Origin of the sequence: Microbacterium sp. 2216-1, from assembly GCF_046507855.1 — a bacterium.
Taxonomy (GTDB): domain Bacteria; phylum Actinomycetota; class Actinomycetes; order Actinomycetales; family Microbacteriaceae; genus Microbacterium; species Microbacterium esteraromaticum_C.
Genome location: NZ_JBKFTM010000002.1, coordinates 1 through 115,343 on the forward strand (window position 1 = coordinate 1; position 115,343 = coordinate 115,343).

At 67.5% G+C, this 115,343-nt stretch carries 97 protein-coding genes and 1 tRNA gene (1 of these 98 running past the window's edge); 39 read left to right on the forward strand and 59 right to left on the reverse strand.

Annotation, left to right across the window (positions count from 1 at the left end):
• Nucleotides 1-181 precede the first annotated feature (181 nt).
• From ACLD0U_RS07965 to ACLD0U_RS08015, 11 genes are all read left to right on the forward strand, one after another.
• Entirely contained in the window at nucleotides 182-1,024 is an 843-nt protein-coding gene (locus tag ACLD0U_RS07965) for an exodeoxyribonuclease III (protein ID WP_179409744.1), read from the forward strand.
• A 2-nt stretch (nucleotides 1,025-1,026) separates the two neighbouring features.
• The gene (locus tag ACLD0U_RS07970) at nucleotides 1,027-1,842 is read left to right on the forward strand and encodes a Cof-type HAD-IIB family hydrolase (RefSeq protein WP_242519361.1); all 816 of its coding nucleotides are present in this window, start codon (nucleotides 1,027-1,029) and stop codon (nucleotides 1,840-1,842) included.
• A 56-nt stretch (nucleotides 1,843-1,898) separates the two neighbouring features.
• The gene (locus ACLD0U_RS07975) at nucleotides 1,899-3,485 is read left to right on the forward strand and encodes an N-acyl-D-amino-acid deacylase family protein (RefSeq protein ID WP_410340285.1); all 1,587 of its coding nucleotides are present in this window, start codon (nucleotides 1,899-1,901) and stop codon (nucleotides 3,483-3,485) included.
• Nucleotides 3,482-4,732, forward strand: a complete 1,251-nt coding sequence (locus tag ACLD0U_RS07980; RefSeq protein ID WP_410340286.1) for an alanine racemase — start codon at nucleotides 3,482-3,484, stop codon at nucleotides 4,730-4,732. The genes ACLD0U_RS07975 and ACLD0U_RS07980 overlap by 4 nt, the downstream gene beginning before the upstream one ends.
• A 52-nt stretch (nucleotides 4,733-4,784) precedes the next feature.
• Nucleotides 4,785-5,186, forward strand: a complete 402-nt coding sequence (locus tag ACLD0U_RS07985; protein WP_179409741.1) for a RidA family protein — start codon at nucleotides 4,785-4,787, stop codon at nucleotides 5,184-5,186.
• 56 nt (nucleotides 5,187-5,242) lie between these two features.
• Nucleotides 5,243-6,532, forward strand: coding sequence for a sensor histidine kinase (locus tag ACLD0U_RS07990; RefSeq protein WP_179411745.1), 1,290 nt, complete (start codon nucleotides 5,243-5,245; stop codon nucleotides 6,530-6,532).
• A gap of 34 nt (nucleotides 6,533-6,566) precedes the next feature.
• Nucleotides 6,567-7,268 carry a response regulator gene (locus ACLD0U_RS07995; RefSeq protein ID WP_410340287.1) on the forward strand — a complete coding sequence of 234 codons (702 nt, stop codon included), beginning with the start codon at nucleotides 6,567-6,569 and terminating at the stop codon, nucleotides 7,266-7,268.
• Between the two features lie 2 nt (nucleotides 7,269-7,270).
• A complete protein-coding gene (locus ACLD0U_RS08000) occupies nucleotides 7,271-8,461 on the forward strand; it encodes a benzoate/H(+) symporter BenE family transporter (RefSeq protein ID WP_410340288.1) in 1,191 nt (396 codons plus the stop codon).
• A gap of 161 nt (nucleotides 8,462-8,622) precedes the next feature.
• Nucleotides 8,623-9,516 (forward strand): ABC transporter ATP-binding protein, encoded by an 894-nt coding sequence (locus tag ACLD0U_RS08005; protein ID WP_410340289.1) that lies wholly within the window; start codon nucleotides 8,623-8,625, stop codon nucleotides 9,514-9,516.
• On the forward strand, nucleotides 9,513-10,622 hold the full coding sequence (locus tag ACLD0U_RS08010) for an ABC transporter permease (RefSeq protein WP_410340290.1): 1,110 nt from the start codon (nucleotides 9,513-9,515) through the stop codon (nucleotides 10,620-10,622). Before ACLD0U_RS08005 ends, ACLD0U_RS08010 begins: the two co-directional genes overlap by 4 nt.
• A 248-nt stretch (nucleotides 10,623-10,870) precedes the next feature.
• Nucleotides 10,871-11,458, forward strand: a complete 588-nt coding sequence (locus ACLD0U_RS08015) for a nitroreductase family protein (RefSeq protein WP_410340291.1) — start codon at nucleotides 10,871-10,873, stop codon at nucleotides 11,456-11,458.
• A 10-nt stretch (nucleotides 11,459-11,468) separates the two neighbouring features.
• Here the strand turns inward: ACLD0U_RS08015 and ACLD0U_RS08020 are convergent, their stop codons facing one another.
• On the reverse strand, nucleotides 11,469-12,128 hold the full coding sequence (locus ACLD0U_RS08020) for a TetR/AcrR family transcriptional regulator (RefSeq protein ID WP_410340292.1): 660 nt from the start codon (nucleotides 12,126-12,128) through the stop codon (nucleotides 11,469-11,471).
• A gap of 56 nt (nucleotides 12,129-12,184) precedes the next feature.
• On the opposite strand from ACLD0U_RS08020, the gene ACLD0U_RS08025 reads away from it, so the two are divergent.
• A complete protein-coding gene (locus tag ACLD0U_RS08025; RefSeq protein WP_410340293.1) occupies nucleotides 12,185-12,457 on the forward strand; it encodes a DUF1905 domain-containing protein in 273 nt (90 codons plus the stop codon).
• Nucleotides 12,454-13,221: an alpha/beta hydrolase gene (locus tag ACLD0U_RS08030; RefSeq protein ID WP_410340294.1), complete on the forward strand. Its 768-nt coding sequence runs from the start codon at nucleotides 12,454-12,456 to the stop codon at nucleotides 13,219-13,221. The genes ACLD0U_RS08025 and ACLD0U_RS08030 overlap by 4 nt, the downstream gene beginning before the upstream one ends.
• Before the next feature lie 110 nt (nucleotides 13,222-13,331).
• On the opposite strand, the gene ACLD0U_RS08035 is transcribed toward ACLD0U_RS08030, so the two are convergent.
• Together ACLD0U_RS08035 and coaBC are read right to left on the reverse strand one after the other, a co-directional pair.
• Nucleotides 13,332-15,479, reverse strand: a complete 2,148-nt coding sequence (locus ACLD0U_RS08035; RefSeq protein WP_410340295.1) for an ATP-dependent Clp protease ATP-binding subunit — start codon at nucleotides 15,477-15,479, stop codon at nucleotides 13,332-13,334.
• 93 nt (nucleotides 15,480-15,572) lie between these two features.
• A complete protein-coding gene (gene coaBC / locus ACLD0U_RS08040; protein WP_410340296.1) occupies nucleotides 15,573-16,775 on the reverse strand; it encodes a bifunctional phosphopantothenoylcysteine decarboxylase/phosphopantothenate--cysteine ligase CoaBC in 1,203 nt (400 codons plus the stop codon).
• 208 nt (nucleotides 16,776-16,983) lie between these two features.
• On the opposite strand from coaBC, the gene ACLD0U_RS08045 reads away from it, so the two are divergent.
• On the forward strand, nucleotides 16,984-17,682 hold the full coding sequence (locus tag ACLD0U_RS08045; protein ID WP_410340297.1) for an NRDE family protein: 699 nt from the start codon (nucleotides 16,984-16,986) through the stop codon (nucleotides 17,680-17,682).
• A gap of 78 nt (nucleotides 17,683-17,760) precedes the next feature.
• On the opposite strand, the gene ACLD0U_RS08050 is transcribed toward ACLD0U_RS08045, so the two are convergent.
• Both ACLD0U_RS08050 and ACLD0U_RS08055 read right to left on the reverse strand, forming a co-directional pair.
• The gene (locus ACLD0U_RS08050; RefSeq protein WP_410340298.1) at nucleotides 17,761-19,383 is read right to left on the reverse strand and encodes a SulP family inorganic anion transporter; all 1,623 of its coding nucleotides are present in this window, start codon (nucleotides 19,381-19,383) and stop codon (nucleotides 17,761-17,763) included.
• Entirely contained in the window at nucleotides 19,380-20,312 is a 933-nt protein-coding gene (locus ACLD0U_RS08055) for an HAD family hydrolase (RefSeq protein WP_410340299.1), read from the reverse strand. The genes ACLD0U_RS08050 and ACLD0U_RS08055 overlap by 4 nt, the downstream gene beginning before the upstream one ends.
• A 95-nt stretch (nucleotides 20,313-20,407) precedes the next feature.
• Between ACLD0U_RS08055 and ACLD0U_RS08060 the strand changes: the two genes are divergently transcribed.
• The 3 genes from ACLD0U_RS08060 to ACLD0U_RS08070 all read left to right on the forward strand — a co-directional run bounded on the left by ACLD0U_RS08060 (nucleotide 20,408) and on the right by ACLD0U_RS08070 (nucleotide 24,229).
• Nucleotides 20,408-21,298, forward strand: a complete 891-nt coding sequence (locus ACLD0U_RS08060; RefSeq protein ID WP_206824163.1) for a formylglycine-generating enzyme family protein — start codon at nucleotides 20,408-20,410, stop codon at nucleotides 21,296-21,298.
• Nucleotides 21,299-21,410: 112 nt separating this feature from the next.
• Nucleotides 21,411-23,732, forward strand: coding sequence for an arylsulfatase (locus tag ACLD0U_RS08065; protein ID WP_206550998.1), 2,322 nt, complete (start codon nucleotides 21,411-21,413; stop codon nucleotides 23,730-23,732).
• Nucleotides 23,733-23,854: 122 nt separating this feature from the next.
• Nucleotides 23,855-24,229, forward strand: coding sequence for an SHOCT domain-containing protein (locus tag ACLD0U_RS08070; protein ID WP_179409727.1), 375 nt, complete (start codon nucleotides 23,855-23,857; stop codon nucleotides 24,227-24,229).
• Between the two features lie 48 nt (nucleotides 24,230-24,277).
• Here the strand turns inward: ACLD0U_RS08070 and ACLD0U_RS08075 are convergent, their stop codons facing one another.
• Nucleotides 24,278-25,492: a glycosyltransferase gene (locus ACLD0U_RS08075; RefSeq protein WP_410340300.1), complete on the reverse strand. Its 1,215-nt coding sequence runs from the start codon at nucleotides 25,490-25,492 to the stop codon at nucleotides 24,278-24,280.
• A 155-nt stretch (nucleotides 25,493-25,647) separates the two neighbouring features.
• On the opposite strand from ACLD0U_RS08075, the gene ACLD0U_RS08080 reads away from it, so the two are divergent.
• Nucleotides 25,648-26,232, forward strand: a complete 585-nt coding sequence (locus ACLD0U_RS08080; RefSeq protein ID WP_179409725.1) for a hypothetical protein — start codon at nucleotides 25,648-25,650, stop codon at nucleotides 26,230-26,232.
• A gap of 89 nt (nucleotides 26,233-26,321) precedes the next feature.
• Here the strand turns inward: ACLD0U_RS08080 and ACLD0U_RS08085 are convergent, their stop codons facing one another.
• The 8 genes from ACLD0U_RS08085 to ACLD0U_RS08120 all read right to left on the reverse strand — a co-directional run bounded on the left by ACLD0U_RS08085 (nucleotide 26,322) and on the right by ACLD0U_RS08120 (nucleotide 35,523).
• Complete coding sequence (locus ACLD0U_RS08085; protein WP_410340301.1) at nucleotides 26,322-27,953, reverse strand: fucose isomerase; 1,632 nt, start codon at nucleotides 27,951-27,953, stop codon at nucleotides 26,322-26,324.
• Between the two features lie 23 nt (nucleotides 27,954-27,976).
• Nucleotides 27,977-29,464: an FGGY-family carbohydrate kinase gene (locus ACLD0U_RS08090; protein ID WP_410340302.1), complete on the reverse strand. Its 1,488-nt coding sequence runs from the start codon at nucleotides 29,462-29,464 to the stop codon at nucleotides 27,977-27,979.
• A gap of 281 nt (nucleotides 29,465-29,745) precedes the next feature.
• Nucleotides 29,746-30,726 carry a LacI family DNA-binding transcriptional regulator gene (locus ACLD0U_RS08095; RefSeq protein WP_206550994.1) on the reverse strand — a complete coding sequence of 327 codons (981 nt, stop codon included), beginning with the start codon at nucleotides 30,724-30,726 and terminating at the stop codon, nucleotides 29,746-29,748.
• Between the two features lie 58 nt (nucleotides 30,727-30,784).
• Nucleotides 30,785-31,654: a dihydrodipicolinate synthase family protein gene (locus ACLD0U_RS08100; RefSeq protein ID WP_410340303.1), complete on the reverse strand. Its 870-nt coding sequence runs from the start codon at nucleotides 31,652-31,654 to the stop codon at nucleotides 30,785-30,787.
• A complete protein-coding gene (locus ACLD0U_RS08105) occupies nucleotides 31,651-33,273 on the reverse strand; it encodes a tripartite tricarboxylate transporter permease (protein ID WP_410340304.1) in 1,623 nt (540 codons plus the stop codon). The genes ACLD0U_RS08100 and ACLD0U_RS08105 overlap by 4 nt, the downstream gene beginning before the upstream one ends.
• Nucleotides 33,270-33,788, reverse strand: coding sequence for a tripartite tricarboxylate transporter TctB family protein (locus tag ACLD0U_RS08110; protein ID WP_179409719.1), 519 nt, complete (start codon nucleotides 33,786-33,788; stop codon nucleotides 33,270-33,272). Before ACLD0U_RS08110 ends, ACLD0U_RS08105 begins: the two co-directional genes overlap by 4 nt.
• Nucleotides 33,788-34,753, reverse strand: a complete 966-nt coding sequence (locus tag ACLD0U_RS08115; RefSeq protein WP_206550990.1) for a tripartite tricarboxylate transporter substrate binding protein — start codon at nucleotides 34,751-34,753, stop codon at nucleotides 33,788-33,790. The genes ACLD0U_RS08110 and ACLD0U_RS08115 overlap by 1 nt, the downstream gene beginning before the upstream one ends.
• Before the next feature lie 107 nt (nucleotides 34,754-34,860).
• A complete protein-coding gene (locus tag ACLD0U_RS08120; RefSeq protein WP_224818122.1) occupies nucleotides 34,861-35,523 on the reverse strand; it encodes a GntR family transcriptional regulator in 663 nt (220 codons plus the stop codon).
• 272 nt (nucleotides 35,524-35,795) lie between these two features.
• Here ACLD0U_RS08120 and mgtE point away from each other — a divergent pair, with 272 nt between their 5' ends.
• Nucleotides 35,796-37,154, forward strand: a complete 1,359-nt coding sequence (gene mgtE, locus ACLD0U_RS08125; protein ID WP_410340305.1) for a magnesium transporter — start codon at nucleotides 35,796-35,798, stop codon at nucleotides 37,152-37,154.
• 192 nt (nucleotides 37,155-37,346) lie between these two features.
• On the forward strand, nucleotides 37,347-38,930 hold the full coding sequence (locus tag ACLD0U_RS08130; RefSeq protein WP_410340306.1) for a cation:proton antiporter: 1,584 nt from the start codon (nucleotides 37,347-37,349) through the stop codon (nucleotides 38,928-38,930).
• A 13-nt stretch (nucleotides 38,931-38,943) separates the two neighbouring features.
• Here ACLD0U_RS08130 and ACLD0U_RS08135 read toward each other — a convergent pair whose 3' ends face one another.
• Genes ACLD0U_RS08135 through dnaK form a run of 4 tightly spaced genes read right to left on the reverse strand, consistent with a single transcriptional unit; the run spans nucleotide 38,944 to nucleotide 42,875 of the window.
• Nucleotides 38,944-39,396: a heat shock protein transcriptional repressor HspR gene (locus ACLD0U_RS08135; protein ID WP_410340307.1), complete on the reverse strand. Its 453-nt coding sequence runs from the start codon at nucleotides 39,394-39,396 to the stop codon at nucleotides 38,944-38,946.
• A 2-nt stretch (nucleotides 39,397-39,398) separates the two neighbouring features.
• Nucleotides 39,399-40,373, reverse strand: coding sequence for a DnaJ C-terminal domain-containing protein (locus ACLD0U_RS08140; RefSeq protein ID WP_179409713.1), 975 nt, complete (start codon nucleotides 40,371-40,373; stop codon nucleotides 39,399-39,401).
• 7 nt (nucleotides 40,374-40,380) lie between these two features.
• Nucleotides 40,381-41,016 carry a nucleotide exchange factor GrpE gene (locus ACLD0U_RS08145; RefSeq protein ID WP_222446720.1) on the reverse strand — a complete coding sequence of 212 codons (636 nt, stop codon included), beginning with the start codon at nucleotides 41,014-41,016 and terminating at the stop codon, nucleotides 40,381-40,383.
• A gap of 2 nt (nucleotides 41,017-41,018) precedes the next feature.
• Nucleotides 41,019-42,875, reverse strand: a complete 1,857-nt coding sequence (gene dnaK / locus ACLD0U_RS08150; protein WP_179409711.1) for a molecular chaperone DnaK — start codon at nucleotides 42,873-42,875, stop codon at nucleotides 41,019-41,021.
• Nucleotides 42,876-43,109: 234 nt separating this feature from the next.
• On the opposite strand from dnaK, the gene ACLD0U_RS08155 reads away from it, so the two are divergent.
• Together ACLD0U_RS08155 and ACLD0U_RS08160 are read left to right on the forward strand one after the other, a co-directional pair.
• Nucleotides 43,110-44,765, forward strand: a complete 1,656-nt coding sequence (locus ACLD0U_RS08155; protein WP_410340308.1) for a DUF389 domain-containing protein — start codon at nucleotides 43,110-43,112, stop codon at nucleotides 44,763-44,765.
• Nucleotides 44,766-44,840: 75 nt separating this feature from the next.
• Nucleotides 44,841-45,779: a DUF1214 domain-containing protein gene (locus ACLD0U_RS08160; protein ID WP_410340309.1), complete on the forward strand. Its 939-nt coding sequence runs from the start codon at nucleotides 44,841-44,843 to the stop codon at nucleotides 45,777-45,779.
• Between the two features lie 42 nt (nucleotides 45,780-45,821).
• On the opposite strand, the gene ACLD0U_RS08165 is transcribed toward ACLD0U_RS08160, so the two are convergent.
• The 4 genes from ACLD0U_RS08165 to ACLD0U_RS08180 all read right to left on the reverse strand — a co-directional run bounded on the left by ACLD0U_RS08165 (nucleotide 45,822) and on the right by ACLD0U_RS08180 (nucleotide 49,032).
• Nucleotides 45,822-46,481 carry a methionine ABC transporter permease gene (locus ACLD0U_RS08165; protein ID WP_179409708.1) on the reverse strand — a complete coding sequence of 220 codons (660 nt, stop codon included), beginning with the start codon at nucleotides 46,479-46,481 and terminating at the stop codon, nucleotides 45,822-45,824.
• On the reverse strand, nucleotides 46,481-47,524 hold the full coding sequence (locus ACLD0U_RS08170; RefSeq protein WP_410340310.1) for a methionine ABC transporter ATP-binding protein: 1,044 nt from the start codon (nucleotides 47,522-47,524) through the stop codon (nucleotides 46,481-46,483). The genes ACLD0U_RS08165 and ACLD0U_RS08170 overlap by 1 nt, the downstream gene beginning before the upstream one ends.
• Nucleotides 47,525-47,527: 3 nt before the next feature.
• The gene (locus ACLD0U_RS08175; protein WP_206821478.1) at nucleotides 47,528-48,427 is read right to left on the reverse strand and encodes a MetQ/NlpA family ABC transporter substrate-binding protein; all 900 of its coding nucleotides are present in this window, start codon (nucleotides 48,425-48,427) and stop codon (nucleotides 47,528-47,530) included.
• A 143-nt stretch (nucleotides 48,428-48,570) separates the two neighbouring features.
• Nucleotides 48,571-49,032, reverse strand: a complete 462-nt coding sequence (locus ACLD0U_RS08180) for a DUF3817 domain-containing protein (protein WP_206550979.1) — start codon at nucleotides 49,030-49,032, stop codon at nucleotides 48,571-48,573.
• 232 nt (nucleotides 49,033-49,264) lie between these two features.
• On the opposite strand from ACLD0U_RS08180, the gene ACLD0U_RS08185 reads away from it, so the two are divergent.
• Both ACLD0U_RS08185 and ACLD0U_RS08190 read left to right on the forward strand, forming a co-directional pair.
• Nucleotides 49,265-51,400, forward strand: coding sequence for a substrate-binding domain-containing protein (locus ACLD0U_RS08185; RefSeq protein WP_410340311.1), 2,136 nt, complete (start codon nucleotides 49,265-49,267; stop codon nucleotides 51,398-51,400).
• A 48-nt stretch (nucleotides 51,401-51,448) separates the two neighbouring features.
• The gene (locus tag ACLD0U_RS08190; RefSeq protein ID WP_410340312.1) at nucleotides 51,449-52,849 is read left to right on the forward strand and encodes an MFS transporter; all 1,401 of its coding nucleotides are present in this window, start codon (nucleotides 51,449-51,451) and stop codon (nucleotides 52,847-52,849) included.
• A gap of 10 nt (nucleotides 52,850-52,859) precedes the next feature.
• Here ACLD0U_RS08190 and ACLD0U_RS08195 read toward each other — a convergent pair whose 3' ends face one another.
• On the reverse strand, nucleotides 52,860-53,510 hold the full coding sequence (locus ACLD0U_RS08195; RefSeq protein ID WP_224818129.1) for a TetR family transcriptional regulator C-terminal domain-containing protein: 651 nt from the start codon (nucleotides 53,508-53,510) through the stop codon (nucleotides 52,860-52,862).
• Nucleotides 53,511-53,577: 67 nt separating this feature from the next.
• On the opposite strand from ACLD0U_RS08195, the gene ACLD0U_RS08200 reads away from it, so the two are divergent.
• Together ACLD0U_RS08200 and ACLD0U_RS08205 are read left to right on the forward strand one after the other, a co-directional pair.
• Nucleotides 53,578-54,510 (forward strand): alpha/beta fold hydrolase, encoded by a 933-nt coding sequence (locus ACLD0U_RS08200; protein ID WP_410340313.1) that lies wholly within the window; start codon nucleotides 53,578-53,580, stop codon nucleotides 54,508-54,510.
• A gap of 106 nt (nucleotides 54,511-54,616) precedes the next feature.
• Nucleotides 54,617-55,621 carry a hypothetical protein gene (locus ACLD0U_RS08205; RefSeq protein WP_410340314.1) on the forward strand — a complete coding sequence of 335 codons (1,005 nt, stop codon included), beginning with the start codon at nucleotides 54,617-54,619 and terminating at the stop codon, nucleotides 55,619-55,621.
• 11 nt (nucleotides 55,622-55,632) lie between these two features.
• On the opposite strand, the gene ACLD0U_RS08210 is transcribed toward ACLD0U_RS08205, so the two are convergent.
• The 5 genes from ACLD0U_RS08210 to ACLD0U_RS08230 are packed head-to-tail and all read right to left on the reverse strand — an operon-like array spanning nucleotide 55,633 to nucleotide 65,374.
• Complete coding sequence (locus tag ACLD0U_RS08210; RefSeq protein WP_410340315.1) at nucleotides 55,633-59,364, reverse strand: CapA family protein; 3,732 nt, start codon at nucleotides 59,362-59,364, stop codon at nucleotides 55,633-55,635.
• Nucleotides 59,348-59,971: an NTP transferase domain-containing protein gene (locus ACLD0U_RS08215; RefSeq protein ID WP_410340316.1), complete on the reverse strand. Its 624-nt coding sequence runs from the start codon at nucleotides 59,969-59,971 to the stop codon at nucleotides 59,348-59,350. Before ACLD0U_RS08215 ends, ACLD0U_RS08210 begins: the two co-directional genes overlap by 17 nt.
• A complete protein-coding gene (locus tag ACLD0U_RS08220; RefSeq protein ID WP_410340317.1) occupies nucleotides 59,971-61,023 on the reverse strand; it encodes a sugar-transfer associated ATP-grasp domain-containing protein in 1,053 nt (350 codons plus the stop codon). The genes ACLD0U_RS08215 and ACLD0U_RS08220 overlap by 1 nt, the downstream gene beginning before the upstream one ends.
• The gene (locus ACLD0U_RS08225) at nucleotides 61,011-62,141 is read right to left on the reverse strand and encodes a CDP-glycerol glycerophosphotransferase family protein (RefSeq protein WP_224818134.1); all 1,131 of its coding nucleotides are present in this window, start codon (nucleotides 62,139-62,141) and stop codon (nucleotides 61,011-61,013) included. The genes ACLD0U_RS08220 and ACLD0U_RS08225 overlap by 13 nt, the downstream gene beginning before the upstream one ends.
• Nucleotides 62,138-65,374: a sugar-transfer associated ATP-grasp domain-containing protein gene (locus ACLD0U_RS08230; RefSeq protein ID WP_410340318.1), complete on the reverse strand. Its 3,237-nt coding sequence runs from the start codon at nucleotides 65,372-65,374 to the stop codon at nucleotides 62,138-62,140. The genes ACLD0U_RS08225 and ACLD0U_RS08230 overlap by 4 nt, the downstream gene beginning before the upstream one ends.
• 311 nt (nucleotides 65,375-65,685) lie before the next feature.
• On the opposite strand from ACLD0U_RS08230, the gene ACLD0U_RS08235 reads away from it, so the two are divergent.
• Nucleotides 65,686-66,840 carry a CDP-glycerol glycerophosphotransferase family protein gene (locus ACLD0U_RS08235; RefSeq protein ID WP_410340319.1) on the forward strand — a complete coding sequence of 385 codons (1,155 nt, stop codon included), beginning with the start codon at nucleotides 65,686-65,688 and terminating at the stop codon, nucleotides 66,838-66,840.
• A gap of 2 nt (nucleotides 66,841-66,842) precedes the next feature.
• Nucleotides 66,843-67,952, forward strand: coding sequence for a CDP-glycerol glycerophosphotransferase family protein (locus tag ACLD0U_RS08240; RefSeq protein WP_410340320.1), 1,110 nt, complete (start codon nucleotides 66,843-66,845; stop codon nucleotides 67,950-67,952).
• Between the two features lie 48 nt (nucleotides 67,953-68,000).
• Here the strand turns inward: ACLD0U_RS08240 and ACLD0U_RS08245 are convergent, their stop codons facing one another.
• Complete coding sequence (locus ACLD0U_RS08245; protein ID WP_410340321.1) at nucleotides 68,001-69,467, reverse strand: polysaccharide pyruvyl transferase family protein; 1,467 nt, start codon at nucleotides 69,465-69,467, stop codon at nucleotides 68,001-68,003.
• Between the two features lie 12 nt (nucleotides 69,468-69,479).
• Entirely contained in the window at nucleotides 69,480-72,740 is a 3,261-nt protein-coding gene (locus ACLD0U_RS08250) for a CDP-glycerol glycerophosphotransferase family protein (protein WP_410340322.1), read from the reverse strand.
• A gap of 191 nt (nucleotides 72,741-72,931) precedes the next feature.
• Here ACLD0U_RS08250 and ACLD0U_RS08255 point away from each other — a divergent pair, with 191 nt between their 5' ends.
• Both ACLD0U_RS08255 and ACLD0U_RS08260 read left to right on the forward strand, forming a co-directional pair.
• Nucleotides 72,932-74,323 carry a bifunctional cytidylyltransferase/SDR family oxidoreductase gene (locus ACLD0U_RS08255; RefSeq protein ID WP_224818139.1) on the forward strand — a complete coding sequence of 464 codons (1,392 nt, stop codon included), beginning with the start codon at nucleotides 72,932-72,934 and terminating at the stop codon, nucleotides 74,321-74,323.
• Between the two features lie 236 nt (nucleotides 74,324-74,559).
• Entirely contained in the window at nucleotides 74,560-78,426 is a 3,867-nt protein-coding gene (locus ACLD0U_RS08260; RefSeq protein ID WP_410340323.1) for an endo-alpha-N-acetylgalactosaminidase family protein, read from the forward strand.
• Between the two features lie 121 nt (nucleotides 78,427-78,547).
• On the opposite strand, the gene ACLD0U_RS08265 is transcribed toward ACLD0U_RS08260, so the two are convergent.
• The 4 genes from ACLD0U_RS08265 to ACLD0U_RS08280 all read right to left on the reverse strand — a co-directional run bounded on the left by ACLD0U_RS08265 (nucleotide 78,548) and on the right by ACLD0U_RS08280 (nucleotide 81,552).
• Entirely contained in the window at nucleotides 78,548-79,105 is a 558-nt protein-coding gene (locus ACLD0U_RS08265; RefSeq protein WP_410340324.1) for a hypothetical protein, read from the reverse strand.
• Between the two features lies 1 nt (nucleotide 79,106).
• The gene (gene dcd / locus ACLD0U_RS08270; RefSeq protein ID WP_179409693.1) at nucleotides 79,107-79,712 is read right to left on the reverse strand and encodes a dCTP deaminase; all 606 of its coding nucleotides are present in this window, start codon (nucleotides 79,710-79,712) and stop codon (nucleotides 79,107-79,109) included.
• A 92-nt stretch (nucleotides 79,713-79,804) separates the two neighbouring features.
• Nucleotides 79,805-80,611: an ABC transporter permease subunit gene (locus ACLD0U_RS08275; RefSeq protein ID WP_206821467.1), complete on the reverse strand. Its 807-nt coding sequence runs from the start codon at nucleotides 80,609-80,611 to the stop codon at nucleotides 79,805-79,807.
• Nucleotides 80,608-81,552 (reverse strand): ABC transporter ATP-binding protein, encoded by a 945-nt coding sequence (locus ACLD0U_RS08280; RefSeq protein WP_410340325.1) that lies wholly within the window; start codon nucleotides 81,550-81,552, stop codon nucleotides 80,608-80,610. Before ACLD0U_RS08280 ends, ACLD0U_RS08275 begins: the two co-directional genes overlap by 4 nt.
• A 291-nt stretch (nucleotides 81,553-81,843) precedes the next feature.
• On the opposite strand from ACLD0U_RS08280, the gene ACLD0U_RS08285 reads away from it, so the two are divergent.
• The 4 genes from ACLD0U_RS08285 (at nucleotide 81,844) to cls (ending at nucleotide 84,410) form a co-directional block, all read left to right on the forward strand.
• A tRNA-Gly gene (locus ACLD0U_RS08285) sits at nucleotides 81,844-81,917 on the forward strand.
• A gap of 22 nt (nucleotides 81,918-81,939) precedes the next feature.
• Nucleotides 81,940-82,467: a hypothetical protein gene (locus ACLD0U_RS08290; RefSeq protein ID WP_410340326.1), complete on the forward strand. Its 528-nt coding sequence runs from the start codon at nucleotides 81,940-81,942 to the stop codon at nucleotides 82,465-82,467.
• Between the two features lie 15 nt (nucleotides 82,468-82,482).
• Nucleotides 82,483-82,965, forward strand: coding sequence for an ASCH domain-containing protein (locus ACLD0U_RS08295; RefSeq protein ID WP_410340327.1), 483 nt, complete (start codon nucleotides 82,483-82,485; stop codon nucleotides 82,963-82,965).
• Entirely contained in the window at nucleotides 82,962-84,410 is a 1,449-nt protein-coding gene (gene cls / locus ACLD0U_RS08300; protein ID WP_410340328.1) for a cardiolipin synthase, read from the forward strand. The genes ACLD0U_RS08295 and cls overlap by 4 nt, the downstream gene beginning before the upstream one ends.
• 24 nt (nucleotides 84,411-84,434) lie before the next feature.
• Here the strand turns inward: cls and ACLD0U_RS08305 are convergent, their stop codons facing one another.
• Entirely contained in the window at nucleotides 84,435-85,283 is an 849-nt protein-coding gene (locus ACLD0U_RS08305) for an AraC family transcriptional regulator (RefSeq protein WP_410340329.1), read from the reverse strand.
• 124 nt (nucleotides 85,284-85,407) lie between these two features.
• Between ACLD0U_RS08305 and ACLD0U_RS08310 the strand changes: the two genes are divergently transcribed.
• From ACLD0U_RS08310 to ACLD0U_RS08320, 3 genes are all read left to right on the forward strand, one after another.
• Nucleotides 85,408-85,965, forward strand: a complete 558-nt coding sequence (locus ACLD0U_RS08310) for a carboxymuconolactone decarboxylase family protein (RefSeq protein WP_410340330.1) — start codon at nucleotides 85,408-85,410, stop codon at nucleotides 85,963-85,965.
• A 62-nt stretch (nucleotides 85,966-86,027) separates the two neighbouring features.
• On the forward strand, nucleotides 86,028-87,755 hold the full coding sequence (locus ACLD0U_RS08315; protein ID WP_410340331.1) for an Eco57I restriction-modification methylase domain-containing protein: 1,728 nt from the start codon (nucleotides 86,028-86,030) through the stop codon (nucleotides 87,753-87,755).
• Entirely contained in the window at nucleotides 87,745-88,776 is a 1,032-nt protein-coding gene (locus ACLD0U_RS08320) for a hypothetical protein (RefSeq protein ID WP_410340332.1), read from the forward strand. The genes ACLD0U_RS08315 and ACLD0U_RS08320 overlap by 11 nt, the downstream gene beginning before the upstream one ends.
• 63 nt (nucleotides 88,777-88,839) lie before the next feature.
• Here ACLD0U_RS08320 and ACLD0U_RS08325 read toward each other — a convergent pair whose 3' ends face one another.
• From ACLD0U_RS08325 to ACLD0U_RS08415, 19 genes are all read right to left on the reverse strand, one after another.
• The gene (locus ACLD0U_RS08325) at nucleotides 88,840-90,909 is read right to left on the reverse strand and encodes an ATP-dependent helicase (RefSeq protein ID WP_410340333.1); all 2,070 of its coding nucleotides are present in this window, start codon (nucleotides 90,907-90,909) and stop codon (nucleotides 88,840-88,842) included.
• 184 nt (nucleotides 90,910-91,093) lie between these two features.
• Entirely contained in the window at nucleotides 91,094-92,020 is a 927-nt protein-coding gene (locus ACLD0U_RS08330; RefSeq protein ID WP_410340334.1) for an NAD(P)/FAD-dependent oxidoreductase, read from the reverse strand.
• A complete protein-coding gene (gene fdxA / locus ACLD0U_RS08335) occupies nucleotides 92,013-92,348 on the reverse strand; it encodes a ferredoxin (RefSeq protein WP_410340335.1) in 336 nt (111 codons plus the stop codon). Before fdxA ends, ACLD0U_RS08330 begins: the two co-directional genes overlap by 8 nt.
• The gene (locus ACLD0U_RS08340) at nucleotides 92,345-93,763 is read right to left on the reverse strand and encodes an FAD-dependent oxidoreductase (protein ID WP_410340336.1); all 1,419 of its coding nucleotides are present in this window, start codon (nucleotides 93,761-93,763) and stop codon (nucleotides 92,345-92,347) included. Before ACLD0U_RS08340 ends, fdxA begins: the two co-directional genes overlap by 4 nt.
• A 45-nt stretch (nucleotides 93,764-93,808) precedes the next feature.
• Nucleotides 93,809-94,711: a uroporphyrinogen-III C-methyltransferase gene (gene cobA / locus ACLD0U_RS08345; RefSeq protein WP_410340337.1), complete on the reverse strand. Its 903-nt coding sequence runs from the start codon at nucleotides 94,709-94,711 to the stop codon at nucleotides 93,809-93,811.
• On the reverse strand, nucleotides 94,708-95,598 hold the full coding sequence (locus tag ACLD0U_RS08350; protein ID WP_410340338.1) for an ABC transporter permease: 891 nt from the start codon (nucleotides 95,596-95,598) through the stop codon (nucleotides 94,708-94,710). Before ACLD0U_RS08350 ends, cobA begins: the two co-directional genes overlap by 4 nt.
• Nucleotides 95,588-96,454, reverse strand: a complete 867-nt coding sequence (locus ACLD0U_RS08355) for an ABC transporter ATP-binding protein (protein WP_410340339.1) — start codon at nucleotides 96,452-96,454, stop codon at nucleotides 95,588-95,590. Before ACLD0U_RS08355 ends, ACLD0U_RS08350 begins: the two co-directional genes overlap by 11 nt.
• A complete protein-coding gene (locus ACLD0U_RS08360; RefSeq protein WP_410340340.1) occupies nucleotides 96,454-97,512 on the reverse strand; it encodes an ABC transporter substrate-binding protein in 1,059 nt (352 codons plus the stop codon). The genes ACLD0U_RS08355 and ACLD0U_RS08360 overlap by 1 nt, the downstream gene beginning before the upstream one ends.
• A 41-nt stretch (nucleotides 97,513-97,553) precedes the next feature.
• Entirely contained in the window at nucleotides 97,554-98,855 is a 1,302-nt protein-coding gene (locus ACLD0U_RS08365; RefSeq protein WP_410340341.1) for a sulfate adenylyltransferase subunit 1, read from the reverse strand.
• Entirely contained in the window at nucleotides 98,855-99,805 is a 951-nt protein-coding gene (cysD, locus tag ACLD0U_RS08370; RefSeq protein ID WP_274367889.1) for a sulfate adenylyltransferase subunit CysD, read from the reverse strand. The genes ACLD0U_RS08365 and cysD overlap by 1 nt, the downstream gene beginning before the upstream one ends.
• The gene (locus ACLD0U_RS08375) at nucleotides 99,802-100,545 is read right to left on the reverse strand and encodes a phosphoadenylyl-sulfate reductase (protein WP_410340342.1); all 744 of its coding nucleotides are present in this window, start codon (nucleotides 100,543-100,545) and stop codon (nucleotides 99,802-99,804) included. The genes cysD and ACLD0U_RS08375 overlap by 4 nt, the downstream gene beginning before the upstream one ends.
• Nucleotides 100,542-102,290: a nitrite/sulfite reductase gene (locus ACLD0U_RS08380; RefSeq protein WP_410340343.1), complete on the reverse strand. Its 1,749-nt coding sequence runs from the start codon at nucleotides 102,288-102,290 to the stop codon at nucleotides 100,542-100,544. Before ACLD0U_RS08380 ends, ACLD0U_RS08375 begins: the two co-directional genes overlap by 4 nt.
• A 154-nt stretch (nucleotides 102,291-102,444) precedes the next feature.
• The gene (locus ACLD0U_RS08385; protein ID WP_410340344.1) at nucleotides 102,445-103,170 is read right to left on the reverse strand and encodes a sirohydrochlorin chelatase; all 726 of its coding nucleotides are present in this window, start codon (nucleotides 103,168-103,170) and stop codon (nucleotides 102,445-102,447) included.
• Between the two features lie 182 nt (nucleotides 103,171-103,352).
• Nucleotides 103,353-104,516 carry a MalY/PatB family protein gene (locus ACLD0U_RS08390; protein ID WP_410340345.1) on the reverse strand — a complete coding sequence of 388 codons (1,164 nt, stop codon included), beginning with the start codon at nucleotides 104,514-104,516 and terminating at the stop codon, nucleotides 103,353-103,355.
• Between the two features lie 74 nt (nucleotides 104,517-104,590).
• Nucleotides 104,591-105,184, reverse strand: a complete 594-nt coding sequence (locus ACLD0U_RS08395) for a copper resistance protein CopC (RefSeq protein ID WP_410340346.1) — start codon at nucleotides 105,182-105,184, stop codon at nucleotides 104,591-104,593.
• 95 nt (nucleotides 105,185-105,279) lie between these two features.
• Nucleotides 105,280-105,870, reverse strand: a complete 591-nt coding sequence (locus ACLD0U_RS08400) for a hypothetical protein (RefSeq protein ID WP_410340347.1) — start codon at nucleotides 105,868-105,870, stop codon at nucleotides 105,280-105,282.
• Nucleotides 105,871-105,882: 12 nt separating this feature from the next.
• A complete protein-coding gene (locus tag ACLD0U_RS08405) occupies nucleotides 105,883-106,812 on the reverse strand; it encodes an EamA family transporter (RefSeq protein WP_410340348.1) in 930 nt (309 codons plus the stop codon).
• Nucleotides 106,809-108,095 (reverse strand): serine hydrolase domain-containing protein, encoded by a 1,287-nt coding sequence (locus tag ACLD0U_RS08410; RefSeq protein ID WP_410340349.1) that lies wholly within the window; start codon nucleotides 108,093-108,095, stop codon nucleotides 106,809-106,811. Before ACLD0U_RS08410 ends, ACLD0U_RS08405 begins: the two co-directional genes overlap by 4 nt.
• Nucleotides 108,096-108,171: 76 nt before the next feature.
• Nucleotides 108,172-109,551, reverse strand: a complete 1,380-nt coding sequence (locus tag ACLD0U_RS08415) for an ATP-dependent RecD-like DNA helicase (protein WP_206550949.1) — start codon at nucleotides 109,549-109,551, stop codon at nucleotides 108,172-108,174.
• A gap of 75 nt (nucleotides 109,552-109,626) precedes the next feature.
• Between ACLD0U_RS08415 and ACLD0U_RS08420 the strand changes: the two genes are divergently transcribed.
• On the forward strand, nucleotides 109,627-110,691 hold the full coding sequence (locus ACLD0U_RS08420; RefSeq protein ID WP_206550948.1) for a hypothetical protein: 1,065 nt from the start codon (nucleotides 109,627-109,629) through the stop codon (nucleotides 110,689-110,691).
• A 7-nt stretch (nucleotides 110,692-110,698) separates the two neighbouring features.
• Here the strand turns inward: ACLD0U_RS08420 and ACLD0U_RS08425 are convergent, their stop codons facing one another.
• The 5 genes from ACLD0U_RS08425 to rpmB form a co-directional block, all read right to left on the reverse strand.
• Nucleotides 110,699-112,630 (reverse strand): cytochrome c oxidase assembly protein, encoded by a 1,932-nt coding sequence (locus ACLD0U_RS08425; protein ID WP_410340542.1) that lies wholly within the window; start codon nucleotides 112,628-112,630, stop codon nucleotides 110,699-110,701.
• Between the two features lie 176 nt (nucleotides 112,631-112,806).
• Nucleotides 112,807-113,094 carry an HU family DNA-binding protein gene (locus ACLD0U_RS08430; protein WP_087129650.1) on the reverse strand — a complete coding sequence of 96 codons (288 nt, stop codon included), beginning with the start codon at nucleotides 113,092-113,094 and terminating at the stop codon, nucleotides 112,807-112,809.
• A 305-nt stretch (nucleotides 113,095-113,399) separates the two neighbouring features.
• Nucleotides 113,400-113,705 (reverse strand): 30S ribosomal protein S14, encoded by a 306-nt coding sequence (gene rpsN / locus ACLD0U_RS08435; RefSeq protein WP_179409669.1) that lies wholly within the window; start codon nucleotides 113,703-113,705, stop codon nucleotides 113,400-113,402.
• A gap of 3 nt (nucleotides 113,706-113,708) precedes the next feature.
• Complete coding sequence (gene rpmG, locus ACLD0U_RS08440) at nucleotides 113,709-113,879, reverse strand: 50S ribosomal protein L33 (RefSeq protein ID WP_046014935.1); 171 nt, start codon at nucleotides 113,877-113,879, stop codon at nucleotides 113,709-113,711.
• Nucleotides 113,879-114,115 carry a 50S ribosomal protein L28 gene (rpmB, locus tag ACLD0U_RS08445; protein WP_179409668.1) on the reverse strand — a complete coding sequence of 79 codons (237 nt, stop codon included), beginning with the start codon at nucleotides 114,113-114,115 and terminating at the stop codon, nucleotides 113,879-113,881. The genes rpmG and rpmB overlap by 1 nt, the downstream gene beginning before the upstream one ends.
• 305 nt (nucleotides 114,116-114,420) lie before the next feature.
• Here rpmB and ACLD0U_RS08450 point away from each other — a divergent pair, with 305 nt between their 5' ends.
• A protein-coding gene (locus ACLD0U_RS08450) for a Gfo/Idh/MocA family protein (protein ID WP_410340350.1) crosses the window boundary here: on the forward strand, nucleotides 114,421-115,343 show its 5' portion. The gene runs 280 nt beyond the window's last position; the window shows 923 of its 1,203 coding nt (coding positions 1-923); it begins with the start codon at nucleotides 114,421-114,423; its stop codon lies beyond the right edge, outside the window.

Here is a 115,343-nt window from a genome sequence, read left to right on the forward strand (position 1 = left end):
GATGCGAGTGTGGTAACCCACATCCTTGCCGGAGGTCTTCTCTATGTCACGCGTTCACAACCTCCCGAGGAACTACACCTAGCCGACGCCGTCGTGGCGCTCTGGGCGCACAACTGGAATCGGCACTGCCCGCGGCCGCCGGGCGGAGCAGGGTGTCGGCGGGCCCGAATAGGCTGGATGCATGCGTCTGGCCACCTGGAACATCAACTCGATCCGCACGCGCGTCTCGCGCGCCGTCGACTTCGCGGTGCGCGAAGACATCGACGTGCTCGCCTTCCAAGAGATCAAGTGCAAGCCCGAGCAGTTCCCCTACGAGCCGTTCGAGGCCGCCGGGTACCACGTCGAGGCGCACGGCCTGAACCAGTGGAACGGCGTGGCCATCGCCAGCCGCCTTCCGATCACCGATGTGCGCACCTCGTTCGCCGGCCAGCCCGGCTTCGCGAAGGGGCACGAGGGGCCGGACGCGCCGCTGGAGGCCCGCGCGCTCGGGGTCATGGTCGACGGTGTGCGCGTCTGGAGCCTGTACGTGCCGAACGGTCGAGCGCTGGGCGATGAGCACTACACGTACAAGCTGCACTGGCTCGAGGCGCTGCGTACCGCGACGGCCGCCGAGTTGGCCGCCAACCCCGACCTGCCGCTCGCGCTGGTGGGCGACTTCAACATCATTCCGTTCGACCACGACAACGGTGACCCGTCGATCGTCGAGGGCGTCTCGACCCACGTCTCGCCCGCAGAGCGCGAGGCGTTCTTCGCGCTTGAGAAGGCCGGTGTCACCGATGTGGTGCGGCCGTTGATCCCCGAGGGCTTCACGTACTGGGACTACCAGCGGCTGAAGTTCCCCCGCAATGAGGGCATCCGCATCGACTTCGTGCTCGGGTCGCGCACGTTCGCCGAGGCGGTGACCGGCGCGTCGATCCATCGCGATGAGCGCAAGGGCGAGCAGCCCAGCGACCACGTCCCGGTGGTGGTCGACATCGACCGGGGCGACGAGGACGACGACGACCTGCCGATGATCTTCGCCTGACGATGACGATGCCCCGGCTGATCGCCACCGATCTCGACGGCACCCTGCTCGATTCCGATTCATCGGTCAGCCCGCGCACACGCCGCGCGCTGGATGCGGCCCGAGACAGGGGCATCCACGTCGTGCCGGTCACGGCGCGCCAGCCGATCGGACTGCGCGCTCTCGCCGGCGACGCCGGCTTCGAGGAGTGGGCGCTGTGCGGCAACGGGGCGTTCGGCGTGCACCTGACGACGGGGCGGATGCTGTTCGCCGAGGAGCTGCCGTCCGAGACGATCCGCACGCTCGCCGATGCGCTGCGGGAGACGATCCCCGATCTGCTGTTCGCCAGTGTGCGCGAGGGCGGGGAGTCGTTCATCGCCCAGCACGGCTACGCCGAGGTCGCCGCGCTCTCGGATCACAAGCGTGACCCGCGCACGATGGGCGGAGTCGACCTCGACCAGGTGTTGGCCGCACCCAGCCTGAAGCTCGTGATCCGGCATCCCGAGCTCGCCCCGAGTGCGCTGTTCGAGGCACTCACGGCGCTCGGGATGACCGGCTTCGAGGCGACACTGTCGGGTGCGCCGTTCGTCGAGGTGATGGCGCAGGGAGTGACCAAGGCGACCGGCCTCGCCCGCTTGTGCGCGCACCTCGGCGTGCAGCAGCATGACGTGCTCGCGTTCGGCGATGCGTTGAACGATCTCGAAATGCTGCGGTGGGCGGGGCACGGCGTCGCCGTCGCCAACGCTGTCGACGTGGTGCGCGCGGCGGCCGACGAGGTCTCGGTCACCAATGACGAGCACGGCGTCGCGACAGTGATCGAGCGGATGCTGGCGATCTGACGCCCCGGGCGACGTGAGACACTGTAAGTACACGTCGCTAACAAAAGGGGTTGAGCATGACCGGGTCGGCACAGCGACCGCTCGCCATCCGGGATGCGCGCTTCCCGACCGCCGGAACGGCGGACCTCGACCGCGGAACCGTGCTCATCGCCGACGGGCGCGTGGCCGACGTTCTTCCTGCCGGCGCCAACGACCTCCCGGAGGGCACGGCGGTGATCGACGCCGCCGGTCGTGTGCTGATGCCGGGCTTCATCGACGCGCACAGTCACGGCGAGGGCGCCCTCGGACGGGACGACCGCGAGCTCGCCCTGCTGCGTCAGGGCCTGACCGGTGTGGTGCTCGGCCAGGACGGTGTCTCGTTCGCACCAACGACGCCGCAGACCGCACCGCTGAACGAACGCTATTTCGCCGCCGTCAACGGTCCGCTGCCCGCAGAACACCCGCACGGCATGAGTGCGGGGCGCATGCTGGCGCACTTCGCGCGGGCGTCGCGCCTGACGAGCACCCTGCTCGTGCCCGCCGGCACGGTGCGCACGGCGATCAGCGGATTCTCGGCCGCCCCGCTCACCGCCCGCCAGCTCGACGAGAGCGAAGAGATCACTCGCGCGGCGATCAGCGAGGGCGCGACCGGCATCTCTCTCGGCTTGGAGTATGTGCCCGGCGGGTTCGCCGACCCTGCCGAGCTGCGGCGTTACGCCGAGATCGGTGCCGACACCGGGCTGCCGCTCGTCGCGCACGTGCGCGGATACGAGGCCGATGCGCCCGCGGGGCTCGGCGAGCTGATCGCCCTGGCCCGTGACACCGGCGCCCCGGTGCATGTGGCGCACCTGCACGCTCCGGCCGACCTGGCGCTGCCGATCGTCGACGCGGCACTCGACGAGGGCATCGACCTGACGTTCGACGCCTACCCGTACCGTCGCGGCAACACGATCCTCGCCATGCTGGCGATCCCCGCCGCCCTGCAGCAGGAGGGCCCGCACCGCACGCTCGCGGTGCTGGCCGACACGGCGACACGCGAGCGCCTGGAACGCGAGTGGTTCCCCGGCATCGCCGACCTGCTCGGCCGCGTCACCATCAGCGTCGCCGACCACCCCGACTGGGTCTGGGCCGAAGGGCTGCCCCTGCCCGTGATCGCCGAGCGGGTCGGCCGCCCGATCGGTGAGACGGTGTGCGATCTGATCGTCGCAACCGGTCTCGGTGCCGGCGCGATCGTGCAGCAGCCGGCCGCCAACCGACTCGAAGACGTTCGTGCGATCGCCAACCACCGCGCGCACCTGGGCAGCTCCGACGGCATCTTCCTCGGCGGGCATCCGCACCCCCGCGGCTGGGGCAGCTTCTCGCGGATGCTGCGCAGACACGTGATCGACTGGCAGGACTGGACCTGGTGGGAGGCCGCCGAGCACCTGTCCCTGCGCGCAGCGCGGCGGTTCGGTTTCGGCGACCGAGGCCTGGTGCGACCGCACTCGCGCGCGGACTTCTGCCTCGTCGACCCCGCCGCGGTCACCGACCGCGCGACCTACGACGAACCGACGCTGCTCGCCGAAGGCATCGCCGACGTCATCGTGGGCGGCACCCCTGTTCTCGCGGGTGCGGAACTGTGCACGATGGGTGCCGGCACCCTCACCGAAAGGCCCTCACGATGATCGAATCCGCACCGCTGCGCCTGACCAAGGGCCTGGGCCCGAGCCTCGACGATGCCGGCACGGCCGATCTGCACGGCACCTCGCTGTTCGCCGCCGACCGCGACTTTCCGCAGCTCACTCTGGACGAGTCGGCGATCGCGCACAACATCGCCGAGATGATGACGTACGTGCGTTCACGCGGTGTGGCGCTCGCCCCGCACGGCAAGACCGCGATGTCGCCCGCGCTGGCGTGGCGGCAGATGGATGCCGGCGCCTGGGGCATCACGGCGGCGACCCCCACGCAGCTGCGCGTGTACCGCGCCGCGGGGCTGCCGCGCCTGCTGCTGGCGAACCAGCTCGTCGAGCCGGGAGCCATCGCATGGCTGCGTGCCGAGCTCGCCGCCGATGCGGAGTTCGCGTGCCCGGTGTACGCCGACTCCCTTGACGGCCTCGCGCTGCTCGCCGGCCCCGCCGATCAGCGTCCCCTCGACGTGCTGCTCGAGGTGGGGCACCCCGGCGGACGCACCGGCGTGCGCGGCGCGGACGCGCTGCGTGCGCTGGCCGAGCAGGCCGCCCGCACCCCGGGCATCCGCGTCGTCGGTATCGCGACCTACGAGGGCACCCTCGCGGGTGACACCGAGACCGCCAAGGCCGACAACGTACGCGATTTCGCGCGCGAGCTCGCCGCACTGACCCTCGCACTGAACGATGAGGGACTTCTGCCCGAAGACGGCATCGTGTCACTCGGCGGCAGCGCGTACTTCGACGCAGCGGTCGACGGCCTCGTCGACGGCGGTTTCCCCGCCGCGCGCATCCTGCTGCGCAGTGGTGCGTATCTCACCCACGACGACGGGCTCTACGCCCGCACGACGCCCCTCACCCGCGCCAGCGCAGGCAGCCCCGAACTGCGCTCCGCGATCCGGGTATGGGCGCCGGTGCTCAGCATCCCCGAGCCGGGCCTCGTGATCGCACTGTGCGGACGACGCGACGTCGGCTTCGACCAAGACCTTCCCGTCGTGCTCGGCGTGCGCGGCCGCGACGGCTCCGCCGCCCGCGCATTCGCCGGCCGGATCGAGCAGCTCGCCGACCAGCACGCGTTCATCCGATTCGACGCGGATGCCACCGGCGAGACCGCTGCCCCCAGGGTCGGCGACCTTCTCGAGCTGGGCATCTCGCACCCGTGCACCACCCTCGACCGGTGGGGACTCGTTCCGCTCGTCGACGATGACCTGCGCATCCGCGACCTGATCAGACTGCACTTCACCTGAACGCCGATCGTCACCAGAACGCCGAACTTCACCAGAACTCCCAAGGAGAGAAATGACCGACACCACCGTCATCCGCACCGACGCCGCCCCGGCACCCGCCCACGTGTTCTCGCAGGGCCTGCGCAAGGGCAACATGCTGCAGGTCTCGGGCCAGGGGCCGATGGACCCCGAGACGAACACGTACATCGCTGAGGGCGACGTGCACGCGCAGACGCTGCGCACGCTCGAGAACGTGCGCGCGATCCTCGAGGCCGGCGGCGCCTCTGTCGAGGACGTGCTGATGTTCCGTGTCTACCTCACCGACCAGGCGAACTTCCCGGCGATGAACGAGGCCTACGGCGAGTTCGTGCAGAAGTACGTGCCCAGCGGCGCGCTGCCCTGCCGCACCACGGTGTTCACCGGCCTGCCTCACCCCGAGATGCTCGTCGAGATCGACGCCCTCGCCGTCGTCTGAGCGCAGTCCCCCTCGCGGTGGATGCCGACGTGAGCCCCACGCTCTACGGTGGTCTCATGTCGGCATCCTCCCCCCTCGTGCGCACCCCGACCCCGCGGGAACTGCGACAGGACCTGCTCCTGGCCGGGGCGCTGCTGCTCGGCGGCATCATCAGCGCCGGTCTGACGAGCGTCGCGGGCTTCTACGGCGACGAACAGGCACCCCTGTGGACCGCACTGCTGTTCGTCCTGGGCGTCACCGCTCCCCTCGCCCTGCGACGCCGCTGGCCGGCGCTGGTCGCCGTGTTCATCGCAGTGCTGTTCTTCGTCAGCGTCTCGCTGCGGGCGCCCGAGGTGTACGTCATCAATATCGCGATGTTCATCGCGATCTACACGGTGGGCGCCTGGATGAACAACCGGCGAGCGGCTCTGTGGGTGCGTGTCGGCATCATCGTCGGCATGTTCATCTGGCTGATCGCGGTGATGTACCGCGAGGTCCTCACCGGAGCGGATGAGGCCGACGTCACCGCCGGCGCGTTCTCACCCGTGCTGGCCTACATGATGATCCAGGTGCTCATCAACGCGCTCTACTTCGGCGGAGCGTACTACTTCGGCGAGCGCTCGTGGACCGCCGCCCAGCAGCTCATCGCGCTCGAAGAGCGCACCCGCGAGCTCGAGCACGAGCGCGAGGTGACCGCAGCGCAGGCCGTGGCCCTCGACCGCGTGCGCATCGCCCGCGAACTGCACGACGTCGTCGCGCACCACGTCTCGGTGATGGGAGTGCAGGCCGGCGCCGCACGGCTGGTCGTCGATCAGGACCCCGCCCGCGCCAAGACCATGATGGCCGCGGTCGAGGAGTCCTCCCGCGAGGCGATCGGCGACTTCCGCCGGCTGCTCGAAACGCTGCGGGCCCACGACGACGAGCACGACGACTCGGCCGCAGCGCTCACCCTGACCGACATCGAACACCTCGTGCAGGCGTCTCGGGATGCCGGTCTGCCCACCGCCTACACGGTGATCGGTGAGCCGGTGGCAGTCCCCAGCACGGTCGCCGTGAACCTGTACCGGATCGCCCAGGAGGCGCTGACGAACGCCCGCCGGCACGCCGGGAGCGGCGCCACTGCCGACGTGCGCGTGCGCTACGACGCCGATGCCGTCGAGCTCGAAGTGCTCAACTCGGGGCGGGTGATCTCAGCACCGCGCGCCGGTCTCGGACAGATCGGCATGCGTGAACGTGCGCTGGCGTCGGGCGGCACGATCGAACTGCTGCCCCGCCCGCAGGGTGGCTTCCGCGTGCGCGTCACGGTTCCCCTCACCACCGCATCGCCGGCGACATCGGCTACCCGCTCCCCCGTGGTCGCGCGCTGATGCCCGCCCGCCGCCACCGCTCTCGAAGGACGCCATGACCGACTCTCCGATCCGCGTGCTGATCGTCGACGACCACAGCATGCTACGTGCCGGGTTCCGCGCGATTCTCGGCACCCAGCCCGACATCGACGTCGTCGGCGAGGCCGCGACCGGCACCGACGCGGTCGACCTCGCGGCCCGGCTGGCACCCGACGTGATCACCATGGACGTGCAGATGCCCGACATGGACGGCCTCGAAGCCACCCGCCGCATCGTCGGCGCAGGGCACGTGGCATCCGCGATCGCGATCGTCACCACCTTCGACCGCGACGAGTACCTCTTCGCCGCGCTGGAGGCCGGGGCCAGCGGGTTCCTGCTGAAGAACGCCGGCCCCGAAGAGCTCATCTCCGCCGTGCGCGCACTGGCCTCCGGCGACGGGATGCTGGCGCCCGAAGTCACGCGCCGTGTGCTGGCCCGCTTCGCAGCATCCGTCACCCCCGCGCCCGCCGCTCCGCCCGTTCGTGCCACGGCGCCCGCGCACCCCGCGACCGCACTCGTCGCGACCGAAGCGCTCACCGAGCGCGAGAGCGACGTGCTCGCACTGATGGCGGATGCCCGCAGCAACGCTGAGATCGCCTCGGCCCTGTTCATCGGCGAGGCGACCGTGAAGACCCACGTGTCGCGCATCCTGCAGAAACTCGGCGCACGGGACCGCGTGCAGGCCGTTGTGATCGCCCACCGGCAGGGACTGGCCTGACCGTGACACGATCGGGTTCCACGTCGCTGTCGCGCCCCATCGTGGCGGGCATCGTCACGGCCCTGGTCGGATTCACCAGCTCGTTCGCCGTGGTGCTCACCGGACTCGACGCGGTCGGGGCGAGCCCGGCACAGGCGGCGAGCGGCCTGCTGATGCTGAGCCTCACGATGGGCCTGGCCTGCGTCGTCCTCGCGTGGCGGTACCGGATGCCGATCACCGCCGCCTGGTCGACGCCCGGTGCCGCACTGCTGGCCACCGTCAGCGCTACCGAGGGGGCACCCGAGCAGCGCTGGTCGGCGGCGGTCGGGGCGTTTCTGGTGGCCGCGGCGTTGATCCTGCTGACCGCCCTCGTACCCCGGCTCGGCGCCCTGATCGCGGCGATCCCACCGTCGATCGCCCAGGCGATGCTCGCCGGCGTGCTGCTGCCGCTGTGCCTCGCTCCCGTCACCGGCATCGTCGTCAACCCCTGGGGCGTGGTGCCGGTGGTGCTCACCTGGTTGCTGCTGGTGCGGATCGCGCCGCGCTGGGCCGTGCCCGGGTCGTTCGCCACGGCGACCGTCGTCGTGGTCGTCGGCATCGTGAACTCGGGCACGGCGGTCGAACCGGCGCAGCTGCTCCCCACCCTGACGCTGACGGCGCCGACATTCACCGTGGGTTCGATCATCGGCATCGCGCTGCCGCTGTTCATCGTCACCATGGCGTCGCAGAACGTACCGGGCATCGCCGTCATGCGCAGCTACGGCTATGAGGTCCCGTGGCGTCCCGCGATGCTCGTCACCGGTATCGGCTCAGCGGTGGGCGCACCCTTCGGCGGGCACGCGATCAACCTCGCCGCGATCAGCGCGGCCCTGGCCGCGGCTCCCGATGCCGAACCCGATCCGGCACGACGCTGGGTGGCCGGCGTCTCGACGGGAGTGTCGTACATCGCGCTCGGGGCGTGCTCGGCGGTGTTCGTCACCCTGGTGCTGCTCGCCCCGGCCGCGGTGATCCCCGCGGTGGCAGGGCTCGCGCTGCTCGGGGCGTTCGGATCGTCGGTACAGCAGGCGATCGATGACCCCGGCGAGCGCCTACCCGCCGTCGTCACGTTCCTGGTGGCGGCATCCGGCATCGCGGCATTCGGCATCAGCGCGGCGTTCTGGGCACTGGGAGCCGGCCTGATCGTGCGCGGCGTGCTGCACCTGGGGCGGCGCTGAGGGCATCCGCCGTTCCGCATCCGTCGCTTCGTATCCGTCATTTCGCATCCGCCGGTCACCCGCACGACGGATGCCGCAGAATCCGCCCGACGGGGGATGCCACCGAGCACCGCCGATTCGTAGCGTGGAGGCATGCGCTGCACTGAGTGGACGGAGTCGACGTGGCAACACATCTGAGCCTGGACGGCATCACCAAGAGCTATGGTTCCCGGGCGGTGCTCGACAGCCTCCGATTCGACGTCGCCCCGGGGCGACTGACGGGCTTCGTCGGCGGCAACGGCGCCGGTAAGACCACCACGATGCGCATCATCCTCGGTGTGCTCGCGGCCGATGCCGGCACCGTCAGCATCAACGGCGCTCCGGCCACCGCCGCCGACCGTCAGCTGTTCGGCTACATGCCCGAGGAGCGCGGCCTGTACCCGAAGATGAAGGTGCTCGAGCAGGTCGTCTACCTCGCGCGACTGCACGGATTCAGCAAAGCGGATGCCACCGAACGCGCCACCGCGCTGCTGACCGAACTCGGTCTCGGCGAACGCCTGGACGACAAGATCGAGGCGCTGTCGCTGGGTAACCAGCAGCGCGCGCAGATCGCCGCCGCTCTCGTGCACGACCCCGAGGTGCTGATCCTCGACGAGCCGTTCTCGGGTCTCGACCCGCTCGCGGTCGATGTCGTCGCCGGTGTGCTGCAGACGCGCGCCGCGCAGGGCGCCGCCATCCTGTTCTCGTCGCATCAGCTCGATGTCGTCGAGCGGCTGTGCGACGACCTGATCATCATCGCCGACGGAACGATCCGCGCGGCGGGTCCGCGTGCCGACCTGCGCGCAGAGCACTCCGCACCGCGGTGGGAGCTGCAGAGCACATCGGACGTCGGCTGGCTGCGCACCGAGCCCGGCGTGACCGTGATCGACTTCGAGGCCGGCGACGCGATCTTCGACGTCGACCACGACGACACCGCGCAGCGTGTGCTGCGCCGCGCGCTGGCCGACGGCGCCGTCTCGCACTTCGCTCCGCAGCGCCCCACCCTCGCCCAGATCTTCAAGGAGGTCATCCGATGAGCATCCCGACCGCTCCGGCGCGCCCGCGTGCCCTGTCCACCTCACGGGGTGCCTGGCTCGTCGCCGAACGCGAGATCGGCGCGCGTGTGCGCAGCAAGGCGTTCCTGATCTCGACGGTGATCCTGGTGCTGGCCGTGTTCGGTGGCATCCTCTGGATGGGCATCGCCTCCAGCAGCAGCGGCACCACTTCGATCGCCGCGGTCGGTAGCGCCGCCGATGGGCTGGCCGCGTCGGACGCCTACCAGGTCACCGAGGTCGCCGGGCGGGCGGATGCCGAAGAGCTGGTGCGCTCGGGCGACGTCGAGGCCGCGGTCATCGAAGACAGCGCATCGCCGACGGGCGTGATCATCATCGCCGATGAGTCGGCGCCCGACGGGCTGGTCGCGGCGGTATCGGTTGCGCCGACCGTTGAACTGCTCACTCCCGACGCCCCCGATTTCGGGGCCCGGTCCGTGCTGGGGCTGCTGTTCGGCATGGTGTTCATGATGGCGGCGATCTCGTTCGGCACACCGATCACCACCAGCGTGGTCGAAGAGAAGCAGACGCGGATCATCGAGATCCTGCTCTCGGCCATCCCCGCACGGGTGATGCTGGCCGGAAAGGTGATCGGCAACACCGTGCTCGCGCTCGGGCAGATTCTGCTGCTGATCGGCGTGGCCATGGTCGGGCTGATCGTGACGGGTCAGGATGATCTGCTGCGAGGGTTCGGGGCGCCGGCGCTGTGGTTCGCGGTGTTCTTCCTGTTCGGGTTCATCCTGCTGGCGGCGATGTTCGCCGCGGCCGGGTCGTTGGTGTCGCGACAGGAGGATGCCGGCGCGACCCTGACACCGGTGATGTACCTGACGATGATCCCGTACTTCCTGGTGATCTTCTTCGGCGGCAACAGCACGGTGATGACCGTGCTGTCGTACGTGCCGTTCTCGGCCCCCGTGGCCATGCCGATCCGCCTGTTCTTCAGCGAGGCCCAGTGGTGGGAGCCGCTGGCGGCGCTCGCACTGCTGCTGGCGTCGTGCGTGGCGATGATCCTGCTCGGCGCGAAGATCTACGAGAACTCGCTGCTGCGGATGGGCGCCCGCGTCTCGCTGAAGGACGCCCTGCGCGGCTAGGCGCCCCGCTCGCTGGCCGGCTCGCTGGCCGGCTCGCGCGCTCGCCTTCCGCTGAGAAACCACTTCCCGTTTGAGAAACACGCATACACGTGGTTTCTCAAGCGGGAAGTGGTTTTTCACCCAAGGGGCCGGGGCGCGTAGCGCGGCGCACGGGAGCGCGACGGGTCCGGAATATGCGCGTGCATAGGATGGTTGCAGAGTTCGGACGATGGGGTCCTCTTTGACCGACACTCCGAAAGGACCCTCCTGTGAGCAACTCCGTCCTCGACCGCGCCGCCCAGACCGATCACCCCGTGCTCGACGTCCTCGCCGGGCGCTGGAGCCCTCGCGCCTACGAGGCTGAGGCCCCCATCGACGAGGCGAAGCTGGCATCCGCTCTCGAAGCCGCACGGTGGTCGCCCAGCGCGAGCAACTCGCAGCCCTGGCGGTTCATCGTCGCCCGGCGCGGATCGGCGGCGCACCATGGCATCCACTCGGCTCTCGTCGGATTCAACCAGACGTGGGCCGGCGACGCGGCCGTGCTGATCGTCGCAGTGGCCGAGGTCGCGGGCGCCGACGGCGCCCCGATCAGCCACGCGGTCTACGACCTCGGTCAGGCCGTCGCTCACCTGTCGGTGCAGGCGCACCATGACGGACTGCACGTGCACCAGATGAGCGGTTTCAACGCCGCTCAGGTGAGCGAGACGTTCGGTCTCGATGAGCGTTTCGCGCCGATGACGGTGCTGGCGCTGGGTGAGATCGGCGACGCCGCGCGCCTTCCCGAGGTGCTGCAGGAGCGCGAGACCGCCCCGCGCGTGCGCCGTCCCCTCGCCGACACGGTGCTCGTCAACGCCTGACGCCCACCCCTCACCGCGAGGGGGCGGAATCGGATGCTACGCCGTAAGCCGCCAGAAACACATCGAGCGCCGCGGTGACGTGCTCTTCGACCGTTCTGTCGCCCAGCGCCGCGGCGTCGCCGAGCAGCATCGCCCGGTTCACTGGCTCGCCCATGACGAGCCAGTTCAGTTGCGTCGCTGCGCGTGCCGGGTCGCTGACGGCGAGTTCACCGGCCGACGTCAGCACCTCCAGACGCTGGGCCAGCGCCCGGATCGCCTGCTGCGCCCCCTGTTCGTAGAGCTCGCGGGCCAGCTCAGGAAACTGTGCCATGAGTCCGATGACCAGCCGGCGCAGCGCGAGCAGATTCGGCGCGAGCACCGTCTGCAGCTGCTGGATCAACACCCGCTCGAGTTGCTCCCGCGCGCCTTCATCGCCGCTCGCCTCTTTGCGATGCACACGCTCGGTCGCCGCACGGGTTTGCGAGCGCACGAGTTCGAGGAAGAGCGCCTCCTTGGCGCCGAAGTGACCATAGAGCGTCTGCTTGGCAACACCAGAACGACGCGCGATGGCATCCATGGTCACTCGCTCGTAGCCGTGCGCGAGGAACTCGACCTGCGCGGCATCGAGGATCGCCTCGCGCTTCGCGACGGACGAGGGGCGCAGCGCACGATTGGCGCTTGACGTTTTCATACGCATGAGTCTAGTTTGAGAGAAATCACACCGATCAGTCTGGAAAGTGGTGCTCCATGCCCTCACCATCCATGCAGTTCGACGCAGAGCTGGTCCGCGCAAGCGAAGCCGGCGGATGGATCGTGTTCGAAGCACCCGGGTCTGCCGAAGCGTTCGGCACGGGGAAGCCGGTACGCGTCGTGGGCACGTTGGACGCCGTCACGGTGGCTCTGACGTTGCTGCCCTCGGGGCACGGGTACCATCTCGGTCCGGTCAAGGCCGCGACACGCAGGATGCTCGGCAAGGATGTGGGCGACACGATCGCGGTGAGGATCGAGGCCGCAGCGTGAGCGTCCTGACCACGGCGAGAGGCGACCTCATCGCCTACGACGATTCCGGTCCGGCGGATGCCCCCGCAGTCATGTTCATCACGGGCGCCGGCCCGGATCGCGCCGGCGACCCGACCACGAGGGCCACGGCCGAACTCCTGGCCACCCAGGGAATCCGTTCGCTGTTCGCCGACCGCCTGGGACGCGGCGAGAGCGTGTCGAACGGCCCCATCACACTCGACGCACAGCTGGCCGCGATCACCGAACTCGCCGCGATCTCCCGCGCTCCTGTCGTACTCGTCGGCCACTCATCGGGGTGCGCACTCGCGATGCTCGCGGCCGCCAGAGTGCCGAACGTCGCCGGGATGTTCTTGTGGGAAGCGCCGCTCGGCCTCTTTCCCGAAGGAGCGGCGGCATGGTGGGCATCGGTGCGCGAATCGATCGACGCCGGCGACCTTGAGGCGGCGGTCGCGCGATACATGGCCGGGATGCCACCGGAGTGGCTCGATGCGCTGAAGCAGACCCCCGAGTATCCGCGGGTCGTGCTCGGCTGGGTTCCCGATGGTGAGGCGCTGGCCGCCGTCGAGCAGCGCGGGTACGCCACGTCAGCGCCGCTGGTCGCACTCACGGCGACCGAGACGTTCCCGGGCATGGTCGCTACGGCCGACGCGTTGGCGGCCGCCGCCGCGACCGGAACCTCCGAGCGGATGCCCGGATCCGACCACTCCTGGAATGCGGATGCCATGGCGCAACGTCTGGCCGATTTCCTGCATCCGCTCTCCTGACCGCCCCCTGCCCCTCTCACCCCTCCCCCGTCTATTCGTCACAAACCGCCCGAAAACGGGCCCGATAGCGCGGGTTTGTGACGAATAGACGGAGGCGGAAAGGGCCGGGGTCAGGACTGGCTGGTGAGCACCAGGCCGGCGCCGTCGGCCGCGACGTCGACGCGCACGGTGTCGCCATCGTGCACGTTGCCCGACAGCAGCGCCGTCGCAAGCCGGTTCTGCACCTCGGTCTGGATGAGCCGGCGCAGCGGGCGGGCACCGAACACCGGGTCGTAGCCGCGCTCGGCGAGCCAGGCGCGGGCACCCGGGGTGACGGCCAGAGTGAGCCGGCGATCCGCCAGCCGACGCTGCAGCTGATCCACCGACAGCTCGACGATCTGCGCCAGGTCGTCCTCGCTCAGCGCCTGGAACATCACGATGTCATCGAGTCGGTTCAGGAACTCGGGGCGGAACGACTGCCGCACCAGCGCCATCACCTGCTCGCGCTTCTGCTCGGTCGACATGATCGGGTCGATCAGGATCGGCGAGCCGATGTTGCTCGTCAGGATCAGAATCACGTTCGAGAAGTCGACCGTGCGCCCCTGACCATCGGTCAGGCGACCGTCGTCGAGCACCTGCAGCAACACGTCGAACACCTCGGGGTGCGCCTTCTCGACCTCGTCGAGCAGCACCACAGAGTACGGACGACGACGAACGGCCTCGGTCAGCTGCCCGCCCTGCTCATAGCCGATGTACCCGGGAGGGGCACCCACCAGACGCGAGACCGAGTGCTTCTCGCCGTACTCGCTCATGTCGATGCGCACCATGGCGTGCTCGTCGTCGAAGAGGAACTCGGCGAGCGCCTTGGCCAACTCGGTCTTGCCGACGCCGGTCGGGCCGAGGAACAGGAACGATCCGGTCGGACGACCGGGATCGCTGATCCCCGCACGCGAGCGACGTACAGCATCCGATACCGCCGTGACGGCGTCCTTCTGCCCGATCAGCCGCTTGCCCAGCTCGTTCTCGAGGTGCAGCAGCTTCTCGCTCTCACCCTGCAGCAGGCGCCCGACGGGGATGCCCGTCCACGCCGCGATCACCGCGGCGATGTCTTCGTCGCTGACCTGCTCGTTGACCATGCGGCCCTCGCTGGAGACGGCGGCCTCGGCCTGCTCGGCCTCGGCGATCTCGGCCTGCAGGCGCTTGATCGTCTCGTACTCGAGCTTGGATGCCCGGGTGTAGTCAGCATCGCGCATGGCGAGATCACGCTGGGTGATGGCATCGTCGAGCTTCTTCTTGAGCTCGCCGACCCGGTTGAGGCCCTGGCGCTCGCGGGCCCAGCGCTCTTCGAGACCGGCGAGTTCATGCTCCAGACCGGTGAGTTGCTCGCGCAGCGCCGCGAGGCGCTCCTTCGACGCGGCGTCCTTCTCGCGCTTGAGCGCGAGTTCTTCGAGCCGCATCCGATCGACCTGGCGCTTGAGCTCGTCGATCTCGACCGGCGACGAGTCGATCTCCATCTTCAGGCGCGACATGGCCTCGTCGACAAGGTCGATGGCCTTGTCGGGCAACTGCCGGCTGGGCAGATAGCGGTTCGAGAGCGAGGCCGCCGCGACGAGTGCGCTGTCCGAGATCGTCACCCCGTGGTGCGCCTCGTAGCGCCCCTTCAGCCCGCGCAGGATCGCGACGGTGTCCTCGACCGACGGCTCACCCACGTACACCTGCTGGAAGCGGCGTTCGAGGGCGGCATCCTTCTCGATGAACTCGCGGTACTCGTTGAGCGTCGTCGCGCCGATCAGGCGCAGTTCACCGCGGGCGAGCATGGGCTTGAGCATGTTGGATGCCGCCACCGAGCCCTCACCGCCGCCGGCCCCCATCAGCACGTGCAGCTCGTCGATGAAGGTGATCACCCGACCCTCGGACTCGGTGATCTCCTTCAGAACGCTCTTCAACCGCTCCTCGAACTGCCCGCGGTACATCGCACCGGCGACCAGCGCCGAGATGTCGAGCGAGATGAGCTCCTTGTCTTTGAGCGACTCGGCCACGTCTCCCGCGACGATCCGCTGAGCGAGCCCTTCGGCGACGGCGGTCTTGCCGACGCCGGGTTCCCCGATGAGCACGGGGTTGTTCTTGGTGCGCCGGGTGAGCACCTGGCTCACGCGGCGGATCTCGCTGTCTCGACCGATCACCGGATCGAGCTTGCCCTGACGGGCACGGTCGGTGAGATTGATGCCGAACTGCTCGAGGGCGCTCTGCTGCTCTTCGTTCTGTGCGGGGTTGACCATTCGTTCCTCCTGAGGAGACTCCTTAAAACTTGAGTGGGGTTGACTCAAGTTTACCCGGGCGTGTCGGAATCGGCAACCGAAGCCGGCCCGCCGTCACAGCCCGTCGGCGATGGCATCCCAGATCGCGTCGGCGACCACGCGCTTCGTGCCGGAGGCCGTCGCCAGCACCTCGCCCTCGTCTCCGATGACGTGCACCGCGTTCTCGGCCGTCTCGAAGCCCCGCTGCCACCCGACCTCGTTGACCACGAGCAGGTCGACCCCCTTGCGCTCGCGCTTGCGGCGGGCACGAGCGAGCAGTTCTTCGTCGTCGCGCGGAGTCTCGGCGGCGAAGGCGACCACGAGCTGCCCGGGTCGGCGGCGGGCGGCGAGCCCGGCGACGATGTCCTCGGTCTCGACCAGTTCGATGCGTTCGAGGCCGCCGGACTCCTTGGTGAGCTTGCCCGCCGACACCTCGGCCGGGCGGTAGTCGGCGACCGCTGCGGCCATGACGATCACCGCGGCATCATCTGAGACCGCGCGCATGAGCGCCGCGAGCTCGGCCGCCGTACCGACGTGCTCGGTGCGGATGAGCGGATGCTGCGCGGCATCCGCCAGCACGGACGCATCGATGTTCGCGGCCGCGAGCACCACTTCGGCGCCGCGGTCGGCGGCGGCGAGCGCGAGGGCGACCCCCTGCCGCCCGCTGGAACGATTGCCGAGGTACCGCACCGGGTCCAACGGCTCTCGCGTGCCCCCTGCCGAGACGACGACGCGCAGCCCGTCGAGGTCGCGGTCGCCGATCAGCGCGAGGGCCCGTTCGATGATGTGCTCGGGTTCCAGCATCCGCCCCGGTCCGGAGTCGCCGCCGGTGAGTTCCCCGTCGTCGGGGCCGAGGATCGCGACACCGCGTGAGCGCAGGGCGGCGGTGTTCGCCTGCGTCGCCGGATGCTGCCACATCTCGGTGTGCATCGCCGGAGCGACGGCGACCGGGGCCGTCGTCGCGAGCAGCGTGGTGCCGACCAGGTCGTCGGCGAGGCCCGCCGCCATCTTCGCGATCGTGTTCGCGGTGGCCGGCGCGACGATCACCAGGTCGGCGGCTTGCCCGAGCGCGACGTGTCGCACGCGGGCGACGTCCTCGTGCACGCTCGTGGTGACCTGGTTGCGGCTGATCGCCTCCCAGGTGGGCAGGCCGACGAACCGCAGCGCGTCTTCGGTGGGCACGACGGTTACCTCGTGGCCGGCCTTGATCAGCAGGCGCACCAGGTGCACCGTCTTGTACGCGGCGATGCCGCCCGTGACTGCGACAACGATGTTCACGCCTCCGATTCTGCCCCACGCGCGCCGGCCGGGCATCCACGTCCGCTCGGCACCGCCGCATCCGACGGTCATACGCGGCATCGCGTTCGCAACTCCGGAGAAACTTGCCGCTTGGGCCCGTTGCGGGCCTGTTGAGACCCGCACGCGGCAGATTCTCCGGAGTTGTGTACAGTCGGCCGGCGCACCGGGCGCCCATAGACTCGAGCTCATGTGCACCGTGGTGATCGATGTCGAGCCGGGGCAGGCGCGGTTGCTGGCCGTGCGCGATGAGGATCCGCAGCGAGATTGGGACGATCTGGGCACCTGGTGGCCCGAGCACTACCCGGGTGTGATCGGCATCCGCGATCGCCGTGCCGGTGGCGCGTGGCTGGCGTTCGACCCGACGACGCGGCGCCTGGCCGTGCTGCTCAACCGGGCCGACCTCGTCGATCTGCCCGAGAGCGACCTGCGCTCGCGCGGCGGACTGGTGCTCGAGTCGGTCGCGGGCCGTTCGCCCGCCGCACCGGTGCGCACGCACGGGTTCAACCTGCTCGAGGTGACGCCAGAGCACTCCCGCGTGCTCACCTGGGACGGCGCCGCGCTGCGCGAGACGCCGGTCGCACCCGGCGTGCACATGATCGCGCACGACGATCTCGACGACGAGGCGACGGCGCGGATCTCAGCGTGGCTGCCCCGATTCCGCGCCGAGGCGCGACAGACGGCGGATGCCACGGACTGGGCCTCTCATTGGGCCGGCCTGCTCGCCGATACGACGACGCTCGACCCGACCGATGACCGGGCGATCATCCGCGACAACCGCGTACACGGCTACCCGACGTTGTCGCTGCTGTACTGCACGGCCGGGATCGGGGCGGGCGGCGCGGCCGTCGACTCGCACGTGCTGCCCACACCCGGCCACTGGCACTGATCCGCAGCACCACGAGCCAGCAAGCACCATGAGCCAACCGCCCCGCGCCCACCCAAAGCCCACCGACCCCAGGTCGCCTCAGTCGCGCGCGGCGGCCTCTACGCTGTCGAAGACCCGCCCCTGCTCCTCCAGTCCGGCGAACCAGTCACCGCGCCGAGCCACCTCGGCGGCTCCGTCCGGAACGGCGGCCAGGCGCAGCTCGACGCCCGCCCCTGCCAGCTCGTCATCGAGCTCTCGCAGCGCGTCGAGCACGGTCACCGAGAGTGCGCGCTGCTGCGCGGCGTCGAGCACGAGCACGCGCAGTTCCGGCAGGGCGGTGGCCGCATCGAGCACTGCGGACTCGTATGACAGCGCGTTGGCCGTGTAGAGCGGTCCGTGCAGGTGCACGGTCAGCACACCGCCGCGGGGCTCATCGACCGCCAGCCGCACCTTGTTCAGCTCGCGCAGCACCACGACGAACGTGCCGACGACTCCGACAGCGACGGCCACGAGCAGCCCCGCGGTCAGTCCCACGGCGGTCGTCACCGCGGCAACCCAGAAGTCCGACCGGTTCAGCCGCCAGAGGCCGACCATGCCGCGCACATCGATCAGAGCGGCCACGGCGACGAAAACCAGCGCGGCGAGCACGGCCTGCGGCATGAGGCTGAGCACCGGCCCGAGAAACAGCGCGACGATCACCGCCATCGCGACCGTCACGAGGGCGGCCAGCTGCGAACGCGCACCGGCGGCTCGGTTCACCGCGCTCTGCGAGAACCCTCCCGCGGCGGGCAGCACCTGGAAGAACGCGCCGACAGCGTTGACCGCGCCGGCGGCGAACAGCTCGCGATTGCTCTCGATGGGCGGTTCACCGGGGCGGCGGATGCTGCGCGCCACGGCACTGGATTCGAGGAACACCATCACAGCGATCGCAAACGCCCCGGGGACGAGCGCCGCCGCGTGCGCGAACGACGGAAGCTCGAACGGCGGCAGACCCTGCGGTACCGGATCGATCAACGCGACCCCGGCCTCGCGCAGCCCGCTGAAGGCCATCAACGCGATGCCCACCGCGACGAGCACGAGCGGGCCCGGCACCTTCGGCGCGAAGCGCTTGAGCACCAGCAGCGCGATCACCGACCCGACCGATAGCAGCACGGTCGCCGTATTCGCGTCGGGCAGTGCCCGGATCGCGGCGAGGATCGCTCTGAGGAACCCCTCTGCCGACGGTTCGATGTTCTCGCCCAGCAGCTTGGGCAGCTGACCGATCGCGACGGTGGCCCCGACTCCGATCTGCACACCGAGGATGGTCGGCTTCGAGATGTACTCGACCAGACCGCCGAGTTTCAGCATCCGAGCCAGCAACAGGATCACCCCGACGATCAGCGTCAGTGCCATCAGGTCGGGGATCGGGTTCTCGGCGTCGGCTGCGACGCCGGCCGTGAGCAGCGTCGTGGCGCTGAGCGTCGCGATGGTCGAGGTCGTCGACACGCTCATCGCGCGCGATCCGCCCAGCAGGGCGTACACGAGCATCGGCACCATGCAGGTGTACAGGCCGATCTGCACCGGCAGGTTCGCGATGGTCGCGTACGCCATCGCCTGGGGGATCACGACGGCGCCGGCCGACAGTCCGGCCACGACATCGGCCCCGATCCACTCGCGCCGATACCCGCGCAGGGTGGGCGCGAACCAGCTCAGCGCGGCAGGCCCGGAGGCCGGAGTGCTCATCCCTCACCCTGTGCGGGGAACACCTGCGACCAGTCGTCGGCGACGCTGATCACGGTGATGTCGTCGGCGGCGAGCGCCTGCTCGGCGCCCTTGTCGTACGGGGTGTCGCCGCGACCCGACTGATCGTCGTGGTGTACCAGCAGCGCCAGTCCGCGCCGCGCCGTACCGTCGCCGACCGCGAACTGCAGCATGGGCAGGTCGCCGTTCGCGTTGCCGGCGGCCAGCAGCGGGCGCCGTCCGGTGCGGCTCCAGATGCGCACCGGCTTGATGTGCCCGTCGTCGAGGTAGTCCAGGTTCGCCGAGTAGCGCACGGTGCGCGCCTCGGCGTCGTAGGTGAGGCCGTAGGCCGATCCGATGACCCGCTCCGGGGGGATGCCGTAGTACTCCTGTGTGATGCTGCGCATGAAGTCGCGTTCGCCACCCGAGACGATGTAGCAGCTGAATCCGTGGTGCTCCAGATAGCGCAGCAGTTCGCGCATGGGCTGGTAGACGGCCCCCGAGAACGGGGTGCCGAGGGTGGGGTGGGTCGCGGTGCGGAAGAACTCCGCGACGGATGCTGCATACTCGGCCACCGGCATGCCGTCGGTCAGCCCGACCAGGGCTCCCAGCAGCACCTTCAGGTCGCTGTCGTCACCGGCGTAGTGCTTCTCGACGGCGGCACCGAGCCATCCGAGATCCCCGGTCGCGACGGCCCGGTACGGTTGCCGCTCAGCGAGCGAGGGGTCGCGTTTCAGCTCGGCCGCCCACTGCCCGATGATGTAGTCGAGCTGGATGATGACCGGCTTCTCGGACCACAGCGTGCCGTCGTTGTCGAACACGGCGATGCGCTCCTCGACCGGCACGGCGTCCGGGCCCGAGCTGACCGATTCGACGAAGTCGACGATCTTCTGACGGGTGACGGTGTCGTTCCATGAGGGCAGATGGGTCATGACGGCTCCTCCGGTCGTGTCTCTTGTGCATCCTGTCAGGCGCGGCGGCCGCGCGCGAGCATTACGGTGGTGACATGGCCGATGACTCACGTGAGATGGTGCTGATCCCGGCGGGCTCGTTCCGCATGGGGTCGGAGGAGTTCTATCCGGATGAGCGTCCGGTGCACGTGCGTGAGGTCGCGGCGTTCCGCATCGACCGCTTCGCGGTCACGAATGCCGACTACGCCCGCTTCGTCGACGAGACGGGTTACGTGACGGTCGCCGAGCGCCCCCTCGATCCCGCCCTGTACGCGGGGGTTGCGGCCGAGGACCGTGTGCCGGGCGCCATGGTGTTCACCCCGACGAAGGGGCCGGTCGACCTGCGCGACTGGCGCAATTGGTGGCGGTGGCAGCCCGGAGCGCACTGGCGTGCCCCGTTCGGTCCCGGCTCATCGATCGAGCGCCGCGCCGACCACCCGGTGGTGCACGTCGCGTTCGAGGATGCCACGGCCTATGCGACCTGGGCGGGCAAGCGTCTGCCCACCGAGGCCGAGCACGAGTACGCCGCCCGCGGGGGTGAGGACGGCGCCCGCTTCGCGTGGGGGCCCGATCCGTACCCGGGCGGACGTGCCCTGGCCAACTCGTGGCTGGGTCGCTTTCCGTACGACAGCCGAGGCGTCGGTGGCACCGCGCCGGTGGGCTCCTATCCCGAGAACGGCTACGGCCTGTTCGACATGATCGGCAACACGTGGGAGTGGACCAGCGACTACTACACGCCCCGCCACATCGTGCCCACCGACCGCCCCGTCGATGCCGGCAAGCGCCAGAATCTTCTCGCCGCGGGCAGCAAGGGAGAGGGTGAGCAGATCCCCCGACGGGTGCTCAAGGGCGGGTCGTTCCTGTGCTCGCCGGACTACTGCCTGCGGTTCCGTCCCGCGGCACGCTCACCACAGGCGGAGGACACCGGCATGTCGCATGTCGGGTTCCGACTGGCATCCGATCTCTGATCCCGGCGAGCGTCACCCGCCCCGGGTGACGCCCCTCCCCCGCGTCGGCACCCTCTGACTAGCGTGATGCCCACGATGCGCGCGCTCCTGCGCGCCGTTCGAAGGGAGCACGATGACCAAGGAGTTCCGGGGCAAGATCGCCCTCGACGTCCGCGACTCGGTCGCCGACTGGGGCCCGTACGAGCGACCGAAGGCACCTGAGGGGGCGCCGAACATCCTCGTCATCCTGTACGACGACACCGGGATGGCCTCCTGGTCGCCGTACGGCGGCCGCATCAACATGCCCACGCTCGACCGGCTCGCCGCGAACGGGCTGACGTACACGCAGTGGCACACCACGGCGCTGTGCTCGCCGACCCGCTCGACGATGCTCACCGGCCGCAATCACCACGCCAACGGCTACGGCGTGATCACCGAGGCGACCAACGGCTTCCCCGGCGCTTCCGGCTACATCCCCGACGAGTGCGCGACCATCGGTCAGGTGCTGCAGCAGAACGGCTACTCCACCTTCTGGCTGGGCAAGAACCACAACGTGCCCGAAGAGGACGTCTCGACCGGTGGCAGCAAGCAGCAGTGGCCGCTGTCCATGGGCTTCGACCGCTTCTACGGCTTCCTCGGTGGCGAGACCAACAACTGGTACCCCGACCTGGTCGAGGACAACCACTTCATCGACCCGCCGGCCACGCCCGAGCAGGGGTACCACCTCTCGCAGGACCTCGCCGATCAGGCCATCCGCATGATCCGCGACCAGAACGCCTCGAACCCGTCCAAGCCCTGGTACACCTGGTTCTGCCCCGGCGCCAACCACGCACCGCACCACGCACCGAAGGAGTACATCGACAAGTACAAGGGCGCCTTCGACGACGGGTACGACGCCTATCGCGAGTGGGTGCTCGGTCGCATGATCGAGCGCGGAATCCTGCCCGAGGGCACCGCCCTCACCCCCATCAACCCGATGCCCGACGACCAGGCGAACGCGGCCGACTACGTCAAGCCGTGGGACACGCTCTCGGATGACGAGAAGCGCCTGTTCGCCCGGATGGCCGAGGTCTTCGCCGGATTCAGCGAGTACACCGACGCGCAGATCGGCCGGGTCATCGACTACCTCGAGGACTCCGGCCAGCTCGAGAACACCCTCATCTTCTACTGCGCCGACAACGGCGCCTCGGGCGAGGGGTCGCCGGACGGCTCGGTGAACGAGAACAAGTTCTTCAACGGTTTCCCCGACGACCTGAAGGAGAACCTCGACAAGATCGGCGTGCTGGGCGGGCCCGAGACCTACAACCACTACCCCACCGGGTGGGCGACGGCGTTCTCGACCCCTTTCCAGATGTTCAAGCGCTACTCGCAGTTCTCGGGCGGCACGTGCGACCCGATGGTCATCCACTGGCCGGCCGGCATCACCGCCAAGGGAGAGATCCGGCACCAGTACCACCACTCGACCGACATCGTCGCGACCGTGCTCGATGTGATCGGCATCGAGATGCCCGAGGTGTTCCGCGGCGTCGAACAGCGACCACTCGACGGGGTGTCGATGAAGTACTCCTTCGACGCGCAGCCCGACGGGCCGACCGAGAAGAAGGTGCAGTACTACACGATGATCGGCACCCGCGGCATCTGGAAGGACGGGTGGAAGGCATCCGCGATCCATGCGCCGCTGACCGGCCACGGCCGGTTCGACGAAGACCGCTGGGAGCTCTACCACGTCGATGAGGACCGCTCCGAGTCGAACGACCTCGCCGCCTCCCACCCCGAGAAGCTGAAGGAGCTGATCGACACCTGGTTCTCCGAAGCCGAACGCAACCATGTGCTGCCACTGGATGACCGCTCGGCGCGCGACCAGCTGACGATCGAGCGGCCGCAGTCGGAACCGCCGCGTTCGCGGTATGTCTACTACCCGCACACCAGCGCGATCGCCGAGAGCGTCGCCGTGAACGTGCGCGGCCGCTCGTACAAGATCATCGCCGACGTCGACCTCGCGGCCGGCGACGAGGGAGTGCTGTTCGCGCACGGGTCGCGCTTCGGCGGGCATTCGCTGTTCATCAAGGACAATCGGCTCACCTACGTGTACAACTTCCTCGGTATTCCGCCCGAGCAGACTTTCACGTCGGGCGAGCTGACGCCGGGAAAGCACGCGCTGGGTATGGAGTTCATCCGAGAAGACGCGGGAGAGCACGGCGAGTCCCTCGGCACCTGCAAGCTGTACATCGATGACCAGGTCGTCGCCGAGGGACCGATGCGCGCTCAGGTGGGCAAGTTCTCGCTCGGTGGTGACGGGCTGTGCGTCGGCTACGACAACGGCGACCCGGTCAGCGCGCAGTACGCCAGTCCGTTCACATTCACCGGCACGCTACTCGGTGTCGGCGTCGACGTCAGCGACGAGCAGTACCTCGACCTGGAACTGGAGGCGATGGCCGCTCTGGCACGCGAATAAGGACACCGACTACAGACAGCGGCGCGCGTCTGCGCCATTATTGCTTTGTTGCCCGTGAAATCCCGATGATGAACGCATCGGGATCGCAGGCATCGCCGACTTTCCCAAGAAAGGAAAACACAATGGGGTTCTGGGATTTCTTCTGGTACATGATCTGGGCGTTCTTCTTCGTCGCCTATCTGATGGTGCTGTTCTCAATCATCGGTGACATCTTCCGCGACCATAAGCTCAACGGCTGGTTCAAGGCGATCTGGATCGCCTTCCTGATCTTCGTGCCGTTCCTCACCGCGCTGGTCTACCTGATCGCCCGCGGGCGGGGAATGGCCGAGCGCAGCGCCGCTTCGGCTCAGCAGGCGAAGGACGCGACCGACGCGTACATTCGTCAGGCGGCGGGCAAGAGCCCGTCGGATGAGATCGCCGATGCCGCGAAGCTGCTGACCGCAGGCACGATCACCACCGAGGAGTACGAGAAGCTCAAGGCCAAGGCTCTGGCCTGAGAGTAGTCAGACACGAAGGGCGTCCGGTTGCTGCCGGGCGCCCTTTCGTCATGCCGGAAGCGGTTCGTCTCGGTAGAGCGCTTCGAACGTGTCGAGCGTGCGGTTGATGTCGTGCACGTTCACCCCGTCGAGCGATGCCCGTTGCATCCGCTCGTACTCCTCCGGCGCGGCGGTGAGCACGCGCGTGAGCTTGTCGACGAGGTCGTCGACGTTCCCCGGCTCGAACAGATAGCCGTTCTCGCCGTCGTGCACGAGGTGCGGCAGCGCGACGGCGTCGGCCCCGACGACGGGAAGAGCGGATGCCATCGCCTCCATCGTCACGATGGACTGCAGCTCGGCGATCGACGCGATCGCGAAGACCGATGACCGCGAGTACAGCTCGCGCAGCTGCTCATCGGACACCCGCCCGTGGAAGGTGACGCGGTCCGAGAGACCGAGCTGCGCGGTGAGCGCCTCGAGGGCCTTGCGCTGATCGCCTCCGCCGGCGATGTCGAAGGTCACTTCGAGAGCCGGGTCGAGCTTGGCCAGGGCGCGCAGCACGACGTCGACGTGCTTCTCGCCGGTGAGGCGCCCGACGAACAGGATGCGGTTCTTCTCGCGCGGCCCGATCACCGGCGTGTAGTTGCGGCGGTCGATGCCGCACGAGATCGGTACGACGCCCTCGATGTCGATCGTGCTCTCGAGGAAGTCGGCGGCCCGGCGCGTCGGCGTCGTCACCGCGCGGGTCATGTCGAAGGTGCGCTCGGCGTCTTCCCACGCGAACTTCAGCACGATGCGGTTCAGGAAGTCGGGCATCGTGGTGTGGTCGAGGATGTTCTCGGCCATCACGTGATTCGTGGCGACGATCGGAATATCGCGCTGTCGTGCAATGCGGGCCAGGCCGCGGCCGATCACGATGTGCGACTGGATGTGCACCACGTCGGGCTGCACCTCCGTGAGCACCTTGCGGGCGTAGTGCTTCGAACGCCACGGCCAGATGAACCGCAGCCAGTCGTGCGGCAACCAGCGCACCGACGGAAGCCGGTGCATGGTCATCGGTTGCCCCTCGATGACCTCGGTGCGGGCGTCCGTGCGCCGGTAGCGGGTGTTCGGCGCGATCACGTGCACCTCGTGCCCCCGCTCGACCAGACCCGCCGCGAGACGCTCGGCGAAGCGGGCGGCCCCGTTGATGTCGGGGTAGAAGGTGTCGCATCCGATGAGGATCTTCAGAGGACGTCCGGAGTCGGCAGAGCCTGTCGAGTGGTCGTCGGAGGAGGATGTCACGAAGGATGCTGCCTATCTGTCGCTCAGGGCCGCATGGCGCGGCCGGGGCGCACGCCACTCTACCGGAGGGGGCTGTATCGTCCGGGGCGGCGAGCCGTAGCATCCGACACCCGCGCTCCCAGCGGGAAGCCGGGACGCTCGCGTAGCGTGGGAGCATGCGTCTGACTTCGTCTGCCGACTCCGAACTGTGGATGCCCGTGACCGGGTCGCTCGGGCTGCGCGGGCGCCGGCACCGCAAGGCCGCCGTGCGGATGCTGATGGCGCAGGCGAACGCATCGCTCGGACACGACAGCCGGCCCGGGTCTCGGGTCGGTGCGTGGCTGGCGAGCCAGGCGATCCCGCTGGCGATGCGCAAGGCCGACGGACGGGTGCTCGCCTGGACGTGGAAGGCCGATCCCGAGCTCGTCGTCGCCATGGCCATGGCGCAGGAGCTCACCCCGCAGCTGCGCATGGCACGGGCATCCATGCCCATGGAGTACGACGACACCGAGAACTTCCCCACCCCGCTCGGCGTCGGCGAAAAGCTGCTGATGCCGACGCCGCCGAACCCCGCATCGCCGCCGTCGGCGACGTACACGTGGGACACCGGCACGCACCTGATCACGCTCAACGCCGTCAGCGGCGACCGCGAGCGCTTCGGGACGGTCGAGCGGGCGCTGGATGACCTCGCGCGCAGCATCCGCATCGCCGATGACCTCACCGCGGGCGAGTCCGACGTTCTGCGCCTCCCCCCGGCCTGACCCGCCTTCTTCCCTCTATTTGTCACAAACCCGCGCTATCGGCGCCGTTCTGCCCGGGTTTGTGACGAATAGACGGGTGCGGAAGCGGGTCAGGGGCGGACGTCGCCCACCAGGTTGACCTTGATGCCCATACCGTCGAACATCGCGGCCTTGGCGATCAGCGCTTTATCGGCCGTCTCGGCGTCAGGCGCGTACACGAGCTGGGCGTGGTTGGCCTTGTGCCGCGCCATGAACTGATCGCGGGTCTGCCCGTGCAACACCACGTGCGCAATCGGCCACTCGGGGTTGGTGGCGTCGTGGCGGCGCTGGGTCTCATCAGCAGGCAGGTCGATGACCGACGCGCGGAAGATGTCGGCCTGCAGGATGCCTTCGGCGATGAACACCCGGCTCAGCACCACCTCTCCGGGCTTCGAGACCCCGTTGATGGTGGCCCCACCTGCAGGGAAGAACACATGCCCCTGACGCCAGCCCTCAGCCTTGTCCCAGCCGCCCAAGTGCGACGCGGGTACCGACCCCGAGATCTCATACGCCCACACGAACTGCCCGTCGTACTCCTCGCCCCAGCGCACGTCGTGCAGGGTGTTGTCGGGCACCAGTCCCATGGCCCGCCAGACGCGGTCGGTGACGAGTGCGTCGACGGCGACACCCTCGTCGGCCTCGTTGAAGTGCGGGAACGCGCGGCCTTCGTGCAGCACGCGCGAACCGTCGCGCGAGGTGACCGGAGGGCGCTCGGTGGAGTTGAGGATGCCCTCGGCGAGGTCGGATGCCGGCACCAGGTCTTTCAGTCCCTGCTGGTACTGGATGCCGACGGCGTCGAGCCCGAAGTCGTCGGCGATCCGCAGCGCGGCGATGTACATCTTCAGCTGCCACTGCACCTGGTCGCGGGTCAGTTCGGTGGCGGCATCCTCGCCGTATTTGAAGGTCATGCCCTGCGCGATCAGCCAGTCGTACGCGGCGTCGGCCTCGTCGTCAGTGACGCGCAGCATCTCGGCGTACAGCGCCGACTGGCTCAGGCGCTCCTTGTAGATGCCGGTGTGGTTGAGCAGTTCGTCATCGAAGATGGCGTTGTACATGCCCATGCAGCCTTCGTCGAAGACACCGATGATGGCCTTGTCGGCGATGAGCTCGGCGGCGAGCGCCTGCCCGAGCTGCTTCTCGGGGCTGTCGGGAAGTTCGGGCAGCGGGCGCACGTGGGTGGCGTCGTGCACGATGGCACCGGTTTCGGTCCATTCGCGGATGCCGTCGGTGAACCACGCGTCGGTGAAGTCGACCGACCAGGTGGTGGCGTAGGGCTTGTCCATCTTGGTGAGGCCGGCGTTCAACCCCAGCAGGCCGACGAGGCCGGGCCAGTCGCCCGCGAAGTTGGCGACGGTGAGGATGGGGCCCTGGTGGGTGCGCAGGCCGGCGAGCACGTGGTGCGAGTACTGCCAGTTGGCGATCGCGACGATGAGCGGTGCGTCAGCAGGGATGCTCTTGAAGATCTCCATGCCCATGCGCTGGCTCGAGATGAAGCCGTGCCCGGTCGCGGGGTCGACGCCGAACGGGCGGATGACGCTCCAACCGAGCTCTTCGAGCACACCGGTGACGCCGGCTTCGAGCGCGACCTGGGTGGGCCAGCCGGCGATGTTCGCCGACTCGCGCAGATCACCCGAGGTGATGAGGTACGCGGTCTTCGGGGCGGCCTGGGGTCGCGCGACCGGCGCGGGGAGGGTGTAGCTCATGTGATTCTCCGTTGTGAGGGGGTTCAGAAGGCGCGTTGTACGGCGGCCAGTTCGTGCACGACGTCGCGGGTGCCGGCGTACAGGCGCTGGTATTGGTCGAACAACTCGTCGTAGACGGGTTGGGCGGCAGGATCGGGCGTGATGGTCTCGGTGACCGGGTTCCAGGCGTCGATGCGCGGCTCCTGTCCGGCAGGGGCGGTAGCGGATGCTGCCAGGAACGCCGCACCGTAGCTGGCGCCGATGGTGGTGGCGGGAATCTGCTGCGCCAGTCCGGTGGCATCCGAGACGATCTGCAGCCAGAGGCGGCCCTGTGTGCCGCCGCCGACGGCGACGATCCGGCGGATGTCGGCTCCGGCGGCGCGCATGGTCTCGACGTTGTGGCGCACGCCGAGTGCGGTCGCTTCGAGTGCGGCGCGGTAGAGGTCGCCGCGTCCGTGACTGAGAGTGAGTCCGGCGATGACGCCGCGAGCATCCGGGTCTTGAATCGGGGTGCGCTCTCCGGCGAAGTACGGCAGCATCAGCAGCCCCCGTGCGCCCGGGCCGGATGCTTCGGCCTCGGCGAGCAGCTGCGGATAGTCGGCGTCGGTGAGATCTTTGAGCCAGACGGTGAGGGCGCCCGAGGTCGAGAGTCCGCCGGCGAGGTTGCGGGTGCCGGCGAAGGCTCCGGCCGTGGTCCACATCGAGGGCGTGCGCAGCGTCTGCGCTCCCGTCGCGATGAGGAACATGGTCGTGCCGTACATGAGCATCAGGTCGCCGTCGCCGTGGGCGCCGACGCTGACGGCTTCGCTCCATGCGTCGATGGTTCCGGTGATCACGGGGGTGCCCTCGGGGATGCCGGTGAGTGCGGATGCTGTCGCCGTCACCGTCCCGGCGATCTCACCCGCCCAGGTGAGCGGCGGCCGCTCGATGCCGTCTGCGTACTGCTGCCACCAGGCGTCGTGCCAGCGCTCGTTCTCGATGTCGTAGAGCGGGGAGCTCTGGCTGGCCGACTGGTGGTCGAGCACGTACGCCCCGGTGAGCTTGCGCGCCAGCCAGGATGCCGGCATGAACAGACGCTTCGCGCGTTGCCAGGCATCCGGGTCTTCGTCGGCGATCCAGGCGATCTTGGGACCGGCCGACTGCGAGGTGAGCGTCGACCCCCCGATGCGGGTGATCTCTTCCGTGCCGAGTTCGTCGGTCATCCGGTCGATCTGCGCAGCGGCGCGGGTGTCGACGCCGTACAGGATGGCGGGACGCACGGGCTCGTCATGCTCGTCGGCGAGCAGCACGCAGGGGCCCATGCCGCTCACTCCCACGGCGGTGATCAGGGCATCCGGGTGCGCTTCTCGCAGCTCGCGGGCGATCGCGACGAACTCGTCCCACCAGATGCGAGCATCCATCTCAACCCAGCCGGTGTGCGGGCGATCGACCTCGTGCGCGCGCGTGGCAGTCGCGAGGATCGTGCCGTCGTCGGCGACGAGCACGCCCTTGCTGCTCGACGTTCCGATGTCGACCCCGAGGGTGCAGCGCATGTGTCCTCCTTGATACGACAAGCTGAACCCAGCGTACGCGAAATCGATTTCAAGCGGCAAGTGCGGATGCGGACTCGCGGCGCCGCGGCGTTCCGGTCGCACTTTCTCCCGGAACCGCGGTGCCGCGCGTGTTCAGGTCGCAGTTTCTCCCGTTTCGCTGCGCGTGAAGCGGGAGAAAGTGCGACCTGAACGGCATCCGCGGCGTGCCCGAGGGCGGCGTGACAGCGGGTGCCGGACCAGCGCCCGACGCGACAGAGGGCGCCAGGTCAGCGGGTGGCGCGTCAGCGCCGGATGCTGGCGGGCTGCACCTCATCGCGCAGGACCACCGAACGGGCCGGCTGGTCATTCCCGCGGATGCGCTCGAGCAGCATCCGCGCGGCAGTGACCCCCATGCGACGGGCGGGAAGCCGCACGACGGTGACCGCGCTGGGCGACAGCGTGGTGAACGGCAGTGAACCGACGACCGCGACGCCGACGGCGGGAGGTGTGAGCCCATGCTCGGTGAGCACCTGGATCGCGCCGACGCCGATGAGGTTGTTGCTCGCGACGACGGCATCCGGGGGTTCGGGCAGGGCGAGCAGCTCTTCCATCGCGGCTCTGCCACCGTCGACACGGAAAGTCGAGACGCGCAGAAGCTCGGGGTCGACCGCGCGCTCGGCGGCGTCGAGGGCGTCGCGCCATCCCGCGGCGCGTTCCGCAGCGGTATCGATGTGCGTCGGTCCGCTGATGCACGCGATACGGCGATAGCCCGCGCGGATGAGTTCCTGTGTCGCGGCTTCGCCGGCGGCGCGGTTCGCCATCACGACGCCGTCGATGCCGTAGCCGGTGCCGCGGTCGACGGCCACGACGGGGCGTCCGGTGGCGAGGATCTCGTCGAGGTTCGTGTGGTCAGATGCTGCCGCCAGGATCACCCCGGCCATGTTCTCGGCGATCGCAATGCGCAGGTAGGTCGATTCCTTCTCGACGTCGGCGTCGGAGTTGCACAGCACCACCGAGTAGCCGGCCTCGCTCGCGGCATCCTCGACCCCTCGCGCCATCTCGGTGAAGTAGGGGTTCTCGATGTCGGGGATCACCAGGGCGATCACCTCGGAACTTTGCCTGCGCAGCGTGCGCGCCGCCCGGTTGGGCGTGAAGTTCAGCTGCTCCGCGGCCGCGCGCACCGCCTCGACCTTCTCGGGCGAGACGCTGGTGCCGTTGAACACCCGCGACACGGTCGCCGGTGAGACGCCGGCGCGCTTCGCGACGTCGTAGATCGTGGCCACGTGTTCCCCCTGAGCTCGCTGCTCACTCTAGCGCCGCGCCTCCTTCCGCCACTCCCGTCTAGCCGTGCGTCGCCACGACCGCGGCAACCGCCGCGCGCGCAGCGGCATCGGGCTCGTCGAGTGCCATCCGACAGTACGCATCGGTGACGCCGAGCACACGGTACGCCTCCTTCATGCGCGCCATGTCGCCTCCGACGACCGAGACCACCTCGTCGACGGCGACCTGAGCGACGGCGACCGCGGCCGCATCACCGGATCGACCGGCCTCGGCGAGCGCCCGGAACGGCTTCGGCGTCACGGATGAGACCCCCGAGACGACGCCCTGTGCCCCCACCTCGACGGCCGCGATCAGATCCCGGTCGGCGCCCGTGTAGAGCTCGAAGTCGGCGGGTACGACCGCCCGGTACGCAGCCAGATCCTCCAGGGAGAGCTCGCTGACCTTCGCGCCGACGACGTTGGGCAGTTGCGCCAGCCGCACGAGCAACTGCGGCGTGACGGGATTGCCGCTGCGCGCCGGGTAGACGTACACGTACAGGCGGCCGTCGCCGACAGCATCCGACACCGCACGGAAGTACTCGTACACCGCATCATCCGACGACCGCAGGTAGTAGGGCGTCAGCGCTGCGAACTCACGAGCACCCAGATCGCGAGCGATCCGCGTGAGCCGCACCGCCTCGAAGGCACTGGGACGACCGACGTGCACGATCACCCGCATCCGGTCGGCGAGTTCGTCGAGCGCCGCTGCGACGAGATCCGAGAACTCCTCGACGTCGACCGCGGGGAACTCCCCGGTCGTGCCGAGCACGAACGCCCCCTCGTTGCCCGACGCGGCGACGTATCGGAAGATCGCACGCGACCCCTCGAGATCGAGCGCTCCATCACGCCCGAAGGCGGTCGGGATCGCGGTGAGGATGTCATAGCGGGTCACTTCTTCTCCTTGGGGTTCTTCTTTTCAGTGCGCACGGTCGACGTGAGCAGGTCAGGATCGGCCGCGAGCTCGTCGTGGGCGTGCGCGATCTGCTCAAGGCTCTCGGTGTCGAGCACCGACTCGGCGAAGGATGCCCGTTCAGCGCGCGGTTTGCGGGCCGAACGGATCGCCGGCATCACGATCGAGAGCACGGCCAGCAGCAGCAGGGCGATCGCGATCGGGCTGACGACCTCGAAGAACGGCCGCGTCGGCAGAATCGCGAGCGTGCGCGCGAGGTTCTCTTCGGCGAGTGGTCCGAGCAACAACCCGAGCACGATCGGCCCGGCGGGTACCTGCATGCGCTTGAGCAGCACACCCAGCACACCGAAGACGAGCATGGTGATGACCGTCGAGAGGCTGTTCGAGGTGGCGTAAGTGCCGATGATGCAGAAGATGAGGATGCCGCTCCACAGATACGGCTGCGGCACATCGAGCAGCTTGACCATGCCTTTCATTCGCACGAGGCTCAGTCCGAGCGCCAGCAGGGTGGCCACGAGCATGATGCCGACGATCGAGACGACCAGGTCGGGGCGGTCCGAGAACAGATTCGGCCCTGGGGTGATTCCCCAGATGATCATCGATCCGATCATCACGGCCATCACCGAGTCGCCGGGGATGCCGAGCGCCATGGTCGTGGTGAGCGAGCCGCCCAGCGTCGCGCTGGAGGCCGTGTCGGATGCCGCGACTCCCTCGATCGAGCCCTTGCCGAAGGCGTCGGGGGTCTTCGACACCTTGCGCGCGCGTTCCCACCCGATGAGGCCGGCGATGTCGCCGCCGGCGGCGGGGATCAGGCCCACGCCGAGTCCGACAGCACCGCCGACCGCGGTCGCTCTCCCGCTCTGCTTCAGTTCGCGCCGGTTGGGCCACCAGCGACCCAGGCTGGAGATCGGTCGCGTGTGGTTCTTGCGGTGAGTGAGCAGCTGATCGAAGAGTTCCGCGATGCCGAACAGGCCGATGATCACGGCGATGAAGTTCACGCCCTCGACGAGTTCGAGAAGCCCGAAGGTGAAGCGCTGGTCGGCTGTCGCCGAGTAGGTGCCCACCGTGCCGAGCATGAGTCCGAACAGGCCCGCGAGGATGCCCTTGAGCATCGATTTGGACGAGATGCCGATCATGATGGCGATGCCGAAGACGACCAGCGCGAACAGCTCCGGAGAACGGAAGTAGTCGCGGGCGAAGTTCGCGATCGGCACGGCAGCGATCGCGAAGAGCACGAGGGATGCCAGGATGCCGATCGCCGAGGCGATTGCCGAGATGGTCAGGGCGAGCCCCGCACGCCCCTGCTTGGCCATCGGGTATCCGTCGAGTGTGGTGGCGATGGATGCCGGTGTGCCGGGGGTGTTGATGAGGATGGACGGCACTCGATCACCGAAGTTCGCGGTGACGTAGATCGTGAGCAGCACGGCCAGTCCCTGGACTGGCTCGAGCGTCATCGTGAATCCGGCCGCCAGTGCGACGGCCATTGTGGCGGTGATCCCGGGGAAGGCACCGACCATGAATCCGAGCACGAGCCCGACGCCCATGTAGAGGACGATCGAGATGTCGAGAAGCGAGTGCACCCCGTCGATGATGGGAGTCATAGGGGGATCCTCAGAAGCATGCCGAAGACGACGTAGACGAATGCTGTCACGGCGGCGGAGTAGATGACGAGGCTCAGCCAGCGTCGGTGCCCGTACAGCAGCATGAGCCCGGCCATGAGCAGTCCGGCGGCGATCGGGAACACCTCGATGCGATAGCCGAACAGCACCACCGATCCAAGGGACCAGACGGCGATGAACGCCCCCACGATGGCGATGGTGAACACGACGCGCAGCACACCACCCGGCTGGATGCGTTCAACGTCATCGCGGGTCGGTGCGGGGCGAGTGAGGGCGACGACGAGGAGCACGATCGCGGTCGCGACGGCGGCGACGCCGATCACCGTCGGCCAGAAGCGGGCGTCGATCTGCCCTGGAGCGGCTTCGCGCCGCAGCGGGATCTGCGTCGCCAGCAGCAGGTACCCCGCCGCGACCGCGAGGGCGACCGCGGCGAACACGACCTCCAGGGAGCGGGAGGGTGCCGCTCCCCGAAGGTCGGTGTCGACGACGTCGGTCATCAGCCGAGCAGTTCCTGGAACAGGTCGAACTGCTCGCCGACGAAGGTGGTCCACTCGGCCGAGTCGCGGTACACGACCAGGTTTCCGGCATCCTTCTGGAAGGCCTGGTACGAGTCCGACTCCACAGCTTGCTGCACCGCCGACTCGAGCGTCGCCTTCACGTCGTCAGGCAGACCCTTGGGGGCGTAGATCCCGCCCCATCCGCCGAACTCCACGGCCTCGCCGATCGCCTCTTCGACCGTCGGCACGTCGGCCGCATCGGGGTGGCGCTCGTCGTGCATGACAGCCAGGATGCGGACGGCCTCACCCTGGGCGAGTGCCTCGCCCAGCCCGGAGACGGCCGCGACGGTCTCGCCGGATGCCGCCGCGCCGACGGCGGTGGCGCCACCGTCGTAGGCGACCGGCGTGAACTCGGCACCGGTGGCGTCGGCGAGGCCGAGCGTCGCGGCCTCCCAGATCGACCCGGCCCCGGAGTTGGCGACCGTCACGGCACCCGCTTCAGCCTGGGCGACCAGGTCGTCAAGCGACTCGATTCCACTGTCGGCGCCGACGGTGACGACACCGGGTGCGAGCATGATCTGCCCCAGCAGGTCGTAGTTCTCTGGCAGGACGTCGGCGCCCTGAGTGGTGTTGAGCATGGCGATCTCGACGGGGGCGAAGCCGATCACGTACCCGTCGGCTTCCTGAGCGCCGACGAACTCCATGGCCAGCGCACCCGCGGCGCCGGGCATGTTCTCGGGGATCACGCTGACATCGAGGATGTTCTCGAGCTCGGATGCCAGTGCGCGGGACGACAGGTCGGAACCGCCGCCGGGGTTGGCCTGGATGATCAGACGGATGTCCTTGTCGGGGAAGGACGACGCGTCGCCGCCCTCTTCCACGGGGCTGCAGCCGGCCAGGACGAGCGCGGCTGCGGCGGCGGTTGCGATGGCGACCGTCGCGCGGGTCATACGGATGCGGGGCATCTTTGCTCCTCGGGTGCGGGGACCGACCCGGTTGTCGGCCTCCCCGACCGTATCAGTGTTGACTGTTAACAGTCAACGACCAAGCCGAGCGCGTATGCCGCGACACGTCATTCGGACATGGCGATCTCACTCAGCATCCGATCCCTCGCCCCGTCGAGGTGCGCCGTCAGCACGTCGGCGGCCTTCGCCGCATCGCCACTGCGCATGACGTCGAACAGCGCGACGTGATCGACGGCGGAGTCGTGCAGATCCGAATCGTGATTGATCGTCACATCGAGCAGTGCCGAGAATGTCGGCAGGTACTGGCGCCACGCGCCCTCGAGACGCGGGTGGTCGGCGAGTGCGTAGATCTGCGAGTGGAAGTCGAGGTCGGCCGCCGCGAAAGCGGTGTGATCCGAGACCTCGGCAGCTTCAGTCATGCGGCGCACCGCGCGCGCCATCGTCTGCCAGCGCGCGTCGTCCTCGACGCGGATCGCCCTCGATAGCGCGAGCTGCTCGAGCGCCGCGCGCAGGCTGTAGAGCTGATCGACATCATCCCGGGTGAGCCCGACGACGAACACTCCACGGGGCCGCTGGATGCGCACCAGCTTCTCAAAGCTCAGCTGCGTCAGCGCGTCGCGGATCGGTCCGCGGCTGACGTCGAACTCCTCAGCGAGCGCTTCTTCAGTGATGCGCTCGCCCGGAGCGAGGTCACCGCGCACGATTCGCTGGCGCAGCACGTTGGCGACCTGCGACCCCAACGACTCACCGCGCTTGACTGTGTCGGTCACGCGTTCTCCTCTTGTTCACCGGAATCCTGTCAACTGTTGACAGGCTACAACCACAGGTGGCACCCATGATCACCACAAGTAGGCTGAGAGGCGCAGCGGTTCCTGGAACGCGCAACGCACAAGCCCCGAGTACGGAAAGCGAGGTGGTTCATCATGTCCGGTGACAGTCCGAGTCACAGACACTCTCCCCTTCTCGCTTTCGCACCGCCCGGCTGAGCGGCGCTTCGTCGCTGCGCGTCTGCCGATCCCGGTGCCCTCCGCAAAGGCACATCATGACTCCGAAGCAGCTGCAGCACATCTCCGAGATCGCCGACGCGATCGAGCAGTCCATCGACCGCGGTGATCTCGCACAAGCATCCGCCGCACTCACTCCGATGCCGGTCCCCGAGATCGTCGAGCTCCTCGATCGGCTGTCCGTCGAGAACGCCGCGATCGTGTACCGACTTCTCGCGAAGGGCCGCGCGCTCGACGTGTTCGAGGCGCTCTCCCCCGGCACCCAGGGCGATCTGGTGCAGGCGATGCGCCACGCCGAGGTCGCCACCCTGTTCGCCGAGATGGATCCCGACGACCGCGTCTGGCTGCTCGATGAGCTGCCGGCGTCCGTCGCACCCCAGCTGCTGCGCGGACTGCCACCGCATGAGCGAGAGTTGACGGCATCCGTCCTGGGCTACCCAGACAACGCGATCGGGCGCCGCATGAGCCCCGAGGTGGTCGTCACCCACCCGCAGCTGACCGTCGGCGAGACGATGCAGAGAGTGCGCGGTGCGCTCGATCACGCCGAGACGATCTACACGCTGCCGGTGACCGACGCGGGGCGCCGCGTGGTCGGCGTGGTGAGCCTGCGCGATCTGCTCGCGGCGGCGTCGGATGCCCGGATCGCCGACCTCATGGTCGACGCGCACGTCGCGAGTGCCGATGAGCACGCCGAGGCCGCCGCGCGCCGCGCGACGGACCTCGGGTTGTTGGCGCTGCCGATCGTGGACAGCGAGCAGCGTCTGGTGGGCGTGCTGACGATCGACGACGCGGCGCGCATCCTCAAGCAGGAGGAGAGTGAGGATGCTGCCCGCCAGGGCGGCGTCGAACCTCTGCGGCGCTCATACCTGTCGACACCCGTCCGACGGCTCGTGCGCTCGCGCGTGGTGTGGCTGCTGGTGCTCGCGGTCGGCGCCACGCTGACGGTGCAGGTGCTCGACGCGTTCGAGGCGACGCTGGCGCAGATGACCGTGCTCGCACTGTTCGTGCCGCTGCTGATCGGCACGGGCGGCAATACCGGAAACCAGGCGGCGACCACCGTGACCCGCTCACTGGCGCTGGGCGAGATCACCCCGCGCGATGTGGGCAAAGTGCTCATGCGCGAGATCTGCGTCGGTTTCAGCCTCGGCCTGTTGCTGGGACTGTTGGGGTTCGCTCTGGCGGGGCTCGCGTATGACTGGCATGTCGGTCTCGTGATCGGGCTGACGCTCATCGCGATCTGCACGGTTGCGGCATCCATCGGCGGGATCATGCCGCTGGTCGCACGCGCGATCAAGGTCGACCCGGCGGTGTTCTCGAACCCGTTCATCACGACGTTCGTCGACGCGACCGGCCTGATCATCTACTTCCTGATCGCGAAGGCCGTGCTGGGTCTCTGACCCACACCCCTCCCCGCGCTCCCGTCGCGCACCCGTCTATTCGTCACGAACCCGCGCTATCGCCCCGCAATAGGGCCGGTCTGTGACGGATAGAGGGATGCGCGGACGGGCGGACGCGCGGAAGGGCGGGGCGATATTCTCGGTACAGATCGAAGCGGCGATCGCCAGCGTGCACCGAGCGAAGGAGCCAGCATGGAGCAGATCGTCCTGACGACGCTGACGGCGGCGGCGCTGGGCACCCTGGCGTACGCACTGCGCATCCCGCCGCTGGTGGGATTCCTCGGCGCGGGCTTTCTGCTGGGCGCCTTCGGCATGCAGCCCTTCCCCGGACTGGAGCAGATGGCCGACCTCGGCGTCGTGCTCCTGCTGTTCACGATCGGCCTCAAGTTCGACCTGCGTTCGCTGCTGCGCCATGAGGCCTACGGCACGGCGACCATCCACCTCGCGGTGCTCACCGTCATCAGCATGGGCACGGTCGGGCTGATCTCAACCATCGCGCTGAGCTCACTCGACGGCGGATGGCGCGAAGCCGCGGTCGTCGGTTTCGCCCTGTCGTTCTCGTCGACCGTGCTGTGCGTGAAGGTTCTTGAAGAGCGCTCCGACGACGGCTCGTTCTACGGGCAGACGGCCATCGCCATCCTCGTCATGCAAGACATCATCGCCGTGGGCTTTCTGACCGCCAACTCCGATACCCCGCCGAGTCCCTGGGCGCTGCTGCTCGTTCTGCTCGTTCCGCTGTCGTGGGTTCTGCGCCGGGTTCTCGATCGCCTCGGTCACGGCGAGCTACTGGTGCTGTTCGGTGTGGTCATGGCACTCGGCCCCGGCTACTTCGCGTTCAGCTCGGTCGGCCTGAAGGGTGATCTCGGTGCGCTCGTCGCCGGTTTGCTGTTCTCGACGCATCCGCGCGCGATCGAGCTCTCGAAGTCGCTGTTCAGCGTCAAGGAGCTCTTCTTGGTCGGGTTCTTCGTGATGATCGGCCTGAGCGCGAGCCCGACCTGGCTCGATCTGGGCATCGCGGCGCTGCTGTGCGTGGTGCTGCTGCCGATCACGTTCATCGGGTTCGTGCTGTTGGGCAGGATGTTCGGCCTGCGCAATCGCACCACGATCCGCACGAGCCTGGTGCTGAGCAACTTCTCGGAGTTCTCGATCATCGTCACGGCGGTCGGAGTCTCGACTGCCCTCGTCTCGGAGAAGTGGCTGACGATCGTCGCAGTGGCCGTGCCGCTGAGCATGGTCATCTCGTCGCTGGTGAACACACGCAGCCTCAATCTGACCGATCGGCTCAGCGCGTGGTTGCCCGAGCAGGATCCGCTCCGCTTGCGCGTGGCGGATCGCCCGATCGACACCAGCGATGCGGATGCTGTCGTGCTGGGCATGGGCAGGGTCGGCCGGGCGGCGTACACGCGCCTCGCCGAAGAGGGCGAGTTGCGGCCACTGGGCGTCGACAACGACCACCTCGTGGTGCAACGGCTGCTGGAGGACGGGTACAAGGTCGTCGAGGGTGATGCGACCGACCACGAGTTTTGGAACCGCATCGTGGCGGGCGGTTTCGTCCGGACCGTCGTGCTGGCGATGCCGATCCACGACTCGAACCTGTTCGCCCTGGAGCAGTTGCGTGCCGCGGGCTTCGACGGCCGTGTGTCGGCCGTCGCGCAGCATCCGGATCAGCTCGCGCATCTGGCGGGCGAGGGCGTGGGCGCGGTGGTGAACGTCTACGGCGGCGCGGGCGCCGCACTCGCAGACGCGACCCTCGAACTTCCCCTCGACGACGCCTGACGCGCGGCGCGAGTCAGGCCCCAGAGGGCTCGGAGTCGGGGTCGTCGTCGTCGCGGCGGGAACGCGGATGCCACAGCACGACCTCTGTCGAACGACGGATCCGGCGGCCGGAGCCGACCGGAACGATCGACCCGGTGGCGCCGGCGGCGAACACGCGCACACCGGGCCGGTTCTCGCGCTCGGCGCGCAGCGCGCCCTCCAATTCGACGACGCGACGCCGTAGCATCCGCACCTCGTCCTCCAGATCGAGCAGGCGGGCGATGGCCGGCAGGCTCATCCCCTCGCTCGACAGCTGGGCGACCTCACGCAGCTGCTCGATGTTGCGCATCGAGTAGCGGCGCGAGCCGCCGCGGGTGCGGCCGGGCACCACCAGGCCGATGCGGTCGTACTGCCGCAGCGTCTGGGGGTGCATTCCGGCCAGCTCCGCGGCGACCGCGATCGCGAAGACGGGGGCGTCGGCGTCCATCGCTACTTCGCCTTCGCCATCAGGTCGGCGCGCGGGTTCTCCTTCGGCTCCAGGTCGTGGAAGCGCTGAAGAGCCTCACGGGCGGCGTCATCGAGGTGACTGGGCACGGCGACCTGAAGCTCGGCGAGCAGGTCTCCGGTGCCCTTCGACGAGACGATGCCACGGCCCTTGACCCGCAGCACGCGCCCGGAGGGCGTGCCGGGGGCGACCCGCAGCTTGACCGTCTCGCCGCCGAGCGTTGGCACCTCGATGGTGGCGCCGAGCGTCGCCTCGGTGAATGTCACCGGCACCGTAAGGCGCAGGTTGAGTCCGTCGCGGGTGAAGACCGGGTGCGGCCTGACCTTCACCTGCACGACGATGTCGCCGTTCTCGCCGCCGTCCGGCGAGGGCCGGCCGCGGCCGCGCAGACGGATCTTCTGCCCGTCTGCGACCCCGGCCGGCACCTTCACCTTGAACGGCTTGCCGTCCTCGGCCTGCAGGGTGATGGTCTCACCCTTGGCCGCGGTGACGAAGTCGAGCGTCGTGCGCGCGGTGACGTCGGCACCCTTCTGGGGGCCGCCGAATCCGCGGAACCCGCCGGTCGGCTGACCGAACCGGCCCGAGCCGAACGATCCGCCGCCCTGCGAAAACATCGAGAAGATGTCGTCGAAGTCGGCCTGCTGGCCACCCTGTCCGAAACGACTGAAGACGTCTTCGAAACCGCCGGATGCACCGGGTCCGGGCGCCGTGAAGCGCGCTCCCGAACCCATCGCACGGATCTCGTCGTACTCGCGACGCTGTTCGGCGTCGCTGAGCACGGCGTAGGCCTCGCTGATCTCTTTGAACCGCGCCTCGGCCTTGGCATCACCCTGATTGGAGTCGGGGTGGTACTTGCGGGCGAGCTTGCGATAGGTCTTCTTGAGATCGGCATCCGAGACGTCCTTGCTGACGCCCAGTGTCTTGTAGAAGTCCTTGTCGAACCAATCCTGGCTGGCCACCTGTCACCTACTCCGCTGGTACGGCGACGACGACCTTGGCCGGGCGCAGCTCGACATCACCCAGGCGGTAGCCGAGTTCGGCGACCTCGAGGATCGTCGAAGTGGTGGCGCCAGGGGTGGGCTGCTGGAAGATCGCCTCGTGATGCTGCGGGTCGAACTCTTCGCCCGCGGCACCGTAAGCGACCACGCCGAGACGCTCGACGACCGCGCGCACCTTCTCGGCGATCACGGCGAAGGCAGTGCCCTCGGCGAGGTCGCCGTGCTGCTGGGCACGGTCGAGGTCGTCGAGCACGGGCAGCAGGCCCTTGGCGGCCTCGCCCTTGGCGCGGGCGATCTCGATGTGCCGCTGCTCCTCGGTGCGCCGACGGTAGTTGGCGTACTCGGCCTGCAGACGCTTGAGGTCGTTGAGCAGCGCGTGCTCAGCATCCGCGATTCCGGCGCCGTCGGCGTCGTGCAGCGTCGCCTCGTCGGTCTGCATGGCGTTCAGGATGTCGTCGACCGTGAGGTCGTCGTCCGAACCCTCCGCCGCTGCGGCCTCGGCCGCGTCGGCGTTCTCGGGGATTCCCGAATCCGGCGCGGGGCCGGATGCCGCAGCATCCGACCCCTCGTTCTCGGGAACTTCGTCGAAGTTCTTGTCTGTCATGGTTACTTCTTCTCGTCCTCGTCGTCGATGACCTCGGCGTCGACGACATCCTCGTCAGAGGCGGCCTCTGCGGTGGGCTCCTCAGCGGCGCCCTCAGCGGATGCGTCGGCCTGCTGCGAGGCGTAGATCGCCTCGCCGAGCTTGCCCTGCGACTCGTTGAGCTTGTCGAATGCGGTCTTGACCGCGTCGTCGTCCTCACCTGCAAGCGCCGTCTTGAGAGCGTCGACGTCGGCCTGCACCTCGGTCTTGACGTCCTCGGGCAGCTTGTCGCTGTTCTCGGCGATCAGCTTCTCGATCGAGTAGGCGAGGGTCTCGGCCTGGTTGCGGACCTCGGCGGCCTCGCGGCGCTTCTTGTCTTCGGCAGCGTTCTCTTCAGCCTCGCGCACCATGCGGTCGATGTCTTCCTTCGACAGCGACGAGCCGCCGGTGATGGTCATCGACTGCTCCTTGCCGGTGCCCTTGTCCTTGGCGGACACGTGCACGATGCCGTTGGCGTCGATGTCGAAGGTCACCTCGACCTGCGGGATGCCACGGGGAGCCGGAGCGATACCGGTGAGCTCGAACGTGCCCAGCGGCTTGTTGTCGCGGGTGAACTCGCGCTCGCCCTGGAAGACCTGGATCGCCACCGAGGGCTGGTTGTCGTCAGCCGTGGTGAAGGTCTCGCTGCGCTTGGTCGGGATGGCGGTGTTGCGGTCGATGAGCTTGGTCATCATGCCGCCCTTGGTCTCGATGCCGAGGCTCAGCGGGGTGACGTCGATGAGCAGAACGTCCTTGCGCTCACCCTTCAGCACACCGGCCTGCAGGGCGGCGCCGACGGCGACGACCTCGTCCGGGTTGACACCCTTGTTGGCTTCCTTGCCGGTCTCGCGCTTGACGAGCTCGGCAACGGCGGGCATACGGGTCGAGCCACCGACGAGGACGATGTGGTCGATCTCGCCGACCTTGATGTTCGCCTCGCGGATGACGTCTTCGAAGGGCTTCTTGGTGCGGTCGAGCAGGTCCTTGGTGAGGTCCTCGAACTTCGCGCGGGTGAGCGTCTCGGACAGCGAGACGGGGCCCGACTCGGTCAGCGACAGGTACGGCAGGTTGATCGAGGTGCTGGTCGAGCTCGACAGCTCCTTCTTCGCCTGCTCAGCGGCCTCCTTGAGGCGCTGCAGGGCGATCTTGTCACCCGAGACGTCGACGCCGGTGGTCTCCTTGAACTGCTTGATCAGGTAGTCGACGACGCGCTGGTCCCAGTCGTCGCCGCCGAGGCGGTTGTCACCGGCGGTGGCGCGCACCTGGATGGTGGAGAAGTCGTCATCCTTGCCCACTTCGAGCAGCGAGACGTCGAAGGTGCCGCCACCGAGGTCGAAGACCAGGATGAGCTCGTCTTCCTTGCCCTTGTCGAGGCCGTACGCCAGAGCGGCGGCGGTGGGCTCGTTGATGATGCGCAGCACGTTGAGGCCCGAGATCTCGCCGGCCTCCTTGGTGGCCTGACGCTCGGCGTCGTTGAAGTAAGCAGGAACGGTGATGACCGCATCGGTCACGGTGTCACCCAGGTACGACTCGGCGTCGCGCTTGAGCTTCATCAGGATGCGTGCCGAGATCTCCTGCGGCGTCCACTTCTTGCCGTCCACGTCGAACGACCAGTCGGTGCCCATGTGGCGCTTGACCGACGAGATGGTGCGGTCGACGTTGGTGACGGCCTGGCGCTTGGCGGTCTCGCCGACGAGCACCTCGCCGTCCTTGGTGAATGCGACCACCGACGGGGTGGTGCGGAAACCCTCGGCGTTGGCGATGACCTTGGGCTCGCCGCCTTCGAGGACGCTGACGACGGAGTTGGTGGTTCCGAGGTCGATACCGACAGCACGTGCCATGTGTTTTCTCCTTAGTGGGTGAGAGTCTGTGGGACGACCCGGCCTCTTCGGCGGTCGCCGAGAACCTGAGTCGTGATGACTCAAGTGTAAACGGAACGTCGGATGCTGTCAATTCAAAGTTGATATGAGATGACTCAACCTTTCGCAACCCGGGTCTCCGGCATCCGCACACATAGCTCCCGCGCACGCGCGCGTGACCCTATGCTGACCTCAGAGAGCATCGGGGAGGCAGCTGTGACGCTCGACGATCAGGCAGACACGGTCAGCCCACCACCGGCATCGAGCGTGCAGGAGCGGTTCCGCGCGATGGTCGCCGCGCTGTCCAATCCCGCCGGCGTCCGCGGACTCCTCGCGATGGCCGGCGGCACCGTCGTGCTGCTGCTGCCCAACGCGACCACCATGCTCGTCACGTTCATCGTGGTCGCCCTGCTCGCTCTCAGCGGCGCGACCGACCTCTGGTACGCGGCGTCAGGGCGCCGCTGGTTCGGCAAGGGCATCAGTCGCTGGCTCGCCGCGCTGCGCGGGCTCGCCGCGCTCGCCCTCGCGGCCGCGATGGTCCTCGCGATCTACGCGGCCGGCGACGCGCTCACGCTGACCCTCGTGGTGGGCTTCGCCGGCATCTTCATCGGCATCCGCGGGGTCGTTGCGATCATCGGAGCCCTGCTCAAGCGCCGCGAACGCGACCCGCTACCGCGCCTGGCCGGAGGCTCCATCGCCATCATCGTCGGAGTCCTGGCGTACCTGGTCCCCTCATCGATCGTCTCGACCGTGATCGTCGGAGGGGCCGCAGCCTCGCTCGTGGTCGGTCTGCTGCTGATCGCCTGGAGCCTGCGGCACGCAGCGCGCGGCACAACGGCGGTCTCTCCGGGGGCGACGGTGCCCGAGCTGATCTGGGACTGGATCGACGGCTCCGACATTGGCCGCAAGCAGCGCGCCGAGTACGCCGCCGGGCTGTACTTCGAGCGTCCGCAGCGCCTCACCAAGCTGGGCACATGGTGGGTCATGTTGATGCTCTCGGTCGCCATCGCCGCATTCGCCGTGCTGGCCGATTCGACCGCAGTCGTCATCGGGGCCATGCTCGTGGCGCCCCTCATGACGCCGATCCTCGGCCTCGCCGGTGCTCTCGTAAACGGCTGGGGCCGACGGGCGTTCGACTCGGCAACCCTCATCGTCGCGGGTGCTCTGGCCGCCGTCGCGCTCGCCTACGGGATCAGCGCCTGGGCTCCCATCGCCATCTCGCACGCCACGAACTCGCAGATCGTCTCGCGCGTGAGCCCGACGACGGTCGACATGCTGATCGCGATCGCGGCCGGCGCGGCCGGCGCCTTCGCGACCGTCAACGCACGCGTCGCCAGCGGCATCGCCGGTGTGGCGATCGCCGTCGCCCTCGTGCCGCCGCTCGCGGTGGTGGGCATCAGCCTGAACGGCGGCCAGTACGCCGACGCGGGCGGCGCCACGTTGCTCTTCCTGACGAACTTCGTGGCGATCGTTCTGAGCGCCTCGGCGGTGTTCGTGCTCACCGGCTTCGCCCGCCCCTACGCCTTGCGCAACCGCCCGCGTCAGATCATGCAGACCGTCGTGCCGTTCATCGCCCTGGCCGGCATCATTCTGCTGCCCCTCATGCTGACGTCCGAGGGGATCCTGCAGTCCCAGAACCGTCAGCGCGACGTACAGCACACGGTCGAGGACTGGCTCGGCGACGACACCGACTTCGTCGTCTCAGACATCTCGGTCACCGGCGACACCGTCAGCATCACGATCAGCGGCCCCGGCGAGCCCCCACAGGCCACCGACCTGCACGAGTCGCTGCAAGACGGCTTCACGGCCCCGATCGGCCTCGAGCTCACTGTCATCCCCGTCGAGCTGACAGTCGTACCCTCGGGCGGCTGAGCGAGAGGCACGTACGACGGCGCAGATCCGCCACCACCTCTTTCGCGGGCGCCGTGAAACGCGCACAATATCCGCATGAGCATCCCTGTCAACGTCGACAACTTCACGGTCGCTGAGACCCACCGCATGATGCACGATCTGCAGAACGACTCGGGCGGCGTGAACACCTTCCGCCACAACCGAGCGCCCGCACCAATCGACAAGCAGACCGTGATCCGCATGAACCGCGACACGCTCTACAGCTTCGCGGTCGTCGACGTCAGCGGCGGGGCCACGCTCACGCTCCCCGACCACGGCGACAGGTACCTGTCAGTGATGGCCGTCAACGAGCACCATTTCATCAACCTCGTGCTGCACGACGCCGGCGAACACCAGCTGTCCGCCGAGCAGCTCGGATCACGGCACGTCATGCTCGCCGTGCGCATACTGGTCGACCCGGCAGACCCCGACGACATCGCGGCCGTCGCGGCGCTGCAAGACCAGATCGCACTGACGGCGGCGTCCGCGACCCCGTTCGAGATGCCCGACTACGACACCACCACGCTCAATGAGACGCGGGACGCCCTGCTGTCGCTCGCCCGCAACCTGTCATCGTTCGACCGCACCTTCGGCACGCGCGACGAGGTCGACCCGGTGCACCACCTGATCGGCACCGCCGCGGGCTGGGGAGGTCTGCCCTCGTCCGAGGCCGTCTACGTCGGCGCCAACCCGCGGCTTCCGGTCGGCCAGTACGAGTTGACCGTCGGCGATGTGCCGGTCGACGGGTTCTGGTCGATCTCGGTCTACAACGCCGCGGGGTTCTTCGAGCCCAACGACCGTGACGCGTACACGATCAACAACATCACGGGCATCCGAAACACCGACGGCACGATCACGGTGCGCTTCGGCGACTACCCGCCGGGCACGCCGAACGCCCTGCCGATCACCGAGGGCTGGAACTACGTCGTACGCCTGTACCGCCCGCGCCCGGAGATCATCGACGGCAGCTGGACCTTCCCGACCCTGCAGACCTGACCGCGCCTGCTGGCCTGACCACCCCTGCAGGCCTGGCCGCGCTCACCGTCGCATGATCACGCGCGCCAGGCGGGTTCCGAGCAACTGCACCAGGTGCACGAACAGCACGATGAGGATGATCGCCGCCCACATCACGACCGGCTCGAACCGTCGGAAGCCGTAGATCTGCGCGAATGCGCCGAGTCCGCCACCGCCGACCATTCCGGCCATGGCGGTCATGTCGATCAGCGCCACCACGACGAACGTGTAGCCGAGGATCAGCGGTCCGAGCGATTCGGGGATCGCGACGGTGAACAGGATGCGCCACGGGCCGGCACCCATCGAACGCGCCGCCTCGATGACGCCGGGCGAGACCGAGACGAGGTGCTGTTCGACGATGCGTCCGATCGCGAACGCGGCGGCGATGCCGATCGCGAACGCCCCGGCCGTCGTACCGATGCCGATGCCGACCACAGCGCGGGTGACCGGCTGCAGCACGGCGATGAAGATCACGAACGGGATGGGGCGGAAGAAGTTCACCAACAGCTCGAGCAGCGCGTTCACGACCCGGTTGGGCATGAGTCCACCCGGTCGGGTCACGTACAGTCCGATGCCGAGAAGAGTGCCGAGGATGCCGGCGAGCACGAGCGCGAACGTCGTCATGTAGAGCGTCTCGAGCGCGGCATCCCAGAACTCGGGCCACAGTTCGTTGAGGCGTTCCATCAGGCGACCTCCGCCGGCGCGATCTCGGTGACGGTCGCGTGCGCGCCGATGCGCGTCAGCGTGGCGTCGATGACAGCATCCGCCCCTCGGATCGCCAGGGTGAGGTGACCGAACGCACGGCCGCGGATGTCGTTGATGCCGCCGTAGACGAGCTCGAAGTCCAGCCCGGCCTGGGCGAGGTCGACGAACACCTGCGCCTGAGACGAGTCGCCGTCGCGGAACGAGAAGGTGACGAGGCGGCCGTCGTGCCGCTCGCGCAGCGAGGCGGCCTCGGCGGGCGACGGGATGCCCTTGATCACGGTTCCGACGAAGCGTTGGGAGGCCGGGTTCTGGGGGTCGGAGAAGACCTCGAACACGTCGCCCTGCTCGATCACCTGACCGTGCTCCATGACGGCGACTTGGGTGGCGATGGTCTGGATGACGTCCATCTCGTGCGTGATGACGACGATGGTGACGCCCTGCTCACGGTTGACGCGGCGCAGCAGGGCGAGCACCTCGTGCGTGGTCTGCGGGTCGAGGGCGCTGGTGGCCTCGTCGGCGAGCAGGATGGCGGGCCGGGTGGCGAGCGCGCGTGCGATGCCGACGCGCTGCTTCTGCCCACCCGAGAGCTGCTCGGGGTAGGCCTTGGCCTTGTCACTGAGTCCGACGAAGGCGAGCAGTTCGGCGACGCGCTCGTCGATGTCGGCCTTCTTCCACCCGGCGAGTCGCAGCGGGTAGGCGATGTTGGCCTTCACGGTCTTCGAGGCGAAGAGGTTGAACTGCTGAAAGATCATTCCGATGCCGCCGCGCACGTCGCGCAGCTCACGCTCGGACAGCGTGGTGATGTCGACGCCGTCGACGACGATCGACCCGCTGGTGGCGGGTTCAAGCGCATTGATGAGTCGCACGAGGGTGGACTTGCCGGCACCCGAGTACCCGATGATGCCGAAGACGTCGCCCTGTTCGATGTCGAGCGTCACGCCACCGACCGCGGTCACGGGCTGTGCGCCCTTGACCGCGGCCGGGTACGTCTTCGTGACATCGGTGAGAGTCACGATGGCCATGAATCAGCCCTTTGCTTCTGCGGTGTCCTTCTCGACCTTCGCGAGCGAGGCCTCGAGGTCGGCGACCGGGGTCTGGAGCGGAACGATGGTGTTGCCGGATGCCTCAGCGAGGCCCGCCTGCACGGCCTCGTCGGTCTGGAAGATCTCGACGAGCTTCAGGTACGTCTCGTTGTCCTTGTCATCGGCGCGAGCGGCGAAGATGTTGACGTACGGCAGCGCGTTGGCGTCCGAGGGGTCGTCCTGCGCGATGGCGTCTTCGAAGCTGAGGCCGGCCTGCGTGACGAAGTCGTTGTTGATGATCGCCGCGGCGGCATCGGGCAGCGAGTTCGGGATCAGTGCGGCTTCGAGGGCGACGACCTCGACCTTGGAGTTCTCCTCGTCGATGTCGGCGAGGTCAGAGAAGATGGTGCCGCCGCTGGTCAGCTCGATGAGTCCGGCCGACTGCAGCACGAGCAGGGCGCGGGCCTGGTTGGAGACGTCGTCGGGAACGAGCACGGTGTCGCCGTCCTTGATGTCGGCGACGTCGTCGACCTTCTGCGAGTAGAGGCCGAGGGGGTAGATGCCCGTGGAACCGATCGGCGTGAGATCCTGGCCCGAGGCGACGTTGTAGTCGGCCAGGTAGACGATGTGCTGGAACTGGTTCAGGTCGAGCTCGCCTTCGGCCAGTGCCGGGTTGGGCTGCTCGTACGAGGCGAAGTCGACCAGTTCGACCTCGATGCCCTCTGCCGCTGCCGCGTCGACGAAGGCGGGCCACTGCGGGTCGCTCTTGCCGACGACGCCGATGCGCACGACGTCGCTCTCGCTCTCACCGCTGGTGGCGGGAGACGAGGAACAGCCGGCAAGGGATGCGATGAGCGCGACCGCCGCGGTGGCGGCGGCGAAGGTGGTGATGCGGCGGGACATGGTGTTCGGTTTCCTCTCGTGGGGACGAGAGAAACCGTATGTTCGGAGCGGGCACCCCCGACAATCGGCTCGTCACATTACGTCACAGCCGCGCGATCGCCGCTAATCTTCGCCCGGCAGATCCCCGTGCCGCCCGGCAGCGCTCACTTGCCGCCGGGAGGGCCCACGATCAGCAGCACGGTGTACAGCGTGACGATGGCGACGGCGATGAGTGCGCCGAGCACCCACGGGCGCTGCAGGAACCATCGCATCGTGCGGTCGTACCAGGTGTGGTCGCGCGGGTCGTCGGTCTGAGTGAGCCGCCACTCCCCTTCGAGCCGGTGCGTGCGGTGCAGCCAGATCTCGGCAGGGATCGTCGCGAACGGCACGATCGCGCTGGCAATGGCAGTGATCGCAACGCCCGGGTGCCAGCGCTGGTTGAAGGCGACGAGCACGGCCATCGCGCCGTACGACAGGAAGACGAATCCGTGGATGCCACCGCCGACGGTGACGACCAGCGGGTCGACGCCGAGGGCGCGCGCGATGAGGGCGCTGATCAGCAGGGTCCAGGTGATCGCTTCAGCGATCGCGAGGACGCGGTACAGGCGGGCGGGTGTCGTGAACAAGTCGTCTCCTCGTCGGGTCTGCGTCCACGCTAGGCGACCGTGTCGATGGATCCGCTCCACGGGTGCGGATCCACGGGGCTACAGCAAAGAAGATCATCCGAATGATGGAGGAGAAAAAGGGGGTCGAATTAGGAAGGATCATGAACTAATCTGGTCGTGCCCTGAGCCGTGCCCCGACACGCGCGGCCACATCGCAACGTGCCACAAGCACCGCGCCCGACGGAGTACGCGCATGCCAGAGCCCGAAGTCACACCTCCCGCCCGCCGTTCGACCCACGTCGACACCGGCATCGACGACGCCGGAACCGCGCTGGTCGCGGGCTCGGAGGCGCCCTCTCGCTCAAGCCGCCGCACGCGCAAGACGGCGTCGCTCCCCGCCTTCACCGGCGCCTCCAGCGCGGCACGGGCGACGGCATCGACCGAACCCGCACCGACCGCGGCGCCGGCGTCAGCATCCGCCCCCTCCGCACCGGCGAATACCGAACCCGACACCGACCCGGCCCCGCGACGCAGCCGCCGCCCGGCGCTGATCCTGCTCACGGCGACCATCGTCGTCCTGCTGGGCGCGCTGGGCGCGGTCGGCACCGCCATCGTCGCGAACCTCGCGCCGGGCGGTGCGACCGCTGCGATGTCGGATGCCGACGAGAACGTCCCCTCGACGCTGGCGACGCCGTTATTCCCGCTCGACTCCCCCGCGGCGGCGGCCGGGGCGACGCCATGCACGACCGTGCACGTGCTGGCCTCGTTCGAGAACACCGAGATGGTCGAGAAGCTCGCGGAGGGCTACAACGCCGCTCCGCGCGACATCGACGGCAGGTGCGTCACCGTCACCACCGCGAAGGACAAGTCAGGAGCCGCCGCCACCCGGGCCGCCGGCTCTTTCGCCGACGTCCCTGCTGATCAGCGGCCGACGATCTGGCTACCCGACTCGGCGACGTGGCTGTCCGTGGCCAACGACGAGGGCGCGACCGTCGTGCCGACCGAGGGCACCGAGGTCGCCAGCACGGGGATCGTCCTCGCCATGCCCGCGCCGCTCGCTTTCGCGACGGGCTGGTACAACGAGGCGCCCACCTGGACCGAGGTGTTCTCACTGGCGAACCGCCCGGATTTCTGGTCGGTGCTCGGGCACCCCGAGTGGGGCGCGTTCAAGCTGGGCAAGACCAGCCCGCTGGTCGCGACCTCGGGCGAGGCGGCGCTGCTTGCATCGTTCGGCGCCTCGGGCAGCGGCGTGGGAGCGTCGACGGCGGCCGAGTTCGGCGATACGGCGGTGCTCGATCAGGTGCGCATGCACGAGCTGGCCACCAGCCACTACCTGTCGACCCCCGAGCACTTCCTGTGGCACGCGCGGCAGGCCGAAGAGAGCGGCGCGTCGTCGGACTTCCTGTCGGCGGTGATCGTCGATGAGAAATCGGTGTGGGACTACAACCGGGGCATGATCAGCCACGACGGCATCACCCGAGTCAAGGGCGACGTGCCCCACGACGAACTCGTGGCGATCTACCCGACCGATGGCGTGTACGTCGCCGAGAGCACCGCCGTCGTGCTCGACGGCGACTGGGTCGATGAGCAAGAGCGTTCGGCCGCCGCAGACTTCCTCCGATTCGCGCACACCGCCGAGGGGCAGAAGATCGTCACGGATGCCGGATACCGCGACCTCGACGGCCGGCTGGCGCCCGTGGTGAAGGACATCGGCGTGCTGCCGCGACGTGTGCCGAACCCGATCGACCTTCCCTCCGGCGAGGTGGTCGCGGCGCTGCATGACAGCTTCTCCAGTGTGCGCAAACGCGCCGCCGTGCTGTTTCTCATCGATACCTCGGGATCGATGAACAACACGATCCCGAGCGGGCAGACCAAGATCGAGGCCGCGAAGTCGGCGATCACGGCCGCGCTCGGACACTTCACCGACGGCGACCTGGTGGGCCTGGCCGCCTTCTCGTCATCGGGTGGGGCTGACGTGGCGCCTGGCATGCTGACGCCGGTTGCCGACATCGCGAGCAACCGCGACGCACTGCTGTCAGGGGTGAAGAGCCTGCGTGCGGATGCGTACACGCCGCTGCACTCGGCCGTATCGGAGTTCACCCGCGCCCGGTCGGATGAGCACGTCGCCGATCACATCAATGCGGTGATCGTGCTCAGCGACGGCGCCGATGAGACCCTGGTGCCCACCATCACCGAGGCTGAGATGCTCGACGACCTCACCGGGCTGCCGCGTGATGCCGCTGTGAAGGTGTTCACACTCGCCTACGGCTCGAGCGCCGATGTCGACACGTTGCAGCAGATCGCGTCGGCGACGGGCGCACAGTTCTATGACGCGACCGACCCGACCGAGGTCACCGCGATCCTCGGCGACCTGGTGACCAGCTTCTGAGCGGCGCGTCGTCACCGCTCGTTCACCCGTCACGGCCAGACTGCGAGCATGAGTGATGACCACCGGGTGCCGCACCCCGAGGCGACCGCCAGCACCGATGCCGTGGCGGTGATGGGGCTAGACCTGCGTGGCGACACCCCCGCCCCCAAGAAGCAGGTCTACTCGTGGGCCCTGTGGGACTGGGCGACGCAGCCGTTCAACACGGTCATCCTCACCTTCATCTTCACCGCGCTGTACCTGGTCAGCGACGCATTCCTGCCGACTGATCTGCAGGGACTGGCCGACGATGACCCTCTCAAAGAGGCCGCTCTCGCCGAGCTGACCTCGGGGCTGGGTCTCGGTTCGACCATCGCCGCCCTGGCGATTCTGCTGCTCGCCCCGGTTCTCGGACAGCAGGCGGATGCCGCGGGCCGCCAGAAGCTGTGGCTGGGCATCGGCACGGGCGCGCTGATCCTGTGCATGTTCGGCCTCTGGTTCGTCACGCCGGTGCCGTCGATGTTCTGGGTGGGCGTCGCACTGATCTCGGCGGGATCGGTGTTCGGCGAGATCGCCGCGGTCAACTCGAACGCCATGCTGATCGGCATCGCCAACCCGAAGAACATCGGGCGCATCTCGGGCCTCGGCTGGGGCTTCGGATACCTCGGCGGCATCGTGGCCCTCGTCATCGTCGTCGTGCTCGACACCGCCGACTGGTTCGGCATGTCGACCGACAACGGCCTGCCGTTCCGCCTGATCGCCGTGGGCTGCGCGGTGTGGGCGATCATCTTCAGCATCCCGATCTTCCTGAACGTTCCCGAGCCGTCGCTCGGGCGCCCCGAGCGCAAGGCCGGGTTCTTCAAGTCGTACGTGCTGCTCACACAAGACGTGGTCAGCCTGTACCGCAACAGCGAGACGCGACCGACGTTCTGGTTCCTGCTGGCGAGCGCGGTCTTCCGCGACGGGCTGGGCGGCGTGTTCGCCTTCGGCGCGGTGATCGCGGCGGTCGTGTTCGGCTTCGGGTTCACCGAGTTGGTGATCTTCGGCATCGCCGCCAACCTGATCGCCGGCGTCTCGACGATCATCGCCGGACGTTTCGACGACCGCTTCGGCCCCAAGCGCATCATTCTGCTGTCTCTGAGCGCCATGATCATCTCGGGGTTGGCGGTGTTCTTCCTGGTGGATGCCGGAACGACGGTGTTCTGGATCGGCGGGCTGATCCTGTGCGCGTTCGTCGGCCCGGCGCAGTCCGCGGCCCGCTCGTTCCTGGCGAGGTTGACCCCGGCCGGGCGTGAGGGCGAGGTCTTCGGCCTGTACGCCACGACCGGACGCGCGGCGAGCTGGATGGCATCGGGCGCGTGGACGCTGCTGATCGTGACGACGCAGTCGACGACCTTCGGCATTCTCGGCATCGTCCTGGTGCTGCTGGTCGGCCTGCTTCTGTTGCTGCCGGTGCGCGAGCGTCGCGCCTGAGACTCAGGCCTCAGCGCCGCAGCAGGGCCAGCGCGGCAGGGTCGGCGCCGGATGCCGTGAGCAGGTCGCGCATGCCGCGGGCCGCCAGGCGATAGGGCTCGTCGCTGTTGTAGAGCAGTGAGCGCGCATTGGCCTGCTCGTAGAGCGCCGGCAGGGTGAACGCCACCTGTTCGATGCCGTCGGCGTCGAGCCGGAGCTCGCCGGAATCCACCGCGTAACGCACCTGAACGGCGATGTAGTCGTACCAGAGGGCCATGGCCTGACGCACGGCGTCGCGCACCGGGCCGGGCTTGGAATCAACGTCGGCGGTGATGGCGGCAAAGAAGCAGCCACCGGTGAACACGCGGGTGCGCGAGTACTCGATGAGGTGATGCATCAGCGCGACGAGTCGGGCGAGACCGCGTTCGTGCTCGCGGGCGGGTTCGACGACGACGCGGATGAAGACCTCACGTCCGGCGGCGACCGTCGCGAGCTGCAGACCCTCCTTGTTCTGGAAGAGCCCGGCGATACTGCTCTTGCTGTGCCCCGAGGCGGTGGCGAGCTGTCCGATGCTGAGGCCGTCGAGACCGCCCACCGAGGCGAGGTCGGTGGCGAAGGTCAGTACTGCGCGGCGCGAGGCATCGCCTCGCGCGCGGCGCCCGTCGACGACCAGTTCTTGCATCCCCCTATTCTACGAACGATCGTTCATGTAGTCTACGTACGATCGTTCGTGTTGATAGGAGTCGATCGTGAATGCACTGATGACCGTCACCGCCGCCAGCATCCGCACCACCGCCCGCGTCGCCCCCGCACTCGGCGCGCACCTCGCGCTGAACGCGTTCTTCTCGACCACCCGCATGCGCCTGCGCGACGAGGACTGGCTCACCGACCATGCCGCGCGCCGCGCACGCGTGCGCGTCGGCGGCACCGAGATGGAGACCTACCAGTGGGGCGCCGGACCGTCGGCGGTGCTGCTGATGCACGGCTGGAACGGGCGGGCCTCGCAGTTCGCGCCCCTGGTGCGCGACCTGCTCGGCGAGGGATACCGGGTCGTCGCGTTCGATGCGCCGGCGCACGGCGACTCGCCGGGCCGGCGCACCGATGTGCGCGACTGGGTGGATGCCGCCCACGCACTCTCAGACGCCGAGGGCCCGTTCGACCTGATCGTCGGCCACTCGTTCGGCGCGTTCGCAGCGCTGGCCGCCGTCCGCGACGGCGTGCCCGCGCGCCGCGTCGCATCGATCGCCGGGGCGGGGGCCGTGCCCGCGTTCCACGATCAGTTCCTGGGCGCGCTGCGGATGCCCGCGTACGCGCGACCCGCGTTCGAGGCGGGGTTCTACCGCCGCCTCGGGTTGCGTCGCGAGGAATCGGATGCCCGCTTCGACACGCTCACGCACCCCTTGCCTGCCGGGACCGAGCTGCTGCTTGTCCATGACCGACAGGACCGCGCGCTCGATGCCCGTCACTCCCGGGCACTGCATGCGGCGCACCCCGGCCGATCACACCTGCTGCTGACCAACGGCCTGGGCCACAACCGGGTACTGAGCGCGGACATGGTGCTCGATGCGGTGCTGGCGTTCGCGGTGGGCGGGCTGGGCTGCGCAGAACGGACGGAGCGGCCACATCTGCCCCGAACCCCGACGGGGCTGTTTGCAGGCTCGCCCACACCCGACAGGGTGTAGCGGACAGCACACGGCGGCGCGCGACCGCTGAGGCCCTATGCTCAGACACGGTGACAGCTCACCGCTTACTGCTGTATACAGCAAGAGATTTCTACCAGGAGCGACCATGACACTACTTCTGCCGCCGAAGGAACTCGCTGCCAAGTACGGCATCACCGTCAAGGGTTGGACGAACATCGTCTTGCTCCAGGAGGCCGACAGACGAGGACTTGGAATCACGAAGAACGAGGAGAAGGGCTTCTACTACCTAACCTCTGCAAAGGGCACGAAGTTCGCGTGGCGAAATGGCTACACGAACTGGAATACGATTCTCAGTCAGCGTGTAGCGCAACACAAAGACGTCAGCAGTCGGATTTTGGCTGCATACGGAGTACCCAGTACGGAGAACCAGGTCTTCGGGGAGCGAGAGGCTGGGCGCGCATGGCTCTGGGCAGAACCACTCGGGCCCCTCGTCGTAAAGCCGGCGAACGGGATCATGGGCAAGAACGTCCATGTGGGGATCAACACCCGTGAACAGTTTCTGCAGGCATACGATGACGTCGCGAAGGCCAGAAACGGCCGCGTCCTCGTCGAGAAGTACTACTCAGGTGTCGAGCACCGCTGTTTCGTCGTCAATGGAAAACTGGTAGGCGTCACCCGCCGTCGCCCAGCAAGTGTGCTCGGTGACGGCGTCTCGACCGTTGCGGAACTCGTATCAGAGAAAAATCGAGATCGCGGGCGGATCCACATCCAGCTGCAACTCGATGATGTTGCCCATGACTTGCTCGCCGAGAACGACCTTTCGCGGGGGTCGATCCCCGCGGCAGGTGAGCGAATCTACTTGCGTAGAGCGTCGAACCTCCACCAAGGCGGAGACGCGATTGATGCCACCGACGACCTGTCCCCCGATGAGGTCGCGATCGCGGAAGCCACCGCTCGGGCTATTCCGGGGGCGCGGTCGTTCGGCATGGACCTCCTTCTGCCACGCAACCCCGGAGATGACCCGCCCCGCGTACTCGAGATCAACACGGACCCGATGGTCTCGATGCACCACTTCCCTTGGGAAGGAGAACCCCGCGATGTCGCCTCAGCGATCATCGACGGGATGTTCCCAAGCACACGGAGCGATTAGCGCAGCTGCGCCTATCGAACCGGCGGAATCCCCGAGCCGACTACACCACGAATTCGAGCACGCGCCTCTGAGAGCGACTCGCTCTCGCGAGATTCGGCACCCGAGTCACTGACGGCAGGAACGACGACATATGCTTCCCCGTCGGAGTGACGACGATGCACGATCCGACAAGGGTGGTACCCATGCGCCGCCAGGACAACAGCGCCCTCATCGGAACGCACGAGGGTCAGATCCATGATGAGAGTGTCACGGGTGATTGGCGGCTTGAGATTGATGTCCGAGACGAAGTTCCCGGCCGACCAAAGACAGGGCACCTCTCGGCCGTCCGCCGCAGTCAGAACCTCGTAGGGCTGGATGCAGTGCGAGTGAGCTCCGATAATGTAGTCGGCCCCAGCATCCGCAACACGACGCGCAAACTCGCGCTGACGTTCGGTGATCTCGGACGTGTACTCGCGACCCCAGTGACAGAACGCGATGATGTACTCAGCCCCAGCCTCACGAGCCTGAGCGATGTCGGAGGCGATCTCCCCCTCGTCGAAGTACGGGAACATGGCATCCAGCCCCGTCTTGGTGAAGTTTGCCTTCTTCATCATTTGTCGAGCGCTGTCCAGGTAGGCGATCATGCCAACCCGGATACCACCGATATCGACAACGAGCGGCCGGCGATCGTCGACAGACGCGAACATGCCAGTGTGCATGAGCTGACACCGGTTCGCGGCGTCGAGCGTCTCGAGCACGCCCCGCACGCCTGAGTCGTAGGCGTGATTCTGCGCGTGCGTGACAGCGTCGAAGCCAGCGCGCCGAACCGCGCCAAGGAACGCGGCGGGGGCGTTCAGGTGTGGCCGTGCATTCACATGCTCCCGCTCACTCGTGTACGGCGCCGTAGGGCTGATCGTGCTCTCAAGATTTCCTACGACGAAGTCGGCGTCGGCAAGGACGTCCCTCACCTCCACGAAACTCGCATCATAACCGCCGTCACCCCAGCTCTCGGCGGCCTTCTGCTGACGGTAGCGGGCCATGAGATCCCCGACCACCATGATTCGGGCGCGCCCTTGGTGCGCAGCAGAGCCTCGATAGACATCGCCGTCAAGCACAAATCGCGAGTGCGGAACTTCTCCGCACTCGATTTCAACACCTGAGATGCCCGTTGTGTAGGAGGGATGCCGGATCTCGTTCCGCTCTACGACGCCCACCAGTTCACTATCCGTGTAGAAACGGTGATGCGGCTTGCCGGGGAGCATCCGGCTGTCTAGAGCGCGTCCATCCGTCGAGGGCTCGCGCCACGTCAAGGAGTTCTCTTTGGCATACTCGGCCGCAAACGACCGCTTGCCAGCGACGAGCTCCACCGAGGATTCGAACGCACCCGGACCGATCTCTTTGCAACGTGCGGGTAGCCGCAGGGACGTTAGCGCCGAGCATCCACGGAAGGCCTCTGGCCCGATGACCTGCAGTCGGTTGTGCAGGTGTACCGCACTAAGCCCTGAGCAACCCTTGAACGCACGCGCAGGGATGCTCGTCACAAGGTGCGGGATGTAAACCTCCGTGAGCGCTACACAGTCCTCGAAGGCAGAGAGGCCGATGTAGTCGATCTTCGTAGGCAAGGTGTTCTCGCGCAACGTGCGATCTGTCACCATGACATCACTGATGCCACGCTGCGAATAGAAGTACAGCGTTGCAAGAGACTTGCAGCCCTTGAAGCTCTGCCGTCCGATTCTCCGCAATCCATATGGCAGACCGACCTCAACCAAGGCCGATGCGCCCTCGAATGCGCTTCGATTAAGCACCTCGACGCCTTCAGGAATCTCGATACTTGTCAACCCAGTGCAACCCGCGAAGGCATAGCTGTTGATCGTCGTGATGCTCTCAGGCAGCACAACTCCGGTGATGTCCACACAACCTTCGAAGGCATGCGCCCGGACCGCGACAACCGGGTGCCCCTCGACGCTCTCAGGGATTGCAACCTCGCCCCGCGCGCCTTCATGCCCGACCACTCCGGCGACTCCACCGCTCAGCCGGAACCGAAGTCCATCCTGAACAGTCTCGCGGTGCGATCCCGCATCTGTGCCCGGCGCGACCGCATTGCGCAGTCGCCGCGCGACCACTTCACCCTTGCGTCTGAACAGAGTAGCGACATCGCGCGCCTTTTCAGCAGCGCTGCCCGCAGCCGAATCACGTTTCAGTTTCGGAGCAACGGAGGAAATGTCGACGGCAGGCCTCGCGCTGTCTTTAGCCGTACGTTCCAAGAACGGATCGAACAAGTAGCGCTTCCCGACCTTCATCGGCGCGTACGGCGCCTGCACGAGCACAAGATCGGGCATGGAGTTTCCTTCGATGAGACTGACCCCATCTGGCCCAATGGCAACATCCCAACCGACATAGTTGACGCCAGGAAGAACATGCATTGCGCGCTTCGCAGTGTCGATCACTTGATCCCAATGGGGGATCTGAAAACCAACGAACTGCTTGCCCGAGTAGGGATGCGCATCGTATGCGACACCCTTCTTGTCGACCGCCGGCGTGATTATCCGCCCGGACGCGATGTCAACATCGCTCACCATCCCCGTTCCACTGAAATTGTCAGTGATACCGCTACTACCGAATCGCGCTCCGGTCGAAATTACGTGCGTTCCCGATTCATCCTGCAACGTAACGACACGTACCGTGTTTACGGAGTTGGGATAGAACTCGTTCAGCTCCGGGTGCTGGACGACCTTCTCCTCGACGAGGATCAACGGCTGCTTCATGAGATCGTCGTAGAGTTCTCGAAGCGACGCCTGATCAACCGTGAGATCAAGGGTGAATGTCCCCAGACCGCCACCTGACTTCAGCGGTTTACAGAAAGCCGAATCGAGTCCATCTGCGAAGTCGAGGAACGATTCGAAGGATGAGTCTGAGTTAACCCAGAACTTGCGCTTCACAAACTCGGAGTAGATCGCATCAAACTTGTCCTTGCGACCCATGAGCTCAGTGTCCGAACGCTTGTTCAACCTGCTCGCAAGTATCTCGCTCAGCTTCTGGCGAGCGTAGCCGTCCATCTGCTCGTCGGACAGTTCCCACCCTCGATAACACATGTAGTACGCCGGGATGATGTCATACAGAATCTGATAGCGAGTCATGTGCTTCTGGACTCGACGCACCGACCAGCCCGTGATCTCTGCGACCTTCTCACGGTTGGCCTTCGCTGTGTCCGTCCACCGCTGGATCAGGCTCGTGATTTCTTCCTCAGTCTGCGCTGCGAGACGGTAACCGACATACTTGCGATAGTCCAGCGTGGGCCACCGTCGCTTGACCTCGCGCATCCGTCGTTCTGCATCTTCGAACGTCCATCCAGTCTCATGGCACACCTGCTGGATGTGTTTACCTTCACGTTCGATGAGATGGCGTACCGCCGCCATGAGCGCTTCGCCGTCGCCATGCCGATACAGCTTGTTCTGCGCGAACTCCCGGAAGCCGATGCCGTATCGGTGGCGAATCTCGTGCATCGTCGAGTATGCGCGACCGTAGGTGGATCCCATCTGCTCAGCGACAAGAGCAACGTATCGATCCTTCCGCGTCAGCTCGCCGAGTGCGTCGCTCGAGACCAGGTACAGGCGGTCTTGAACATACGTACGCGGCGTGATGCCATGGTCGTCGCGCGCAGCCTTCACTTGAAGCAGCGAATCACTGAACGACAGCCCTCTGTGCAGTCGCACGTATGCGGCTGCCGCCCCGAGGTCGTCCGCATCCTCACGGCTGATAGTCATGTTGTCTCTCCTGTCGAAGCCAATCGGTGAAACTTGTATGCTCTTCCGGCGTGTTGAACCCGACGGTGGCGTCATCCAGGATCCGGAAGCGTGGCCCCAAGACCACGTCGTCGAATGACAGTCCTTCGTAGGACTGGTAGACCTGCCATCCCTTGCAGGCATCGATCTCGTTGGCGATAAACAGCCGACGAACCCTGTCGAGATGGCGCAACAATAGATCCCGGTCAACCGATTTGACCGCCACAATGGCGCGTTCATCACCGAAGAAGTCAATCGCCGTGGTTGGTTCCGCGACGATCGCTGCGATCGCCGATGTGCTGTACAGTGTGTCCCCATACAGGAAAGTGACCTCGTCAACGATCAATTCAGGGACGAATCGATCGAGCTCGATCTCGTTCACCTCTGGAACGTGACGTCGCGCTCCCTCTGTGTCATATGCAGGGTTGCTGGCCGAGATCACGATGTCCGCGCCCGGGTCGGCTTCGGCCACCTGCCGCACGATGCGACGCAGCAGCGTCTCACCATCGAACTCGATGAGGTGCTTGGGGATGCCGTTGTGCCCTCCCCAGCGGGTGCCGTGGCCGTTGGCCATGATGACGTACCGCATCAGCACTTCACGCCGTGCGCGCGATAGAAATCGCCGAGCTCGCCCTGACGCTGCGGACCCCAGATCTGAATGATGTTCACCCCTGAAGAGGTGTTGGCCTCGATGACGCAGGGGCCATCGGGGGTGACCAGGATGTCCCAGGCGATGAACTGCACGTAAGGAACCGCGTCGACCGCGCTCAGCACGGCTGCCTTCACGTCATCCCACAGCGGCACTCGTGCGCCGAGGATCTGGGCCTTCGTGTCGGGGTGCTCGGTGAACACGTCGCGCGACCAGAGCGTGCGGGCCTCGCTCAGCTCACCGCTGTCGAGGTCGATGCGCGATACGAGACCACCACGGCTGCCGTTGTCCACCGGCACCGTCTCTGCGGTGCCCATCCGAAGCACGGCGAAGAAGATCTTCGCCGTGCCGTCCGGCATGCGCATGGTGATCAGCCGGATGGTGTTCGTGGTGTGCTCGTGGATCGCCGCAAGCTGCGGATGCTGCTCGACCGCACCGGACAGGAACCAGCCATCCTCGGTCTGAATCAGGCGCACGACCTGCTCACGGGATGCCGTCGCGTTGTCGATCCGATAGACACCGTCGGCCGAGTCCAGACGACGCACGCCCTTACCCTTGCCGGCCGCCAGCGGCTTCAAGAACATCGCCCCGGTCTGGTCCAGTGTGTCGATGACTTCGTCGATCGTCGCGCTCGGTCCGGAGGACGATCCGTGCGAGACGAGCCGCCCCTTGTTCTTGATGAAGAAGATCTGGGGAACGCGGATGTGGTGCTGCAGCACCTCATTGCAGACGATCTTGTTGTTGAGCATCGAATCGAACGGCTCGTTGATCCACCGCGACCGATACCAGTCGAACTCCGACAGGTAGGCGCCCTTCGTGCGCGGGGTGAGCCCGTACAACGCGACCTGGTCAGCGATGAAGCCACCCGAGACCGCATACCGAAGCCGCACGTGCCACGGCACGCCAAAGCGGTTGGGAGCGAGAAGAATGCGCGTCACCCAGAGATACGCGAGCTTTCCGCGCTTTACCGCGCGCTTGATCAGCGGGTGCATAGTCCTCCGGCCGTGAAGATGTGGTCAACCAGGTCCTTGGTCGAATGCCCGGGGTCCGGGAACAGGAACTTCTCCTGGTACCGGCGCAGCGACGCGAGCGGGTACTCCGACTCGATCGCGCCCACCAGGCTGTCCGCGTCGCGGAATACGCAGCCCGGGACCTCGTTGTCGAGATCGATGTTGACCCCGTTGCTCTCCAAATAGTGTTCGTAGTCGTACAAGAAGTAGAAGGTCTTCACGTCGATGAGCGCGGCTTCCAGCGCGATCGACGAGTAGTCGGTGATGACGTAGTCGGCGACCGTCAACAGCTCGGTGCCGGTGAACTCTGGGCACGTCAGGTGGTGCTGCGGAGGCAAGACGAGCGTGTCGCTCTCGTGCTTCTTGACGACCAGTGTGAACTTCTCGAGGTCGACCGCGGTCGCCAGCTTCAATGCGCCCGTTGCGTTCTCGCCCCGCCGGAACGTCGGCACATAGAGCAAGACAGGCTTCTGCTTCAGCTCGGGGTATCGGTTGGTGATGCGCTCGGCGATGACGTCCTTCTCGCGGATCAGGTAGTCCGCGCGCGGGAGACCGATATTGAGGAGCCGGTCGTCCTCGACGCCGAACGCGGCACGGTACTGGGGATTCCAGACCTTGGCGCCGGCGACGACGTAGTCGTAGCCCTCGTGCATCCGCATTCCGTTCGCCACATGCTCGGCGCGCCCCTGGGTGCGTCCCAGCGCCTGCTTGCCGGACTGCTTGATCTTTCCGATCGAATGCCAGATCTGGTAGATCACCAAGGATCGGCGGTGCGTGAGCATCGACACAGCCGGCCAGTACGAGTCCAGCACGCACACCTTCGCCGTCGCCAGGTGGTACAGGCTCTTCAGCAGGGTCGGCACGAATGACAGCGTCTCGCGCATGTCTTCACCGCGGACGAGCTTCGAGTAGACCACGACTCGCACTTCGGGATTCCGGTGCTGCAGTTCCTCGATGATGAGCCGAAAATCGAGCGGCAGACGATTCATCCGCCGTCCGAGAAAGACGACCTTCCGCTCGTCGACGCGCGTGACCAGTTTGATTGCGGCGTAGACGATGGTCAGGAAGGTGCGGAGCAAACCGATGCGGATGCCCTTCATGCCTCGTCCCTTCGAGGCAGCTTCACCAGCGTGCGCGGCGGCGTGCGATCGTAGCCGTAGTAGCGCTTCTTCTGAGCGAGCTTCAGCAGCAGGTAATCGATCGTCGAGGGGGTGAGTCGGTCGATTCTCGGATAGTCCGGGAACCTGTTGATCTCAGGAATCTTGAACCCGTCGGGAGTGATCGCAACGTCGAAGCCCAGGTACTCGAGCTGCGAGAAACTCGCCGCCATCTTCAGCACCTGCTCCTTGACGAAGTCCCAATTCGGCACCTGGCCCTCAATGAGCACGTCGGTGTCGGGATGCCGCGGACACGGCACGACTCGCCCGTTGTTCAGCGTCTGCGCGTTGCCGAATCGTCCGCTCTCGACCTCGATCTCGGCGAGCATTCCCCCCGCAGCGGTGTTGTCGACGTATCCCGAGGCGACCGAACCGATCCGCAGGTATGCGTTGCCCAGCTCGGGTGTGACGCCGTCCTTCTTGAAGACAATCATCCGGATGGTGTTGACCGAAGTCGGGTAGATCTCGGCGATATCCGGGTGCATGGTGATGAACTCCGTCACCAGGTACCGGTTCTGGGGGTTGGCGAGCAGATCGACGACGGCCTGTTCCGTGACGACCTCGCCGTTCAAGGAGTACTGTCCGTCGGCCCAGTCGAGCCGGTAGAACCCCTCACCATGCGAGCCCTCGTCAGGCTTGAGCGCCAACACGCCCTTCTCCTGCACCAGGCGCAGCACGTCGGCGTAGTCCGCGCCGTATCCCTCGGGGCAGTCCATCATCGGCACGACGTGGTTCTGCCCGCGACTGCGGTGCGTATAGAAGTAGTAGGCGGGCAGGAACTCGTTGAAGTCGGCCGCGACGTACTTGATGCTGATCTTGTCTTCCAGCCAGTACTTGTAGCGCTCGTTGATGTGTCTCAGCCAGCGGTACTCGAAGTCCGAGATGAACTGCTGCCGGTTCGCGGGGGTGATTCCGTACTGCGGTACGCGATACGAGAGGAACCCGTGCCGGTAGGCCCACATCTTGGTCGACAGCGGGATGCCGTTGCGCTGCATCAGATCGCGTCGGATATCGCCGGGCCAGCGCACCGCCTGGTAGGGCACCAACCCCTTCGGGAAGAAGGTCTTGCCGTACTCTCGACGGATCTTGAGCTTCGCGTTGTGCAGGCCCCGCTCGATGCGGGCCCCGAGCCGGTATGCGCCCGAACGCTTCTCACGGATCAGTTCGCGGACGAACGCGACCGTGTCGGCGTGGAACGGGAAGAGCCGACTGTAGGTCGGTGAGGCGGAGACCCGCACGACCCGCACCGATTCGCCCTCGATCACGAGGCTGAACTCGATGAAGCGCAACTGCGGCGCGAAGGCGACCATGCGCCCGAGCAGGTCGACGACCTCGGACCAGCGCGGCACGACGCCACGAATCCGCTCGCCTGTCTGCGGATCCACGCTGAAGTTCTCGATGCGGCCATCGATGATGGCACGTGCACCGTCGTACGCGCCGCTGGTGAGGTCTACGCGGCTTTCCAGTTGCGGCGCATCGTCTGCCGCGGCGGCTTCGTCACCGCCGAGCAGAAGGCGAGCCTCGGCGACATGCGGATTGGCGCCGTCGGGGTTCATCATCACGACGTCGATGCGATGCGACGCGTCGTGCTCCTGTTCGTGGTGGTCCACCTCGACCAGCACGTGGGATTGGTCGATCGTCACCGCAGCCAGCAGTTCCTGGAACTCGCTCGTCGAGCACACGACGCCATCCACGATGAAGGAGGTCCCGTCGTGCGCCACGAGAGCTCGTGTTCTGGACTGCCATGCGGTCGGCATGAGCATCAGGGGTCCCCGGTCTCCGAGCACAGTGCGCAACGACTCCAGCGACACGCCGGCGTCCTTGCCCTCGGCAGAGATCGCGACGATGTGCGCTTCTTCACCACGGCGGAACACCTGGTAGTGGACCGTGTCGAAGTGCTCACGGAACGGTGCGAACACCATCAGAGCGGACACGCGGTCGCGCACCCACTTCTCGTACTTTCCATTGAACGGATGCGCGTAGAGGTAACCGCGCAATGAGAGGAACTGCGACCGGTTCGTGGCGGCAATGCCGAAGTCTCGCACGACGGCGACCGGGAAACCCCACCGATGCGCGGCCTTGACCTGTGCGCGTGTGGCCCGGGTCTCTTCGCCGGAGTCGTCTTCCATCGTGCCCACCCAGGTGCGGGCGGCCCGCCCCGTGAAGCCGCCGGCACGAAGGTCGAACGCCTTGACGCGTGCGCCCACGCGGCTCAGCTTCCACGTTGCGCGCCCGACGGCCGAGTGACGCCGTGCCCGAATCGATCGCTGCACCTCACGCTCTTCGAACAGGCGCTTCAGATACGCATTGGCATCATCCGAGAACAGCGTCTGCGCCGGGTACTCCGGCGAGGGATCGATGTCCAGAACGGTGACGCGCTGATCCGGGCCGACCTGTGCGGTGACCTGAAGAAACGTGAACTCCCGCTGCGGCGCGCTCAGCGCCTTGCGCACGATGTCAATTGCGTGAACCGTGTCTGCTGAAGCCGAGTCGTCGCCGAGCGACCTCACCTCGCCATCGTCGTTCACACCGAAGTAGGCCTGCACGATGGTGTCGGCCGGCTCGCCGTTGGCGTGCGACGCAGCCGTGTGTCCCGTGATCAGCAGGCGTTCGATGCGCGTGAGCTCGTCGAGTTGCGAGCGCAGCTCGTCGACAGAGACCTCTCGACCGTCGAGGTGCAGCGCGTCGTCTGCCCACGTGAGGATGCGACCCGCACCGTTCCCCCAGGCAAGGGTGACGAGGCGTGCGCTGCCTCGAGAACGCAAGAGCTCCACCAGCCAGGTAACGCCGGCGTCGCTGGCGTCATGCTCGTCGCTGACGGGCACAACGGACACGCGTCCGCCTCTGCGCTGCACGATCGCCAGTGGTTCCTCGAGCACGCCTGCGAGGGTTGGCAACCTGCGCGCGCCGACCACACGACTGCGAAGCCATGGCCGCTTCGCGTTGAGCGGACGAAGCGCGTAGTAGTCGCGTTGCGAGATCACGGACAAGACGTCCACGCCGCGCTGCGCTGCGAGCCGGTACACCGGCGCGGTGAATCCTGCCCGGTGCGCCTTGCCGATGAAGAACGGGGATGCTGACGGCGTCTGCCAGTCGGCGTAGGTCTCGCGCACCCAGCTTCGCGCGGCTTCCGGTGCGATCCCATGACGTAGGTGAGGTTGTGCCAGAGCCGTCACGGCGAGACGCTTCCCCTCGCGCATCAATTTCGGCAATGCACCCTCATTCCGGTTTCAGTGTTGACACCGGGGATATTCTACCCGCCGGGTCACTCGCCTCCCGCTCAGACAACGTGCAGGTAGCGCCTCTGGCGCCCCCGTCGCAACGAGCGCGACACCCCCTGACGGAAGGCCCTCACCTGCCGGGAAACCCGGCAGTGATGCGCCGCCGCCCCCCTCTCGTCGACGGCCCGGGGATCGTCACCGACCGCGCCGAGGTTCTTCTGGGCCCACGGACTATACTCAACCCGACTTCCCAACATGAACGACAGGTGAACAGCGTGCGAACGTTGCTGCGCAAGAGCCGGGTGCTGCGACTGCTGCGATTTCTCCCCTACGCAGTCCCGTACCTGCTGTGGCGAGCCATCCTGCCCATACAGTCGGATCGCTTTCTGTTCCTCTCCGACTCGCGCGCCGACTTCGACGGCAACATCGCCTTCCTTCGCGATGAGTTGATGGCACAGCATCCTGGGGTCGAGGTTGTCGGCATCTTCAAGACTCACTTGGCAGCGCGACGCCCGCTACGCGATGCGCTTCGACTGCCGTACCTCATCGCCACCAGCCGCGTGATCGTGCTGGACGACTACTACCCACTGATCTACCGCTTCCCGATCAGGCGCGGTGCCCGACTGGTCCAGTTATGGCACGCCGCCGGCGCGTTCAAACGCGTCGGACACAGCCGTGCCGGCCTGCCTGGCGGCCCGACACCCGGCAGCGAGATTCACCGCAACTACACCGATGCGGTCGTCAGCTCGGAGAGTATTCGCGCTGACTACGCCGAAGCCTTTGCCATTCCCGTCGAACGGGTTCACGCGTGGGGCATGCCCCGATCGGACGTCTTCTTCGACAAGCAAACAGTGGCCGCAACGCGCGCTCGTGTACGAGCCGAACTGGGGATCACCGACGACGAGCGCTTCGTCGTGTACGCGCCCACGTTCCGCGGCAATGGTCAGCGCAGCGCCGCAGCCGCGCCGCCTGTCGACTGGGCATCGCTTGCGGCCGAGCTCGGCGCAGGGTGGCGAATCGGGGTGCGGCAGCATCCGTTCGTCCGCACCGAACGTCTGCCCGCCGGGATCATCGACGCAGCATCCATCCCGGACATGAACGACCTGCTCATGGCGACGGATGTGCTCGTTACCGACTACTCGTCGTCGATCTTCGAGTTCGCGTTGTTGCGACGTCCGGTGGTGATGTTCGTGCCGGACCTCACTGCCTACACAGGAGCGCGCTCGTTCTATCGTCCGTTCAACGACTATGCGCTCGGACCGGTCGCGGTGGATGCCTCAGAACTACCGGGCGCCGTCCGCGGCGCCGCCGTCGACGAGCAGCGGTTCACCGCGTTTCTCGATGAGTTCTGCGGTGCGCTCGATGGCCACTCCAGCGCACGCATCGCCGCACAACTCCTCGACCGGGACGAGAGCTTCTAGTGATGTTCCGGCCCGACGTCATTGCCGCGTACACCGCCCGAGTCGCCGTCACCGCGATCGGGCTCACAATGCGGCTGCTGCCCCGCCGCAACAAGGTGACCCTGCTGTCGCGACAGAGCAATACGCCTTCGCTCGACTATCGGATGCTGCACGATGCGATCCGCAGTGAAGCACCCGACGTCGAGGTTGTGGTCATCGCGCGAATGGTTCCCCCTGGCCTGATCGGCAAGGTCGGCTATGCGCTACACCTGGTCCGCGAGATCTACCACGCCGAGACCTCTCGCGTGCTCGTGATCGACGGATACTCCATCGTTGCCTCGGTATTGCCGCACTCACCAGGACTGTCCGTGGTGCAAACATGGCACGCGCTGGGCGCGTTGAAGAAGTTCGGGCTGAGCGTGCTCGGCCGCCCCGGCGGTCGCGACCCGAAACTGGCCGCAGCGATGCGGATGCACGCAGGGTACGACCTGATTGTCGCCAGCGCTGAGCGCTGCCGTGCGCCTTTCGCAGACGCCTTCGGCACCTCGATCGACCGGGTGGTCGTCGCACCGTTGCCTCGGGTGGATCGACTCACCGACCCGAGCGAGCGCACCTTGGCGCGCGACCGCTTCCTGCAGTTGTACCCACAGCTGGCAGGAAAGCCGATCGCGGTCTACGCCCCCACGTTCCGCACAGACGGCGAAGCGTCGGATCCGGTCGCACTGACGGGCGCGTTCGCAGACATCGGATATGCACTGGTCACCAAACTGCACCCGCTCGTGCCTGTGCCGACCGACCCCCGGCTGATTACCGCGCCGCACATGTCCACTCAGGACATGCTGCTCGTCGCCGATGTCTTCATCACCGACTACTCGTCGACCCTGTTCGAAGCAGCCGTCGCCGGGGTGCCGTGCTACCTGTTGGCCGAAGACCTGACCCGCTTCCACGACGATCGGGACTTCTATCTGTCCTACCCCGACGATCTCGGCATCCCCCTGGCCCACTCCGTCGAAGAACTCATACGGCTGATGGCCGCGCCAGGCTCGCCGATGCTTGCGCCGGGATTCGTCGACGTGGACGAGTCCGGCGGGGCGACGACCCGACTGGCCCAACTCGTGCTGTCGTTGCGCTGATTACCGCACCTCCCGCAGGCCCCGAGTGCTCACGGCCTACCTACTGTCTCAGCGGAACAGCGCTCTCGCCCGTCGGCGCAGGCCACGATAGACGCGACGCGGAAGAGCTGCCACACCCTTCCAGAGCGGTAGCGCTGAGCTGCCCTTGGGGTTCACCGGGCCGACGGACTCCCCCCGCTTGGCCTTGCCCCCGTTCTTCGCCCAGCTCGGCAGCAAGGGCTCAAGCTCTTGCCGCGCAGGGGCATTGCCGACGGATTGACGCATCCAACGCAGTCGCTCTTGAACCGCGATGGAAGTGCTGAGCACGAATTCTGCCCCGACACCCGGTGGCAGCGACGCCGCCGCAAGCCGTTCACGGTACCCCGCCGCCAACGCCGGATCATCAAGGGTATGCCGCAAGGTGTGCGACTCGAGGAACCGCACGTAGTTCGCCTGGTTGCGCGCCTGCGTGTCCGCGAACTTCGCCTCGTCGAACTCTTCATAGAGATCCGCAAAAGGCACGTGCGGGTCCGTGTCACGAAGAATCCGGTGCGGGATAGCGTGATACTCGCTCAGTTCACGGGTGCGCGAGTCAAACGCCAGAACATAGGCGGGCGTGCCCGCAATCAAAGAAGCGATCGCGCCATGAATGCGACTGCCGAGCAGGAAATCGTAGGGACTGAGGTGATCGAACCAACGCTCCGGGTCGACGAAGAAGCGCATGCGGTCCTCAGACACCAAGGAATGCGAGGGATCGATCGGCATCCCCGGGTGCTTCGGCTCTCCCGGATCGTCACCCCACATCAGCATGGCCAGATCCTGCCCATCCTGCGCAACGTAGGTCACGTCCGTGAACTCCTGCTGCGCCCTCGCAACCAACGTGGCCATCGTGCTGGTCGACTCTCCTCGGCGCGCCATTCGGGGAGTGACCGAGAGCGCCAGGCGGGAGTCCGCATCCAACGCGTCCGTGTTCTTCTTCACGACGACGGGGCGATCAGCCCGGTACATCGAGGGACACCCGATGACCTCGACATGTTCCGGACCGAAGCCCAGTTTGTCGAGCATCTGCTGCGTGCGAACGCCGCGAACACCAACGCTCGGTGATGCTGCCAGCGCCGCGCGCATGAACGCCGACGCGGACTCGCCGATGTTCTGCGGGATGTCGATCTCACCATCGTTGCTGGAGAACTGTCCTCCGATTCCTGCCACCGTAACCGGGATCGTGAGCCTACCGATGACGTCGGTCCACCTATCGAGGTACGGAAGGAATGCTCCACGGAACGCATTCGCGAAGGGCAGCACCACGTGGTCATACTCGTCGGAGATCCTCGCGGCGATGTCTTGCGGTGTCTGACCGCGCTCGACCCGAAAGAAGTCTGCCTCCAGCTCCGCATCCGGCGTCGCCAGTGCGCTGAACACCCCGGTGCTGAACACAGCGTTTCCAGAGTTTGTACCGATCACGTTCGCCGCGAGTGACGTCTCTGGTGTCACCGGAACCCACGGCTCCTTGCCAGCTCGAATCAGGATCCGTGTCACTGTTTGCGTTCCTTACTTCGTCGAGGTCAGCAGCCCAAGTCGTTCCAACAGACGACGCCCGGCGTAGCCATCGTCGAGGTCAGCGTACGTGGTTCGGAACGTCTCGCGCGCCTTAGCGTACTCGGCCCCTACTGTCTCGATGTCTCGGATCGCCTCGATAACCTCGCCCGTTTCTGAGAGCTGCGGCCCCGGGGCGGTCTCGTCGTAGGGCAGCAGCCCCGGCCGATGTCGGTGGTACAGGTCACGGTCCGGCACGAAGAACAGCATCGGCTTGTCGGTAAGCGCGTAGTCGAATCGCAACGACGAGTAATCGAGAATCGCCGCGTCAGAAGCCAGAATCAGATCGTTGATATCCGGGTACGCGCTCACATCGATCACGCTGTCGCCGACATCGAGCTTCTTGTCCGAGCGCACATTGAACGGATGGCCACGGAGCAGGATCCGCACCCCGGGCAGTTCGGCCACCAGCTGCTCCAGGTCCAGGAGCGCGGCGAACTCCGCGGTCATATCGTCCGCGGAGAGGTAGTCGCGGAACGTCGGCGCGTAGAGAACCACCTTCTCGTCCTCACCGATACCCAGGAGCTCGCGAGTCGTGTCACGCACGACTGCCCCCTCTTCCCGCACGAGAACATCGTTGCGCGGATAGCCGATCTCCAAGAACTCCGCGTCGGATCCCGCCGGTTCCACGAAGGCCCGGTCCAACAATGCCGTCGAATACGATGCCGGCGACACCACGAAGTCCCAATCCCTCGCCCGCGCGTCGAAGGCGGCGACCTGCCCGGCTGGGAAGTCTGCGAAGGCCCACCAGTCGTGGCCCATCAACTTGTACGGGTAACCATGGAAGGTCTCAATGATCACCTGGCCTGGATCCGTCTTTCGGTACCAAGGCAGCTGATGCACGTTGACCAGCATGTATTTGCACGTACGCAACTTCTCGTGCCACAGAGCAGACCGTTCAATGACGCGCACTCCGCCGTCCGGGATGGGCACCGAGTGGTCCACCACCGACCAGTAGACCGGAACCTCCAGCCCTTCCCTCCTGATGGCCTCGTGGATCCCCTTCGGGTTGCAGTTGGCCACCTCGCCATAGAGGCTCCGCACAATGAATGCGGGATCGGCGGCGGGGAGAGCGGCACTCTCGCTGCGCAACCGCTCCTGCTGGCGTCGTCCGCGTTCGTCGTATGCCAGCGGTGCGCTTAACTCGACGGAGGGAATGGACCGCATCCCGGACTGCCGCACCCTGAGACGCACCCTGTGGTCACCCGTGAGCACGTCGGTCGGCGCCACTCGCGCATACGACTCGCCAGGCCAGAGATCAGCACTGACGATCCGGCCGTCACGGACGACCCGAATCGCGTACTTGCCACTGGGCAATGCTGTTTCTTCCCGCCCCCAGACCGTGGTGTGCAACGGAATCCGTGCGGTGAGGGTGCCATCCTTCTGTGTCACCGAGACCGGATGCACGGTGGCCCGCGAGCCCACGAGTGCCAGTGTGTCTGCGCCCGCGGCGTCGACGGTCACCAGCAGAGAGTCGCCCTCCAGCCGCGCTTCCTTCAGCTCGCCCGGGGCCTGCGCCCTGAGACCCTCCAGTCGGGCGAGACGGAGCCCCGCGTCCGTCTCGATCGTGAGGGGGCGACCGCCGGCGGCCGCAGCGTAGGCGAATCGGCCACCACCGATCTTCGTCCATGCCGTCCGTCCGCCCTCCGGCTGGCCCCTTCGGTAGAGGGCATCCTCGTTGGTAATGCCATGCGACGTGAGCCGCGCCCGCACGATCCCCGACCCCGTTCGGGGCAGTCGCGAAACGTCGAGAGATGCACGGAACCCCCCTGCGCGGTAGTCGACGAACATATGGCCCGCGAACTCGTCGATTGCAGGGTCAGTGACCCTCTCGACGTCGAACTCGATGAGATCACCGGAGTCATGCGCGAGCCAGATCTTTGGCGCCGGGTCATCGCCTTCCGGCGAGATGCCGGCGAGGTAGGCCCATCCCTCGATGTGAAGCCGGTTCTGCTCGAATCGAACGGACTTCACCCCGCCGATCAGGTTCATCTGTTCGACGTGCACATCGAACACCTCCGCGTCCAGGTCGTAGCGCGGGTCGGTCCGGACCGGCATATCGAGAACCGGACGCCCGTTCTCCCACACGATCGGGTTGGAGTTGAAGTCGGTGCGGCCGGAGGCCAGGAATTCCAGCACGTCACTGCGGCCGTAGCCCAGCACAAGCGAGCAGATGATTCTGGTCCGCGGATCGAGGAGCCTTCGTCGGTGTTCCTCATCAGTCCGCGCCCAGAGTCGCGACAACGAGTCGTGGAACGCCGCATAGAACTCCTCGTCGGCGACGAGGAGTGCCGACGAGTAGAACATCAGGTTGATATCGAGCACCTGTATGGCACGGTTCTCGGCGGCTTCATGCCACCCGTGGCGCTCCATGATGTCTACGGACGCCAGACCCGCATCGATCTGAGCGGTGAGATTCGCCGGAGAAGTCGTCTGCTGAGAGATAGACGACGTATCCTCACGAATCCGCCAGTTGATCCCGACGTTCGGCAGAATATCGAAGCTCTGTGCCGCCGCGTACGCCAGGCTGGATACCGGCTGATCCTCATAGAGCACACCCACAGGAAAGCTCAGATTGGCACGACGGTAGAACTCACGGCGGTACACCTTCGACCATGCAACGGCGTTGACCTGAATGTCAGGACGTTGAGCGATCGTCGCGTTGCGCTGCGGCCTGCTGTGTGCGCGTCGAATCCACTCCGCCGCGGCGATCACTTTGTCGCCTCGAATCCGCTGGTAGCCGAAGACCGCGAAATCGGCGCGAGACTGCCGCAGGCTCGACACGGCGGTCGCGACCGTCGTGCGCATCACCACATCATCGGAGTCGATGAACATCAGGTACTCACCGTTGGCGAGCGTCGCTCCTGTGTTGCGAGCCGCGCTCAGTCCGGCGTTGCGTTGCCGCACGATGCGTACCCTCAGGTCGCGGCGGCGGTGCGCGCGCGCAACCTCGATGGACCGATCCTCAGAGCCATCATCGACAACGATGATCTGCAACCAGGGGTAGCTCTGCCCCCGAAGAGAGGTGAGGCACTCGTCGAGGTAGCGCTCGACGTTGTAGAACGGAACCACCACCGACACGACGCCGGGTGCAGACCCGAACCGCCACGCCCTCGCGTACAGGCCGGCGACCGCGCTCAGGACGGCCAGTAGCACTTTCCGCCCGGTCTTCCCGTACTTGGTCGTGGCCAACCTCTTGAGAATGCGATGGAACATCGTCCCCGCTCACCCCCGGTCATCCTTGGTGCCGCGACGCCGTAGTTCCTCGCGAGCACGCGTTATCGGGATGATGCTAGTCGAACGCGTCTGTCAGTTCTCTGGCCCCTCTGTCCTTGAGCCGAGCGATGCTCGGGCATCTCGATTGCGCCCCTTGCCGGTGGGCGCGATCGCCAGGGTAGGGTCTACGCATGTCAACACGCACTGTTGCAGTACTGCTCGCCGGAGGGGTCGGCGTCCGTGTGGGCCTGGGGATTCCGAAGCAACTGATCAAGATTGCTGGCAAGGCCATCGTCGAGCACACCCTCGATGTCATGAACGCCAGCCCCGCCATCGACGAGATCATCATCGTCATGAACGCCGGCGCGATCGATCAGCTTGAATCGCTCAAGGACCCGGAGCGTTTCCCCAAGCTGACTCGCATCATCCCGGGTGGCGATACCCGCAACGACTCGACGATGGCGGCGCTCGACGCACTCGGCGATGATCCCGACACCAAGGTGCTTTTCCACGACGCCGTCCGGCCATTCGTCAACGATCGGATCCTCGAGGACTGCGTCGATGCTCTCGATGACTACGACGCCGTCGACACAGCGATTCCTTCCGCCGACACGATCATTCAGGTCGATTCCGCCTCGCACATCACGGGTATCCCCAATCGCTCGACGCTCCGACGTGGGCAGACCCCGCAGGCGTTTCGACTCGGAACGATCCGCAAGGCGTACGAGCTGGCCAGCCACGACAAGACTTTCCACGCAACGGATGACTGCGGCGTCGTGTTCACCTATCTGCCGGATACGCCGATCTTCGTTGTCGACGGCACAGCCGAGAACATGAAGGTCACCGAGCCGATCGACGTGCACATCGCCGACAAGCTCTTCCAGTTGCAGGCAGCGAGCCTGACGGCAGACGACACTCTGCCCGACCTCACCGGCAAGGTGATCGTCGTGTTCGGCGGGAGCTATGGCATCGGCGAGAGCATCGTCGAACTCGCCGAGCAAGCTGGCGCCACCGTTCATCAGTTCAGCCGGTCAAGCACCCATACCGACGTGCGCTATCGCGCTGACATCAAGAAGTCGCTCAAACAGGCTCACGCCGAGTCGGGCCGTATCGACGCGGTCGTGTTGTCTGCAGGCGTTCTTCGCATGGGACCGCTGACCGCCACCAAGGTCAAGCACATCGAGTCGAGCATCGAAACGAACTTCCTCGCGCCGGTGATCGTCTCTCGCGCCGCACACAAGTATCTTGCTCAGACTGGTGGGCAGATGCTGCTCTTCACCTCGAGCTCGCACACCCGCGGGCGTGCGAACTACGGCATCTACTCGGCCAGCAAGGCTGCTGTGGTCAACCTGACCCAGGCATTGTCCGAGGAGTGGGCCGCAGACGGGGTGCGGATCAACTGCATCAACCCTCAACGCACCCACACCCCGATGCGGACGAACGCTTTCGGCGACGAGCCCGAAGGGAGCCTGCTCGACCCGCGGAGTGTTGCAGCGGTCAGCCTGCAGGTTCTCGACAGCGACCTGACCGGTCAGATCGTGAACGTTCGCGTCGAGCAGGTGACGGCGCAGCAGAGCGTCTAGCCACGCGCGAGCGGACCGCCGCACGTCAAGAGTGCGGCGGTCCGTTCGCGACCGTGCACCGTCGGTGGTTGTTGCTTGGCGCGCCTGACGACCGCACAGGACTGAAGTTTTCTGCGCGCATCGCTGCAATCTCAGTCACATTCTTTCACTCGAACCCTTGTTTCCGCTAACACGCCGTGGCATCCTCGAACCTGCCGGTACCCCAGGCCGGCAACTGATTCGAAGGAGAGCCAGAAATGAAGACCCCTCGTAGATGGGCCGGAGTGGGGCTGGGCGCAGCCCTAGTCGTCACAGGCCTGTCGCCGCTCGCAGCAGCTCCGGCGTTCAGCGCCGACGCCACCCCAGAAGGCATCACCCTCCGCACCGGCACCCTTGAGGTGCACGCCTCCGGCACGTTCCCCCAGGTCGTGCAGTACACCGATCGCGCCAGCGGCGCCGTCATGCACGGCAACAACGCAGCCCTCGCCGAGCTCGAGATCAACGGAACGGCGCAGCCGGTAGAAGTGCGCTCCAAGAAGATCGACGGCTCCACCGCCGAGTACGCCCTCACCCCGACGGCGCTCGACGGCGTCGAGTTCACTGCGCGGCTCAGCGTCAAGAAGAACGTCGTCACGCTCGCGTTCACCGAGATCATCGACCCCGACAAGAAGGTCGCCACACTGCGCATCCCCGGGCACGATCTCGTCACCGTGTCATCAGCGCAGCCGGGCGCGCACATCGCCACGGCCGACCTCTCGGTCGACCGCGCGGTCTCCGGCGACAAGTTCCTGCCCATCACCGCCGACACCGCCCTCGACGCCAAACCGGTCTCAACAAATACTGTTATCGCTAACACGTCCGAGTTGGCTGCGGCCTTCACGACCAACGCGATGTACGACGACTCGTCGGGCCCCGCGCACAAGGACTCCGGCAACTTCTGGCGCCAGATCGTCAAGGACGGCGACGACGTCGAGGTCGGCGTCTCGAGCGGCCAGTGGCTGTACCGAGCCAAGGGCGCCCCCGAGACCGAGGAACTGCCCTGGGTCAAGGTGGCCATCACCCCCGATGCCAACGGCGATGGCACCGTCGACTGGCAAGACGGTGCCATCGCGCTGCGCGACCTGCGCGTCGCCCCGTTCAAGGGCGATCAGACGCCCAACAACGTCATCACGCACATCCCGTTCAACTTCGCCTCACAGGCCACCCACCCGTTCCTGCGCACGCTCGACGACGTCAAGCGCATCGCGCAGAACACCGACGGGCTCGGTCAGGTCGCACTGCTGAAGGGGTACACCAGCGAAGGCCATGACTCGGCGAACACCGACTACGGCGACAACTTCAATGAGCGCGCCGGCGGCCTCGACGACCTCAACAAGGCGCTGAAGGCCGGCGAGAAGTGGAACGCCTCATTCGGGGTGCACATCAACGCGACAGAGATCTACCCAGAAGCGAACTCGTTCAGCGACGAGATCATGGACCCCCGGGCACCGGGCTGGAACTGGCTCGACCAGTCGTACTACATCGACCAGCGCTACGACACCAACGAGGGCCTGCTCGACCAGCGCATCAGCGAACTGGCCGACGCCACTCACGACAACCTCGACATGGTCTACGTCGACGTCTACTACAAGTACGGGTGGCTGGCGAAGAAGATCCAGGAATCCCTCATCGACAACGACTTCCGCGTGGCGTCCGAGTGGGCCGACAAGCTCGCGGCGAACAACACCTGGTCGCACTGGGCTACCGACGAGAAGTACGGCGGCTCGACCAACAAGGGCGTCAACTCGCAGATCCTGCGGTTCGTGAACAACACGCAGTCCGACACCTGGAACCCCGACCCCCGTCTGGGCACCGCTCACATCATCGAGTTCGAGGGGTGGACCGGTCAGAACGACTTCAACGCCTTCCTCGAGAACGTCTGGACGGCCAACGTGCCGGCGAAGTTCGTGCAGCACCACGAGATCATGCGCTGGACCGACGATGCGATCGACCTCGCCGGCGATGTGCGGATCACGGGCACGACGGCATCCGATCGCTCGATCACCGTCGACGGCGATGAGGTGCTGCGCGGCGACACCTACCTGCTGCCGTGGTCGTCGAAGCCCGGCCAGAAGGTCGACAAGATGTACCACTACAACCCTGCCGGCGGTGAGACCACCTGGACCCTCACCGACACCTTCGCGAAGAACCGCTCGCTGCAGCTGTTCGCGCTGGGCGACGGCGGCCGCACCAAGGTCGCCGACGTCGCGGTGGTCGACGGTGCCGTCACCATCGATGCCGAGGCCGGCCAGCCCTACGTGCTCGTCGGGGGAAAGAAGGGCGACTCCGGCAGCGCTCTGCCGAAGAAGGTGGCCTTCGGTGAAGGCACCACCATCACCGACCCTGGTTTCAACCTCACCGACCTCGATGCCTGGAACCCTCGTGGCACCGTGAGCATCGATCGCGATGCCAAGGGCCGCCGTGCGGCGCTGTTCGGCGAGGGGGCGTCGTCGATCTCGCAGCGTCTCGACAAGCTGCCCGCCGGCGAGTACACCGCCAGCGCCTGGGTCGGCATCGACAAGGACAAGACGCGCGAGGTCACGCTCGGCATCGACGTGCCGAAGGGGTCGGATGCCACCGTCACGATCGACTCGTCGAAGGCGGTCAACTATCTGGCATCCGACGAGTGGCACGGCACGACCCTGCAACGACTGAAGGTGCACTTCACCGTGCCCGCTCAGGGCAACGGCAAGACGACGCTGACGATCGCCGCCGGCGACGGCGACGCGCCGGTGCGCGTCGACGACGTGCGCATCATCGAGGCGAAGGCACCGACGCTGGGCGACGACGTGATCGCCCGCGAGGACTTCGAAGACACGGATGCCGGATGGGGGCCGTTCTTCAAGGGCAGCGCCGGAGGCACCAATGACCCGCGTACTCACATCGCCAAGCGCAACGACTACACGCAGAAGGGGTGGAACGGTCGCAAGATCGATAACATCCTGAACGGCGAGTACTCGCTGATGGCCCACCAGGAGAACCGCGGGCTCGTCTACCGCACGTCTGACTACTCGGTGCCGTTCGAGCCCGGGCAGCGCTACCGCGTCTCGTTCGACTACCAGTCGACCGACGCCGGCCAGTACGCCTGGGTCACCGGCTACGACTCGTCGACCGGACCGCGCATCACCGCGAGCACCGAGTTCGGTGCCGTGCACGAGACCACACGGTTCGAGCAGATCGTGGATGCCAGCGCCTGCGGCGACACGTTCGTGGGCTTGAACCGCATCGGCGGCGGCGCGGCTGACCTGATCGTCGATGACTTCACCGTCGAGCGCCTCGGGGCATCCGAGGCGGTCCCCGCGTGCGCGCAGCTGAGTGGTGCATTGGGTGCCGACGTGATCCAGCAGGGCACGTCAACCGAGTTCACGACCACGTTCACCTCTGACGAGGGCTCGGCGATCGAGAATGTCGAGGTCGCGCTGACCCTGCCCGAGGGATGGACGGCCAAAGCTGTGACCTCGGCGACCGCTGGCTCGATCGATCCGAAGGGCACGCTGGTGACCCGCTGGAGCATCACCGCACCGGCCGACGTCGACGGCTCGTACGACATCGGCGCCACGGCCACGTACACCACCACCGTCGATCCCGTCGGCGAGCGCGAGGTGACCAACGTGACGAAGGTGAAGACGCTGCCGAAGGCACCCACGACCACCGTGTTCGCCAGCGACCACGACTGGGTGACGGCCAGCAATGGCTGGGGCCCCGTCGAGCGCGATATGTCGAACGGGCCGCAGGGCGCGGGCGACGGCACGCCGCTGACGCTGAACGGCGTCGTGTACGAGAAGGGGCTGGGCGCGCACGCCCCTAGCACCATCAAGTACTTCCTCGGCGGGCAGTGCAGCACCTTCACGGCCGACGTCGGCATCGACGACGCACAGGCGTCCCGAGGAACGGTGATCTTCTCGGTGAAGGTCGACGGCGAGACCGTCGTCACCTCGCCGCTGCAGACGGCCACCAGCGAGACGTTCGCCCTCACCGCCGATGTGAGCGGTGGCCAGTTCGTCGAGCTGATCGCCGACACCACGCCCGACGGCAACGGCAACGACCACGCCGACTGGGCCGACGCGAAGTTCACCTGCGGCTGATCCGTTGAGTAGACCCGCTGCGGGGTCGGAGACACGCCTTCTCGGTTACGGGAGGACGAGTTTCCGGCCCCGCAGTGCCGTATGCGCTTGTGCGCGCGTGCCCTTGTGCCTGCGCGCGTCGCTACGCCGGCGAACCGCCGAATGCTCTGTCAACGGCCGTGACCGCCTCTGCTGAGAACAGCGCAGGCCCCGTCGTGGCCAGCACGACGACCGTCGCGACCGCGGCGATGAGCAACACCACGAGAAGCACGAAGATCGCGACCGTCAGGCCGCGGTAGCCGCCCGAGGCGGCACCGGCGGCGGGCGGCACCACGGCCGGGTCGCGCGGAATGGGAGCCGGTTCGGGCAGCGTGTCCACGCTCGGCAGCCCCCGGCGTGAGGCCCGCGTCGTCGGCGCATCGTCGGCGCCGCCCGGTTCCGGTGGGATCACCGGTTCCTGCAGAGCGGATGCCGGAAGCACCGGCTCGGGAATGTCGAGCGCCGGCACCGTGGGCGGCGGGATCTCAGCATCCGCGATCACGACGTCAGAGACGTCGCCCTCGGTCAGCGCCGGTGCGTCGGCGAGCGCAGCGGCCTCGCTGATGGCATCCGCCGCCGCCTGCTCGGGCGACTCCGCCCCTGTCTCGGGCGACGCGGGCCGGGTCGCCTCTTCGTTCTCGCCGTTGACAGGGTCTGACATGTCAGCCTCCGATCGCTCCCGCATCGGTCGTGCTCACATCGGTGCGGTGGAAATTCTGGAATGCGCGGGATGCCGTGGGGCCGCGCTGCCCCTGGTAGCGATTGCCGTACGGCCCCGAGCCGTAGGCGTTCTCTGCCGGCGAGGTGAGCCGGAAGAAGCAGAACTGGCCGATCTTCATGCCCGGCCAGAGTTTGATCGGCAGGGTGGCGACGTTGGCGAGTTCCAGCGTGACGTGCCCGGTGAAGCCGGGGTCGACGAATCCCGCGGTCGAGTGCGTGATCAGCCCGAGGCGGCCGAGCGACGACTTGCCCTCCAGGCGGGCCGCCACATCGTTGGGGAGGGTGACCTGCTCGAACGTCGCGCCGAGCGCGAACTCACCCGGGTGCAGGATGAACGGCTCGCCGGGGTCGACCTCGATCAGGCGCGTGAGCTCGGGCTGGTCGACCGACGGATCGATGAACGGGTACTTGTGGTTGTCGAAGAGACGGAAGTACCGGTCGAGGCGCACATCGACACTCGATGGCTGCACCATCTCGTCGTCGAACGGCGAGAGCCCGATGCGGCCCGATTCGAGTTCTGCCTTGATGTCGCGGTCGCTGAGAAGCACGCTTTCAGGGTAACGCGCCGAGAGGCCCCGCACCGGGAGATCACAGAGCCCGCCGTGGCGACCACGACGGGCTCTGCACTGTCAGGCAGGCGTCAGGCGTCTCGACCGCGCAGCACGGCCCAACCGCCCAGCAGCGCAGCCGCTGACCATCCGGTGAGCGTCAGCCACGCCTCACCGCGGCTCAGCCCCCATTCCTCCGAGGGCATCACGGCGCTCTGCACCGCGTTCGAGGGCAGGTAGTCGCCGAGGGTCTGGATCCACGTGACGTCAGAGGCGAAGCCCATCAGCAGAGTCACGATGATCGGCAGCACGAACAGGATGCCGACGGTCACCGCGATCGCTCCCGCGCCCGAGCGCAGCACGAAGCCGAGACCGACGCCGAGAATGGCGAACAGCGCCATCGTTCCCGCCGCCGAGACGATCGGCAGGATCGACTGCTCGGGTTCGTTCCAGGCGATGCCCAGGTCGTTGGCGACGGCCAGCGGGGTGATCGCGATCGCCGTGATCAGCATGATCACCAGCGCCACCACGAACATGAACGCCGCCAGCACCGCGGCCTTCGCTGCGAGCACCGACCCGCGCACCGGGTTCGCGGTGAGCGTCGAGCGGATCATGCCGGTCGAGTACTCGCCGGTCACCGAGATCACGCCGAGGATCCCGGCCAGCAGCATGGTGAACTGCACGGGGGCGACGACGGCCATCATCACGTCGGCCGGCGCCGACAGCGTCGAGGTGATCGCGAAGGCGAGCCCCACGTTCAGCACGGCGACGATCGCGACCGACCACCAGGTGCCGCGCACGGTCAGCAGCTTGAGCAGTTCGCTGCGCACCTGGTGCGCGAAGGTCACCCGGTACGCACTGGTGCGGGTGCGCACGGCACCGGCCTGGATCGCGGTCATGCGAGGGCCTCCTCGAGCTGGGCACCATCCTGCGGGACGGCACGGGTGCGGTACTCGACCGAATCGCCGGTGAGGGCGAGGTAGGCGTCTTCGAGCGAACCGCTGGTGGGGGTGAGTTCATGGATGGCGATGCCGCGCTCGGCGGCGAGGTCGCCGATGCGCGAAGCCGGCAGGCCGCTGACGTCGAGCGTGAAGCGATCGGCGGCGACGATCTCGACGTCAGGTGCGGCGAGCACGTCGGCGAGTTCGGATGCCCGAGGGCTGCGCACGAGCACGCGGGCGGTGGTCCACGCGCGCACCAGTTCAGGCAGTGGGGCATCGGCGAGCACCTTGCCGCGACCGAGCACGATCACATGATCGGCGGTCTGCGACATCTCGCTCATGAGGTGACTGGAGAGCAGCACAGTGCGACCCTCGGATGCTGCGTGCCGTACGAACTGACGCACCCAGCGCACGCCTTCGGGGTCGAGGCCGTTGACCGGCTCATCGAGGATCAGCGTGTGCGGGTCGCCGAGCAGTGCGGCGGCGATGCCGAGGCGCTGCCCCATACCCAGCGAGAATCCGCCGGCGCGCTTTCCCGCCACCGAACCGAGGCCGGTGATCTCGATCACCTCGTCGACGCGCGACGCGGGGATGCCATGGGTGGCGGCCATCGCCTTGAGGTGGTTGCGGGCGCTGCGGCCGGTGTGCACCGCCTTCGCGTCGAGCAGCACGCCCACCTCGGTGAGCGGCGCGCCCAGCTTGGCGTAGTCCTTGCCGTCGATGGTGACGCGCCCCGAGGTCGGCCGATCGAGCCCGACGATCATGCGCATGGTGGTCGACTTGCCGGCGCCGTTGGGGCCGAGAAAGCCGGTGACACTGCCCGGTCGCACCGTGAACGACACGTTGTCGACGGCGAGCTTGTCACCGTAGCGCTTGCTGAGACCTTCTGCTGTGATCATGCCTTCGACGCTATTCGGCGGGGCGCCGGCGCCGCGTCGTCCCACAGGATGACATCGGTCCGTGCGGCGTACTCCGCACGTCGGATGCTGCCCGTGGGGGCTGTGGGGTGCGGGCGCGGGTGCCGGGGCGGTGCTGGCGCAGCGCAACTTCGGAGATCTGCAGAATCTCGGAGAGCCGTGCCCGGTTCTGCTCCGACGTTGTGCAGATCTCCGAGCGACGGATGCCAACATCCCCGCGCTCATCGCGCTCCGCGCGGGTTTGTTATGCTTGCCAAGCGCCGAACGGCGTACGGGGCTGTAGTTCAATGGTAGAACTTCTGCTTCCCAAGCAGACAGCGCGGGTTCGATTCCCGTCAGCCCCTCCAACCACCGAATAGGCTCTGATCCATGCCAGGATCACGACACGATCATCCGTTCCTCAAGGCGCATCGGGCGCTGCAGCCGGGGTTCGGCACCGAGGCCGCCGTGTACGGCACGATCCTGGTCAGCGGCCTGATCGCCGTCTCATCGGCGCACGGCGAGACCTCGGGTGTGGTGCTGATCACGGTCGGGGTCACGGTGCTGGTGTTCTGGGCCGCGCATGTTTATGCCGGAACCGTCGCCCGCATGGGCGAGGAGACCGAGAACGGCCACGTCGGTGTGCGCGCGGCGCTGACCCGCTCGCTGGCTCACTCGTTCGGAATGCTCACGTCAGCATCCGTCCCCGCACTGATCCTGCTTCTCGGCACCACACGGGTGATCCCCGACGACGCTGCCAACGAGGTGGCCTTGTGGTCGGGCACCGTGATCCTCGCGTTCCTGGGGTACGTGGCGTTCCTGCGCCGCGGCAACGGGATGCTGATGCGCCTGCTCGGCGCGCTGATGACCGCATCGTTCGGCATCGTCTTCATCGCTTTGAAGGCTTTCGTCCACTGATCCGCAAGGAGCCCCATGACCATCGAGCTGCTCGACACCTACTGGCGCCGGGTGCGCGCCGAGGTCCCGAACCTGCCCGCCGCCGTCCCCGAGGCCTGGGCGTTCGGCGCGACCCCCGAGCATGCCGACTCGCTGCTCGACCTTGTGCTCTCGGGCATCAAGACCGGAACAGCGTCGTCGGTGTGGGACTACGAGGCCGCCGGGGATCGGATGCCCGAAGCCGGCGATCTGAGTGTGATCCTCGACAGCGCCGGTGAACCGCAGGCCGTGATCCGCACGACGAGGGTAGATGTCGTGCCATTCGGCGAGGTCACTGCCGAGCACGCACACGCCGAGGGTGAGGGCGACCTCTCGCTGGCCGCCTGGCGCGAGATCCACGAGCGTTTCTGGCGCAATCACTCCGAGAGCCCGCGGGGCTGGGAGCCCGATATGCCGGTGCTCTGCGAGCGGTTCGAGCTCGTGCATCCGCTCCCCGACGCAACAGACGCGAACGCATGAGCGCGCTGCTGTCGACCAACCTCATCTGGCTGGTCTCGCTGCTCGCAGCGTTCACGATCAACATCGTCGCCCTGATCTACATCCCGCGCGAACGCAAGCCCACCGCCGCGATGGCCTGGCTGTTGCTGATCTTCCTCGTGCCCTACGTCGGTATCGCGTTGTACCTGCTGATCGGCAACTTCCGGTTGCCGAAGAAGCGCCGCGGCGAGCGCGGCCGCCTGACCGCCGTGCTCGGCGAGACGGATGCGGGCATCCACCCCGACGATCCCCGCTGGTTCCAGCGCGTCGTCGAACAGAACCACGGGCTCACCGGCATCGCCGAAGTCGATGGGTCATCGCTCGCGCTCATCGACGACTACCAGGGGTCGATCGATGCGATGGCCGCGGCGATCGATCGGGCCGAGCGCTACGTGCATGTGGCGTTCTACATCACGGCGTGGGATGACACCACGCGCCCGTTCTTCACCGCGATGGAGAACGCCGTGAAGCGCGGCGTGACCGTGCGGTTGCTCGCCGATCACATCGCCTCGCGCAAGATCCCCGGCGCGGCCGAGACCTTCGCCGAGCTCGATCAGATCGGCGTGGCCTGGTCGTGGATGCTGCCGGTGCGGCCGCTGAAGGGCGAGTACCAGCGCCCGGATCTGCGCAACCACCGCAAGCTCGTCGTGATCGACGGAATCGTCGCTTTCGTGGGCTCGCAGAACCTCATCTCGCGCGACTACAACGCGCCCAAGAACATCAAGCGCGGCCTGAAGTGGCATGAGTTGATCGCGCGCGTCGATGGCCCTGCCGTCGCCCAGGTGGATGCTGTCTTCCACGCCGACTGGAAGATCGAGACCGGCGAGAATCTCGACGGCGAGCATGTACCGGCATCCGACATCGCGCGGGCAGGCGACCTGCGCTGCCAGCTCGTGCCGAGCGGTCCCACGTTCGACACCGAGAACAACCTACGCCTGTTCCTGTCACTGATCCATGGCGCGACCGAGCGCGTGATCCTCACGAGCCCGTACTTCGTGCCCGATGAGGCGATGATCTACGCCATCACCACGGCATGCCAGCGCGGTCTGGACGTGCAGCTGTTCGTCTCGGAGCTCGGCGACCAGGGGCTGGTCTACCACGCGCAGCGGTCGTACTACGAGACCCTGCTGCGCGCCGGGGTGCGCATCTTCTTGTACCCGGCGCCATACATCCTGCACGCCAAGCACTTCTCGATCGACGATGACATCGCGGTGATCGGATCGAGCAATATGGACATCCGCTCGTTCAGCCTCAACGCCGAGCTGTCGCTGCTGGTGCGGGGCGAGTCGTTCGTCGCGCAGATGCGCGAGATCGAAGCGAAGTACCGCGAGGCTGGCCGTGAGCTCACGCTCGAGGAGTGGCGGCGCGAGCCGGCGAAATCGACGTTCCTCGACGGGCTGGCCCGCTTGACGTCGGCACTGAACTGATCACCCGTCGCCGAGTCGCGACTCTCACCCGGCGGCGGTAAGCCAGGCGCGCGGCGCCGTGCCGATGCGCTGTGTGAACGCCCGGGTGAACGCGGACGGACTCGAGTACCCGAGGTCGATCGACACCGCGGTGATGGAGGCGCCCGAGAGCAGTCTGTCCTGTGCCACTGAGAGCCGCCAGTCGGTCAGGTAGTCGGCGGGGGTGCGCCCGACGATCTCTTTGAACCGGGCCGCGAAGGCACTGCGCGACATGTTCGCCTCGCGGGCCATCAGGTCGAGGTTCCATCCCCGTCCGGGGTCGGCGTGCAGCGCGATGAGCGTGGGGGCCAGTCGTTCGTCACCGAGCGCGGGCAGCAGCCCGGGCGGCAGCTGCAGGGCGTCGGTGTGATCGAGCATCCACCGCAGCACCTGGATGAGCACCACTTCGAACAGGCGATCGGCGACGACGGGGCGCCCGCAGCGCACGTTGTCGACTTCGACGAACAGCAGCTCCAACGCGGGGCGCAGCTCGGCGAGGTCATCGAGATCGATCACGATCACCGGCGGCAGCGTGCGCACGACGGGATGCGTCGCACCGCCGTCGAAGTCGAGTGTGGCGCAGGCGAAGTCCGATTCATCGGTCGGAGCATTGTAGAAGGAGTGCCGGATCGGGCGGGGGAAGAACAGCAGGCTCGGTCGCGTGATGTGGGTGCGGTGCACACTGCCATCGTCGTGGACCACCGTCATGTCGAGCTCGCCCCGCCGCAGCACGTGCAGAAAGCCCTGTCCGACGGACGAGAAGTCGGTGACACCGCACAGTGGGCCGCTGTGGAACAGACGCGTGCGTACGCGGAACCGCTCGAACAGCGGGGTCAGTCGGTCGATGGCGCCCATGCAGCCATTCTGTAGACGAATAGTCATGAAATCAAGACGATTCGAGACGCATCATCCAGTACTGGGCGCCAAGACTGGAGTCACGGAGCCACTCGGCTCCGAAGGCCACGACAAGGAGAACCCCATGCCGAACGTCACTCTCATCGCCCGCGAAGACGCCACCGGAGCCACCGCAGAACACCTCGACCAGATCGCCGGTGCGTTCGGAGCGGTCCCCGCCATGTTCCGCGCCGTCGCCAACTCGCCTTCCACCCTGGCCAGCATGTGGGGCGCCTTCGGCGCGTTCGGCGAGGGCTCGCTCGGCCCGCAGCTCAGCGAGCTGATCGCCGTTGCCGTCGCCGACCGCAACTCCTGCGGGTACTGCCTGGCCGCGCACACCGCACTCGGCCGCAAGGCCGGCCTGACGAGTGAGCAGCTCTCGGCCGCCCAGGGCGGCGAGTCCGACGACCCGCGCACCGCGGCTCTGCTGGCTTTCGCCCTGAAGCTCGTCGACGAGCGCGGCCAGACCTCGTCGGCCGACCTCGACGTGCTGCGCGAGCACGGCTGGACCGACGAGCAGATCGTCGAGACGATCGGACAGGTCGCCCTCAACATCTTCACGAACTACGTGAACATCTCGCTGGATGTGCCGGTCGACTTCGCGACCGTGCCGCTACGTCGCGCAGCGGCACCTGTGGCCTGAGCGGCATCGTCCCCTCAGTCCGACGGCACCGCGATGTCGGTGGCAGGCGGCAGGATTGCCCCATGCCCACCGACATCGCGGCCAGCCGCTCGGCCGACCGACCGCGGCACCGTCACAATAGAGAGGTGACGACTGCGCCTTCCCTCCACCCGGAGGACACCGCCGCGCTGCGCAAAGCGCGGGGCGCGTTCTTCACACCCGCGGCGATCACCGCGCACATCGCCGCGTGGGCGATCCGCGACGCATCGGATGCTGTCCTCGAGCCATCCGCCGGAGACGCGGCGTTCCTGGTGTCGGCCGTCGAGCGCCTGCGCTCGCTGGCATCCGATGGTTCCGCGCCGCGCGTCGACGGCGTCGAGATCCACGCGCACAGCGCCCACGTCGGTAGCGAGCGCGTACGCGCGGCGGGAGGCATCCCGCACATCACTGTGCAGGACTTCTTCCTGGTCGAGCCGACGCCGACGTACGACGCGGTGATCGGAAACCCGCCCTACATCCGATACCAGGACTTCTCGGGCGAAGCGCGCACGCGCTCCCGCGCCGCGGCGCTGCGCGCCGGCGTCTCGCTGACCGGCCTGGCGTCGAGCTGGGCGGCGTTCACGGTGCAGTCGGCACTGTTCCTCAAGCCCGGTGGTCGCCTGGGACTGGTGCTGCCCGCCGAACTGCTCTCGGTCAACTACGCCGCTCCCGTGCGCCGGTTCCTGTTCGAGAACTTCCGCTCGGTCGAGCTGATCCTCTTCGACGAGCAGGTCTTCCCCGAGGCTGAGGCCGACGTGGTGCTGCTGCTCGCCGACGGCTTCCGACAGGGCCCCACAGATCGCGGCCTGTTCCGTCAGACCCGCAATGCCGCGACTCTCGACGCGCTCCCCGCGGGCACCACCTGGGCGCCTCTGACTCCCGATGCCAAGTGGACCGGCAGCATCGTCGACCCCAATGCCGTCGAACCCCTGCGTACGCTGCGCGCCGAAGGGCACTTCACCGACCTCGAGGCCTGGGGTGACACGACGCTCGGCATCGTGACCGGCAACAACCGCTACTTCACCCTCTCGCCCGAGCGGGCCAAGCGGCTGGGCCTTGACCGCAGCGAACTGCTGCGCCTCTCCCCTCCCGGCAGCGCGCACCTGCGTGGCCTCGCGCTGACGGCGAAGGCATGGCATCAGTTGGGCGCCGCCGAGAAATCGACCCTGCTGTTCTCGCCGCGCGCGAAGCCGTCGCGCGCCGCTCAGGACTACATCCGCTATGGCGAGGCCACCGGCGTCGACACGGCCTACAAGTGCCGGGTGCGCAAAGAGTGGCACCGCGTGCCCCTCGTCAAGCCGGCCGACCTGCTGCTGACGTACATGAACGCCGATACCCCGCGGCTGACGACCAACGCGGCCCGCGCGCACCATCTCAACTCGGTGCACGGCGTGTATCTCAAGCCCGAGCTGCGCGATGCCGGCGCCGACCTGCTGCCGCTGGCGAGCCTCAACTCGGTCACGCTGCTCAACGCCGAGATGGTCGGCCGCGCCTACGGCGGCGGCATCCTCAAGATCGAACCCCGTGAGGCCGACCGGTGGGCGATGCCCACCCCGGCGCTGATCGCCGAGCACGCCGACCGGTTGCGGGCGGCGAAGCCGCAGGTGGCGCGGATGCTGCGCTCTGGCCGCCTGCACGATGCCGTCGCCGTGGTCGACGAGGTGCTGCTGCGCTCATCGGGCCGCACGTCGGAGTCCGAGCTGCTCGCGATCCGTGCCGCCCATGCCGAACTCACCCGCCGCCGAGTCACCAGGGGAGCCAGTGGCCGCTGAACCCACCGCGAAGAACAAGGCCTGGGCGCTGTTCGATCGGATCGTCGATGACGCCGCCCCGGGCGGAGAGCACAGCAACCCGTGGACGATGGGCGAGGACGGCGAGCTGCGCTACGTACCCGACTACGACACGCTTGCCCGACTACTGGGTGTGCCACTGCACCTGGGCGCGGCCTCTCGCACCGGCGTTCCCGCGCTCGCTCTCGACGTCTGGCTGAGTTACGAGCTGCGTCGCTCCGGGTTCGACGCGGATGCCACCTGGCCGCGAGCCACCAGCCCCCGCATCCTTCCGGCACCCGTGGCGAACCTGCTCAAGGCACTGCCCGGCAAGGAGCGCCGCGCGATCGGCGAGCGCCTCGCGGCTGCGTCGTCAGTGTCCGGCGTGACCTCGTCGAGTGCCAGCATCCTCGGCAAGAACTACTTCAAGCAGGTCGATGTCATCATGACCGACTGGGCCACCGGGCCCGAGTTGCTGATCTCGACCAAGCGCATGGACTCGTCGTACGGCAAGAACGCCGCCAACCGGGTCGAGGAGTCATACGGCGATGCGAAGAACCTGCGTCTGCGGCATCCGCTCGCAGCCCTCGGTTTCGTCTTCGCGTTGCGCGCCGACATCCTGCACAAAGAGCCCGACACGGCCGACTGGCTGATCGACCTGTTGCAGAAGCTCGGCCGTGAGGACGACGCGTACCACGCGACCTGCCTCGTGATGATCGACTACGACGACACTGTCGCGCCCACCGCCGTTGAAGCGGACGAAGAGCCCGAGAACCCTCTCGTCGCCGCGGGCCTCACCGAAGACCCGGATGCCGACGGCACCCCTGTCGATGCTGAGGCCGCAGAAATCACACGGGCGCTGAGCGCGCTGCCGCGAGTCACCATCCGCCACGATGCGATCCCCGCGCCGCTCACCCCGGCACGTTTCCTGGCCGAGATGGTCGCCCGGGTGCTCGACGCCGCGCCGGTCAACCTGCACAAAGAGGTCAGGCGACGCCGCCGCACGGCGCCGCCGATCGGCTGAAGCCTCGGCGATCGGCGGAGCGCTCAGGCGACCTCGTGACGCCTCGACGCACCTGCCCCCGCCTCACGCGAACAGGTCGTCGAACTCGTCGAGCCGCACTCGCGCGGTGGCCGCAGCCGCTCCACGCCTCGGCGCCGGATCGCCCTGCCCTGCCGCGCCGCCCGGGCCCCCCGCCCGACCGGCCGCGTCGCCCTCGGCTGTGTCGACCGTCTGCATCAGCGACCGGGCCTCAGCGGTGAGAAAGCGGCTCGGCTTCGCCACCACATGGCGGGCCAGGAACGACGTCGGATGCGTGGGCAACCGCGCCGGCGCGTACACATCGAGTGTGTCGCGCGCCCGAGTGAGCGCCACGTAGAACAGCCGCTGCTCCTCGGCCAGCCCCGATGACGACGACAACGCCATGTCTGACGGCATCGACCCATCGCACGAGCGGATCACGTGCACGGCGCTGAACTCGAGCCCCTTAGCCGAGTGGATGGTCGACAGCGTCACCCAGTCCTCATCGAGATGCGGCTTCTTCGCCCAATCCCCCGCGACGTTCGCCGGGTCGAGGGCCTGCTCACTCACGAACATCCGCAGATCAGACTGCCGCGCGGCCGCCTCAGCGATGCCGTCGACATCGGTCACCCGCCGCTGCCAGTCGGCGTAGTGCGCACGCAACAGCGGGTCGACGGCACCGCGGCAGGCCTCCACGAGCTCGGGCACGGTTGTCGTGGCATCCACCGCCCCCAGCAACGAAAGCGTCGTCGCCAGTCCCGTGCGCGCCTTGGCGGGTGCTGCGGCGACAGCATCCGCCGCGCGGTCGATACCACCATCGGCGAGGATCCCCGCCAGCGTGCGCGCCGACACTTTGCCGATGGCGCGATGACGGGTCAGCAGCCGATACCAGGAGACCTCGTCGGCGGGGTTGAGCACCACCCGGAATCCCGCCAGCAGATCGCGCACGTGCGAGGTCTCGAGGTACCCGATGCCACCGAACTTGTGGAACGGGATGCCCCGCACCTTCAGTTCGACCTCCAGTAGCGCGCTGTGCGATCCGGTGCGCATCAGCACGGCCTGTTCGCGCAGGGGCATGCCATCGGCGTGGGCCGCGAGAATCCGGTCGGCGACCGTGCGCGCCTCATCATCGGCATTGCGGCAGACGACGAGCGCCGGCGCGACGCCCGGATCCGCACGGTCAGCCCGCAGACGCAGCCCCAGATCACCGGGACGCACCTCGTTGTCCAGGTCGAGGATCGGTTGGGTCGAGCGGAAGTTGCGTTCCAACCGCACGACCGTCGCGTCATCGAAGCTCTCGGCGAGCCCCAACAGGTGCCCCGCGTTCGCCCCGCGGAACCCGTAGATCGCCTGCGCATCGTCACCGACCACCGTGAGCCCCCGCCCATCGGGGGCAAGGCCGCGCACGATGTCGACCTGCAGGCTGTTGACGTCTTGGTACTCGTCGACGAGCACCCAGTCCCATCGCGCGCGCAGGCGCGCTCCGACATCGGGGTCGCGCACCAGCGCCCGCCATGCGATGAGCAGGTCGTCGAAGTCGAGCAGGCCGCGCTCGCGCTTTCGGATGCTGTAGTGCCGCAGCAGAGCGAGCACCGCGTCGGCGTGCTCGAGCGCCCACGGGAACTGCTCGTCGATCACCTGCCGGGCCGGGGTACCGGTGTTGATCGCCCGCGAACCGATGTCGGCGATGGTGCGCGTGGTCGGCAGGCGCGTGGTCTGCCCGGCCGGCCCTGTGCCGTCGAGGCCGTGCTCGGAGCGCAGCAGATCGAGCAGATCGATCACGTCGTCGGGATCGAGCACCGTGACATCGGCCAGCCCCAGGTGCTGTGCGTGCTCGGCGACGATCCGGTGCGCCACCGCGTGGAAGGTGCCGCCGGCGATCCGCTGCGCCGCCTGCGCGTCGCCGCACATCGCCGCGGCGCGCGTGATCATCGACGCCGCCGCACGCCGCGTGAAGGTGAGCAGCAGCATCCGCTCGGGCGCCACCCCGGCCTGCAACAGGCGGGCCACGCGCGCGGTGAGCACGCGGGTCTTGCCGGTGCCCGCACCGGCCGCGATCACCAGCGGCCGGTCGCCGTGCTCGACGGCCTGCAGTTGAGCGGCGTCGAGTCCGGCGAGTGCATCGTTCTCTGTCACACCGGCGACGGTACCCGCGGGGTCAGACACTCAGCATTCGCCCCCGCCTCCAGCATCCGCCTCCGCTCGCGTCACCGAGAACAGGCTCGTTACCCGGAACAGGCCCATTTCCGCAGAATCAGCCTGTTCTCACGAACGAGCCTGTTCTCGTGCACGCACGCACGACAGGGCACACGGACCCCGCTCAATGCGTCGTCGTGACCCCGAGCGTGTCGTGCACGATGACCGCCGCGACCCGCGCCCCGGCACCGGCAGCGACCACGAGTTGTTGCGGGCCGGGGACGGCGATGTCGCCCGCGGCGTACAGCCCCGACCGGCTGGTGCGCCCCGACCGATCGACGATCAGATGCCCGTCCTCATCGATATCTGGCATCACCTCGCGCAGATAGGCGAGCTCGGCGTCCCACTGCGGCTGCACGAACCCTCCGTCGATCTCGTGGTCGCCGCCGTCGGCGACGCGGATGCCCGTGATCACGCCCCGTTCGCCGCGCAGCTCGACGATCGGCGAGCGCTCCACAGTGATCCCCTGCGCGATCAGCTCGGCTTCCTCATCGGGCCCGATCACCGCCGAACCGTGGGTGAACACCGTCAGCCGGGAGGTCCACCGCGCAATCAGCCGTGCCCTGGCGACGAGGTCGGCGCTCTCACCGATCAGCGCCAGACGCTTCTCGCGCAGGTCCCAGGCGTCACAGGCGACGCAGCTGAACAGGCTCACGCCATAGAACCCGCGCAGATTGGGCACATCGGGCAGCTGCTCGCGCAGTCCGGTCGCCAGCAGCACGGCCCGCGCGCGCACACCGTCGGTCGGTTCTCGGCGGCCGACCTCGGCGAGGAAACCGTCGGCGGCGGGTGCGATGCCGAACACCCGCTGCCGGGTGCGGATCACGACGTTCGGATAGCCCGCGAGCTCCTCACGTGCGAGCCGGCGCAGCTCGTGTGGCGAGACGCCGTCGCGGGTGAGGAAGCCGTGCGAAACCAGCGTGGCCGCGTTGCGGGGACGATCGGCGTCGATCAGCAGAACGCGCATGAGCGCACGCCCCAGGTTCAGAGCGGCCGATAGCCCGGCCGGGCCGCCACCGACGATCAGCACGTCGTACTCGGGATCAGTCATGGCCGCCCCCGCCTGCGGGCACGGGCAATGCTGCCACCAATGGGTGATCGAACGCGTACACGCCGACCTTCGCCGCGCCGCCCGGTGAGCCGATCTCGTTGAAGAACTCGACGTTCGCGGTGTAGTAATCGGACCACTCGTCGGGCACGTCATCCTCGTAGTAGATCGCCTCAACGGGGCAGACCGGCTCGCAGGCACCGCAGTCGACGCACTCGTCGGGATGGATGTACAGCGACCGCTCGCCCTCGTAGATGCAGTCCACCGGGCACTCATCGATGCACGCCCGGTCCTTCACATCCACACACGGCAGCGCGATCACGTACGTCATCGAACCAGCACCCCGTCGCGCGACACCGCCACCTGCTCGTCGCGCGGCACGACCTTGACCCGCTCGCGGGTGTGCACGTGAGATTCACCGAGCGCCCGCTCGTGCGCATCCAGCGCCAGCCATCCATCCCACGTCGTGTAGGCGGTCTCGCGCTCGTCGAGCAGGTCGAGCACGTCGCCCGCACGCCCCGACGCGGCCAGAGACCCAGCGTTGCCGAGCACGCCAGCGCCAGCATCCGCGATCAGGTTCGTGACGGTCTCGAGGGCATCCGACTTGGTGTGCCCGATCAGCCCCACCGGGCCCCGCTTGATCCAGCCGGTGGCGTACAGCCCCGGCTCGCCGACGACGCGACCGCCCTCATTCGGTACCACGCCGTGCGCCTCGTCGAACGGCGCACCGACCACTCGCGTGCCGTAATAGCCGACGGCACGGTAGACGGCCTGCACGTCGTATTCGCGCACCTCGCCGGTGCGTTCGAGCGCGCCGTCGGCGCCGGCGCGAGTGCGCTCGAATCGGATGCCCGAGACTCGCCCCTCCCCCTCGATCGCGACCGGAGCGTGCCAGAAGTGCAGGTGCAGCCGGCGCGATGCCGTGCCGGTCGGCCGTCCGCGCCAGCTGTTCAGGGTGCGCAGCATGACCTTCAGCTGGTTGTTCGGCGCATCCGCGGGGTCGACGCCCTCGAAGTCCTCGTCGTACAGCACGACGTCGACGCCGGGGACCTCGCCGAGTTCGCGCAGCTCGATCGGGGTGAACTTGATGCCGGCGGGACCACGGCGCCCGAACACGTGCACGTCGGTGACGGCCGAGGCCTCGAGCCCAGCGAGTACGTTGTCGGGAATCTCAGTACTGCGCAGATCCTCGGCATGCTTGGCGAGCACCCGCGCCACATCGAGGGCGACATTGCCATTGCCGATGACGGCCACCGAGCTCGCGTCCAGCGGCCAGGTGCGCGCAACATCGGGATGCCCGTCGAACCACGCAACGAAGTCGGCCGCGCCGTAGGAGCCGGGCAGGTCTACACCAGGCACGTCGAGTGCGGCGTCGCGGATCGCACCGGTGGCGAGGATGACCGCGTGGTAGCGCTCGCGCAACTCGTCGAGCGCGATGTCGCGGCCGACCTCGACGTTGCCGATGAAGCGGATCGTGCGGCGCGTGGCGCCCTCGATCTGGGCGTCGAGCATCTCGTGCAGCGAGTTCACGATGCCCTTGATGCGCGGGTGATCGGGCGCAACGCCGTACCGGATCAGGCCGTACGGGGCGGGTAGCGACTCGAACAGGTCGATCTCGACACCCTCGATCGGCCCCTGTGTCTGCCGTACGGCGTCGACCGCGGTGGCCAGCAGGTTGCCGGCGTAGATGCCGGCGGGGCCGGCGCCGACGATCGCGACGCGCAGGGTCAGAGGAGTGGAGGTCATGGTGTTGGCTTTCTGAAGAAGGCTGGTTCAGCGTGATGAGCGGGTTCAGCGGGAGCGAGTGGGTTCAGCGGTGGTCAGCGCGCTCTCGACGGCCGAGGCGAGGCTCGTGTCGACGGCCAGGCCGGCGTCGAGGGCATCCGCCCAGCGCCGCTTCGGCGCCACCGGCTCGGATGCCCGTCGACCGGGCTCCGTCCGCCGGACGGGTTCCCCGTACGCGGCGTGCGGGCTCAGCCGCACGACCTCGCCGACCACGATCACGGCCGGCGAGCGCACCTGCCGCTGTGCTGCCAGGTGCGCGATCGTGCCGAGGGTGCCGATCGTGACCCGCTCCGCGGCGCCGTAGCCGTCCTCGATGATGGCGACGGGGCAGTCGTGACCGCGGGCACCGGATGCCAGCACGTGTGCGGAGTGGCCGAGCGTGCCGACCCCCATCAGCAGCACCAGCGTGTGGTCGCCCGCCGACCGGGTCAGCGTGCCGCCCGCCGCGAGCTGATCGTGTGCGCTGACGACCGTGAACGACGCTGCGACACCGCGATGAGTGAGCGGGATGCCCGCGATCGCCGGCACCGAGACGGCGCTGGTGATGCCGGGCACCACCTCGACCGGCACACCGGCGGCTTCGCAGTGCAGCTGTTCCTCACGGCCACGGCCGAACACGAACGGATCGCCGCCCTTGAGTCTGACGACGTGCTCGCCGCGGAGGGCGCGCTGCACCAGCAGATCGTTGATGCCGTCCTGCGGCACCCGATGGTGACCGGGCAGCTTTCCCACGTCGATCACCTCGGCTGCAAGCACGATGCCGTCGTCTGCCAGCTGGGCGAGCACCTGCCGGGCGCCCAGCCGGTCGGCGACGATCACGTCGGCCTTCTCGAGCGCTCGAAGACCGCGCAGGGTCAGCAGCCCAGCGTCGCCTGGTCCCGCCCCGACGAGCGTGACATGTCCGGTCATCTGGCACCTCCGAGGATGAGGCCGCGCCCGCGCAGCATGCGCCGCTCGAGGGGCCCGAAGATCACGAGTTCGATCAGGATGCCGATGCCCAGGATCAGGATGATCGTGCCGAGCACGGCGGCGAGGTCGGCGAGTTCGCGGGACTGCTGCAGCATCGAGCCGAGGCCGAAGCCGATCGAGCCGCCCACGGCGATGATCTCGGCCGCCATCAGCGATCGCCACGAGAAGGCCCACCCCTGCTTGAGGCCGGCGACATAGCCGGGCAGGGATGCCGGCAACGCGATCTCAGTGGCCAGTTGCCAGCGGCTCGCGCCGAGCACCGTGCCGACCCGGCGCAGCTGCGGTGGCACCTGGTCGATGCCCGAGAGCATGCCGTTGACGATCGAGGGGATCGCGCCCATCAGGATCACGAAGTAGACCGTGGCGTCAGAGAGGCCGAACCAGATGATCGCGGCGGGCACCCAGGCGACCGAGGGCAGCACCTGCAGGCCCGAGATCAGCGGACCGGCGGCGCGCCGCAGCGGCTTCCACTCCGCGAGCAACAGTGCGAGCGGTGTGCCCACGACGATCGCGATGACGAAACCGATCACGCCGCGCTCCAGGCTGGTCGCCACCGCCTCCTGCAGCCGGCCGGATGCCCACGCGTCACCGAGGGCCGAGACGACCTGTGCGGGACTGGGCGCTTTATCGGGGCGCGGGTTCGCGATCGTCACGTACGCCTGCCAGATGCCGAGCAGTACGAGCAGCAGGATGATCGGCGGCAGCACTTTCGACAGCGCGTCGCGCACGAGTGATCGGCGATCGTCGTCGCCGGACTGCAAGCGGTCGAGGCCTGCCGAGAGCGTATCGAGATCGGCCTGCTCTGCTGTGCCGTTCTCAGGAGGCATTTCGGGCGATCTCCTTGCGCAGCTCGGCGGTGATCTCTGCGGCCAACGCCGCCACTTCGGGGGATTCGATGCGGCGGCCGACGGTGTTGTGAATGCGCCACTCCCCCGCGATGCGACCGGGCCGGCTGGAGAGCAGGATGACCCGCTGCCCCAGCCTGGCGGCCTCGCGCACGTTGTGCGTGACGAAGACGATCGTGCGGCCGGTGGCGCGCCAGACCCGCTCGAGCTCCTCGTGCAGCAGGTCGCGGGTGATGGCATCCAGCGCTGCGAAGGGCTCATCCATCAGCAGCACCGGACGGTTCTGTGCCAGCGCCCTCGCGAGCGCGACGCGCTGCCGCATGCCGCCGGAGAGTTCGTGCGGACGCTTCTGTGCCGCCTCGGTGAGGTTCACGATGCCGAGCAGCCGGTCGGCCTCGGCCCGACGCTCGCCACGCGGTACCCTGCGCAGTCGCAGCGCCAGTTCGATGTTCTTGCGGGCCGTGAGCCACGGCATCAGCGCGGCCTCCTGGAACATCACCGCCGCGCCCTTCGCAGAACCTGCACGGTGTGACGGGGTCGCGGCGACCTCGACCGTGCCGGCGCTGGCCGCTTCGAGTCCGGCGATGAGGTTCAGCAGCGTTGACTTGCCGCAGCCGGAGGCGCCGAGCAGGCAGACGAACTCGCCGGGGGCGATGTCGAGTGAGATGTCGTCGAGCACGACGGGCCCGGTGCCGTACCGCTTGGTGACGTGCGAGATCCGCACGGCGGGAGTGACGGCAGGAGCCGGCGACGGCGCCGGGTCGATGCCGTCGAAGCTCGGCGCCAGTCGGACGGTGGATGCCGGGGCATCCACGCTCTTGGCTGCGAAGGCGCCCATCAGTCCGCACCCAGCCCGGCTGCCGATACAGCCTCCTGGCCGCCGTCCGTCAGTTGCGCGTTCAACGCCCGCAGATCGAACAGCCCGTCGATCGACCCATCCTTCTGCGTGCCGGCGGTCAGACCGTTCTGTACGAGCCTCTCGAACGTCTCGGCGTGCGGATCAACCGTGAAGGTCACGTTCTGCAGCGCACGGGTCAGTACCTCGTCGGACAGGCCCTTGCCCGTGGCCTCCTCCAGCGCGGAGTTGATCACCGCTGGCGCCTGGCCGGCGTTGTCGGCGAGCCACTGCACCGAGGCGATGTGCCCGGCGAGCAGATCGTCGACGGCATCCGGATGCTGCCGCGCGAAGTCCGCGCGCACCAGCAGCACCGTCGTCGGGAACGCGCCATCGTCCCAGAGATCCCTCTCATCGACGAGCACCGTCGCACCGGCCTCGACCACCAGCCGCGACACCCACGGCTCGGGCAGCCAGGCGCCGTCGACGCCGCCATCCTGGAGCAGGGTGAACGTCAGCGCGTTCTCGGTCGGCGTGATGTTCACATCGCCGCCGCCCGAAACGGACGTCGCCAGCCCCTCGTCGGTCAGCCAGCTGCGCAGCGCGACATCCTGCGTGTTGCCGAGCTGCGGGGTCGCGATGGTGCTCCCCCTCAGGTCGTCGATGCCCGTGATCTCGTCGTCCACGACCAGCGCCGCACCGCCCGATGTCGCCCCGGCGATGATGTTCACCGACTGCCCGCCCGACTGGATGAACGTGTTGATCGCGGGGTTCGGACCGATGTAGGCGGCATCGATCGCGCCGGCCGACAGCGCCTCGATCGCGGCCGGTCCGGCCCCCAGCACCTCGGCCTTCAGCTCGACGTCGCCCAGCGCGTCCTGCAGCAGGCCCTCCGAGATGCCGACGAGTGCCGGCGCGTGGGTCACGTTGGCGAAGTAACCCACGCGTACTTCCGCGAGGTCTGCGCCGTTCTGATCGGCGGATGCTGAGGCACAGCCCGCGAGCATCATGACGGCCAGTCCAAGGGCGGTCAGAGCGGTGGTCCTGCGGGTGATCTTCACGGGTTTCGCCTCCTCAGCGTCCGTTGTGCATGTGGGTCGGTTCAGCCCACGACGGTCGCGGCGGCGAGCGTCGCACCATCGCCGGGGTGGATCAGCACGAGCGAGCCGTTCGAGCGATCGACGGCATACGGCTCGAGCGGCAGCTCGGCGGCGAAGCGCAGCCGCACCCGCCCGATCTCGTTCACCGCGATCGATTCGGCCTCAAGATGCGCCAACGTCTCGAGGTCACGCCGATCGATCACCTCGGCTACCAGCGCCTGCACGGTGGCGGTGCCGTGCTTGACGAGTACCTTCGCCCCGACGCTGACGGCGCGCGGGTCAAGCTGGAACAGCTCGACGACGGTTTCGCGACGGCCCGACGGCACGGTGCCTGCGGCTGAGATGAGCGCCCCGCGGGCAGCATCCACCTCATCCGCGAGCGTCACCGCGACCGATTCGGGTGCGGTGGCGGCGTCGACGTCGACGCCCGCGGAGAGGATGCTCGTGACGGTCGTCTCATGCCCGCCGGGGAACACCTCGACGCGGTCGCCGATGCGCACCTCACCCGACGAGATGCGCCCGGCGAAGCCACGAAAGTCGCGGTACCGCTCGGGGTCATCGATGTCGGGACGCAGCCCGCCCTGCGGGCGCAGCACCAACTGCACCGGAAGACGGAACGCGGATGCCCCGTGCTCGACCTCGGCCGTGCTCGGCAGCGTCTCGAGCAGCTGCAGCAAGGTGTCGCCGTCGTACCAGGGGGTGCGCTCCGAACGATCGACGATGTTGTCGCCCTCCAGCGCCGAGACAGGGAGCACATGGATGCCCCGCAGCCCCAGCTGCTCGGCGACCCGCTCAGCCTCAAGCTCGATCTCGATGAAGCGATCTTCGTCGAAGCCGATCAGGTCGATCTTGTTTACGGCGATGATCACGTGCGGCACCCGCAGCAGCGACACGACGGCGAGATGCCGGCGCGTCTGCTCGACCACGCCCTTGCGCGCGTCGACCAGCACGACCACGGCGTCGGCGGTGGCCGACCCGGTGACCATGTTGCGGGTGTACTGCACGTGTCCGGGGCAGTCGGCCAGAATGAAACTGCGCCTGCCCGTCGAGAAGTAGCGGTAGGCGACGTCGATCGTGATGCCCTGCTCGCGCTCGGCCCGCAGTCCATCGGTGAGCAGCGCGAAATCGAAGTCGCCGTGAGCGAAGCCGCGCTGGCGGGACGTTGCGGCGACCTGCTCGAGCTGATCGGCGAGGATCGCCTTCGCGTCGTGCAGCAGGCGGCCGACCAGGGTCGACTTCCCGTCGTCGACCGACCCGGCCGTGGCGAAGCGGAACAGTCCGTTACCGGTGGTGTCGGTGGTCATCAGAAGTATCCGTTCTTCTTGCGGTCTTCCATGGCGGCCTCGCTGATCCGGTCGTCGGCGCGCGTCGCGCCGCGCTCGGTGAGGGTCGAGCGGGCAACCTCGACCACCACGGACGCGGTGTCGGCAGCATCCGACTCCACCGCCCCGGTGCAGCTCATGTCGCCGACGGTTCGGTAGCGCACGGTGCGGCGCTCGACCTGCTCGTCGGGGAGCGGCTGCGAGAACTCGCCCACCCCACGCCACATGCCGTCCCGGCGGAACACGTCGCGCTCGTGCGCGAAGTACAGCGGTGGCAGCGGAATGCCCTCGCGCTCGATGTAGCTCCACACGTCGAGCTCGGTCCAGTTCGAGATCGGGAACGCGCGCACGTGCTGACCGGGCAGGTGGCGGCCGTTGTACAGGCTCCACAGCTCGGGGCGCTGATTGCGCGGATCCCACTGCCCGAACTCGTCTCGCAACGAGATGATGCGTTCCTTGGCGCGGGCCTTGTCCTCGTCGCGGCGGGCTCCGCCGAAGACGGCGTCGTGCCGGCCCGCGGCGATCGCGTCGAGCAGCGGCTGCGTCTGCAACGGATTGCGGGTGCCATCAGGGCGCTCGGCCAGGCGGCCGTCGTCGATGTAGTCCTGTACTCGTGCGACCTCGAGTGTCAGACCGAAACGGGCGACCGTCTCATCGCGGAACGCCAGCACCTCGGGAAAGTTGTGCCCGGTGTCGACGTGCAGCACCGGGAACGGCACCCGCCCGGGCGCGAACGCCCTGGTGGCCAGGTGCAGCACCAGCACCGAGTCCTTGCCGCCCGAGAACAGCAACACGGGACGCTCGAACTCGGCGACTACCTCACGGATGATGTGGATGGCCTCGGCCTCGAGCGTGTCGAGGGTGCCCTGAATGGGGCGTTTCGTCTCGTCGCTTCGCTGGGCGCTCAACGACCGGAAGGTGATGGTACTCATGTGTGCAGTCCGCATTCTGTCTTCGCCTGGCCGGCCCAGCGGCCGGAACGGGGGTCTTCGCCGGGCGCGACCGGTCTGGTGCACGGCTGGCATCCGATCGACGGGTAACCGAAGTCGGTCAGGAGGTTCACCGGGGCACGGTGCTCGGCGGCGTAGGCGAGCACCTGGTCGAGGCTCCACGCCGCGATGGGGTTCACCTTGACCAGGCCGTTGCGCTCGTCGAACGTCACCAGCGGCGTGTTCGTGCGGGTGGGCGCCTCATCGCGGCGCACGCCCGTGAACCACACCTCGTACCCGCCGAGCGCCTCATGCAGCGGCGCCACCTTGCGGCGAGCGCAGCACAGGGCCGCATCGCGCTCGAACAGACGGGCACCGAACGCCTCGTCCTGCTCGGCGACGGTCTGCTCGGGTGTCACGTCCACGACGCGTACATCGAGCGTCCGGGCGACCTCATCGCGGGTCGCGTGGGTCTCGGTGAAGTGATAGCCGGTGTTCAGAAAGAGCACGTCCACGCCGGGCAGTTGCTCGGCCACGAGGTGCGGCAGTGCCGCATCCGCCATCGAGCAGGCCACGGCGGCAGCATCCGCCCCGAAGTGGCGCGCGACCCACGCGACGACCTCGGTCGCCGACGCTTCGCCGTCCGTCAGGCTTCCCAACTCGGCATCGCCCTGCGCGGCGAGCGTCGCGAGTTCGTCGCGGGTGCGCTTGTTGCGCAGGCGGGGCGCGAGACTGACGCTCATGACGCGCCACCTTCGGCCCTGGGCTCTCCCCGGAGGGCTTCCTCGTCAGCCCTATGCGCCCAGTGCGCAAAGGTCTCGCCCGAGTCGCGGTCGGCGAGGTAGCGGCGGATGACGCGCTCGGCGTAGTCGGCGATGCCATCAGCGGGCACCTTCAGCCCGCGTACCGTGCGCCCCAGCCCGGCCTCCGGGCGCCCCTCGGTGGCCAGTCCCCCGCCGAGGTGCACCTGGTAGCCGGGCACCTGCTGACCGTCGATCGTCACCAGCTGCCCCTTCAAACCGATGTCGGCGGTCTGGATGCGGGCGCACGAGTTCGGGCATCCGTTCACGTGCAGGGTGATGGTCTGCCCGATCTCGTGTTCGAGGGTGCCGAGGCGTTCTTCCAGCTGTTCGATCGCGTTCGCCGCGTTGACCTTGGTCTCGACGATCGCGAGCTTGCAGAACTCGATGCCCGTGCAGGCCATCGTGCCGCGGCGGAACAGGCTGGGGCGCGACGGCAGCCCCAGGTCGTCGAGTCCGGCGATGACGTTCTGCACGCGGTTTTCGGGGATGTCGAGGATCAGGATCTTCTGGAACACCGTGGGGCGGATGCGAGTGGAGCCGTTGGCCTCGGCGAGGTCGGCCAAGCGGGTGAGCGTGGTGCCCGAGAGGCGCCCGACGGTGGTGGCGGCGCCGATGTAGAACCTGCCGTCCTTCTGCCGGTGTACTCCGACGTGATCGGGTGAGCCGACCGGGTCGGCGGGTGCCGGGCCGTCGGGCAGCGGTTCGCTGAGATACTCGGTCTCGAGCACTTCGCGCAGCTTCTCGGCGCCCCAGTCGGCAAGCAGGAACTTCATGCGGGCCTTGTTGCGCAGCCGGCGGTAGCCGTAGTCGCGGAAGACAGCGGTGACGCCCTCCCACACCTCGGCGACGCGGTCGGGTGTCACGAAGGCGCCCAGCCGCTCACCCAGCCGAGGCACGGTGGCGAGCGCGCCGCCCACCCACAGGTCGTAGCCGACACCCAGTTCGGGGTGCTCCACGGCCACGAACGAGCAGTCGTTGATCTCGTGCACGACATCGAGGCTCGGATGCCCGGTGATGGCGGTCTTGTACTTGCGCGGCAGGTTCGCGTATGACGGGTCGCCGATGTACCGCTCGATGATCTCGCGCAGTTGCGGGGTCGGGTCGATCAGCTCGTCCTCGGCAATCCCGGCGACCGCTGAGCCGAGGAAGGTGCGTGGCACATCGCCGCATGCCTCGGTGGTGTGCAGTCCGACCGCCTCGAGGCGGCGCCAAATCTCGGGCACGTCCTCGATGCGGATCCAGTGCAGCTGCACGTTCTGCCGGTCGGTGATGTCGGCGATGTCGCGCCCGAACTCGGTCGAGATGCCCGCGATCACCCGCAGCTGCTCGGTGGTGAGCTGGCCGCCGTCGATGCGCACCCGAAGCATGAAGTACTCATCCTCGAGCTCGTGCGGTTCCAGCTGAGCGGTGCGCCCGCCGCCGATACCGGGTTTGCGCTGGGTGTACAGACCCCACCAGCGGAATCGGCCGTGCAGATCGGTCGGGTCGATCGAGGCGAACCCACCCTTGGCGTAAATGGTCTCGATGCGCTCGCGCACGTTCAGGCCGCCGTCGGCGAGCTTGAACTCCTCATTGGCGTTGAGCGGCGCGGTGCCGTCGACGGCCCACTGCCCGTGAGGCTTCGACGGGGTGCGTGCCGTACGCGTTCGTGCGCCGCGAACGGGGGCCTGCTGTTCGACAGTCATGATCTCGCTCTCGTACCGGATGCGGCGAGTGTCGCCACGAGAGGAAACCTAGATATTCGGACGGTGTCTGAAAACCCTTGACCGACTTATGACGTCAAGAATCGTCACGCCCGGTCATGCAACGCAACGAACCACACACGAGCTACGGCGCGTGCTACTCGTGCGCGCGGTTGAGCTGTGCGGCCGCCGTTCTGAAACGCTCCAGCACGAGAGCGGTGAGCTCGGCAGGCGGCCGCCCGCCGTCGAGTAACGGAAGAGCGATCGGATGCCCGTGCGCACGGCGCACAGCAAGGTCGAAGAAGTACCCGCGAGCGAGCAGATAGGTCGCCACGACGGCATCCGGATGCGGCGCCAGCAGTTCGCCGAGTTCGGGTTCTCGGGCGGCTAGGTACCCGAGATACACAGGCCGGCCGAGCAGGGCCGCGAACTGCTCGGCCATTCCCTCGGCATCGACGGCGGAGCGCTCGTCGCGCGACCCCGCAACAGCGAGCACGACCGGTGCTTCCGGCAGCCTTACGGGTGAGTCCGCCGGACGCGCCGTCGGCCTTGCCGTCGGGAGCCGGCGCATGAGCACCTCGGCCAGTCGCGGGTCGGGTCCGAGCGGATCGGCCACGACGGCATCCGATCGATGCGCGACCGCACCGTGCAGGTCGTGGAAGACGTGGAACCCGCTCGACAGCAGCATCGGCACGACCACGACAGGCCCGTCGGTCGCCTCGAGCGCACTGGCGACGTCGGGCTGCTGCACGTCGACGAACGCCTCATGCACGGTCAGATGCGGTGCAGCAGCACGCACGGCCTCGACGAGCGCATGCACGTCGGCGGCGCCGGCGGCGTCCGAGGTGCCGTGCGAGACGGCGAGCAGTACGGGTGAGGGCATCCCCACACACTAATGCGGGCACGGTGATGCGGGGGCGGCGGTGGTCTGCGTCACCGAGAACAGGCTCGTTACCCGGAACAGGCCCATTTCCGCAGAATCAGCCTGTTCTCACGAACGAGCCTGTTCTCGTGCGCGCCTGCCCGGCACGAGAGCACGAAGCACGAAGCACGAAGGAGCACTCCTCACGCCGCAGCGCGCGACTCCAGAGCCCGGGCAATCCGCACCACGGCCTCGCGCATGATCGGCCGGGGCGTGGCGAACACGAAGCGCGTGTACCCGACGCCGGCCTCGCCGCAGGCGGCGCCGTCGGTCATCGAGACCCCCGCGTGCTCACGGAACCACTCGCCGAGGTCACCGGTCAGGCCCGTCTCGCGGAAGTCGAGCAGCGCGATGTACGTGCCCTCGGGCATCGTCACCCGCACACCGGGCAGGTGCTCAGCCACCAGCGCCGCCAGTTCACGGCGGTTGCCATCGAGGTAGTCGGTGACCTCTTGCAGCCACTCCTCACCGGCCGTGTACGCCGCGAGCTGGGCGATCACGCCGATCGTCGCCGTGCCATGGCCGGCCCATCCGCCGTCGGCATCCCACGCGGCCCGGCTGGCGTCATTCGACAGGATCAGCTGCGCGCACTTGAAGCCCGCCAGGTTCCATGCCTTCGACGCCGAGGTTGCCGTGATCGTGTGCTCAGCGGACGTATCCGACACCGACGCGTACGGGATGTGCTGCGCCGGCGCGTACACGAGCGGCGCGTGGATCTCATCCGAGAACACGTGGCCACCGGCATCCGACACCGCCTTCGCGATCGCGAGCAACTCGTCGCGCGTCGCGACGGTACCCAGCGGGTTGTGCGGGTTGCACAGCACCAGCAGCTCGCCGCCGTCGTCGAACGCCTGCGCGACAGCATCCAGGTCCATCGTCCAACGACCGTCGACCTCGACGCTGGGCACCTCGATGACCCGGCGCCCGTGCCGCAGCGGCACGCTGAGGAACGGCATGTACGCCGGCGTGGGCACGATGACCGCGGCACCGGGCGACGTGTACGTCGTGATCGCGAACTCGTACGCGACCAGCACATCCGCCACCAGACGCACATCGTCGACCGGCACATCCCAGCCATAGTGCTCGGCGTGCCAGCGGGCCGTCGCCGCCTTCAGAGCCTCAGCCGTGGGCTGCGACAGGTATCCGGTGAACCCCTCGGTCATCGCATCGCAGACGGCCCCGGTGATCGCCGGCGCGACCCCGAAGTCCATCTCGGCGATGAACATGCCGATCGTGTCGGGAAAGCGGGTCCACTTCACGCTGCCGACCTGGCGCAGATCGTCCTCGGTGATGGCGTCGAAACTCATGACCCCATTCTGCCGTGACCGGCGCCTGTCGCGCGCCGGCCACGAAACACTCCGCCGCGGGCCGCGCGTCCGGCTCAGCGCTTCTTGCGCGCCAGGATCACGATGAAGGTCACGACAGCGGCGAGCAGCACGACGCCGAGGCCGATCAGCAGCGGCCACGGCGCCGACTCGTCATCGGCGGGCACCTCGGCCTCATCGGTGACCTCGGCCTGCGTGGTCACCGCCGTCGCCGACTCGGTCGGCTCGGGCTCGGCCGTCTCGGTCGCCGGTGCCTCGGTGGGGGTCACCCCCGCGATCGAGAACGAGTAGTCGCCCGACGTCGGATGCCCATCGCTCGAGACGACCTTCCAGGTGACCAGGTAGGTGCCATCGGTCATTCCCGGCTCCAGGGGAACGGTGACGGTGTCGGCCTCGACCACCGGCTCGCCGGCGACCCAGTCCTTGCCCGACTCGTCTTCGACGATCATCGCCGTGCCGGTGTTGCCGTCGAGCGAGAGCAGCTCGTTCGAGAAGACGAGCACCACCTCTTCGGGGGCGGCGCTGAGCTGCTCGTCGGCGCCCGGCGAGCTCGACACGATCGTGTCGTGTGCGGATGCCGGCGCAGCGACGCCCAGCCCGGCGAGGACGGCCACCGCGGCGGTGGCGAGAACGGTGCGGATACGGAACATGAAAAACCTCTCTTCGGATGCCGCGGGCGCGGCGTCTGCATCTGTGCGGGCGTTCGAATGCCCACATCGCGCGACGGTGTCGCGCAGGTGTCAGATCAGACGCAGAGCGGCGGGCCGCGGCGCCGCAGAACCGCCCGGTGCGGGTCGCGCGGCAGCGTGTCAGCGGCGACGCTCCAGCGCTGCCCGCCCCGTTCGAGCGGTCGCGCGAGGACGACGACGCGCACGGCTCGGCGCACCCACAGCGCAACATCGGATGCCACGGACGCGAGCGCCCGGACGATGCGCTCGCCCCGGTGCAACGCCAGCACGGTCACCGCAGCGGCGATCACATGAGCCAGCCACATTCCGGCACCGTCGGGCAGGAGCACCGCTCCGCTCTCGAGCGTGATCGCCGCGGCGCCGTGCACGTGCGGGGCGAGCCCGCCCCGCGGGGTGATGCTGCCCAGCACGAACAGCACATGGAACAGCGCCTGCGACAGGGCGACCGCGATGCTGAGCCGGGTCACCGACAGTCGGCGGCCGGCCAGCAGCGTGCTGATCATCAGCGACAGCATCCACGGCACGGCGATGCCGAGCGCCCCCGGCAGGTCGCCACCCACCCCGACGTGCGAGAGCAGTGCGACAAAAGTTGCGACGGTGGCGCCCAAGAATCCGCGCAGCAGCGGGATTCTACGAGTGGGACGCACCCTGCCATCCTTTCACGCCGTCGGTATGATCCCGGTGGTCGGCGGAGGCTCTCCCCCGCCAGGGGCCGAACTGCCGGGACGCGGCCGTCCCACCCCCATCGCACCCGCACTCGCGAGGATGACCAGTGCGATGCCGATCAGTTCCAACGGCGACAGATGCTGCCCGAGCAGTACGAACCCGGCGAGGCTCGCGATCGCCGGCCCCAGACTCATCAGCACGCCGAACACCGCCGGGCTCAGCCGGCGCAACGCGATCAGTTCGAGGGCGTACGGAATGGTCGAGCTGAACAGGGCCACCGCCGCGCCCAGGGCGATCAGTTCGACGCGCAGCAGCGCCGACCCCGCATCGGCGATACCGAACGGCAGCGAGAGCAGCGCGCCGAACACCATCGCCAGCGCCAGTCCGTCCAATCCCTGAAACTCGCGCCCGACCCGTGCCGAAGCGAGGATGTACCCGGCCCAGCTTGCCGCGGCGCCGAGCGCGAAGAGCACGCCCGTCACCGTGAGGCGATCCCACCCGCCGCCGCCCAGCGCGAGCACGCCGATGCCGGCCAGGCCCGCCCAGAGCCATGCCGCGCGGGCGCGGGCGACGACCACCGCAAGGGTCAGCGGTCCGAGCACCTCGATCGTCACGGTGACGCCCAACGGCAGTTCGTTCAACGCCAGGTAGAACATGCTGTTCATCAGCGCCAGCACGCCGCCGAACATCAGCACCGAACGCCACGCGCTCGCGGAGTGCCCCCGAAGCGACGGGCGAGCGATCAGCAGCAGGATCAGCGCGGTGAACACCAACCGCAGCATCACCATGCCCAGCGGGCCGGTCTGCGGGAACAGCAGCACGGCGACCGAAGCGCCGACCTCCTGACAGAGGAGCCCGATCGCGACGAGACCAACGGCGGTGACTCCCCCGGATGATCTCGCGGTGGAGCTGAACCGGTTCACTCCTTCGGAGCGGCGCAGATCGCGCGGTCGGTGATCGTCTCACCGTACTTCTCAGCCGTGAACGGCAGCCCGAACTCGGGAGCCGTCTGACCGGATGCGGCAGGCGCCTTCGAGGCGATCGCGGCGAGCTGCCACGAGAGATACGCCGCCATCGAGTTGCCCGCCGAGGAGTTGTTCAGCGTCACGGCCACCGTGAACCCCGTCGCCGGGTCGGAGTACGCCGCGGTTGCGTACCCGGGCACCCACCCGTGCTGTCCGATCATCGACCCGACCAACAGGGCGCCGCCGGTTGCCTGGTACCAGCTGGGAGCCTTCGAAGACCGCGGCAACGGCTGACCGAACCGTGCCGGCTCCGCCCCCTCATCACGCAGCGCCTGTCGGGCAGTCGCCTGAACATAGCGACCGAGGTCGGTGATCGTCGATGTGACCCCCGAGTCGGTGAAGCCGATGCTGGACGAGCTCTTGGTGATGTCGATGGGGGCTGCGCAGTCGTACCCGCCGCCTTCGGCCCGCGGCAGGTAACTGCCCTGCATCGCCGGCGCGGGAGCCGGAACGGCGGATGCCGGCGCGGGCAACTCCGTGGACGTCAGCTCCAGCGGCGCCGTCACGTACTCCTCGATCAGCTCAGCAGCTGACTTGCCCGAAGCGCGCTCCAGCGCGAGCCCGAGCAGCAGGTAGCCGGCATCCGAATCGCGGTACGCGGTGTGGACGGGACCACGCGAGCCGCCGAGCCCGTAGCTCGCCAACCGCAGCGGCGCCCATTCGCGATCCGGCGTCTTGAGCCAGTAGCGCTTGGCGATGCTCTCCGACGAGCGGACGCCGCTCGTGCCATTGCACAGGTCGAGCAGGGTGACCTCGCTGAGGTCGGCGACCCCCGAGACGTGCTTGGTCACCGGTGCATCGAGCTCGATCTCGCCCGCGTCGGCCATGCCGTACAGCACATCGCAGGTCATCAACCGGGTGACGTCCGCGATGCGGAACGACATATCGGCGGTGACCTCGGCGCTGCCCTCGCCACTCTGGGTGCCGAGACCGGCGACCCACTGGCCGCTCCACGGCACCCACACGCCGACGATCGCGCCGGTCGAGCCGCTCGCGGTCATCGCATGCTCGACGGCGGACTGCAGCTCGGCCGTGACGTCATCGGGCAGAGGCGCATCCACCTGCTCGGGCGGGGTGTACGTGAACTCGGGCGTCGATGCCGAGCATCCGGTCAGGACCAGGGCGAGCGCCAGGGCTCCACCGACGAGGGCGCGGGCGCGGCGCGACGAACGAAGCAGCATGGGAACCTCTGGTCTCGGACGGGAACCCTCCGAGTCTAGATGCCGATACCTGAGAGCCCGCCAGCGATGGCATCCGTCATTCCTGCGTCTTGGCCGCCTGACGCGCTTCCCAGGCCTCGCGCATGAACCGCCGGACGTCCTCGTCGACTCGGATGTCGCGGGGACGCAGCGGTCGCGACAAGTACAGTCCGTCGAGCGCTGTCAGACGCGAGAGTGCGACATACGTCTGTCCGGGCGCGAACGCGCCCGACCCCAGATCGACCACCGCGCGGTCGTACGTCTTGCCCTGCGATTTGTGGATCGTCACCGCCCACGCCAGCCGCAACGGGAACTGCGTGAACTCAGCTGCCACCTCGCGAGTGAGCGTCTTCGTGCCCGGGTTGTAGGCGTACCGGAAACGCTCCCAGACCGCGGGCTCGACATCGAACTCCTCACCATCGACATCGACCCGCACTGTCCCGCCGAGGATGCGGGTGACCGTGCCGATCGAGCCGTTGACCCACCGCGGCGGCTCGCCCTGCATGGCGGTGTCGTTGCGCAGGAACATCACCTGCGCGCCCACCTTCAGCTTCAACTCGGCATCTGCCGGATAGTTCGACTCTCCCCGGCCGAAGTCACCGCTGACTTCGGCGTGCGCGGTCTGCTCGCGGCCGGACAGAGCCGCCAGATGACGCTTGTTGATGCCGTTGACGATGTCGTTGCGGGTGGCGAGCGTAATGATCGGCACCTCACCCGGCTCGGGATCGGGCGGCGTGCGCGCGCCGGCGGTGTTCAACGCACCGGCGATCTCGGCGGTCACGCGCCCATAGCGCACGGCGTTCAACATGGCCTTGAACCCGTCATCGGACTGCCGGTGGATGTGCACCAGCTCGTGCACGTGCAGTTTCGCACCGTGAGTGCCGAGGTCGAGCATTCCGCCGGCGGCAGCCGCGCCACCGGTCCACACCTTCGCGTCGAAGAACCAGAACGAGCGGTAGTGATCCTGGATATAGCGCAGCTCGTCGCCCCGCGGCGGCACCGGGGCCAACTGGTACGGATCGCCGAACATGACCACCTGCACGCCGCCGAACGGTATCCCGCGCTTACCCCGCGCCTGCCGCAATGACCGGTCGATGGCATCCATCAGATCGGCATTGACCATCGAGATCTCGTCGATCACGAGCGTCTCGATGGTGTTGAGGATGCGCCGGGTCGTATCGCTCTGCTCGATCTCGCCCTCGGCGATCAGACCGATCGGCAGCCGGAACAACGAGTGGATCGTCTGACCCTCGACGTTCAGCGCCGCGACGCCAGTCGGCGCGCAGATCGCGATCTGCTTCTTCGTGTTCGACGCGAAATGCTGAAGCAGTGTCGACTTGCCCGTGCCGGCCCGTCCCGTGACGAACACGTGCTCATCGGTGTCCTCGATCAGACGGAACAGCTGCTGCTGCTCATCAGAGAGGACTGGGGCGGACACCCACCCATGCTAGTTCGCCCACAGCCGGCACCGCGTTGGGCATGATCACAGCACGCATTCCCTAGACTGTCCGCCATGATGCAGGGGCGGACGGTATCTGGCGCGCGAGCGCGCCTGCGTGCCGACCTCACGCTTCTCGGCATCGTCGGAGCCCTGCTGCTGGCAGCGATCACCGCCGGCGGCATGTCCTTGTACAAGCAGTTCTACAGCCCCGCTGCGTTCGTGAGCCACTACCTCGACCTGCTCGCCTCAGGACGCGTGGCCGACGCGCTGCTGCTTCCCGGAGTCGCCGTCGATCTGGCCGTGCTGCAAGAGTCAGGGCTGCAAGGCACCTCATCCGAGGCGCTGCTCCGGCAGGCCGCGCTCGCTCCGCTGAGCGACATCGAGGTGATCGCGCATAGCGAGGAGGACGGCGAGCACCGGGTGCGTGTGGCCTATGAGGCCGGTGGCATCGACGGCACGTCGACGTTCACCGTCGTGCAGGACGGCTGGCTGGGCATCGCACCCAACTGGCGGTTCGACCGCAGCCCGCTCGCCGAGATCGAACTGAACCTGCGCGGCTCGGATGCCTTCACCGTCAACGGGTTCGCCATCGACCGCCGTCAGATCATCGACCCGGTAGAGGAAGCCGATCCGCTGGCTCCGCTGCACATGCTCGTGCTCACCCCCGGCCTGTACTCCGTGTCGGTCGACACGGCCATCGCTGCGACTCCCGGCGTCAGCGTGCTCGCCGATACCGCCGCCGCCCGCACCCCTGTCGCCGTGCAGGCACAAGCCACCCCCAAGTTCATCGAAGTCGCACAGCAGCAGGTCGAGCAGTTCCTCCTGACGTGCGCCGAGCAAGAGGTGCTGCAGCCGACGTCTTGCCCGTTCGGCCTCGAAGTGCAGAACCGACTCGCCCCGGGCTCCGCACCCGACTGGTCGATCGTCACGCAGCCCGAGGTGTCGGTCATACCCGACGGTGCACACTGGGCGATCCCGGCTGCCGACGCCGTCGCACACATTGATGTCGACATCCAGTCGCTGTACGACGGATCAGTGCACGCCCTCTCAGAGGACGTGCCGTTCCAGGTCAGCGGCACGGTCGTCGTACTGGCCGACGGATCGCTGTCGATCCGCGTCGGTTCGCCCAGCGGCTGACCCGAGCTCAGCGCGCGTCGCGGGATGCCGCACGCTGGTCGCGCTCGGCGAGCTGCGCCAGCTGCGCGTTGTACTCCTCGAGCTCGGCCTCACCGGTGCGGTCGGCGTGGCGGTCGCGTTGGCGCTGCAATCGGGCATCCGATCGCGACCATTGGATCGCGACCGTGACGGCCAGGATGAGCGTCGGGATCTCGCCCACCGACCACGCGATACCGCCACCGATGTACTGATCCTCCATCGGTGTCGGCCCCCAGGTGCGGCCCATCGAACCGAACCACTCGGCGACCATCAGGCCTTCCTGCATCATCATCGCCAACCCGAAGAACGCGTGCATCGCCATGACCGCGATCAGGGTGATCAGGCGGCCGGCGTACGGCAGCCGGTACGGGATCGGGTCGACGCCGATCAGGGTCAGCACGAACAGGTAGCCCGAGATCATGAAGTGAATGATCATCCACTCGTGGCCCAGGTGGTCGTACATCGCCCAGCGCACGAGGTCGGTGAAGTAGAACGCCCACAGCGACAGCACGAACACCGCCGCGGCGACGAACGGGTGCGTGATGAACTTCGAGTACGGCGAGTGCACGGCCCACAGGATCCACTCACGCCCGCCGCGGGTACCGTCGTTGCGCTTCTTGATCGCTCGCAGTGCCAGGGTGACGGGAGCGCCGAGAACCAGCAGCAGCGGGATGCCCATGCCCAGCAGCATGTGCCCGAGCATGTGCACGCTGAACAGATACTCCTGGTAGGCGTTGATCGGTCCGCAGGTGACCCACACCAGCGATGCCAGGCCCGCCATCCAGAAGATCGTGCGCTGCACGGGCCACGTGTCGCCGCGACGGCGCAGACGCAGCAGCCCCGCGACGTAGAAGAACACACCGAACCCGGCGGCGATGAGCCACAGGATGTCCCAATCGGATGCTGTCAACCACTGGGTGATGTCGAGCTCGGGCGGCAGCGGCGAGCGGGTGAGGCGCTCTGCCGGAGTCTGCACGGCGGGCGCCTCCTCGCCGAGCGGCGGAGGCGTGCGTGCCAGGGCGGCGGCGGCGCCGGACGCCGCCCCCATCAGTGCGATCTCACCGACGATGAGGGTCCAGAACGAACGCCTCTCGCGCTGGCCCTTCAGGTGCGGGATGAGCTTGCGCCGATACCAGGCGCCGAACAGGCCGAGACCCACCAGCAGCACCGTCTTGCCGATGACGATCAGACCATACGGCGAAAGCAGTTCGCTCCACTCGCCCAGCGCGACGACCGTGCGCGCGACGCCCGAGACGGCCACAACGACGAACGCGGCGATGGCCAGCGACGAGTACCGCGCGACGAGCACCGGCAGGTCGATGCGATCAGCATCCGATCGGGCGCGACCGTCCAGGCCGCGCAGCAGCACCAGCAGGATCACACCGCCCACCCACACGGCGGCACCCACGGTGTGCAGCAGGATCGAGTTGACCGCGACGGCGTGGCCCTCGACGTCGCCGGAGTGCCCCTGGGTGGCCATGGGCAGGAATGCGGCTGCGGCGAGCACAGTGGTGAGCAGCGTGCCCGTCCAACTGCGCCAGCCGAAGAGCAGCAGAGTGATCACCGCGCCCATCAGCGTGGTGATCAACCAGGCCTGGCCGAGTGGGAGCTTGAGCAGGAAACGACCGAACTGTTCACCGAACGAGTTCTCGGCGGTGAGCTTCGGGTTGAACGCCGCCATGAAGGTCAGGAATGCCGTGATGCCCGAGGCGACCGTGAAGATCGCGGCGCCGATGGAGGCCGTATCGAGCGCGAGGTCGAACGGCCGTGAGCCACTGCGCAGACCGAACAGCGCCAGCACGAGAGAGCCCAGCATGGCTGCCGCGCCGAGGTTGGCGATGAGCTTGGCAGCGGGAAGACCCCACATCACGATGGGGCCGGGATCGAGCAGCTTGGGGGGCACGGCTCCCCCGCCGACCATGAGGGCGGCGATGAGCCCGGCTGCCGCGCTGGCCACAAGAACGACGAGGCCTGCGAGACGGTACGAATTCACCGTTCCAGCCTAGGCGCTCGGGCTGAGCATTCGACGCCGGGCAGCTCCCCCTGAAGACGAAGAGAGGCCGCCCCGAAGGACGGCCTCTCTTCGCAGGAGCGGTCTTACTTGACGGCTGCCTTCAGCTTGGAGCCAGCGGTCACCTTGACGCGCTTGCCGGCCGGGATCTTGATCTCGGCGCCGGTCTGCGGGTTGCGGCCGGTGCGAGCGGCGGTGTCGACCTGCTCGAACGAGATCCAGCCCGGGATCGAGACCTTGCTGCCCTTGGCAACGGCGTCGGAGACGGTGCCGAAGAGCGAGTCGAGCACGCGCGAAACGGTGGCCTGGCTCTCGCCGGTGGCCGAAGCGATGCTCGCGACGAGCTCGGTCTTGGTGATGGACTTGTCAGCCATGTCATCCTCCAGCGACGAGATACGTCGCAGTCTGTTGGTTTTCGGGATTCCCCCCGTCGGTCAGATCGACCGCCTCGAATGTATCAACGGATGCCGGGAATCCCGCGTCATTTCGCGGGTTTCGGAGTGTTTTCCCGGCGCGTCGGGCCACTTTGGTCACATCCGTCACAGTTTCGGGGTGCTGCGCCACGCGCGCACTGCTTCGCGCCGCGGCTTCTCCCGGAGCGATGCGCGATGACCCAGAGATCACGCGGGCATGCAAAAGGGGCGAGGATCCGAAGATCCTCGCCCCTTTCGAGTGAGACTTACCAGCTCGACTTGGTGATACCGGGCAGCTCGCCACGGTGAGCCATGTCACGGAAGCGGACACGCGAGATGCCGAACTTCGTGAGCACACCACGGGGGCGGCCGTCGATGGCGTCACGCGAACGGACGCGAACCGGCGACGCGTTGCGCGGCAGCTTCTGCAGGCCGACGCGTGCGGCCTCGCGGGCCTCGTCGGTGGCGTTCGGGTCGACGAGGGTCTTCTTCAGCTCGGCGCGACGCTCTGCGTAGCGCTCGACGATGACCTTGCGCTGCTCGTTGCGAGCGATCTTGCTCTTCTTAGCCATGGATCAACGCTCCTCTCGGAATTCGACGTGCTTGCGAACCACGGGGTCGTACTTCTTCAGCACGAGGCGGTCCGGGGTGTTGCGACGGTTCTTCTTGGTCACGTAGGTGTAACCGGTGCCCGCCGTCGAGCGGAGCTTGATGATCGGACGAACGTCCTGTGCCTTCTTGGCCATTAGAGCTTCACACCCTTCGCCTGGAGGTCCGCGACGACCTTCTCGATGCCGCGAGCGTCGATCACCTTGATGCCCTTGGCGGACACGTTCAGGGTGACCTTACGACCGAGCGACGGCACGTAGTAGGTCTTCTTCTGCACGTTCGGGTCGAAGCGACGCTTCGTCCGGCGGTGCGAGTGCGAGATGTTGTGACCGAAGCCGGGAACAGCACCGGTCACCTGGCACACTGCTGCCATAGTGGTGACTCCTTCAATACCGTGAGGCCGGACGGCCTCACCCAAGATCCCTTGTCGGCATCGCGCTCTCACGCGATGCGAACTGCGCACAGGAGAGCGCGCAGACAAAGAGTCAGTCTAGCACGCCCACAGCGCTTCATATACATCGCCCCGCCTCGAATGGGTGCACACTCGCGCGATTCGTGTTACTCTACCCGCGTAGACCACTGGGGTACACAGGGGTCCCGGAACCCTACTGAGGGGCAAGGTTCCGGGATCCCTTTTCCAGTTGACACCCGTAGATCACGAATGCAAGACTGCCAGCCATGGCGTTCACCGTAGGACTCGTCGGCGCGGGTCAGTTCGCCGGTCAATTCGCGACACTGTTCCACCACCACCCCGGCGTATCCGCGGTGCATGTGACCGATGTGGTCCCCTCCCGCGCCGCAGATTTGGTGCACTCGGCCGGACTGGACGGCACCGTCGACACCTTTGACGAGATGCTCGCGTCTCCGGTGGATGCCGTCGCGATCTTCACGCAGCGCTGGACGCACGGCCCGCTGGTCGTCAAGGCGCTGCGCGCCGGCAAGCACGTGTACTCGGCGGTGCCGATGGCGATCAGCACTGAAGAGATCGCCGCGATCATCGAAGCCGTGCGCGAGACCGGGCTCACCTACATGATGGGCGAGACCAGCTACTACAACCCGGCGACCGTGTTCGCGCGCCAGAAGCTCGCAAGCGGCGAGTTCGGCCGCTTGTTCTACGGCGAAGGCGACTACGTGCACGACATGGACCTCGGGTTCTACGAGGCCTACCAGTACTCGGGCGGCGCGGACTGGAAGAGCACGGCCAGCTATCCCCCGCTGTTGTACCCCACCCATTCGATCGGCGGCGTACTCGGCGCCTGGCCGACCCACGCCACGGCGGTCTCGGCGATCGGTGTCGTCGACCAGCGCGGCGACGGCGTGTTCGACCGTGCGGTCAGCCAGTTCGACAACGACTTCTCGAACGCGACCGCTCTGTTCGAGCTCGCCGCCGGCGGTTCTATGCGCGTCAACGAGTTCCGGCGCGTCGGCTATCCGTCGCACCTGCGCGAATCCCGATTCCGGTGGTTCGGCACCGAGGGCTCTTTCGAACAGCTCGCGACGACCACCGTCTGGCAGAACCGCACGGGCGTCGAAGACATCTCGCATCTGATCGACACCCGTTCGTCCCTGTCGACGGACGACGCCGCTCTTGCCCGGATCGC

Coding starts and splice junctions, on each gene's coding strand:
- ACLD0U_RS07965 (WP_179409744.1), top strand. CDS start 182: ATGCGTCTGGCCACCTGGAACATCAACTCGATCCGCACGCGCGTCTCG.
- ACLD0U_RS07970 (WP_242519361.1), top strand. CDS start 1,027: ATGACGATGCCCCGGCTGATCGCCACCGATCTCGACGGCACCCTGCTC.
- ACLD0U_RS07975 (WP_410340285.1), top strand. CDS start 1,899: ATGACCGGGTCGGCACAGCGACCGCTCGCCATCCGGGATGCGCGCTTC.
- ACLD0U_RS07980 (WP_410340286.1), top strand. CDS start 3,482: ATGATCGAATCCGCACCGCTGCGCCTGACCAAGGGCCTGGGCCCGAGC.
- ACLD0U_RS07985 (WP_179409741.1), top strand. CDS start 4,785: ATGACCGACACCACCGTCATCCGCACCGACGCCGCCCCGGCACCCGCC.
- ACLD0U_RS07990 (WP_179411745.1), top strand. CDS start 5,243: ATGTCGGCATCCTCCCCCCTCGTGCGCACCCCGACCCCGCGGGAACTG.
- ACLD0U_RS07995 (WP_410340287.1), top strand. CDS start 6,567: ATGACCGACTCTCCGATCCGCGTGCTGATCGTCGACGACCACAGCATG.
- ACLD0U_RS08010 (WP_410340290.1), top strand. CDS start 9,513: ATGAGCATCCCGACCGCTCCGGCGCGCCCGCGTGCCCTGTCCACCTCA.
- ACLD0U_RS08020 (WP_410340292.1), bottom strand. CDS start 12,128: ATGAAAACGTCAAGCGCCAATCGTGCGCTGCGCCCCTCGTCCGTCGCG.
- ACLD0U_RS08025 (WP_410340293.1), top strand. CDS start 12,185: ATGCCCTCACCATCCATGCAGTTCGACGCAGAGCTGGTCCGCGCAAGC.
- ACLD0U_RS08035 (WP_410340295.1), bottom strand. CDS start 15,479: ATGGTCAACCCCGCACAGAACGAAGAGCAGCAGAGCGCCCTCGAGCAG.
- ACLD0U_RS08045 (WP_410340297.1), top strand. CDS start 16,984: ATGTGCACCGTGGTGATCGATGTCGAGCCGGGGCAGGCGCGGTTGCTG.
- ACLD0U_RS08050 (WP_410340298.1), bottom strand. CDS start 19,383: ATGAGCACTCCGGCCTCCGGGCCTGCCGCGCTGAGCTGGTTCGCGCCC.
- ACLD0U_RS08055 (WP_410340299.1), bottom strand. CDS start 20,312: ATGACCCATCTGCCCTCATGGAACGACACCGTCACCCGTCAGAAGATC.
- ACLD0U_RS08060 (WP_206824163.1), top strand. CDS start 20,408: ATGGTGCTGATCCCGGCGGGCTCGTTCCGCATGGGGTCGGAGGAGTTC.
- ACLD0U_RS08065 (WP_206550998.1), top strand. CDS start 21,411: ATGACCAAGGAGTTCCGGGGCAAGATCGCCCTCGACGTCCGCGACTCG.
- ACLD0U_RS08070 (WP_179409727.1), top strand. CDS start 23,855: ATGGGGTTCTGGGATTTCTTCTGGTACATGATCTGGGCGTTCTTCTTC.
- ACLD0U_RS08080 (WP_179409725.1), top strand. CDS start 25,648: ATGCGTCTGACTTCGTCTGCCGACTCCGAACTGTGGATGCCCGTGACC.
- ACLD0U_RS08085 (WP_410340301.1), bottom strand. CDS start 27,953: ATGAGCTACACCCTCCCCGCGCCGGTCGCGCGACCCCAGGCCGCCCCG.
- ACLD0U_RS08090 (WP_410340302.1), bottom strand. CDS start 29,464: ATGCGCTGCACCCTCGGGGTCGACATCGGAACGTCGAGCAGCAAGGGC.
- ACLD0U_RS08105 (WP_410340304.1), bottom strand. CDS start 33,273: ATGACTCCCATCATCGACGGGGTGCACTCGCTTCTCGACATCTCGATC.
- ACLD0U_RS08110 (WP_179409719.1), bottom strand. CDS start 33,788: ATGACCGACGTCGTCGACACCGACCTTCGGGGAGCGGCACCCTCCCGC.
- ACLD0U_RS08115 (WP_206550990.1), bottom strand. CDS start 34,753: ATGCCCCGCATCCGTATGACCCGCGCGACGGTCGCCATCGCAACCGCC.
- mgtE (WP_410340305.1), top strand. CDS start 35,796: ATGACTCCGAAGCAGCTGCAGCACATCTCCGAGATCGCCGACGCGATC.
- ACLD0U_RS08130 (WP_410340306.1), top strand. CDS start 37,347: ATGGAGCAGATCGTCCTGACGACGCTGACGGCGGCGGCGCTGGGCACC.
- ACLD0U_RS08135 (WP_410340307.1), bottom strand. CDS start 39,396: ATGGACGCCGACGCCCCCGTCTTCGCGATCGCGGTCGCCGCGGAGCTG.
- ACLD0U_RS08145 (WP_222446720.1), bottom strand. CDS start 41,016: ATGACAGACAAGAACTTCGACGAAGTTCCCGAGAACGAGGGGTCGGAT.
- dnaK (WP_179409711.1), bottom strand. CDS start 42,875: ATGGCACGTGCTGTCGGTATCGACCTCGGAACCACCAACTCCGTCGTC.
- ACLD0U_RS08160 (WP_410340309.1), top strand. CDS start 44,841: ATGAGCATCCCTGTCAACGTCGACAACTTCACGGTCGCTGAGACCCAC.
- ACLD0U_RS08165 (WP_179409708.1), bottom strand. CDS start 46,481: ATGGAACGCCTCAACGAACTGTGGCCCGAGTTCTGGGATGCCGCGCTC.
- ACLD0U_RS08170 (WP_410340310.1), bottom strand. CDS start 47,524: ATGGCCATCGTGACTCTCACCGATGTCACGAAGACGTACCCGGCCGCG.
- ACLD0U_RS08175 (WP_206821478.1), bottom strand. CDS start 48,427: ATGTCCCGCCGCATCACCACCTTCGCCGCCGCCACCGCGGCGGTCGCG.
- ACLD0U_RS08185 (WP_410340311.1), top strand. CDS start 49,265: ATGCCAGAGCCCGAAGTCACACCTCCCGCCCGCCGTTCGACCCACGTC.
- ACLD0U_RS08190 (WP_410340312.1), top strand. CDS start 51,449: ATGAGTGATGACCACCGGGTGCCGCACCCCGAGGCGACCGCCAGCACC.
- ACLD0U_RS08195 (WP_224818129.1), bottom strand. CDS start 53,510: ATGCAAGAACTGGTCGTCGACGGGCGCCGCGCGCGAGGCGATGCCTCG.
- ACLD0U_RS08205 (WP_410340314.1), top strand. CDS start 54,617: ATGACACTACTTCTGCCGCCGAAGGAACTCGCTGCCAAGTACGGCATC.
- ACLD0U_RS08210 (WP_410340315.1), bottom strand. CDS start 59,364: ATGACTATCAGCCGTGAGGATGCGGACGACCTCGGGGCGGCAGCCGCA.
- ACLD0U_RS08215 (WP_410340316.1), bottom strand. CDS start 59,971: ATGCGGTACGTCATCATGGCCAACGGCCACGGCACCCGCTGGGGAGGG.
- ACLD0U_RS08220 (WP_410340317.1), bottom strand. CDS start 61,023: ATGCACCCGCTGATCAAGCGCGCGGTAAAGCGCGGAAAGCTCGCGTAT.
- ACLD0U_RS08225 (WP_224818134.1), bottom strand. CDS start 62,141: ATGAAGGGCATCCGCATCGGTTTGCTCCGCACCTTCCTGACCATCGTC.
- ACLD0U_RS08240 (WP_410340320.1), top strand. CDS start 66,843: ATGTTCCGGCCCGACGTCATTGCCGCGTACACCGCCCGAGTCGCCGTC.
- ACLD0U_RS08250 (WP_410340322.1), bottom strand. CDS start 72,740: ATGTTCCATCGCATTCTCAAGAGGTTGGCCACGACCAAGTACGGGAAG.
- ACLD0U_RS08255 (WP_224818139.1), top strand. CDS start 72,932: ATGTCAACACGCACTGTTGCAGTACTGCTCGCCGGAGGGGTCGGCGTC.
- ACLD0U_RS08260 (WP_410340323.1), top strand. CDS start 74,560: ATGAAGACCCCTCGTAGATGGGCCGGAGTGGGGCTGGGCGCAGCCCTA.
- ACLD0U_RS08265 (WP_410340324.1), bottom strand. CDS start 79,105: ATGTCAGACCCTGTCAACGGCGAGAACGAAGAGGCGACCCGGCCCGCG.
- ACLD0U_RS08275 (WP_206821467.1), bottom strand. CDS start 80,611: ATGACCGCGATCCAGGCCGGTGCCGTGCGCACCCGCACCAGTGCGTAC.
- ACLD0U_RS08280 (WP_410340325.1), bottom strand. CDS start 81,552: ATGATCACAGCAGAAGGTCTCAGCAAGCGCTACGGTGACAAGCTCGCC.
- ACLD0U_RS08290 (WP_410340326.1), top strand. CDS start 81,940: ATGCCAGGATCACGACACGATCATCCGTTCCTCAAGGCGCATCGGGCG.
- ACLD0U_RS08295 (WP_410340327.1), top strand. CDS start 82,483: ATGACCATCGAGCTGCTCGACACCTACTGGCGCCGGGTGCGCGCCGAG.
- cls (WP_410340328.1), top strand. CDS start 82,962: ATGAGCGCGCTGCTGTCGACCAACCTCATCTGGCTGGTCTCGCTGCTC.
- ACLD0U_RS08305 (WP_410340329.1), bottom strand. CDS start 85,283: ATGGGCGCCATCGACCGACTGACCCCGCTGTTCGAGCGGTTCCGCGTA.
- ACLD0U_RS08310 (WP_410340330.1), top strand. CDS start 85,408: ATGCCGAACGTCACTCTCATCGCCCGCGAAGACGCCACCGGAGCCACC.
- ACLD0U_RS08315 (WP_410340331.1), top strand. CDS start 86,028: ATGCCCACCGACATCGCGGCCAGCCGCTCGGCCGACCGACCGCGGCAC.
- ACLD0U_RS08330 (WP_410340334.1), bottom strand. CDS start 92,020: ATGACTGATCCCGAGTACGACGTGCTGATCGTCGGTGGCGGCCCGGCC.
- fdxA (WP_410340335.1), bottom strand. CDS start 92,348: ATGACGTACGTGATCGCGCTGCCGTGTGTGGATGTGAAGGACCGGGCG.
- ACLD0U_RS08340 (WP_410340336.1), bottom strand. CDS start 93,763: ATGACCTCCACTCCTCTGACCCTGCGCGTCGCGATCGTCGGCGCCGGC.
- cobA (WP_410340337.1), bottom strand. CDS start 94,711: ATGACCGGACATGTCACGCTCGTCGGGGCGGGACCAGGCGACGCTGGG.
- ACLD0U_RS08350 (WP_410340338.1), bottom strand. CDS start 95,598: ATGCCTCCTGAGAACGGCACAGCAGAGCAGGCCGATCTCGATACGCTC.
- ACLD0U_RS08355 (WP_410340339.1), bottom strand. CDS start 96,454: ATGGGCGCCTTCGCAGCCAAGAGCGTGGATGCCCCGGCATCCACCGTC.
- ACLD0U_RS08365 (WP_410340341.1), bottom strand. CDS start 98,855: ATGACCACCGACACCACCGGTAACGGACTGTTCCGCTTCGCCACGGCC.
- cysD (WP_274367889.1), bottom strand. CDS start 99,805: ATGAGTACCATCACCTTCCGGTCGTTGAGCGCCCAGCGAAGCGACGAG.
- ACLD0U_RS08375 (WP_410340342.1), bottom strand. CDS start 100,545: ATGAGCGTCAGTCTCGCGCCCCGCCTGCGCAACAAGCGCACCCGCGAC.
- ACLD0U_RS08380 (WP_410340343.1), bottom strand. CDS start 102,290: ATGACTGTCGAACAGCAGGCCCCCGTTCGCGGCGCACGAACGCGTACG.
- ACLD0U_RS08385 (WP_410340344.1), bottom strand. CDS start 103,170: ATGCCCTCACCCGTACTGCTCGCCGTCTCGCACGGCACCTCGGACGCC.
- ACLD0U_RS08390 (WP_410340345.1), bottom strand. CDS start 104,516: ATGAGTTTCGACGCCATCACCGAGGACGATCTGCGCCAGGTCGGCAGC.
- ACLD0U_RS08395 (WP_410340346.1), bottom strand. CDS start 105,184: ATGTTCCGTATCCGCACCGTTCTCGCCACCGCCGCGGTGGCCGTCCTC.
- ACLD0U_RS08410 (WP_410340349.1), bottom strand. CDS start 108,095: ATGCTGCTTCGTTCGTCGCGCCGCGCCCGCGCCCTCGTCGGTGGAGCC.
- ACLD0U_RS08420 (WP_206550948.1), top strand. CDS start 109,627: ATGATGCAGGGGCGGACGGTATCTGGCGCGCGAGCGCGCCTGCGTGCC.
- ACLD0U_RS08425 (WP_410340542.1), bottom strand. CDS start 112,630: ATGGTCGGCGGGGGAGCCGTGCCCCCCAAGCTGCTCGATCCCGGCCCC.
- ACLD0U_RS08430 (WP_087129650.1), bottom strand. CDS start 113,094: ATGGCTGACAAGTCCATCACCAAGACCGAGCTCGTCGCGAGCATCGCT.
- rpsN (WP_179409669.1), bottom strand. CDS start 113,705: ATGGCTAAGAAGAGCAAGATCGCTCGCAACGAGCAGCGCAAGGTCATC.
- rpmG (WP_046014935.1), bottom strand. CDS start 113,879: ATGGCCAAGAAGGCACAGGACGTTCGTCCGATCATCAAGCTCCGCTCG.
- rpmB (WP_179409668.1), bottom strand. CDS start 114,115: ATGGCAGCAGTGTGCCAGGTGACCGGTGCTGTTCCCGGCTTCGGTCAC.